The organism is Streptomyces nymphaeiformis, from assembly GCF_014203895.1.
GTDB classification, from domain to species: domain Bacteria; phylum Actinomycetota; class Actinomycetes; order Streptomycetales; family Streptomycetaceae; genus Streptomyces; species Streptomyces nymphaeiformis.
Window position 1 is genome coordinate 1 of sequence record NZ_JACHJY010000010.1, and the last position, 113163, is coordinate 113163.

At 73.3% G+C, this 113163-nt stretch carries 96 protein-coding genes, 1 rRNA gene and 2 pseudogenes (1 of these 99 only partly in view); 65 read left to right on the forward strand and 34 right to left on the reverse strand.

Going from position 1 to position 113163, the window contains the following annotated elements; genetic code table 11:
* From rrf to GGE06_RS42105, 3 genes and pseudogenes are all read left to right on the forward strand, one after another.
* Nucleotides 1-94, forward strand: a 5S ribosomal RNA gene (gene rrf / locus GGE06_RS31035); the annotation flags it as partial.
* A gap of 776 nt (nucleotides 95-870) precedes the next feature.
* A pseudogene (locus tag GGE06_RS44265) lies at nucleotides 871-1470 on the forward strand (hypothetical protein); the annotation flags it as partial.
* Nucleotides 1471-1485: 15 nt separating this feature from the next.
* Entirely contained in the window at nucleotides 1486-2280 is a 795-nt protein-coding gene (locus GGE06_RS42105) for a tetratricopeptide repeat protein (protein WP_220378601.1), read from the forward strand.
* A 70-nt stretch (nucleotides 2281-2350) separates the two neighbouring features.
* On the opposite strand, the gene GGE06_RS31045 is transcribed toward GGE06_RS42105, so the two are convergent.
* Nucleotides 2351-3646 (reverse strand): DUF1015 family protein, encoded by a 1296-nt coding sequence (locus GGE06_RS31045; protein WP_184932396.1) that lies wholly within the window; start codon nucleotides 3644-3646, stop codon nucleotides 2351-2353.
* Nucleotides 3647-3724: 78 nt separating this feature from the next.
* Between GGE06_RS31045 and GGE06_RS31050 the strand changes: the two genes are divergently transcribed.
* Both GGE06_RS31050 and GGE06_RS31055 read left to right on the forward strand, forming a co-directional pair.
* Entirely contained in the window at nucleotides 3725-4801 is a 1077-nt protein-coding gene (locus tag GGE06_RS31050) for an HAD hydrolase-like protein (RefSeq protein WP_184932397.1), read from the forward strand.
* Nucleotides 4802-4895: 94 nt separating this feature from the next.
* Nucleotides 4896-5744: an ABC transporter ATP-binding protein gene (locus tag GGE06_RS31055; protein WP_184932398.1), complete on the forward strand. Its 849-nt coding sequence runs from the start codon at nucleotides 4896-4898 to the stop codon at nucleotides 5742-5744.
* 98 nt (nucleotides 5745-5842) lie between these two features.
* On the opposite strand, the gene GGE06_RS31060 is transcribed toward GGE06_RS31055, so the two are convergent.
* Nucleotides 5843-6190 carry an SCP2 sterol-binding domain-containing protein gene (locus tag GGE06_RS31060; RefSeq protein WP_184932399.1) on the reverse strand — a complete coding sequence of 116 codons (348 nt, stop codon included), beginning with the start codon at nucleotides 6188-6190 and terminating at the stop codon, nucleotides 5843-5845.
* 42 nt (nucleotides 6191-6232) lie between these two features.
* Here GGE06_RS31060 and GGE06_RS31065 point away from each other — a divergent pair, with 42 nt between their 5' ends.
* The 6 genes from GGE06_RS31065 to GGE06_RS31090 all read left to right on the forward strand — a co-directional run bounded on the left by GGE06_RS31065 (nucleotide 6233) and on the right by GGE06_RS31090 (nucleotide 12037).
* Nucleotides 6233-6496, forward strand: coding sequence for a hypothetical protein (locus tag GGE06_RS31065; protein WP_116161735.1), 264 nt, complete (start codon nucleotides 6233-6235; stop codon nucleotides 6494-6496).
* 7 nt (nucleotides 6497-6503) lie between these two features.
* Nucleotides 6504-7319: a TlyA family RNA methyltransferase gene (locus GGE06_RS31070; protein ID WP_116161736.1), complete on the forward strand. Its 816-nt coding sequence runs from the start codon at nucleotides 6504-6506 to the stop codon at nucleotides 7317-7319.
* Nucleotides 7316-8239: an NAD kinase gene (locus tag GGE06_RS31075; protein WP_116161737.1), complete on the forward strand. Its 924-nt coding sequence runs from the start codon at nucleotides 7316-7318 to the stop codon at nucleotides 8237-8239. Before GGE06_RS31070 ends, GGE06_RS31075 begins: the two co-directional genes overlap by 4 nt.
* Nucleotides 8240-8313: 74 nt before the next feature.
* On the forward strand, nucleotides 8314-10056 hold the full coding sequence (recN, locus tag GGE06_RS31080) for a DNA repair protein RecN (protein WP_116161738.1): 1743 nt from the start codon (nucleotides 8314-8316) through the stop codon (nucleotides 10054-10056).
* A complete protein-coding gene (locus GGE06_RS31085) occupies nucleotides 10053-10787 on the forward strand; it encodes a hypothetical protein (protein WP_184932400.1) in 735 nt (244 codons plus the stop codon). Before recN ends, GGE06_RS31085 begins: the two co-directional genes overlap by 4 nt.
* 170 nt (nucleotides 10788-10957) lie before the next feature.
* Entirely contained in the window at nucleotides 10958-12037 is a 1080-nt protein-coding gene (locus GGE06_RS31090) for a glycosyltransferase family 4 protein (protein ID WP_116161740.1), read from the forward strand.
* A 54-nt stretch (nucleotides 12038-12091) separates the two neighbouring features.
* On the opposite strand, the gene GGE06_RS31095 is transcribed toward GGE06_RS31090, so the two are convergent.
* Complete coding sequence (locus tag GGE06_RS31095; RefSeq protein WP_116161741.1) at nucleotides 12092-13714, reverse strand: PucR family transcriptional regulator; 1623 nt, start codon at nucleotides 13712-13714, stop codon at nucleotides 12092-12094.
* Between the two features lie 161 nt (nucleotides 13715-13875).
* Between GGE06_RS31095 and GGE06_RS31100 the strand changes: the two genes are divergently transcribed.
* Nucleotides 13876-15420: an APC family permease gene (locus tag GGE06_RS31100; protein ID WP_116161742.1), complete on the forward strand. Its 1545-nt coding sequence runs from the start codon at nucleotides 13876-13878 to the stop codon at nucleotides 15418-15420.
* Between the two features lie 25 nt (nucleotides 15421-15445).
* Nucleotides 15446-17080: a flavin monoamine oxidase family protein gene (locus tag GGE06_RS31105; RefSeq protein ID WP_116161743.1), complete on the forward strand. Its 1635-nt coding sequence runs from the start codon at nucleotides 15446-15448 to the stop codon at nucleotides 17078-17080.
* Between the two features lie 6 nt (nucleotides 17081-17086).
* On the opposite strand, the gene GGE06_RS31110 is transcribed toward GGE06_RS31105, so the two are convergent.
* Together GGE06_RS31110 and GGE06_RS31115 are read right to left on the reverse strand one after the other, a co-directional pair.
* Nucleotides 17087-18469: an FAD-binding oxidoreductase gene (locus GGE06_RS31110; protein WP_116161744.1), complete on the reverse strand. Its 1383-nt coding sequence runs from the start codon at nucleotides 18467-18469 to the stop codon at nucleotides 17087-17089.
* Nucleotides 18470-18538: 69 nt separating this feature from the next.
* Nucleotides 18539-20341 carry a glycoside hydrolase family 15 protein gene (locus tag GGE06_RS31115; RefSeq protein ID WP_116161745.1) on the reverse strand — a complete coding sequence of 601 codons (1803 nt, stop codon included), beginning with the start codon at nucleotides 20339-20341 and terminating at the stop codon, nucleotides 18539-18541.
* 435 nt (nucleotides 20342-20776) lie between these two features.
* Between GGE06_RS31115 and pyrG the strand changes: the two genes are divergently transcribed.
* From pyrG to GGE06_RS31175, 12 genes are all read left to right on the forward strand, one after another.
* Nucleotides 20777-22426 carry a CTP synthase gene (gene pyrG / locus GGE06_RS31120; protein WP_116161746.1) on the forward strand — a complete coding sequence of 550 codons (1650 nt, stop codon included), beginning with the start codon at nucleotides 20777-20779 and terminating at the stop codon, nucleotides 22424-22426.
* An 81-nt stretch (nucleotides 22427-22507) separates the two neighbouring features.
* Nucleotides 22508-23137 (forward strand): NUDIX domain-containing protein, encoded by a 630-nt coding sequence (locus tag GGE06_RS31125; protein ID WP_116161747.1) that lies wholly within the window; start codon nucleotides 22508-22510, stop codon nucleotides 23135-23137.
* Between the two features lie 167 nt (nucleotides 23138-23304).
* Nucleotides 23305-25290 carry an AAA family ATPase gene (locus tag GGE06_RS31130; RefSeq protein ID WP_312883374.1) on the forward strand — a complete coding sequence of 662 codons (1986 nt, stop codon included), beginning with the start codon at nucleotides 23305-23307 and terminating at the stop codon, nucleotides 25288-25290.
* Between the two features lie 146 nt (nucleotides 25291-25436).
* Nucleotides 25437-26552, forward strand: coding sequence for an alanine dehydrogenase (ald, locus tag GGE06_RS31135; RefSeq protein ID WP_116161749.1), 1116 nt, complete (start codon nucleotides 25437-25439; stop codon nucleotides 26550-26552).
* 461 nt (nucleotides 26553-27013) lie between these two features.
* On the forward strand, nucleotides 27014-28039 hold the full coding sequence (locus GGE06_RS31140; RefSeq protein ID WP_030212665.1) for a ParA family protein: 1026 nt from the start codon (nucleotides 27014-27016) through the stop codon (nucleotides 28037-28039).
* Nucleotides 28036-28524 carry a hypothetical protein gene (locus GGE06_RS31145; RefSeq protein WP_116161750.1) on the forward strand — a complete coding sequence of 163 codons (489 nt, stop codon included), beginning with the start codon at nucleotides 28036-28038 and terminating at the stop codon, nucleotides 28522-28524. Before GGE06_RS31140 ends, GGE06_RS31145 begins: the two co-directional genes overlap by 4 nt.
* A 44-nt stretch (nucleotides 28525-28568) precedes the next feature.
* Nucleotides 28569-29669 carry a segregation and condensation protein A gene (locus GGE06_RS31150; RefSeq protein ID WP_184932402.1) on the forward strand — a complete coding sequence of 367 codons (1101 nt, stop codon included), beginning with the start codon at nucleotides 28569-28571 and terminating at the stop codon, nucleotides 29667-29669.
* 32 nt (nucleotides 29670-29701) lie between these two features.
* Nucleotides 29702-30259, forward strand: coding sequence for an SMC-Scp complex subunit ScpB (gene scpB, locus GGE06_RS31155; protein ID WP_246532888.1), 558 nt, complete (start codon nucleotides 29702-29704; stop codon nucleotides 30257-30259).
* Complete coding sequence (locus tag GGE06_RS31160; RefSeq protein WP_184932403.1) at nucleotides 30259-31509, forward strand: pseudouridine synthase; 1251 nt, start codon at nucleotides 30259-30261, stop codon at nucleotides 31507-31509. The genes scpB and GGE06_RS31160 overlap by 1 nt, the downstream gene beginning before the upstream one ends.
* Before the next feature lie 247 nt (nucleotides 31510-31756).
* Entirely contained in the window at nucleotides 31757-32716 is a 960-nt protein-coding gene (locus GGE06_RS31165; protein WP_184932404.1) for an AAA family ATPase, read from the forward strand.
* Complete coding sequence (locus GGE06_RS31170) at nucleotides 32713-33450, forward strand: NUDIX hydrolase (RefSeq protein WP_116161755.1); 738 nt, start codon at nucleotides 32713-32715, stop codon at nucleotides 33448-33450. The genes GGE06_RS31165 and GGE06_RS31170 overlap by 4 nt, the downstream gene beginning before the upstream one ends.
* Entirely contained in the window at nucleotides 33447-34478 is a 1032-nt protein-coding gene (locus tag GGE06_RS31175; protein ID WP_116161756.1) for an ADP-ribosylglycohydrolase family protein, read from the forward strand. Before GGE06_RS31170 ends, GGE06_RS31175 begins: the two co-directional genes overlap by 4 nt.
* Before the next feature lie 3 nt (nucleotides 34479-34481).
* On the opposite strand, the gene GGE06_RS31180 is transcribed toward GGE06_RS31175, so the two are convergent.
* The gene (locus GGE06_RS31180) at nucleotides 34482-35171 is read right to left on the reverse strand and encodes a nucleotidyltransferase domain-containing protein (protein ID WP_116161757.1); all 690 of its coding nucleotides are present in this window, start codon (nucleotides 35169-35171) and stop codon (nucleotides 34482-34484) included.
* A 10-nt stretch (nucleotides 35172-35181) separates the two neighbouring features.
* Nucleotides 35182-35625, reverse strand: a complete 444-nt coding sequence (locus tag GGE06_RS31185) for a Rieske (2Fe-2S) protein (RefSeq protein ID WP_116161758.1) — start codon at nucleotides 35623-35625, stop codon at nucleotides 35182-35184.
* Nucleotides 35626-35835: 210 nt separating this feature from the next.
* Between GGE06_RS31185 and aroH the strand changes: the two genes are divergently transcribed.
* The 5 genes from aroH (at nucleotide 35836) to der (ending at nucleotide 40280) form a co-directional block, all read left to right on the forward strand.
* Nucleotides 35836-36204 (forward strand): chorismate mutase, encoded by a 369-nt coding sequence (gene aroH / locus GGE06_RS31190; RefSeq protein ID WP_116161759.1) that lies wholly within the window; start codon nucleotides 35836-35838, stop codon nucleotides 36202-36204.
* Nucleotides 36201-37289: a prephenate dehydrogenase gene (locus GGE06_RS31195; protein ID WP_184932405.1), complete on the forward strand. Its 1089-nt coding sequence runs from the start codon at nucleotides 36201-36203 to the stop codon at nucleotides 37287-37289. Before aroH ends, GGE06_RS31195 begins: the two co-directional genes overlap by 4 nt.
* Before the next feature lie 149 nt (nucleotides 37290-37438).
* A complete protein-coding gene (gene cmk / locus GGE06_RS31200; protein ID WP_116161761.1) occupies nucleotides 37439-38113 on the forward strand; it encodes a (d)CMP kinase in 675 nt (224 codons plus the stop codon).
* Entirely contained in the window at nucleotides 38110-38754 is a 645-nt protein-coding gene (locus GGE06_RS31205) for a lysophospholipid acyltransferase family protein (RefSeq protein ID WP_116161762.1), read from the forward strand. The genes cmk and GGE06_RS31205 overlap by 4 nt, the downstream gene beginning before the upstream one ends.
* A gap of 77 nt (nucleotides 38755-38831) precedes the next feature.
* Nucleotides 38832-40280, forward strand: coding sequence for a ribosome biogenesis GTPase Der (gene der, locus GGE06_RS31210; protein ID WP_116161763.1), 1449 nt, complete (start codon nucleotides 38832-38834; stop codon nucleotides 40278-40280).
* A gap of 68 nt (nucleotides 40281-40348) precedes the next feature.
* Here the strand turns inward: der and GGE06_RS42110 are convergent, their stop codons facing one another.
* Both GGE06_RS42110 and GGE06_RS31220 read right to left on the reverse strand, forming a co-directional pair.
* Nucleotides 40349-40618 (reverse strand): hypothetical protein, encoded by a 270-nt coding sequence (locus tag GGE06_RS42110; RefSeq protein ID WP_221518826.1) that lies wholly within the window; start codon nucleotides 40616-40618, stop codon nucleotides 40349-40351.
* A gap of 197 nt (nucleotides 40619-40815) precedes the next feature.
* On the reverse strand, nucleotides 40816-41598 hold the full coding sequence (locus GGE06_RS31220) for a DUF8842 C-terminal domain-containing protein (protein WP_116161764.1): 783 nt from the start codon (nucleotides 41596-41598) through the stop codon (nucleotides 40816-40818).
* Between the two features lie 246 nt (nucleotides 41599-41844).
* On the opposite strand from GGE06_RS31220, the gene GGE06_RS31225 reads away from it, so the two are divergent.
* On the forward strand, nucleotides 41845-42489 hold the full coding sequence (locus GGE06_RS31225; RefSeq protein ID WP_246532881.1) for a LysM peptidoglycan-binding domain-containing protein: 645 nt from the start codon (nucleotides 41845-41847) through the stop codon (nucleotides 42487-42489).
* Between the two features lie 3 nt (nucleotides 42490-42492).
* Here GGE06_RS31225 and GGE06_RS31230 read toward each other — a convergent pair whose 3' ends face one another.
* From GGE06_RS31230 to GGE06_RS31240, 3 genes are read right to left on the reverse strand one after another with little or no spacing between them, the layout of a single operon-like run.
* Entirely contained in the window at nucleotides 42493-43149 is a 657-nt protein-coding gene (locus tag GGE06_RS31230; protein ID WP_184932406.1) for an ATP-binding cassette domain-containing protein, read from the reverse strand.
* A complete protein-coding gene (locus GGE06_RS31235; RefSeq protein WP_184932407.1) occupies nucleotides 43146-46031 on the reverse strand; it encodes an ABC transporter permease subunit in 2886 nt (961 codons plus the stop codon). The genes GGE06_RS31230 and GGE06_RS31235 overlap by 4 nt, the downstream gene beginning before the upstream one ends.
* Complete coding sequence (locus tag GGE06_RS31240) at nucleotides 46019-46417, reverse strand: hypothetical protein (protein ID WP_116161767.1); 399 nt, start codon at nucleotides 46415-46417, stop codon at nucleotides 46019-46021. Before GGE06_RS31240 ends, GGE06_RS31235 begins: the two co-directional genes overlap by 13 nt.
* Nucleotides 46418-46516: 99 nt before the next feature.
* Here GGE06_RS31240 and GGE06_RS31245 point away from each other — a divergent pair, with 99 nt between their 5' ends.
* The 3 genes from GGE06_RS31245 to GGE06_RS31255 all read left to right on the forward strand — a co-directional run bounded on the left by GGE06_RS31245 (nucleotide 46517) and on the right by GGE06_RS31255 (nucleotide 49663).
* Complete coding sequence (locus GGE06_RS31245; protein WP_221518730.1) at nucleotides 46517-47044, forward strand: MTB12 C-terminal domain-containing protein; 528 nt, start codon at nucleotides 46517-46519, stop codon at nucleotides 47042-47044.
* The gene (locus GGE06_RS31250; RefSeq protein WP_184932408.1) at nucleotides 47022-48314 is read left to right on the forward strand and encodes an ABC transporter substrate-binding protein; all 1293 of its coding nucleotides are present in this window, start codon (nucleotides 47022-47024) and stop codon (nucleotides 48312-48314) included. The genes GGE06_RS31245 and GGE06_RS31250 overlap by 23 nt, the downstream gene beginning before the upstream one ends.
* Nucleotides 48315-48388: 74 nt before the next feature.
* On the forward strand, nucleotides 48389-49663 hold the full coding sequence (locus GGE06_RS31255) for a glycosyltransferase family 4 protein (RefSeq protein WP_116161770.1): 1275 nt from the start codon (nucleotides 48389-48391) through the stop codon (nucleotides 49661-49663).
* A gap of 97 nt (nucleotides 49664-49760) precedes the next feature.
* Here GGE06_RS31255 and ctaD read toward each other — a convergent pair whose 3' ends face one another.
* Nucleotides 49761-51437, reverse strand: coding sequence for an aa3-type cytochrome oxidase subunit I (gene ctaD / locus GGE06_RS31260; RefSeq protein WP_184932409.1), 1677 nt, complete (start codon nucleotides 51435-51437; stop codon nucleotides 49761-49763).
* A 308-nt stretch (nucleotides 51438-51745) separates the two neighbouring features.
* Between ctaD and GGE06_RS31265 the strand changes: the two genes are divergently transcribed.
* Nucleotides 51746-51961 carry an I78 family peptidase inhibitor gene (locus GGE06_RS31265; protein WP_116161772.1) on the forward strand — a complete coding sequence of 72 codons (216 nt, stop codon included), beginning with the start codon at nucleotides 51746-51748 and terminating at the stop codon, nucleotides 51959-51961.
* Between the two features lie 74 nt (nucleotides 51962-52035).
* Here GGE06_RS31265 and GGE06_RS31270 read toward each other — a convergent pair.
* Nucleotides 52036-52881, reverse strand: a pseudogene (locus tag GGE06_RS31270) (phosphatase PAP2 family protein); the annotation flags it as partial.
* A gap of 407 nt (nucleotides 52882-53288) precedes the next feature.
* Between GGE06_RS31270 and GGE06_RS31275 the strand changes: the two are divergent.
* On the forward strand, nucleotides 53289-55283 hold the full coding sequence (locus GGE06_RS31275; protein WP_246532883.1) for an MFS transporter: 1995 nt from the start codon (nucleotides 53289-53291) through the stop codon (nucleotides 55281-55283).
* 43 nt (nucleotides 55284-55326) lie between these two features.
* Here the strand turns inward: GGE06_RS31275 and GGE06_RS31280 are convergent, their stop codons facing one another.
* Nucleotides 55327-55761, reverse strand: coding sequence for a cell division protein SepF (locus GGE06_RS31280; protein ID WP_116161774.1), 435 nt, complete (start codon nucleotides 55759-55761; stop codon nucleotides 55327-55329).
* A gap of 322 nt (nucleotides 55762-56083) precedes the next feature.
* On the opposite strand from GGE06_RS31280, the gene GGE06_RS31285 reads away from it, so the two are divergent.
* Nucleotides 56084-57355 carry a DUF5685 family protein gene (locus GGE06_RS31285; protein WP_116161775.1) on the forward strand — a complete coding sequence of 424 codons (1272 nt, stop codon included), beginning with the start codon at nucleotides 56084-56086 and terminating at the stop codon, nucleotides 57353-57355.
* Nucleotides 57356-57383: 28 nt separating this feature from the next.
* On the opposite strand, the gene GGE06_RS31290 is transcribed toward GGE06_RS31285, so the two are convergent.
* Both GGE06_RS31290 and GGE06_RS31295 read right to left on the reverse strand, forming a co-directional pair.
* Nucleotides 57384-58361: an ABC transporter substrate-binding protein gene (locus GGE06_RS31290; protein ID WP_116161776.1), complete on the reverse strand. Its 978-nt coding sequence runs from the start codon at nucleotides 58359-58361 to the stop codon at nucleotides 57384-57386.
* Nucleotides 58358-58837 carry a GNAT family N-acetyltransferase gene (locus GGE06_RS31295; RefSeq protein WP_116161777.1) on the reverse strand — a complete coding sequence of 160 codons (480 nt, stop codon included), beginning with the start codon at nucleotides 58835-58837 and terminating at the stop codon, nucleotides 58358-58360. Before GGE06_RS31295 ends, GGE06_RS31290 begins: the two co-directional genes overlap by 4 nt.
* A gap of 434 nt (nucleotides 58838-59271) precedes the next feature.
* On the opposite strand from GGE06_RS31295, the gene GGE06_RS31300 reads away from it, so the two are divergent.
* The 10 genes from GGE06_RS31300 to GGE06_RS31345 all read left to right on the forward strand — a co-directional run bounded on the left by GGE06_RS31300 (nucleotide 59272) and on the right by GGE06_RS31345 (nucleotide 69830).
* A complete protein-coding gene (locus tag GGE06_RS31300; protein WP_116161778.1) occupies nucleotides 59272-60120 on the forward strand; it encodes an amino acid ABC transporter permease in 849 nt (282 codons plus the stop codon).
* The gene (locus tag GGE06_RS31305) at nucleotides 60117-61922 is read left to right on the forward strand and encodes an FAD/NAD(P)-binding protein (RefSeq protein ID WP_116161779.1); all 1806 of its coding nucleotides are present in this window, start codon (nucleotides 60117-60119) and stop codon (nucleotides 61920-61922) included. Before GGE06_RS31300 ends, GGE06_RS31305 begins: the two co-directional genes overlap by 4 nt.
* A gap of 34 nt (nucleotides 61923-61956) precedes the next feature.
* A complete protein-coding gene (locus tag GGE06_RS31310; protein ID WP_116161780.1) occupies nucleotides 61957-62841 on the forward strand; it encodes an amino acid ABC transporter permease in 885 nt (294 codons plus the stop codon).
* Nucleotides 62838-63626 (forward strand): amino acid ABC transporter ATP-binding protein, encoded by a 789-nt coding sequence (locus GGE06_RS31315; RefSeq protein ID WP_116161781.1) that lies wholly within the window; start codon nucleotides 62838-62840, stop codon nucleotides 63624-63626. Before GGE06_RS31310 ends, GGE06_RS31315 begins: the two co-directional genes overlap by 4 nt.
* A 44-nt stretch (nucleotides 63627-63670) precedes the next feature.
* A complete protein-coding gene (locus GGE06_RS31320) occupies nucleotides 63671-64645 on the forward strand; it encodes an ABC transporter substrate-binding protein (protein ID WP_116161782.1) in 975 nt (324 codons plus the stop codon).
* Between the two features lie 105 nt (nucleotides 64646-64750).
* On the forward strand, nucleotides 64751-65758 hold the full coding sequence (locus GGE06_RS31325; RefSeq protein ID WP_116161783.1) for an LLM class flavin-dependent oxidoreductase: 1008 nt from the start codon (nucleotides 64751-64753) through the stop codon (nucleotides 65756-65758).
* Nucleotides 65755-67059: an LLM class flavin-dependent oxidoreductase gene (locus GGE06_RS31330; RefSeq protein ID WP_184932410.1), complete on the forward strand. Its 1305-nt coding sequence runs from the start codon at nucleotides 65755-65757 to the stop codon at nucleotides 67057-67059. The genes GGE06_RS31325 and GGE06_RS31330 overlap by 4 nt, the downstream gene beginning before the upstream one ends.
* Nucleotides 67056-67844, forward strand: a complete 789-nt coding sequence (locus tag GGE06_RS31335; protein WP_116161785.1) for a DUF1684 domain-containing protein — start codon at nucleotides 67056-67058, stop codon at nucleotides 67842-67844. The genes GGE06_RS31330 and GGE06_RS31335 overlap by 4 nt, the downstream gene beginning before the upstream one ends.
* A gap of 202 nt (nucleotides 67845-68046) precedes the next feature.
* Nucleotides 68047-68901, forward strand: coding sequence for a S1 family peptidase (locus GGE06_RS31340; protein WP_116161786.1), 855 nt, complete (start codon nucleotides 68047-68049; stop codon nucleotides 68899-68901).
* A 47-nt stretch (nucleotides 68902-68948) separates the two neighbouring features.
* On the forward strand, nucleotides 68949-69830 hold the full coding sequence (locus GGE06_RS31345) for a S1 family peptidase (RefSeq protein ID WP_184932411.1): 882 nt from the start codon (nucleotides 68949-68951) through the stop codon (nucleotides 69828-69830).
* Nucleotides 69831-69892: 62 nt separating this feature from the next.
* Here the strand turns inward: GGE06_RS31345 and GGE06_RS31350 are convergent, their stop codons facing one another.
* Complete coding sequence (locus tag GGE06_RS31350) at nucleotides 69893-70930, reverse strand: DUF3533 domain-containing protein (protein WP_184932412.1); 1038 nt, start codon at nucleotides 70928-70930, stop codon at nucleotides 69893-69895.
* 372 nt (nucleotides 70931-71302) lie between these two features.
* On the opposite strand from GGE06_RS31350, the gene GGE06_RS31355 reads away from it, so the two are divergent.
* Nucleotides 71303-72193, forward strand: coding sequence for an esterase/lipase family protein (locus GGE06_RS31355; RefSeq protein ID WP_116161789.1), 891 nt, complete (start codon nucleotides 71303-71305; stop codon nucleotides 72191-72193).
* Here GGE06_RS31355 and GGE06_RS31360 read toward each other — a convergent pair.
* Entirely contained in the window at nucleotides 72190-73140 is a 951-nt protein-coding gene (locus GGE06_RS31360; protein ID WP_116161790.1) for a lytic polysaccharide monooxygenase auxiliary activity family 9 protein, read from the reverse strand. The two genes, GGE06_RS31355 and GGE06_RS31360, sit on opposite strands and share 4 nt — an antisense overlap.
* 123 nt (nucleotides 73141-73263) lie before the next feature.
* A complete protein-coding gene (locus tag GGE06_RS31365; RefSeq protein WP_116161791.1) occupies nucleotides 73264-73932 on the reverse strand; it encodes a response regulator in 669 nt (222 codons plus the stop codon).
* Between the two features lie 132 nt (nucleotides 73933-74064).
* Here GGE06_RS31365 and GGE06_RS31370 point away from each other — a divergent pair, with 132 nt between their 5' ends.
* From GGE06_RS31370 to GGE06_RS31385, 4 genes are all read left to right on the forward strand, one after another.
* Complete coding sequence (locus GGE06_RS31370; protein WP_184932413.1) at nucleotides 74065-75048, forward strand: Bug family tripartite tricarboxylate transporter substrate binding protein; 984 nt, start codon at nucleotides 74065-74067, stop codon at nucleotides 75046-75048.
* Entirely contained in the window at nucleotides 75045-75548 is a 504-nt protein-coding gene (locus tag GGE06_RS31375) for a tripartite tricarboxylate transporter TctB family protein (protein ID WP_116161793.1), read from the forward strand. The genes GGE06_RS31370 and GGE06_RS31375 overlap by 4 nt, the downstream gene beginning before the upstream one ends.
* Nucleotides 75549-75551: 3 nt before the next feature.
* Nucleotides 75552-77048: a tripartite tricarboxylate transporter permease gene (locus GGE06_RS31380; protein ID WP_116161794.1), complete on the forward strand. Its 1497-nt coding sequence runs from the start codon at nucleotides 75552-75554 to the stop codon at nucleotides 77046-77048.
* Between the two features lie 112 nt (nucleotides 77049-77160).
* Nucleotides 77161-77571: a DUF6299 family protein gene (locus GGE06_RS31385; protein ID WP_116161795.1), complete on the forward strand. Its 411-nt coding sequence runs from the start codon at nucleotides 77161-77163 to the stop codon at nucleotides 77569-77571.
* On the opposite strand, the gene GGE06_RS31390 is transcribed toward GGE06_RS31385, so the two are convergent.
* Nucleotides 77568-78047 carry a ribonuclease FAU-1 family protein gene (locus GGE06_RS31390; protein WP_116161796.1) on the reverse strand — a complete coding sequence of 160 codons (480 nt, stop codon included), beginning with the start codon at nucleotides 78045-78047 and terminating at the stop codon, nucleotides 77568-77570. The two genes, GGE06_RS31385 and GGE06_RS31390, sit on opposite strands and share 4 nt — an antisense overlap.
* On the reverse strand, nucleotides 78028-78951 hold the full coding sequence (locus tag GGE06_RS31395) for a GNAT family N-acetyltransferase (RefSeq protein WP_184932414.1): 924 nt from the start codon (nucleotides 78949-78951) through the stop codon (nucleotides 78028-78030). The genes GGE06_RS31390 and GGE06_RS31395 overlap by 20 nt, the downstream gene beginning before the upstream one ends.
* A 74-nt stretch (nucleotides 78952-79025) precedes the next feature.
* Here GGE06_RS31395 and GGE06_RS31400 point away from each other — a divergent pair, with 74 nt between their 5' ends.
* A complete protein-coding gene (locus GGE06_RS31400) occupies nucleotides 79026-79400 on the forward strand; it encodes a GntR family transcriptional regulator (RefSeq protein WP_116161798.1) in 375 nt (124 codons plus the stop codon).
* Between the two features lie 151 nt (nucleotides 79401-79551).
* On the opposite strand, the gene GGE06_RS31405 is transcribed toward GGE06_RS31400, so the two are convergent.
* Nucleotides 79552-80652, reverse strand: a complete 1101-nt coding sequence (locus GGE06_RS31405) for a DUF5925 domain-containing protein (RefSeq protein ID WP_184932415.1) — start codon at nucleotides 80650-80652, stop codon at nucleotides 79552-79554.
* A 209-nt stretch (nucleotides 80653-80861) separates the two neighbouring features.
* On the opposite strand from GGE06_RS31405, the gene GGE06_RS31410 reads away from it, so the two are divergent.
* Nucleotides 80862-81668 (forward strand): SGNH/GDSL hydrolase family protein, encoded by an 807-nt coding sequence (locus GGE06_RS31410; protein WP_116161800.1) that lies wholly within the window; start codon nucleotides 80862-80864, stop codon nucleotides 81666-81668.
* On the opposite strand, the gene GGE06_RS31415 is transcribed toward GGE06_RS31410, so the two are convergent.
* On the reverse strand, nucleotides 81652-82599 hold the full coding sequence (locus GGE06_RS31415; protein ID WP_184932416.1) for a protein kinase domain-containing protein: 948 nt from the start codon (nucleotides 82597-82599) through the stop codon (nucleotides 81652-81654). The two genes, GGE06_RS31410 and GGE06_RS31415, sit on opposite strands and share 17 nt — an antisense overlap.
* 312 nt (nucleotides 82600-82911) lie before the next feature.
* Between GGE06_RS31415 and GGE06_RS31420 the strand changes: the two genes are divergently transcribed.
* Nucleotides 82912-83184 carry a hypothetical protein gene (locus tag GGE06_RS31420; protein ID WP_116161802.1) on the forward strand — a complete coding sequence of 91 codons (273 nt, stop codon included), beginning with the start codon at nucleotides 82912-82914 and terminating at the stop codon, nucleotides 83182-83184.
* Between the two features lie 171 nt (nucleotides 83185-83355).
* On the opposite strand, the gene GGE06_RS31425 is transcribed toward GGE06_RS31420, so the two are convergent.
* From GGE06_RS31425 to GGE06_RS31435, 3 genes are all read right to left on the reverse strand, one after another.
* Nucleotides 83356-84552, reverse strand: a complete 1197-nt coding sequence (locus GGE06_RS31425; RefSeq protein ID WP_116165615.1) for a CaiB/BaiF CoA transferase family protein — start codon at nucleotides 84550-84552, stop codon at nucleotides 83356-83358.
* 107 nt (nucleotides 84553-84659) lie between these two features.
* Nucleotides 84660-85436: an ABC transporter permease gene (locus GGE06_RS31430; RefSeq protein ID WP_116161803.1), complete on the reverse strand. Its 777-nt coding sequence runs from the start codon at nucleotides 85434-85436 to the stop codon at nucleotides 84660-84662.
* The gene (locus tag GGE06_RS31435) at nucleotides 85433-86371 is read right to left on the reverse strand and encodes an ATP-binding cassette domain-containing protein (protein ID WP_116161804.1); all 939 of its coding nucleotides are present in this window, start codon (nucleotides 86369-86371) and stop codon (nucleotides 85433-85435) included. The genes GGE06_RS31430 and GGE06_RS31435 overlap by 4 nt, the downstream gene beginning before the upstream one ends.
* Nucleotides 86372-86434: 63 nt before the next feature.
* Here GGE06_RS31435 and GGE06_RS31440 point away from each other — a divergent pair, with 63 nt between their 5' ends.
* A complete protein-coding gene (locus GGE06_RS31440) occupies nucleotides 86435-87193 on the forward strand; it encodes a TetR/AcrR family transcriptional regulator (RefSeq protein WP_116161805.1) in 759 nt (252 codons plus the stop codon).
* On the opposite strand, the gene GGE06_RS31445 is transcribed toward GGE06_RS31440, so the two are convergent.
* The 4 genes from GGE06_RS31445 to hmgA all read right to left on the reverse strand — a co-directional run bounded on the left by GGE06_RS31445 (nucleotide 87180) and on the right by hmgA (nucleotide 91645).
* Nucleotides 87180-88388, reverse strand: a complete 1209-nt coding sequence (locus tag GGE06_RS31445; protein ID WP_184932417.1) for a type ISP restriction/modification enzyme — start codon at nucleotides 88386-88388, stop codon at nucleotides 87180-87182. The genes GGE06_RS31440 and GGE06_RS31445 overlap by 14 nt on opposite strands.
* Nucleotides 88389-88441: 53 nt before the next feature.
* Complete coding sequence (locus GGE06_RS31450; protein ID WP_184932418.1) at nucleotides 88442-89425, reverse strand: hypothetical protein; 984 nt, start codon at nucleotides 89423-89425, stop codon at nucleotides 88442-88444.
* 116 nt (nucleotides 89426-89541) lie between these two features.
* Entirely contained in the window at nucleotides 89542-90291 is a 750-nt protein-coding gene (locus GGE06_RS31455) for a GntR family transcriptional regulator (RefSeq protein WP_116161807.1), read from the reverse strand.
* Nucleotides 90292-90331: 40 nt separating this feature from the next.
* A complete protein-coding gene (hmgA, locus tag GGE06_RS31460) occupies nucleotides 90332-91645 on the reverse strand; it encodes a homogentisate 1,2-dioxygenase (RefSeq protein WP_116161808.1) in 1314 nt (437 codons plus the stop codon).
* A 163-nt stretch (nucleotides 91646-91808) separates the two neighbouring features.
* Here hmgA and GGE06_RS31465 point away from each other — a divergent pair, with 163 nt between their 5' ends.
* The 8 genes from GGE06_RS31465 to GGE06_RS31500 all read left to right on the forward strand — a co-directional run bounded on the left by GGE06_RS31465 (nucleotide 91809) and on the right by GGE06_RS31500 (nucleotide 102377).
* Nucleotides 91809-93893 (forward strand): right-handed parallel beta-helix repeat-containing protein, encoded by a 2085-nt coding sequence (locus GGE06_RS31465; protein WP_184932419.1) that lies wholly within the window; start codon nucleotides 91809-91811, stop codon nucleotides 93891-93893.
* Nucleotides 93894-94018: 125 nt separating this feature from the next.
* Nucleotides 94019-94885 (forward strand): hypothetical protein, encoded by an 867-nt coding sequence (locus tag GGE06_RS31470; protein ID WP_376773610.1) that lies wholly within the window; start codon nucleotides 94019-94021, stop codon nucleotides 94883-94885.
* On the forward strand, nucleotides 94882-96198 hold the full coding sequence (locus GGE06_RS31475) for a hypothetical protein (RefSeq protein WP_221518732.1): 1317 nt from the start codon (nucleotides 94882-94884) through the stop codon (nucleotides 96196-96198). The genes GGE06_RS31470 and GGE06_RS31475 overlap by 4 nt, the downstream gene beginning before the upstream one ends.
* A 60-nt stretch (nucleotides 96199-96258) precedes the next feature.
* The gene (locus GGE06_RS31480; protein ID WP_116161810.1) at nucleotides 96259-96921 is read left to right on the forward strand and encodes a TetR/AcrR family transcriptional regulator; all 663 of its coding nucleotides are present in this window, start codon (nucleotides 96259-96261) and stop codon (nucleotides 96919-96921) included.
* A 74-nt stretch (nucleotides 96922-96995) separates the two neighbouring features.
* Nucleotides 96996-99194, forward strand: a complete 2199-nt coding sequence (locus tag GGE06_RS31485) for a molybdopterin-dependent oxidoreductase (protein WP_184932420.1) — start codon at nucleotides 96996-96998, stop codon at nucleotides 99192-99194.
* 157 nt (nucleotides 99195-99351) lie between these two features.
* Complete coding sequence (locus GGE06_RS31490; protein WP_184932421.1) at nucleotides 99352-100770, forward strand: CitMHS family transporter; 1419 nt, start codon at nucleotides 99352-99354, stop codon at nucleotides 100768-100770.
* A 166-nt stretch (nucleotides 100771-100936) separates the two neighbouring features.
* Nucleotides 100937-101653, forward strand: coding sequence for a hypothetical protein (locus GGE06_RS31495; RefSeq protein ID WP_184932422.1), 717 nt, complete (start codon nucleotides 100937-100939; stop codon nucleotides 101651-101653).
* On the forward strand, nucleotides 101640-102377 hold the full coding sequence (locus GGE06_RS31500) for a class F sortase (protein ID WP_116161813.1): 738 nt from the start codon (nucleotides 101640-101642) through the stop codon (nucleotides 102375-102377). Before GGE06_RS31495 ends, GGE06_RS31500 begins: the two co-directional genes overlap by 14 nt.
* Nucleotides 102378-102548: 171 nt before the next feature.
* On the opposite strand, the gene GGE06_RS31505 is transcribed toward GGE06_RS31500, so the two are convergent.
* From GGE06_RS31505 to GGE06_RS31515, 3 genes are all read right to left on the reverse strand, one after another.
* Nucleotides 102549-105911, reverse strand: coding sequence for an ATP-binding protein (locus tag GGE06_RS31505; protein ID WP_184932423.1), 3363 nt, complete (start codon nucleotides 105909-105911; stop codon nucleotides 102549-102551).
* Nucleotides 105912-106048: 137 nt separating this feature from the next.
* Nucleotides 106049-108916 carry a PQQ-binding-like beta-propeller repeat protein gene (locus tag GGE06_RS31510; protein ID WP_184932424.1) on the reverse strand — a complete coding sequence of 956 codons (2868 nt, stop codon included), beginning with the start codon at nucleotides 108914-108916 and terminating at the stop codon, nucleotides 106049-106051.
* Nucleotides 108916-111462, reverse strand: coding sequence for a S8 family serine peptidase (locus tag GGE06_RS31515; RefSeq protein ID WP_184932425.1), 2547 nt, complete (start codon nucleotides 111460-111462; stop codon nucleotides 108916-108918). The genes GGE06_RS31510 and GGE06_RS31515 overlap by 1 nt, the downstream gene beginning before the upstream one ends.
* A gap of 399 nt (nucleotides 111463-111861) precedes the next feature.
* Here GGE06_RS31515 and GGE06_RS31520 point away from each other — a divergent pair, with 399 nt between their 5' ends.
* Nucleotides 111862-113163: the 5' portion of an aldehyde dehydrogenase family protein gene (locus GGE06_RS31520; protein ID WP_184932426.1), read on the forward strand. The gene runs 90 nt beyond the window's last position; the window shows 1302 of its 1392 coding nt (coding positions 1-1302); it begins with the start codon at nucleotides 111862-111864; its stop codon lies off the right edge, out of view.

Here is a 113163-nt window from a genome sequence, read left to right on the forward strand (position 1 = left end):
AACGCCCGGTTACATTCCGAACCCGGAAGCTAAGCCTTTCAGCGCCGATGGTACTGCAGGGGGGACCCTGTGGGAGAGTAGGACACCGCCGAACAATTCTTCAGGACCTCTGGTCCCAGCGTTCACGCTGGGACCAGAGGTCCTTTTGTTTTTTGCTTGACTTTTCCGATGCGCGGCTGAGTGCCGGCTGCGCGAGAATGACTGCAGTACCCGAAGACAGGAGTCACGACGATGTCCACCAACTCTCCCGACGACCGTCCGGAGCGCGAGCCGCGTCGCAGGGACGGTGCCGGTGGCGACCGGGGCGGCTTCCGTGGACCGCGCCGGGATGACAACCGTGGCGGCGACAGCCGTGGCGGGGACAACCGTGGCGGTGGCGGTTTCCGTCGCGATGACCGCGGTGGCGACAACCGTGGCGGTGGCGGTTTCCGCCGTGATGACCGCGGTGGCGACAACCGCGGTGGCGGCTTCCGCCGTGACGACCGCGGGGACAACCGCGGCGGTGGCTTCCGTCGCGATGACCGTGGTGGCGACAACCGTGGCGGTGGCGGCTTCCGTCGCGATGACCGTGGCGGTGACAACCGCGGTGGCGGTGGCGGCTTCCGCCGGGACGACCGGCGTGATGAGCGTCCGTCGTTCCGTCGGGACGAGCGTCCCTCCTACGGGCAGCGTGACGACAACCGCAGTGGCGGTGGCTTCCGCCGTGACGACCGTGGCGGCGACAACCGTGGCGGTGACAACCGCGGTGGCGGCTTCCGTCGCGACGACCGGCGTGACGAGCGTCCGTCGTTCCGTCGGGACGACCGTCCCTCCTACGGGCAGCGTGACGACCGTGGTGGTGACAGCCGTGGTGGCGGCTTCCGTCGCGACGACCGGCGTGACGAGCGTCCGTCGTTCCGTCGGGACGAGCGTCCCTCCTACGGGCAGCGTGACGACAACCGCAGTGGCGGTGGCTTCCGCCGTGACGACCGTGGTGGCGACAACCGTGGCGGTGGCTTCCGCCGTGACGACCGTGGTGGCGACAACCGTGGCGGTGGCTTCCGCCGTGACGACCGTGGCGGCGACAACCGTGGCGGTGACAACCGTGGCGGTGGTTTCCGCCGTGACGACCGCCGTGATGAGCGTCCGTCGTCGTTCCGTCGGGACGACCGGCCCTCGTACCCCTCGCGTGACGACCGTGGCGGCGACAACCGCGGTGGCGGCTTCCGCCGTGACGACCGCCGTGACGAGCGTCCCTCGTCGTTCCGCCGGGACGACAGCCGTGGTGGCGGTGGCTTCCGGCGTGACGACCGTGGTGGCGACAGCCGTGGCGGTGGCTTCCGCCGCGACGACCGTGGCGACCGGGGCGGCGACCGCGGTGGCTTCCGCCGCGACGACCGTGGCGACCGGGGCGGCGACCGCGGTGGGTTCCGCGGCCGGGACGACCGGGGCGGTTTCGGGCGTCGTGACGACCGGGACCGTGGCGACCGCGCGCCCATCAAGCGTCTGCCGATCCCGCCGGAGGTCACCGGTGAGGAGATCGACCCGGATGTGCGTCAGGAGCTCATGAGCCTGCCCAAGGGGCTCGCCGAGGACGTCTCGCGCAACCTGGTCATGGTCGCCCAGCTGATCGACGAGGACCCGGAGAAGGCGTACGGGTACTCGCGCGTCGCCCTGCGGCTCGCTTCCCGTGTCGCGGCCGTCCGCGAGGCCGCCGGCTTCGCCGCGTACGCGACGCAGAAGTACTCCGAGGCGCTGGCCGAGTTCCGTGCCGCGCGCCGGATGAGCGGCGGTGTCGAGCTGTGGCCCGTCATGGCCGACTGCGAGCGCGGCCTCGGCCGGCCCGAGCGTGCCCTCGCCATGGCCGGTGAGCCCGAGGTGCAGAAGCTGGACAAGGCCGGGCAGGTCGAGATGCGGCTCGTCGCCGCAGGCGCCCGCCGCGACCTGGGTCAGCTCGACGCGGCCATCGTGACGCTGCAGAGCCCCGAGCTCGCTTCCAGCGCCGTGCACCCGTGGACCGCGCGCCTGCGGTACGCGTACGCCGACGCGCTGCTCGCCGCCGGCCGTGAGCGCGAGGCCCGCGAGTGGTTCGCCAAGGCCCTGGAGGCCGACAAGGACGGCGCCACGGACGCGTCCGACCGGCTCGCCGAGATGGACGGGGTCGAGTTCGTCGACGCGTTCGACGAGTCCGACGACGACGTGGAGAACGAGTCCGAGGAGTCCGAGGAGTCGGGTGTCGTCGAGGTCGACGACATCGACGACGAGGACGACGAGGACGAGCGGGACGGCGACAAGGGCTGATCCCCTGGCGTAGCGAGAAGGGCGGCACCCGGTGGGTGCCGCCCTTCTGCGTTTCTGCGTCTCGGTGTGCTCAGTCCAGCGCCAGGCTTCGCAGGACCAGGCCCGTCGCCGGCTTCGGGCCGAACGAGGTGGACTTGCGGGGCATCGTGACGCCCTGGCGGGCGAGGTCGCGGACGACCTCCTCCCGTACCGGATGCATGAGGACCGCCGTACCGCCGCGGCGTTCCGCCTGGGCGACCGCGGCCTCCGTGTCGTGGATGTAGGCGATGTCCTCGGGGGCGTCCGGGATGTGCCAGACGTGCTCCAGGAGGGTGGAGTGCAGGACCGTCGCGTCCAGGGTCCGCCAGGCCTGGGGGCGGTCCGTGCGGATCGTGCGGTCGAGGAGGGCCGGGTCCGGGCGGTCGAGGAGGTGGAAGGTGCCGTCGCCCGCGAGGAGGAAGGCGTTGCCCTCGGCCGCGGCGGCCTCCAGGGCCTCCAGGGCCACGGGGAGCGGCCGGTCGATCCTGCGCACCCGGAACGTGTCTCCGAGGGCCGCGAGGGCGTCGGCGACCGGCAGGCGGTTGAGGAGGCGGTGGATCGAGCGGACCCGCAGGGGGTAGCGGGCGGTGTCGATGAGGAGGACCAGACCGTAGTTCCAGGGGCCGGGGGCCGCGTGCTCCTCGCGGAGGCGCAGGTATGTCGCCCAGCGGTGGTGGCCGTCGGCGATGAGGGCCTGGTGGTGGGCCAGTTCGCCGGCGATCACGGCGAGTTCGGCGGGTTCGGTGACCGCCCAGAGGCGGTGCTGGAAGCCGTCCTCCGTGGTGGTGGAGAACAGGGGCTCGCGCCGGACGGTGCTCTCGATGACCGCTGCGGCGCCGCCCTCCTCCGCCCCGACGTACGTGAGGAGCAGGGGCTCCAGGTTGGCTGCCGTGGTCCGCATCAGGGCGGCGCGGTCCTCGACGACGTGCGGCATGACGTCCTCGTGGGGGAGGACGACGCCCTCCGCCGGGGTGGAGAGCTCCAGGGCGCCGATGACGCCGCGCTGGAGGATGCCGTCGCCGCTCTGCTCGTACACGTAGAGCGCGGGTTCCGGGTCCGGAGCGAGGACGCCGTCCGCGAGCCAGCGGTCGAGGGTGACGGCGGCCTTGCGGTGGCGGGTGCCGGCGGTGATCGCCTGGGGGAGGATCAGCCGCACGATGTTGTGCGGATCGGCGGACTCCAGATGGAGCAGTCCGTCAGGTCGTACGACGACGTCGTAGGGAGGGGACATCACGGCGGCGAGGCTGCCGACCCGCTCGGGGACGTACCGGAGCCCGCGGAACGGGGTCAGGTGCAGGCCCGTGGTGTCGTCGCGGACGTCGTCGGCCGCGTGACCTGATGTGTTCATCCTGTCATCGTATGTGGGCGGGCATGAGCGATGATCGGGAGAGTGGGGGAATTCACCCGGTGATCTGAGGAGTGTGCGGTGACGGTGCGGAACGGCCAGGGACAGCGGGACGGCGGCAGGGCGCACCCGGGCGGCAGCGCGGTCGCGCTGTGCGAGGCGTACGACACGGCGCTCCTGGACCTGGACGGTGTCGTGTACGCGGGAGGGGAGGCCGTTCCGCACGCCGTGGAGGCGCTCGGGGTCGCCCGGGCCGGCGGGATGCATCTGGCGTACGTCACCAACAACGCGCTGCGGACGCCCGGTGAGGTGGCGGAGCACCTGACGGACCTCGGCGTGCCGGCGGAGGCCGGGGACGTGGTCACCTCGGCGCAGGCGGTGGCCCGGATGATCGCGGACGAGGTGCCGGCGGGGTCCCGGGTGCTCGTCATCGGCGGCGAGGGGCTGCGGGTGGCGCTGCGCGAGCGGGGGCTCGTACCGGTGGAGTCGGCGGACTACGACCCGGCGGCGGTCGTGCAGGGGTACGGCGGGCCCGAGATGGGGTGGGGGCGGTTCGCGGAGGCGGCCTACGCGGTGGAGCGGGGGGTGCCCTGGTACGCCTCCAACACCGACCTGACGATCCCCGGGGCGCGGGGGATCGGGCCGGGCAACGGGGCGGCGGTGGAGGTCGTGCGGATCGCCACCGGGGGCCGGTACGAGCCGAAGGTCGCGGGGAAGCCGCAGCCGCCGATGCACCGGGAGACGGTGCTGCGGACGGGAGCGCGGCGGCCGCTGGTGGTGGGGGACCGGCTGGACACGGACATCGAGGGCGCGTTCAACGGCGGAGTGGACTCGCTGCTCGTGCTGACCGGGGTGACGGACGTGGCGCAGCTGCTCGCGGCCGTGCCCGAGCACCGGCCCACGTATGTGGCGGCCGATCTGCGGGGGCTGCTCGTGGGGCAGCCCGAGGTGGTCGCGGGCGGGGGCGGGGGCTACGTGTGCGGGGGGTGGCGGGCGTCCGTGAGCGGCGGTGAGCTCGTCCTCGACGGCACGCCGGGCGAGGGCGCGGACGTGCTGGACGCGGTGCGCGCGCTGTGCGGGGCGGCTTGGTCGGAGGCGGACCGGGCGGGCGGTGGCGTGCCGGACGCGGGGAAGGTGCTCGCGCAGCTCGGGGCGTGACCGATCGACGGGGTTGGGTAGGCTAACCTAACTTCGCGTGATCGTGGTCGTCACCGCCTGAACCGACCACGGACGAGACACCGGGAGTGCGGGTATGGACGGTCGGCAGCAGCGCCTGAGCGCGGAATCGGTCACCCTGGCGTACGAGCAGCGGGTCATCGCCCGCGATCTGTCCGTCGCGATCCCCGACCACTCGTTCACCGTCATCGTCGGGCCCAACGCCTGTGGCAAGTCCACCCTCCTGCGGGCCCTCTCCCGGATGCTGAAGCCCAGCGAGGGTCGCGTCCTGCTCGACGGGCAGTCGATCCACGCGATGCCCGCGAAGAAGGTCGCGAAGACCCTCGGGCTGCTGCCCCAGACCTCCGTGGCCCCCGACGGCATCACCGTCGCCGACCTCGTCGCGCGCGGCCGCTACCCGCACCAGGGGCTGCTGCGCCAGTGGTCCCCGGAGGACGAGCGCATCACGCGGGAGTCCATGGCGGCGACGGGCGTCGCCGAGCTGGCCGACCGGTACGTGGACGAGCTCTCGGGCGGTCAGCGGCAGCGCGTGTGGATCGCCATGGCGCTCGCCCAGCAGACGCCGCTGCTGCTGCTCGACGAGCCCACCACGTACCTCGACATCCAGCACCAGATCGACGTCCTCGACCTGTGCGCCGAGCTGCACGAGACGCAGGGGCGGACGCTCGTCGCCGTCCTCCACGACCTCAACCACGCCGCCCGGTACGCCACCCACCTCATCGCCGTCCGCGACGGCGAGGTCGTCGCGGAGGGAGCGCCGGCGGAGGTGGTGACCGCCGAACTCGTCGAGCGGGTCTTCGGGCTGCGCTGCCAGGTCATCGAGGACCCCGAGACGGGGACGCCGCTGGTCGTGCCGGCCGGTCGGAAGGCGCGCGTCCGGGCGACCGCGGGGGCGCAGGCGCAGGAGCCCGCGCTGCAGAAGTGACCGTGCGGGCACGAACGCGGGAGCCCGGGTCACCGCAGTGATCGTGCGGGCACAAGCGCGGGAGCCCGCGTCGCAGAAGTGCCCTCAGGGTCGTCGCGCTACAGCAGTGACCGCAGTCTGAGGAGGTCGCGGAAGCCGGCCTCCAGTCTGACCCGGCCCGCGGCCCAGGCCTTCGCGAAGTTCAGCTCGCCGTCCACCATCGCCACCAGGTCGTCGCCGGTCATCGCGAGCCGGATCTGCGCCTTGGCCGGCGGCGGGCCGTCCACCGCCGAGTCGACCCGGATCCGGCCGTCCGCGAGGCGGCCCGTGAACGTCGTGTCCAGGTCCGTGATGTGGCAGCTCAGGCTGCGGTCGAGCGCGGCCGCGCCGCGCACGCCCTCGTCCGCCCGCGCGAGATTGTCCGAAAGTCTGTCCAGTGCGCCGCGGCACTCCGTGATCGTCGCCATCGCCGTCGACGGTACCCCAGGGCTTCGCGGTAGCGTCGGGGCATGAGCGACGCCACCCCCGAAGCCCCGCAGGAGCAGGCCCCGGCCGCGACGGACGACCCCGCGGGACCCGCGCCGCTCGGTGTCGCCGTGGAGACCACCGGCCATCCCGCCGTCGACGCCGGCCTCGCGCGCCTCGCCGAACTCGACCACCTCCCGGCGGACGGACACCTGGCGGTGTACGAGGATGTACACCGTGGACTGCGCGCCGAGCTGACCTCGCTCGACGCGCACCCCGCCCCCCGTCCGTACGACAACAGGAGCTGAACCGAACGTGGCAGGACCGGCACGCCGCCGTCTGGACGCCGAGCTGGTACGGCGCAAGCTCGCGCGCTCGCGCGAGCACGCCAGCCAGCTGATCGCCGCGGGCCGGGTGACCGTCGGCAAGACCGTCGCCACCAAGCCCGCCACCCAGGTCGAGACCGCCGCGGCCATCGTCGTCGCCCAGGACGACGCCGACCCCGACTACGTCTCGCGCGGCGGCCACAAGCTCGCCGGGGCCTTCGCCGCCTTCGTGCCCCAGGGCCTCCAGGTCGAGGGCCGGCGAGCCCTGGACGCCGGGGCCTCCACCGGCGGCTTCACGGACGTCCTGCTGCGCGCGGGCGCCGCTCACGTCGTCGCCGTCGACGTCGGCTACGGACAGCTCGCCTGGTCGCTGCAGAGCGACGAGCGCGTCACCGTGAAGGACCGCACGAACGTACGCGAGTTGACGCTCGACGCCATCGACGGCGTCCCCGTCGACCTCGTCGTCGGCGACCTGTCCTTCATCCCGCTCGGGCTCGTCCTGCCCGCCCTCGCGGCCTGCACGGCGCCCGGCGCCGACCTCGTCCTGATGGTCAAGCCGCAGTTCGAGGTGGGCAAGGAGCGGCTCGGCACCGGCGGAGTCGTACGCTCCGCCGAACTCCGCGCGGACGCCGTGAAGAACGTGGCCCGGCAGGCCGGCGAGCTCGGCCTCGGCGTCCTCGGCGTCACCGCCAGCCCACTGCCCGGCCCCTCCGGCAACGTCGAGTACTTTCTGTGGCTGCGGGCAGGCGCGCCCGCGCTGGATCCGGCTGACGTCGACCGCGCCGTGGCGGAGGGACCTCGTTGAGCTCAACTGCAGCAGCACCATCGGGAACAACACGCACCGTCTTCCTGCTCGCGCACACCGGCCGCCCGGCCGCCGTGCGCAGCGCCGAACTGGTCGTCCTGGGGCTGCTGCGCTGCGGCATCGGCGTCCGCGTCCTGGAGGCCGAGGCCGCGGACCTGCCGCTGCCGCCGTCCGTAGAGAAGGTGCCGGAGGCGTGCTCCGACGCGCTCGACGGCTGTGAACTCCTCGTCGTCCTCGGCGGCGACGGCACCCTGCTGCGCGGCGCGGAGTTCTCCCGCGCCTCCGGCGTGCCCATGCTCGGCGTCAACCTGGGGCGCGTCGGCTTCCTCGCGGAGGCCGAGCGCGACGACCTCGACAAGGTCGTCGACCGGGTCGTCACCAAGGCGTACGAGGTCGAGGAGCGCATGACCCTCGACGTCACCGTGTACGAGAACGGCGACGTCCTGCACCGCGACTGGGCGCTGAACGAGGCCGCCGTGCAGAAGGTCTCGCCGGAGCGGATGCTGGAGGTCGTCCTCGCGATCGACGGGCGCCCGGTGACCGGCTTCGGCTGCGACGGGGTGATCTGCGCGACACCCACCGGCTCCACCGCCTACGCCTTCTCGGCGGGCGGCCCGGTCGTCTGGCCCGAGGTCGAGGCGCTGCTCATGGTCCCGATCGGGGCCCACGCCCTCTTCGCGAAGCCGCTGATCACCACCCCCCGGTCGGTGCTCACCGTCGAGGTCGAGCCGCACACCCCGCACGGCGTGCTGTGGTGCGACGGGCGGCGGACCGTGGAGCTCCCCGCGGGCGCGCGCGTCGAGGTGCGGCGGGGCGCCGTGCCGGTCCGGCTCGCCCGGCTGCACCACGCCTCCTTCACGGACCGGCTCGTCGCCAAGTTCGCCCTGCCGGTCTCGGGATGGCGGGGCGCACCGCGCTGACCCGCCCCGTAACGACTGGTGCTCCCGAGGGTTACGCCCGGGGGTGATGTCGCATCCGACCCGGGAAACCTCGTATGGTCTGGGGCGTGCTGGAGGAGATGCGGATACGGTCGCTCGGGGTCATCGACGACGCGGTGGTCGAGCTGTCACCCGGCTTCACCGCGGTGACCGGTGAGACCGGTGCGGGCAAGACCATGGTCGTGACCAGCCTGGGGCTGCTGCTGGGCGGACGGGCCGACCCGGCCCTGGTGCGGATCGGCGCGGCCTCGGCCGTCGTCGAGGGGCGGATCAGCGTGCCCGCGAGCGCGCCCGTCGCCGTACGCGCCGAGGAGGCCGGGGCCGAGCTCGACGAGGGCGTGCTCCTCGTCAGCCGCACCGTCTCCGCCGAGGGACGCTCGCGCGCCCACCTCGGCGGGCGTTCCGTGCCCGTCGGGCTGCTCGCCGAGCTCGCCGACGAGCTCGTCGCCGTCCACGGCCAGACCGACCAGCAGGGCCTGCTGAAGCCCGCCCGGCAGCGCGGCGCCCTCGACCGGTACGCCGGCGAGGCCGTGTCCGTGCCGCTCGCCGCCTACGGCGAGGCGTACCGGCGGCTGCGCGCCGTCACCGCCGAACTGGACGAGATCACCACCCGGGCCAGGGAACGCGCCCAGGAGGCCGATCTGCTGCGCTTCGGGCTCGGCGAGATCGAGGCCGTCGAGCCGCGCGCGGGCGAGGACGTCGAACTGGCCGCCGAGGCCGAGCGGCTCGGGCACGCCGAGGCCCTCGCCTCCGCCGCCGCGCTCGCGCACGGTGCGCTCGCGGGCAACCCCGAGGACCCCGAGGCCGTCGACGCGACCACCCTGGTCGCGGGCGCGGGCCGGGCCCTGGAGGCCGTGCGGTCGCACGACCCGGCGCTCGCCGGGCTCGCCGACCGGATGGGCGAGATCTCCATCCTGCTGTCGGACGTGGCGCAGGAGTTGGCCGGATACGCCGACGACCTGGACGCCGATCCGCTGCGGCTCGCCGCCGTCGAGGAACGGCGGGCCCTGCTCACCCAGTTGACCAGGAAGTACGGCGAGGACATCGGCGCCGTCCTCGCCTGGGCGGAGGAGAGCGCGGGGCGGCTCGGCGAGCTCGACGGCGACGACGACCGGATCGAGGAGCTCACCGCCGAGCGGGACCGGCTGCGCGACGAGCTGTCCGTGCTCGCGCAGCGGCTCACCGACGCGCGTACGGAGACGGCCGCCCGGTTCGCCGCCGCGGTCACCGCCGAACTCGCCTCGCTCGCCATGCCCCACGCGCGCGTGTCCTTCGCCATCGCCCAGACCGAGGACCCCGAGGGCGTCGAGGTCGGCGGCCGGCGGGTCGCCTACGGCCCGTCCGGGGCCGACGAGGTCGAGCTGCTGCTCGCCCCGCACCCCGGCGCCCCGCCCCGGCCCATCGCCAAGGGCGCGTCCGGCGGTGAGCTGTCCCGGGTGATGCTCGCCGTGGAGGTCGTCTTCGCCGGGGTCGACCCGGTGCCGACGTACCTCTTCGACGAGGTCGACGCGGGCGTCGGCGGCAAGGCGGCCGTCGAGATCGGCCGCCGGCTCGCCAAGCTCGCCAAGTCCGCGCAGGTCGTGGTCGTCACCCACCTCCCGCAGGTCGCGGCCTTCGCCGACCGGCAGCTGCTCGTCGAGAAGACCAACGACGGCTCCGTGACCCGCTCCGGCGTCACCGTCCTGGAGGGCGAGGAGCGGGTCCGGGAGCTGTCCCGGATGCTCGCGGGCCAGGAGGACTCCGAGACGGCCAGGGCCCACGCGGAGGAGCTCCTCGCCACGGCTCGGGCGGACGCGTGAGCGTCGCCTCGGGGGCCCTCGGGCGGATCGGGACGTTCGCGGCCGCCTTCGGGGCGACCCGGCTCGCGTACGGGCAGCTGCTGCGGCGGCCGCCGGGGAACCCGGGCGGCTGGGAGCGGACCAACCAAGCCGGCCGGCCGGTCCGTCTCCAGTCCGGACCGGCCGCCGCCTTCGGCTCGGCCGTCGCCGTCCTGCCCACGGCACCCGCCGCCGCCCTGGCCGTCGCCGCGGCGGCCGTGTGCGGGCGCCACGACGATCTGCGCGGTGACCACCGTCGGGGGTTCCGGGCGCATCTGGCGGCGCTCCGGGGCGGTGAGGTGACCAGTGGGGCGGTGAAGCTGTTCGGGATCGGCGCCGCCTCGCTCGCCGCCGGGGCCCTCCTCAAGGAGAAGCCCGTCGACAAGGTCCTCGCCGGCGTCGTCATCGCCGGTACCGCCCACCTGGTGAACCTCGTGGACGTACGGCCGGGGCGCGCGGGCCTCCTCGTGCTCGGGCTCTCCGCGCCGGGGCTCCTCCGGGGGTCCCTCGCCGCCGCTCCGATGGGGGCCGCGGCGGCGGTCCTCGGAGACGACCTCGGCGATGTGACCATGCTCGGCGACATGGGCGCGCATGCGCTCGGTGCCGCCGTCGGGAGCGCCGTCGCGGGCTCCAACGGGCGGCTCGGACTCGCCGCGCACGCGGCCGGGTTGGTCGCGGCGGCGGTGTGGGGAGAGCGGGCGGCTTCCGCCTGACGGCGTGAAAGCTGTGTGGGGGGAGCGGGCCCGGAATTCGTGCGCTCACCCGTGTGGGTGAACCCGTGGTGTGCGTGCCCGGCCCGTACGCCTTCCGCACACCGGAACGACGCCACTTCGGTGCCGGAACGTGCGTACGGTCGAGGGCACGGACTGGCATCCTTGGGCGCGTGACACAGCTCCGTACGGTCCAAGTGCTGGGCGGCGGCGGCGCGGGCAGCAGCGCACACGTCCGATCACTTGCCTCGGGGCTGGTGGAGAGGGGCGTGCGGGTGACCGTGTGCGCCCCGGCCGAACTCGACCGCGCATACGACTACCTGGGCGCCGGCGCGCACTTCGTGCCCCTGCCGCGCCTCGGCGACCCCGCGACCGTCACCGCGCTCCGCAACGCCTGCATCGGCGCGGACGTGGTCCACGCGCACGGCCTCCAGGCCTCCGTACGGGCCGCGCTCGCGCTCGCCGGCGGCGGCCGGGCCCCGCTCGTGACCACCTGGCACAGCCGCAACCACGTCGACGGGGCGCGGGGCGGGGTGCTGCGGCTCCTCGAACGCAAGGCCGCGCGGGCCGCGACCGTCGTCCTCGGCACCTCCTCCGAACTCGTCGACCGGGCCCGGCGGCGCGGGGCCCGGGACGCGCGCCTCGCCCCCGTCACCGTGCCCGCCGCGCGCGGGCCCGTCTGCCTCCACGACGGCAAGGCCCGCGCCGAACTCGGCGCCGTCGACCGGCCCCTGCTCATGGCCGTCGGCGCGCTCGAACGCGGGCGGGGGTACCGGACGCTGCTCGACGCGGCGCGGGAGTGGCGGGAGCTCGACCCGCAGCCGCTGCTCGTCATCGCCGGGGAAGGGCGCGAACGGGCCTTCCTGCAACGGCGGATCTTCGAGGAGGGGCTCGCCGTGCGGCTCATCGGGCGCCGGGACGACGTCGCCGAGCTGCTCGCCGCCGCCGACGTCGCCGTCCTGCCGTCACGGTGGGAGGCCCGCTCCCTGCTCGCCCAGGAGGCGCTCCGGCTCGGGGTGCCGCTCGTCGCGACGGCCGTCGGCGGCGTACCGGAACTCGTCGGGAACGCGGCGGAGCTGGTGCCGTACGGGGACGCGGGGGCCCTCGCGGGGGCGGTGCGGGGGCTGCTGTCCGACGTGGACCGCCGGATGGACCTGGCGGCGGCGGGGCGGGTGCAGGCGGGGTCCTGGCCCACGGAGGACGAGACGATCGCGCACGTGCTGGCGGTGTACGACGAGTTGACGGGGCGGTAGCCCTTCGTCGTGGGTGGTCCTCCCGCTCTGGGGGACGACCACCCACACACGGGGTCAGGGCGTGTGCCGGCGGGCCCTCAGGGCCAAGGAGAGGGCCAGGACCGTCTGGGGGTCGTCCAGGTCCGTGCCGAGGAGTTCGGAGATGCGGGCCAGGCGGTTGTAGAGCGTCTGGCGGTTGAGGTGGAGCTCGCGCGCCGTCTCCGCCTTGCGCCCCGCGTGCGCCAGGTACGTCTCCAGGGTCGGGAGCAGCGGCGGGCGGGACGCCTTGTCGTGGTCCCGCAGCGGGCCGATCGCGCGGTCCACGAAGGCCGCCAGGTCCGGGTGGTCGCGCAGCCGCCAGAGCAGCAGGTCGATGTCGAGGCGGCGCGCGTCGTACCAGGGCAGGTCCGACAGGCCCTGCGCCGCCGTCGCCGTCTCCGCCGCGTGCCGCAGGCCCGCCGAGGCCGCCGCCCAGCCGCCCGCGACGCCGACCACGACGACCGGCGCGTGCACCCCGGCGCGTTCCAGGCCGGCCCGTTCCACGCCCGCGCGCAGCGCCGCCGCGACCCGGTCCGCGACCGCCGTCCGTTCCGTTTCCGAGCGGAGGCCCAGGAGCAGGGGCACTCGGCCTTCCACCGGGCGGACTCCCAGGAGGGCCGGGACGCCCACCGAGGACAGTTCCTCCAGGACCGCGCGGGCCAGCAGGGCCCAGTTGCCCGAGGGGGACAGTTCCGGGGCCAGGCGCATGACCACGGGGAGCAGGGGGCCCTCGCCCGGCTTGAAGCCGAGGACGCGGGCCTGCGCCGGGGCGTCCTCCGCCGAGATGCGGCCCTCCGCGAGGTCCGTCAGGAAGTCGCCCCGGCCGCGCGCGGCCAGCTCCTCCTCCTGGCGGGCCTGCATGAGGACGACCGCGAGGAGTCCCGCCGCCCGCTCGGCCGCCATCCGGTGGACGGGGGAGAGGGCGCCGGAGACCGCCAGCAGGACGAGGCGGGCGCGCACCGAGCCCGTGCCGGGGCCGCCGCCGGGCACGTCGACGAGGACCGTGCCGGTGGGCGGGCCGGACTCGCGGGCCGCCCGCTGGCCGCGCAGCCCGTCCCACACCTGGAGCGGGTCGGCGGGCGCGGACTCGGTGCCGGCCGCGTACAGCAGCTGTCCGTCGGCGGTCTCCAGGAAGACCGGGTTCGCGGCGAAGTCGGAGAGGATGCGCAGCACCTGCGGGACCCCGCCGCCGCCGAGCAGCGCCTCCGTGCACTGCCGGTGGACCTCCTCGGCCTGCCGCTGGAGGGCGTAGTGGCCGTTGACGATCTCGGTGTGGATCTCCTCCGTCACGGCGACGAAGGGGACCTCGCGGTGGAGCTGCACGAGCGGCAGGCCGGCCGCCCGCGCGGTCTCCACTATCGTCGCCGGGAGGCGGGCGAAGCGCGGGCCCAGCTCGACGACGAGCGCGGCGATGCCCCGGTCGGCGAGCCGGCGGACGAAGGCCCGCTGCTCGGCCGGGCGGGTGCCCAGGCCGAGGCCCGTCGTGAGGAGCAGTTCGCCGCCCTTGAGCAGCGACGCGATGTTCGGCACCTCGCCCGCGTGCACCCAGCGCACCGTGCGGTGCAGCCGGTCCGCGCCGGCCACGACCTCCGGGAGCCCGCCGCGCAGTCCGGGGAGCTCGAGGGCCCGCTGCACGGTGATCCCGCCCTGATTGTCCATGGAGCCGGACGCTACCCGCGTCCGTGTTTCCGCGACATCACCCCACGGTCACGGGACCGGACACTTCGTACACCGGGGCGACAACTCGTCGTCCCGTGGCGGGAATTGCGCGACCGCATGTCGATTGTGGCCTACGTCACCCGCGAGGATCCTCTCGGGCCATGGCAGAGAACCCCATCCCAGGGAATCCCGCGACAGGGAACACCACCCCCGAGGTCCACCGGCTCAAGGCGAACTCGGTCGGACTCGTCGGCGTCGTCTTCATGGCCGTCGCCACCGCCGCCCCGATCACGGCGATGACCGGAAACCTCCCCATCGCCGTCGGCTTCGGCAACGGCACCGGCGCACCCGCCGGATACCTCTTCGCGACGCTCGTCCTGACCGTCTTCTCGGTCGGCTACGTCGCCATGGCCAAGCGGATCACGGCCGCCGGCGCCTTCTACGGCTACATCTCGCACGGCCTCGGCCGCATCGCCGGCATGGCCTCCGGCATGCTCGCCGTCCTCGCGTACATCGTCTTCGAGGCCTCGATCGTCGGCGTCTTCTCCTACTTCGCCAAGACCACGGTCGCCGACCAGCTCGGCGTCGACCTGCCGTGGGTGCTCTACGCGGCGGTCATGCTGGCCGTCACCGCCGTCCTGTCGTACTTCGACATCAACCTCACCGCCAAGGCGCTCGGGGTGATGCTGGTCGCGGAGATCGCCGTCCTCTTCGCGGTCGCCACCGCCGTCCTGATCGCCGGCGGCGGCCCCGACGGCATCCCGGTCGAGCCGGTCAACCCCAAGAACGCCTTCACCGGCACCTCCGCCGGGCTCGGCCTCTTCTTCGCCTTCTGGTCGTGGGTCGGCTTCGAGTCGACCGCGATGTACGGCGAGGAGTCCCGCGACCCCAAGCGGGTCATCCCGCGCGCCACCCTGATCTCCGTCGTCGGCGTCGGCCTCTTCTACATCTACGTGTCGTGGATGACGATCGCCGGGAACGGGCTCGCCGGGTCCGTGAAGCTGTCCTCGTCCGCGAGCCCCCTCGACCTGTTCTTCGCGCCCACCCAGACCTTCATCGGCGCCTGGGCCGTCGACGCCTTCCAGTGGCTGCTGCTCACCGGTTCCTTCGCCTGCGGCATGGCCTTCCACCAGTGCGCCTCGCGCTATCTGTACGCCATCGGCCGGGAGGGCTTCCTCCACCCGGCGCTCGGCCGGACGCACGCCCGGCACGGCTCGCCGTACATCGCCTCGTACGTGCAGAGCGCGATCGCCGTCGCCCTCGTCGCCGCCTTCTGGCTCGCCGGCGAGGACCCGTACATCCACCTCTACACGCTGCTCGCGATCCTCGGCACGATGGCGATCCTCATCGTGCAGACCCTCTGCTCCTTCGCCGTCATCGGCTACTTCCGCAAGAACCACCCCGAGGACCGGCACTGGTTCAGGACCCTCACGGCCCCGCTCCTCGGCGGCATCGGCATGATCGCCGTCGTCGTCCTGCTGGTCATGAACATGGAGACCGCGGCCGGTCTCGCCGCCGACTCCCTCTTCTTCAAGGCGATCCCCTGGATCGTCGGCGCCGTCTTCTTCGGCGGCCTCGGCCTCGGCTTCCACCTCAAGGCCAAGCGGCCCGAACGCTACGAGATCATCGGCCGGATCGTCCTGGAGGACGCCGCCGAACGCCCCGACGACACCCGCACGGAGACCGTCCCCGTACCCCAGAGCTGATCCCGTCCCCCTCCAGGAGCGCCCCATGGCACGCACCAACCCGATGCACCTCCTGAAGAACCTCGCCGCCGAGCACGCCGCCGCCCGACGGCTGCGCCTCCCCGTCGACGAGCTGCGCGGTCTGAGAGCCGACGCCCTCGGGCGCCGGTCCCTCCTCAAGTACGCCGCTGCCGCCGGCATCGCCGTCGGCGTCGGCCCGGCCGTCCCCGCCGCGGCGGCCACCCCGACCCCGCCGGTGAAGAGCACCGCCCGGGTCGCCGTCGTCGGTGCCGGGATCTCCGGCCTCACGGCCGCCCTCACCCTCCAGGACGCCGGCCTGAGCCCGGTGCTCTACGAGGCGAACCCGTCCAGGGTCGGCGGCCGCATGTACACCCAGCGGGACCACTGGGCGTACGGCCAGACCTCCGAGATCGGCGGCGAGCTGATCGACACCAGCCACAAGAAGATCCTGGAACTCTGCCGCCGCTTCAACCTCGCCACCGAGGACTTCCTCGGCGGCGGGCCCAACGGGGCCGAGGAGGTCCTCTGGTTCGACGGCGCCTACTACCCGCGTGCCCAGGCCGACGCGGACTTCAACGCCGTCTACCAGGCCCTCCACCGCGATCTGCTCGACGCGGGCGAGGTGAAGTGGAACCAGACCACCCCCACCGGCACCGCCCTCGACGACATGTCGCTGTACGACTGGATCGAGAGCCGCGTCCCCGGCGGGCACTCCTCACCGCTCGGCAGGTTCATGGACGTCGCCTACAACGTCGAGTACGGCGCCGACACCACGGACCAGTCCGCGCTCGCCCTCGTCCTGCTCATGGGCTACCAGACCAATCCCGGCAACTTCAACATCTGGGGCCTCTCCAACGAGCGCTACCACGTCGTCGGCGGCAACGACCTGCTCCCGAACGCCGTCGCCGGGGCGCTCGCCCCCGGCACCCTGCGCACGGGCTGGTCGCTGACCGCCGTACGGGCGAACGCCGACGGCACCCAGACGCTCACCTTCACCGAGGCGGGCGCCACCAGGACCGTCACCGCCGACCACACGATCCTGTGCGTCCCGCTGCCGATCCTCCAGCAACTCGACCTCTCCCAGGCCGGGTTCGACCCGCTCATGCGGAACCTGCTGAGGGACGCGCGCATGGGCTACTGCACCAAGCTCAACATGCAGTTCGGCACCCGCCCCTGGCGCGGCACCGGCCCCTGGCCCGGGGTCTCCGCCGGCGACTGCTTCACCGACACCGAGGTCCAGCAGACCTGGGACACCACCAAGGTCCAGGGCGGCACCGGCGGCATCCTCCTCCAGTACGGCGGCGGCAGCCTGGCCCGGAACCTGAACCCGGCCGGGCCGTTCTCCACCGAGTCCGACCCGTACGTACGGAACCTGGCCACCCGTTACCTGGCCGGCATCGACGCCTTCTTCCCCGGCACCTCCCGGGCGTACACCGGCCGCGCCCAGCTCTCCGCCTGGCACAAGAACCCGTACTCCCTGGGCGCGTACTCCTACTGGCCCGTCGGCTACCTCCACCGGTACGCCGGGTACGAGGGCGTCGCCCAGGGCAACGTCCACATCGGCGGCGAGCACTGTTCGTACGACTTCCAGGGCTTCATGGAAGGCGGGGCGACCGAGGGCGAGCGCGCCGCCCGGGAGGTGATCACCGCGCTGCGATGAGCCCGGTCAGCCGGCCGGCACGATGTTCTGGTTGAAGCGGAACACGTTGTCGGGGTCGTACTGGGCCTTCACGGCGGAGAGCCGGCGGTAGTTCCTCTCCCCGAAGGAGGAGACGATCCGCTGCTCGCCCTCGTCGCCGACGAAGTTCAGATACGTCGCGTCGAGCGCCCACGGCCGCACATCGGCCCGCACGTCGTGCACCCACTGCTTCGCCTGCTCGTCGTACGCCGGGTCCTCCCAGGTCGCGAACGGGTGCACCGCCCACGGCGCGGTGCGCCACGGCTGCGGGTACTGGGAGGGCCCGGCGGCGACGGCCCCGCCCATCAGGAACAGCACGTGCTGGGTGGCCGTGCCCGCCGGGATCCCCGCGCCGCGGGCGCAGAAGACGTCCACGGCCTCGTCGTCGAACTCCCGCAGGTACTCGGCCGACCAGTAGTTCCGCAGCCCCGGCGGGTCGTCCATCATCGACTGCAGGTTCACGTACGGGATGTCCGTGACGATCTCCACCGCGGGCTTCAGCGCGAACAGCGGCGCCGCGAACTCGCGCACCTCGTCGACCGGCCCGGCGTACGTGAACACCGCCCCGCACACCAGCTTGCCGACCAGATCCTCGGGTATGAACGGCTCCGGGGGCGCCGGCATGTAGATGGCGCCGCCACCCATCTCGTCGGGCGCGGTCAGCCCGAGGCCGCGGAACGTGCGCACCACCTCGGGCGCGTTCTCCGGCAGGAACAGCAGCATGACGAGGCTCATCCGGGGCAGCGGGTGCAGCCGCATCGTCAGCGCGGTCGCCACGCCGAAGTTTCCGCCGCCGCCGTGCAGCGCCCAGAACAGCTCCGGGTTCTCCTCCGCGTCCGTGTGGACGTGCTTGCCCTCGGCGGTGATCAGGTCGACGCCGAGCAGGTTGTCGCTGGCCAGGCCGAACTTCCGCTCCAGCCAGCCCGATCCGCCGCCCAGCGTGAAGCCGCCGACGCCGGTGGTGGACACCCGCCCGCCGGTGGTCGCCACGTGGAACGGCTGGCAGGCGTGGTCCAGATGGGCCATGGTCGCCCCGCCCTCGATCCGTACCGTCATGTCCTCCGGGTCCACGACGACGCCGTGCATCCTGCGGAGGTCGACGACCAGCGCGCCGTCGATCATGGAGGTCCCGGCGACGCTGTGCCCGCCGCCGCGCACCGCGATCGGCAGGTCGGCCTCGCGGCCGAACAGGATCGCGTTCGACACGTCGGCCTGGGTGGCGCACTGCGCGATCACCGACGGGCGCCGGTCGATCATGCCGTTGTGCAGGGCACGCGCCTCGTCGTAACCCGGACCGCCGGGGATGATCACCTCACCGGCCAGGTCGTCGACGAGCCCGGCCAGGGCGCTTTCGGAGATGTGGGGAGCCATGGGAGCCCCCCTTTCGCGAGGGGGGACAAGGACCCTTTCATCGTAGGTCGGGGCCCCCACGGGCGCCCCTCAGCCGCCGTACGCCCCGCTCGCCGTCAGCCGCAGCGCCGTGTCGATCAGCGGGACGTGGCTGAAGGCCTGCGGGAAGTTCCCCACCTGCCGCTGGAGCCGCGGGTCCCACTCCTCGGCGAGCAGCCCGAGGTCGTTGCGGAGCGCGAGGAGCTTCTCGAAGAGCGTGCGCGCCTCGTCGACGCGGCCGATCATCGCCAGGTCGTCCGCCAGCCAGAAGGAGCAGGCGAGGAACGCGCCCTCGTCGCCCTCCAGGCCGTCCACCCCGGCCTCTTCTCCGGCCGTCGGGTAGCGCAGGACGAAGCCGTCCTCCGTGGACAGCTCGCGCTGGATCGCCTCGATCGTGCCGATGACCCGCTTGTCGTCCGGCGGCAGGAAGCCCATCTGGGGGATCAGCAGCAGCGAGGCGTCCAGCTCCTGGGAGCCGTACGACTGCGTGAACGTGTTCCGCTCCTTGTCGTAGCCCTTCTCGCAGACGTCCCGGTGGATGTCGTCGCGCAGTGCCTGCCAGCGCTCCAGCGGGCCGTCGGCGTCCCCGGACTCGATCAGCTTGATCGTGCGGTCGACGGCCACCCAGGCCATCACCTTCGAGTGGACGAAGTGGCGGCGCGGGCCGCGGACCTCCCAGATGCCCTCGTCGGGCTGGTCCCAGTGCGTCTCCAGGTAGTTGATCAGCTTGATCTGGAGCAGGGAGGCGTAGTCGTTGCGGGAGAGGCCCGTCATGTGTCCGAGGTGCAGGGCCTCCGCGACCTCGCCGTAGACGTCCAGCTGGAGCTGGTTCGCCGCGCCGTTGCCGACCCGGACCGGGCCGGAGTTCTCGTACCCCGGGAGCCAGTCGAGCTCGGCCTCGCCGAGCTCCCGCTCGCCCGCGATGCCGTACATGATCTGCAGGTTCTCCGGGTCGCCCGCCACCGCGCGCAGCAGCCAGTCGCGCCAGGCGCGGGCCTCCTCGCGGTAGCCGGTGCGGAGCAGCGAGGACAGGGTGATCGCCGCGTCCCGCAGCCAGGTGTAGCGGTAGTCCCAGTTCCGGACGCCGCCGATCTCCTCCGGCAGCGAGGTCGTCGGCGCGGCGACGATCCCGCCGGTCGGCGCGTACGTCAGCGCCTTCAGGGTGATCAGCGAGCGGACCACGGCCTCCCGGTAGGGGCCGTGGTACGTGCAGTGCTCGACCCACTCGCGCCAGAAGTCGGCCGTCGCCTCGAGCGAGCCCTCCGGGTCCGGCAGCGCGGGCGGCTCCTTGTGCGAGGGCTGCCAGGAGAGCGTGAACGTGATCCGCTCGCCGGGCGTCACGGTGAAGTCGGAGTACGTCGTCAGGTCCTTGCCGTGGGTCTCCGCCTCGGTGTCGATCCACACCGAGTCGGGGCCGGCGACCGCGACCGTGCGCTCCCCGACCTTGTGCACCCAGGGCACGATCCGGCCGTAGCTGAACCGCATCCGCAGCGAGGAACGCATCCGCACCCGGCCCGAGACGCCCTCGACGATCCGGATCAGCTGCGGCGCGCCGTCGCGCGGCGGCATGAAGTCGGTCACCCGGACCGTGCCGCGCGGGGTGTCCCACTCGGACTCCAGGATCAGCGAGTCGCCGCGGTAGCGGCGCCGGTCGGCGGGGGCCGGCTCGGCGTCCGCCGGCCCCGCCGGGCCCACCCGCCAGAACCCGTGCTCCTCGGTGCCGAGCAACCCGGCGAAGATCGCGTGCGAGTCGAAGCGGGGGAGACACAGCCAGTCCACACTGCCGTCCCGGCAGACCAGGGCGGCCGTCTGCATGTCTCCGATGAGTGCGTAATCCTCGATACGCCCGGCCACGTGCTTCACTCCAGTCGTACGGCCACGTCCGCCCCGCGGGGCGCTTGCTACGGATGTGCGTGATGTGCGTGATGTGCGCGAAGGGTCGACCAGGCCAGTGTGCGGGATGCGCCGACCGACCGGGCGGGCGATGTCCGAGCAGAATACGTCGCGGCCCCCTGCCCGGAGTGAGCACACGGGCGGACGCGCTGCTCCACCCGGGTGAGCTGCGGCTTCCCCCTCCCCGACGGCCCCGTCGCCGTCCGTGAACACCCGACTGCCGCGTGTGGCCGGAAGCGGTCTCCCGATGTCGCTGATACCCTGGTACCCCGTGGACCGGTGGGAAACGGCGACAGCCGAGGACACCGAAACCGCAGCGACGGCACCCCCCGATTCTTCCGGAGGGGACGCCGGTACGCACCTCCAGAACGCGACCACGGGAGCCCCCTCTTGGCGATGCCGCCCAACACCACGACGACCAAGCACATCTTCGTCACCGGGGGTGTCGCCTCCTCCCTCGGCAAGGGCCTCACCGCCTCCAGCCTGGGTGCGCTCCTCAAGGCCCGCGGGCTGCGGGTCACGATGCAGAAGCTCGACCCGTACCTGAACGTCGACCCGGGCACGATGAACCCCTTCCAGCACGGTGAGGTGTTCGTCACCAACGACGGCGCCGAGACCGACCTGGACATCGGCCACTACGAGCGCTTCCTCGACGTCGACCTCGACGGCTCGGCCAACGTCACCACCGGCCAGGTCTACTCGCAGGTCATCGCCAAGGAGCGGCGCGGCGAGTACCTCGGCGACACCGTGCAGGTCATCCCGCACATCACCAACGAGATCAAGGGCCGCATCCGCCGCATGGCGACCGACGACGTCGACGTCGTCATCACCGAGGTCGGCGGCACGGTCGGCGACATCGAGTCGCTGCCCTTCCTGGAGACCGTCCGTCAGGTCCGCCACGAGGTCGGCCGCGACAACGTCTTCGTCGTGCACATCTCGCTGCTGCCCTACATCGGCCCCTCCGGCGAGCTGAAGACCAAGCCGACCCAGCACTCCGTCGCCGCCCTGCGCAACATCGGCATCCAGCCCGACGCGATCGTGCTGCGCGCCGACCGCGAGGTCCCGACCGCCATCAAGCGCAAGATCTCGCTGATGTGCGACGTCGACGAGGCCGCGGTCGTCGCCGCCATCGACGCCCCGTCGATCTACGACATCCCGAAGGTGCTGCACACCGAGGGCCTGGACGCCTACGTCGTCCGCAAGCTCGACCTGCCCTTCCGCGACGTGGACTGGACCGTCTGGGAGGACCTCCTGGACCGCGTCCACAACCCGGAGCACGAGGTCACCGTCGCGCTCGTCGGCAAGTACATCGACCTGCCCGACGCCTACCTGTCGGTCACCGAGGCCATGCGCGCCGGCGGTTTCGCCAACCGCGCCCGGGTCAAGGTCAAGTGGGTCACCTCCGACGACTGCAAGACCCCGGCGGGCGCCGCGAAGCACCTCGGCGACGTCGACGGCATCCTCATCCCCGGCGGCTTCGGCGACCGCGGCGTGTCCGGCAAGGTCGGGGCGATCCAGTACGCCCGCGAGAACAAGGTGCCGCTGCTCGGCATCTGCCTCGGCCTGCAGTGCATCGTGATCGAGGCCGCCCGGAACCTGGCCGACATCCCCGAGGCCAACTCCACCGAGTTCGACCCGGCCACCGCGCACCCCGTCGTCTCCACGATGGAGGAGCAGCTGGCGTACGTCGAGGGCGCGGGCGACCTGGGCGGAACGATGCGCCTGGGCCTCTACCCGGCGAAGCTCGCCGAGGGCTCGGTCGTCCGCGAGACCTACGGCGAAGAGCCGTACGTCGAGGAGCGCCACCGTCACCGCTACGAGGTGAACAACGCGTACCGCGCGGAGCTGGAGAAGAAGGCCGGCCTGGTCTTCTCCGGCACGTCCCCGGACAACAAGCTCGTCGAGTTCGTCGAGTACCCGAAGGACGTCCACCCCTACCTGGTCGCCACGCAGGCGCACCCGGAGCTCAAGTCCCGCCCGACCCGCCCGCACCCGCTCTTCGCGGGCCTGGTGAAGGCGGCCGTGGAGCGCAAGACGGGCAAGTAGTCCTCTGGCGTTAACGTTGCCGGGGTACGAGTCCCTTTCCGGGACCCGTACCCCGGTTTTCGTACGAGAGGACTACTGCTGATGCGCGTGCAGGACACCCCCGAGGAGTGGCAGGTCGTCGCCACCGCCACCCCCTTCAAGGGCAACAAGACGAGTGTCCGCACGGACGACGTGGTCATGCCCGACGGCTCGGTCCACCGCCGTGACTACCAGGTCCACCCCGGCTCGGTCGCCGTCCTCGCCCTCGACGAGGAGGACCGCGTGGTCGTCCTCCGTCAGTACCGGCACCCCGTGCGGCAGAAGCTCTGGGAGATCCCCGCCGGACTCCTCGACGTGCCCGGCGAGAACCCGCTGCACGCCGCCCAGCGCGAGCTGTACGAGGAGGCGCACATCAAGGCGGAGGACTGGCGGGTCCTGACGGACGTCTACACCACGCCCGGCGGCTGCGACGAGGCCGTACGGATCTTCCTGGCGCGGGGCCTCGCGGAGGCGGAGGGCGAGCGGTTCGAGGTCTCCGAGGAGGAGGCGGACATGGAGCTCGCGCGGGTGCCGGTGGGCGAGCTCGTGCGCGGCGTCCTCGCGGGCGAGCTGCACAACAACTGCCTGGTGGTGGGGGTGCTTTCGCTGGCGGCGGCGCGGGCGGCCGAGGGCGGCCTGGAGACCCTCCGCCCGGCGGACGCCCCGTGGCCGGCAAGGCCCTTCGAGGGCTAGGACCCCGGGCCGTGCCCCGCATGGTGTGACGATCTGCTGATCCGATCGGGGGAAACCTTCGTCGTGCTCCGCCGGGAGTGCCTCCTGGGCTGAACTACGCTCGGAATCGCCCGTGCGGAGCCCCCCCGCGGGATCGGCTCGTGCACAGGTGGACGGGAGCGTGGCCCGTGACGGATCAGGCTGTGGCGGCGGCCGGCAGCCGGCGGTTCTTCGGTCGGCAGCGGGAGTTGAAGGCCCTGCGCGCCGACATCGAGAGGACCGGCCTCGACACCCTCACCGGCCGCAAGGCGCCCCGCGCCCGGGTCCTGCTCATCGCCGGCAAGCCCGGCTCCGGACGGACGGCCCTCGCCGAGGAGCTGGCCGCCGGGCTCGCCGACCGCTACCCCGACGGGGTCTTCCGCGCCCGGCTCACCGAGCCCGGCGGCGACCCCGTCCCCACCGCCCGGGTCGCGCAGGAACTCCTCGCCGCGCTGGGGGTCGCCGAACCCCCGGGGGCGGGGGAGGACGAGCTGACGGAGCTGGTCCGGGGCGCCCTCGCCGGCCGTCGCGCCGTCCTCGTCCTCGACGACGCCGTCGACGCCGAGCAGGCCGATCCGTTGATCCCCGACAATCCCGACGCCCTGGTCGTCGGGGTCGCCCGTGGGCCGCTCACCGGCATCCCCGACGTGCGGCCCTGCACCCTCGGCGGGCTCGACCCCAAGTCGGCCATCGAGCTGCTGACCTCCTTCACCGGTTCCGTCCGCATCACCGTCGACCCGCAGGCCGCCGAGACCCTCGTCGAGGAGTGCGGGGGACTGCCCGCCGCGGTCGTCCTCGCCGGCGGCTGGCTGTCCGTACAGCCGAAGGCCTCCGTCGCCGACCTCGCCAAGCGGCTGCGCGGGCTGAGCGGCGATCCCCTCACCCGGGCCTTCCTGCTCGCGCACGAGGCGCTGCCCGCCACCGCCGCCCGGATACTGCGATTCCTCGCCCTCGCCCCGCTGGGCCGGGCCGACGCCCACACCGCCTCCGCCCTGGCCGGCTGCTCGGTCTCGGCGGCCGCGACGACCCTCGCCGACTTCGCCGCCCTGGGGCTGGTCTCGGGCGGCGAGGACGGACAGTACGAGGTGCGCGCGCACCTCGTCCCCCTCCTTCGTGCTCAGCTGGAGGAGCACGACCGGCCCGCCGAGGTGCAGCTCGCCCGGGCCCGGATGCTGGAGCGGACCGTCCGGCTCCTCCAGTCCTGCCGTGCGGTCACCGAACCCGAGGGCTCGCCCGCCCGCCGGAAACTGGCCGGCCTGCCGCGCGCCCTGCGTTTCCCGAGCGTGGCGGCGGCCGCGGCCTGGCTGGACTCCCGGCAGGCCGTACTCCTCGCCTCCGCCCGGCTCGCCGTCGCCGACGGGGAGATCGACACGCTGGCCCGCCGGCTCGTCGCCTCGCTCGTCCGGGCGCTCGCCGCGCACCGGGGTGCCGAGGCCGCCGCCCCCGAGCTGTACGGCCTGCACCGGCTGGTCCTGGACGTGGCCGAGCGGCGCGGGCTGCACCGCGAGCGGGCCGCAGCCCTGCTCAACCTGGCCGATCTGGATGCGAGGACCGGCAGGACGAAGGACGCCCTGCTGCGATATCGGTCGGCTTTGGATGCCGGGCGCAAAGCAAATGACCCGTATGCGACCGGTCGCGCAATGGAATCCGTAGGTGGCTCGTATCAGGAGCTGGGGGACTGGCAGCGGGCCGGGGACTGGTACGGGCGGGCGCTCGCCCAGCGCCTCGCCCGGGACGAGCGCGCCGACCAGGCCCGGCTGTACGCCCGCCTGGGGGCCGTGCAGACCTATGCGGGGCGGTACGGGGAGGCCCTGCGGAGCTGGCGCGCCGCCGCGGCCGGCTACCGGAGGCTCTCCGATCTCCCGGGCCACGCGCGGGCGTTGAGCGAGGCGGCCCGGGTCCAGGAGTACGCCGGACGGCCCGAGGAGTGCCTGCGGACCTGCGAGGAGGCGGTGGAGTGGGCCCGCCGCGCCCAGGACACCCGGCTCCAGGCCGCGCTCCAGCTGCGTCTCGCCGACACCCTCGACCGGCTCGGGGACCCCGCGGCCGCCGGGCTGCACCGGTCGGCGGCCGAGAGACTGCTGGAAACGGAATCGGAAACCTACGAAATCCGCAGTGGGTCGATCAAAGATTAGTACTTTGAAAGGCTAGACAGGGGGAACTCCTTCATTAGACTGGGTGAGCCGCGTTCGGACGTGGTCTGCCCCGGTGCGCCGCAGCGCATCCGGGTATGTATCGCATTGCCCCAGTTATCCCCCCGATTCAAGGACCGTGATCGACGATGAAGGTCGGCATCCCCCGCGAGGTCAAGAACAACGAGTTCCGCGTGGCCATCACCCCCGCCGGTGTCCACGAGCTCGTCCGCAACGGCCACCAGGTCTTCGTCGAGCAGAACGCCGGTGTCGGCTCCTCGATCACGGACGAGGAGTACGTCGCCGCCGGCGCCGAGATCCTCGCCACCGCCGACGAGGTCTGGGCCACGGCCGACCTGCTGCTCAAGGTCAAGGAGCCCATCGCGGAGGAGTACCACCGCCTCCGCAAGGACCAGACCCTCTTCACCTACCTGCACCTCGCCGCCTCCAAGGAGTGCACGGACGCCCTCCTGGAGTCCGGCACCACCGCCATCGCGTACGAGACCGTCGAGACCGCCAACCGCGCGCTCCCGCTGCTCGCCCCGATGTCCGAGGTCGCGGGCCGCCTGGCCCCGCAGGTCGGCGCCTACCACCTGATGCGCTCGGCCGGCGGCCGCGGCGTCCTCCCCGGCGGCGTCCCCGGCACCCACGCCGGCGAGTGCGTCGTCATCGGCGGCGGCGTCTCCGGCTGGAACGCCGTGCAGATCGCCATCGGCCTGGGCTTCCACGTGACCCTGCTCGACCGCGACATCAACAAGCTCCGCGAGGCCGACAAGATCTTCGGCACGAAGGTCAAGACGATCGTCTCCAACGCCTTCGAGCTGGAGAAGGCCGTCATCGAGGCCGACCTCGTCGTCGGTGCCGTCCTCATCCCCGGCGCCAAGGCCCCGAAGCTGGTCACCAACGAGCTCGTCGCCAAGATGAAGCCCGGAAGTGTCCTTGTCGACATTGCGATCGACCAGGGCGGCTGCTTCGAGGACTCGCACCCGACCACCCACGCCGAGCCGACCTTCCAGGTCCACAACTCGATCTTCTACTGCGTGGCGAACATGCCGGGCGCCGTCCCGAACACCTCCACCTACGCCCTCACCAACGCCACGCTGCCCTACATCGTGTCGCTGGCGAACAACGGCTGGGTCGAGGCGCTGCGCCGCGACGCGGCCCTCGCCCTGGGCCTCAACACCCATGACGGCAAGGTGGTTTACAAGGAGGTCGCCGAGGCGCACGGCCTCGAGCACGTCGAGCTCGCCAGCCTCCTGGCCTGAGCCCCGAGGGCCCGTTGACGCCGTCCCCGTCAACGCGTGCCGTCAATATCACGCACCCGGCCGGACCTTGTTCGACAAGGTCCGGCCGGCCGTGTCTGCGGGCCCGCCGAAACGTTCGGGCAACTCGCCTCGAACGTAACCCTTTAACCGTTTCGCACACCCCTGAAACGTGTGGATGCATGCCTGCGCACCCTTGACAGGGACGTGTTCGGTTGCCGACACATCGGGCCGGGTCCGGCGGATTGTGTTGCTGCGGACCGGTGACACGCCATAGAGTCGCCAACCGTCGGCATGGTGCCACGCTGACCTATCGATAAATGTTCCTGGTCACATCCAAGGAGGTAAGACGACTTGTGAATGAGTCGACATTTACTCCCGGGAGCGGTGCGCCAGGTGCCCCGATCGGCTCCGTCGCGGTGCGGACCTTCGCGACGCACCAGCCCATGACGAGTGCCCACACGATGAAGACGATGGACGGCCTACACGTGAACGCCACGGCCGGCAACGAGATGGGCCGAGAGTCCACCCACTTCGCCGCCTACGACGAGGTGCCCGAGGGGCACTTCTACGACCCCGACGCCGAGTACGAGCCCGACCCGGAGTACGCGGCCACCCTCGCACCCGACGCTGCCCGTCAGCGCCGCGAGCGGATCGGCCCCACCGGACGGCCCCTGCCGTACTTCCCGATCCCGGGTCCGCTGACCGACCACGGACCCGCGAAGATCATCGCGATGTGCAACCAGAAGGGCGGCGTCGGCAAGACCACGTCGACCATCAACCTGGGCGCCGCGCTCGCCGAGTACGGACGACGGGTGCTGCTCGTCGACTTCGACCCGCAGGGAGCCCTGTCGGTCGGCCTCGGCGTGAACCCGATGGAGCTCGACCTCACCGTCTACAACCTGCTCATGGAGCGGGGCATGTCGGCGGACGAGGTGCTCCTCAAGACCGCCGTGCCCAACATGGACCTGCTGCCGAGCAACATCGACCTCTCGGCCGCCGAAGTCCAGCTGGTCAGCGAGGTCGCGCGCGAGTCCACGCTCCAGCGCGCCCTGAAGCCGCTGATGAACGACTACGACTACATCGTGATCGACTGTCAGCCCTCCCTCGGCCTGCTGACCGTGAACGCCCTGACGGCCGCTCACAAGGTCATCGTGCCGCTGGAGTGCGAGTTCTTCGCGCTGCGCGGAGTCGCGCTGCTCACCGAGACCATCGAGAAGGTCCAGGAGCGGCTCAACCCCGAGCTGGAGCTCGACGGCATCCTCGCCACGATGTACGACTCCCGGACGGTGCACAGCCGTGAGGTCCTCGCGCGCGTCGTCGAGGCCTTCGACGACCACGTGTACCACACGGTCATCGGGCGGACCGTGCGCTTCCCGGAGACCACGGTCGCCGGCGAGCCCATCACCACGTACGCCTCCAACTCCGTGGGCGCCGCCGCCTACCGTCAGCTCGCCAGGGAGGTGCTCGCCCGGTGTCACGCCGAGTGAGTCTGCCCGGAGCCGACGAACTCTTCCGTACGACCGGGGGGACGGCGCTCCAGGCGTCCGCACCCCGCCGGGCGGTCCCGGCACCGGCCGCCGAGAGCGACACGGCGGCCGAGGGCTCCGCGGAGCACGCCGCGGCGGACTCCGAGGCCGCGGAGCCGCGGGCCCGGACGGCCGAGCCCGAGGGACCGGCCTCCAAGGCCGCGCCCGGCGCCCCGGTGCCCGCCCAGGCGGCGGCCCGGCGACGCGGCGGACGCACCGCGAACCGGCGGCCCAGCGGCCGCGAGCGCCACGACGAGAAGATCACGGTCTACGTCTCCGCCGAGGAGCTGATGGACCTGGAGCACGCCCGGCTCGTGCTGCGCGGTGAGCACGGTCTCGCCGTCGACCGGGGGCGGATCGTCCGGGAGGCCGTCGCGGTCGTCCTGGCGGACCTGGAGTCCCGCGGCGACGCGAGCATCCTCGTCCGCCGCCTGCGCGGCCGCTGACGGTAGCCTGCGGCTGCCGTTCTCCTCGTTCCCCCTGGACCCCCATGCACCACGCCTCTGACGAAACGTCCCGCCCGCCGGGCCGCCGCCCCCTGGGCCGCGGCCCGGGCGAGACGGCGGATCCGGCGACGCCGGCCGCGCCGGCCGGGGAAGCGCCCGAGGCCCCGGAGGCCCTCCAGGAGGAGCCTCAGGCCCCGGAGCCGTCCGAGGCCCGGGCCACCGAGGTCCCCGAGGCCTCTGAGGCTCCCGAGGCCCTGGAGGCGCCCGCGGTCCCGGAGGCGCCCGCGGTCCCGGAGGCCCCCAAGGCGGCCGAGGTCCTGGAGGTGGCCGACGCCCCCGAGGCGGCCGATGGCGGGGACGGCCGGTTCACCGTGCGGCTGGCCAACTTCGAGGGGCCCTTCGATCTGCTCCTCCAGCTGATCACCAAGCACAAGCTCGACGTCACCGAGGTCGCCCTCTCCCAGGTCACCGACGAGTTCATGGCGCACCTGAAGGCCCTCGGGCCCGACGGGGACCTCGACCAGACCACCGAGTTCCTCGTCGTCGCCGCCACCCTGCTCGACCTGAAGGCCGCCCGGCTGCTCCCCGCCGCCGAGGTGGAGGACGAGGCGGACCTCGCCCTCCTGGAGGCCCGGGACCTGCTCTTCGCCCGCCTCCTCCAGTACCGCGCGTACAAACGCATCGCGGAGATCTTCGAGGAGCGCTGGGAGGCCGAGGGCCACCGCCACCCCCGTACCGTCGGACTCGAACCGCACCACGCCGAGCTGCTCCCCGAGGTCGTCATCTCCATCGGCGCCGAGGGCTTCGCCAGGCTCGCCGCCAAGGCCATGCAGCCCAAGGCCGAGCCCCAGGTGTACGTGGACCACATCCACGCCCCGCTCGTCAGCGTCCGGGACCAGGCCGCGGTGGTCGTCGCGCTGCTCCGCGAGCGGGGGTCGGCCGTCTTCCGGGAGCTGATCGAGGACGCCGGCGACACCCTCACCGTCGTGGCCCGCTTCCTCGCCCTCCTGGAGCTCTACCGGGAGAAGGCCGTCGCCCTCGACCAGGAGACCGCGCTCGGGGACCTCACGGTCTCCTGGACCGGCGGCGAGAGCGACCCGTCCGCGGCCGTGACCGACGAATTCGACCAGGAGGCCCTCGCGTGAGCGACCTCAAGCCCGCCCTCGAAGCCGTCCTCATGGTCGTCGACGAGCCCGCCACCGAGGCCCACCTCGCCAAGGTCCTGGAGCGGACCCCGAGCGAGGTCGCCGACGCCCTGCACGAGCTGGCCGACGAGTACACCGCCCAGGGCCGCGGCTTCGAGCTGCGCCGGGTGGCCGGCGGCTGGCGCTACTACACCCGCGCCGCCTTCGCCCCGGCCGTCGAGGCCTTCGTCCTGGAGGGCCAGCAGGCCCGGCTCACCCAGGCCGCCCTGGAGACCCTCGCGGTCGTCGCGTACCGCCAGCCCGTCAGCCGATCCCGGGTCTCCGCCGTCCGCGGAGTCAACTGCGACGGCGTGATGCGGACCCTCCTCCAGAGGGGTCTCGTGGAGGAGGCGGGCACGGAACCCGAAACAGGTGCGATCCTGTACAGGACGACGAACTACTTCCTGGAGCGGATGGGCCTGCGCGGCCTGGACGAACTCCCCGAGCTCGCCCCCTTCCTCCCCGAGGCCGAGGCGGTCGAGCCGGACTCCCTGGAAGGCGTCCCGTCGTTCGACCCGGACGCAGACGTAGACGACAAGACGGAACTTTGATGCGAAGCAGCAGCGGCAGGAACAGCAGCGGAAACAACGGCGGGAGCCGTGGTGGCAACAGCGGCGGCCGCGGCGGCAGCGGCGGCGGCCGCGGCAACAGCGGCGGTGGCGGCGGGCGCGGGAACTACCGCGGCGCCGGCAACGGCCGCGACGACCGGCAGGGCCAGGGCGGACGCCCGGGCCAGGGCGGCGGACGCCCGGGCCAGGGCGGCGGACGTCCCGGCCAGGGCGGCGGACGTCCGGGTCAGGGCGCCGGCCGGCCGACCGGCGCCGGCTCGCGCAACGCGCGCCCGGAGGAGCGCACCTACGACGAGCGCTACAGCCCCTCGGACGCCCCCAAGCGCGGGCGTGGCGACGCCGCGCGCGGCGGCGCCAAGGGCGGCCCCCGGCAGTCCCCGCAGCGCGGCGGCGGCCGTACGGCGCCCGCCCGCTCGCGCGAGTACGACGCCCGCACGGAGGAGCGCAACCGGGAGCGGTACGCCGGCAAGCCCGAGATCAAGCTCCCCAAGACCTTCCCCGGCGCCGAGCAGGAGGGCGAGCGGCTGCAGAAGGTCCTCGCCCGCGCCGGCATGGGCTCGCGGCGCGCCTGCGAGGAGCTCATCGAGCAGGCCCGCGTCGAGGTCAACGGCGAGATCGTCCTCGAGCAGGGCATGCGCGTCGACCCGGAGAAGGACGAGATCAAGGTGGACGGCCTGACCGTCGCCACCCAGTCGTACCTGTTCTTCGCGCTGAACAAGCCGTCCGGCGTCGTCTCCACCATGGAGGACCCGGACGGCCGCCAGTGCCTCGGCGACTACGTCACCAACCGCGAGACCCGGCTCTTCCACGTCGGCCGGCTCGACACGGAGACCGAGGGCATCATCCTGCTCACCAACCACGGCGAGCTGGCCCACCGCCTCACGCACCCGAAGTACGGCGTGAAGAAGACCTACCTGGCCGCCATCACCGGCCCGCTGCCCCGCGAGGTCGGCCGGCGCCTCAAGGACGGCATCCAGCTGGAGGACGGGTACGCCCGCGCCGACCACTTCCGCGTCGTCGAGCAGACCGGCAAGAACTACCTCGTCGAGGTCACCTTGCACGAGGGCCGCAAGCACATCGTGCGCCGGATGCTCGCCGAGGCGGGCTTCCCGGTCGAGAAGCTGGTCCGCACCGCCTTCGGCCCGATTGCCCTGGGCGACCAGAAGTCGGGCTGGCTGCGCCGCCTGACCAACACCGAGGTCGGCATGCTGATGAAGGAAGTCGGCATGTAAGGCCCCTGCCGTACGACGAAGCCCGTGACCGCCCGGCGGTCACGGGCTTCGTCGCGTCCGGGCCTTGTGGCCGACCACCCGACCGCTTTATAGTCAAGGTGACTCTTAAAGAGAGATCGGAGGTGAGCCCCGCCGTGTACAGCCGGTGGACCTGGACCCACGGGGGTGGATCAGGTCTCGACGTCCTCCCGGTGCGCCGCACGACGCGCGCCGGAGGGACGGGGTCGTCCACGGCGGGGGGCACCGCATGAAGCGCTACGGCCACGGGCTCGTCCCCGGCAGGTTCCACCCGCCGCACGCCGGCCACCACCACCTCGTCCGCACCGCACGCGACCGCTGTGAACGCCTCACCGTGCTGGTCCGCGGCTCCTCGACGGAGCCCCTCCCGCTGGAGGACCGGGTCGACTGGATGCGCGAGATCCACCCGGACGTCCTCGTGGTCGGCGGCGAGGAGTACACCGGCCCCGAACAGGTCGACGCCGTCTTCACCTCGGAGCCGTACGGGGACGAACTCGGCCGCCGCCTCGGCGCCGAGACCGTCCACGTCGACCGGGTGCCGCCCCTTTCCGACACCGCCGTCCGCGAGGACCCCGCCGCCTTCTGGGACTTCCTGGAGCCGCCCGTCCGGGCCGCGCTCACCCGGCGCGTCGTCGTCCTCGGCGCCGAGTCCACCGGGGCCACCACCCTGGCCCTCGCCCTCGCCGACCACTACCGGCGGCGCGGCGGCGTCTGGGCCCGCACGCGTTACGTCCCGGATCACGCGCGCGCGTACCGCGCACTCGAGCCCGCCGAGCTCCGCTCCGCCGACTTCCCCGTCATCGCCCAGCACCAGGCCGAACTGGAGGAGGAGGCCGCCCGCGACGGCTCGCCCGTCCTCTTCTGCGACACCGACGCCTTCGCCGCCACCATCCGGCACGAGCGGTACCTGGGCACCACCAGCCGCGCCACCGGCGAGATCGCCGCCCTCGGCCGCCAGCACCTCTGGCTGCTCACCGACCACCGGGGCGTCCCCGCCGCGGACGACGGACCGCGCGGCGGGGAGCACCTGCGGCCCTGGATGACCGCGCGCCTCCTCGCCCAGCTCGCCCACACCGGCCGCCGCACGGCCGTCCTCACCGGCCCCCACGAGGAGCGGCTCGCGACCGCCGTCGCCGCCGTCGACGCACTGCTCGCCGAGGGCCCGCACCTCACGGAGGAACCCCGATGACCGCCCACCGGGCCCCCGAGGGCTACGACCCGCACGCCTTCGAGCCGTTCGCCGTCACCGTCGACCTCGCCGTCCTCACCGTCCGCGAGGAACGCCTCCACGTCCTGCTCGTCGAGCGCGGCCAGGAGCCGTACGCGGGAGCCTGGGCCCTGCCCGGCGGGTTCGTACTGCCCCACGAGTCCGCCGAGACGGCCGCCCGCCGCGAACTCGCCGAGGAGACCGGACTCTCCGAGGCCACCGTCGCCGGCCTCCACCTCGAACAGCTCCGCACCTACACCGAACCGGACCGCGACCCGAGGATGCGGGTCGTCTCCGTCGCCTTCACCGCGCTCGTCCCCGACCCGCCCGAACCACGCGGCGGCGGCGACGCGGCCCAGGCCCGCTGGATGCCGTACGGGACGCACGGCCGGCTCGCCTTCGACCACGACCGGATCCTCGCCGACGCCCACGAACGGGTCGGCGCCAAGCTCGAGTACACCTGCCTCGCCACCGCCTTCTGCCCGCCCGAGTTCACCCTCGGCGAGCTGCGGCAGGTCTACGAGACGGTCTGGGGCGTCGAACTCGACCGCCCCAACTTCCGGCGCAAGGTCCTCACCACACCCGGCTTCGTCCAGGCCGTGGAAGGACCGCCGCGCCTCACCGGCGGACGGGGGAAACCGGCCGCTCTCTACCGGGCGGGCGAGGCCACCACCCTCCACCCGCCCCTCCTGCGACCGGAAGGACGCCCCGCATGAACCTCACCCGCCCCGCCACCAAGCAGGCCGCGACCGGCTCACTGATCGGGCTCGCGCTCGGGGACGCGCTGGGATTCCCGACCGAGTTCAACGACGTGCCGTCGATCCTCGCCAAGGTCGGCCCCTGGCGTGAGATGGCGCTGCCCATCAGGAACGGCAAGGCGTACGTCACCGACGACACCCAGATGACCCTCGCCTTCGCCCGCGGCATCCGCACGGCGATGGACCGGGGGGTGCTCGCCCCGCTGCGGCTCGCGAGGCCCGTCCGCGAGGAGTTCGTCGACTGGTACCACTCCCCGGAGAACAACCGCGCCCCCGGCAACACCTGCCTCAGCGCCTGCAGGCTCCTCGACAGCGACCGGCCCTGGCAGGACGCCAGCCAGATCCACTCCAAGGGCTGCGGCGCCAACATGCGCGTCGCGCCCATCGGGCTCGTCCCCGGGCTGAGCGAGGAGCAGCGGGCCGGGGCCGCGCAGCTCCAGTCGGGCCTGACGCACGGTCACCCCACCGCGCTCGCCGCCTCCGACCTCACCGCCCGTGCCGTGTACCTGCTCGCGCAGGGCGTGGACCCGGCCGGGCTCGTCGGACAGCTGCGCTCGTACGCGCTCGACAACCGCTCCCGCTACCACGAGCACTGGCTCGGCGACCTGTGGACCCGCTCCCAGGACCCCAGCGCGCTCCACTTCGTCCAGCGCGGCTGGGACGAGTGCCTGGCGGTGCTTGAGCGCCTGGACGCCGTCCAGCGCACGGCCGACCCGGAGCTCGACCCCTGCGAGTACACCGGCGACGGCTGGATCGCCGAGGAGGCCCTCGCGACCGGGCTCCTCTGCTTCCTGCTCTTCCCCGACGAGCCGCTCACCGCCCTGCGCCGCGCCGCCTGCACGCGCGGCGACTCCGACTCGATCGCCGCCCTCGCGGGCGCCTTCGCCGGAGCCCACCTCGGCGCGGACGCCTGGCCGAAGGAGTGGGCCGAGAGCGTCGAGTACCGCAGCGACCTGCTGACCTTCGGCGCGCTCTGGGACGTGTAGGCCCTAGAACTCGCTCAGGGCCGAGGCGCGACGGGCGCGGATCAGGAAGTCCTGGATGCGGGGCTCGTCCGGGGCGGCGGGGAGCGGGGTCGTGTCGTGGGCCCGGTCGGCCTCCTCCTGGAGGCGGTCCATCCACGACTCGACCTCGGGCCACGTCACCTCGCCGCGCTTGACCGCGAGGAGGCGGTCCCGGTCCTCGCCGACGTCGATGCGGAGCTCGCCCGTGCGCAGCAGGTCGCGGCAGCTGGTCAGGAGACGCAGCAGGTGCATGGCGTGCTTCCAGCGCGGCCCGCCGTACTGGCGGACGTCCGCGTCGAGCTTGCGGCGCTGGCCCGCCGCGTACCGGACGAAGGTCTGGTGCGCCCGGCGGGACAGGAACGCGCCGCGCAGCGAGAGGAGCTCGCGGCCCCAGTCGTCGACGTGCTCGACCACGGGGGAGTGGAGGCACTCCAGGACGTTCGGGTTGTTGCGCAGGGCGAGCTCGCAGAAGCGTTCCAGCTCCCAGCTGAACTGCTCCTCGGCCGGACCCTCCACGTGCGCCGGGGGCTTGTCGAAGTGCCAGAAGAGGGGCGTCGGGGCCAGGTACACGCCCCGCACGTCCGTGTCGCTGTCCTCGGTCGCCAGACCGAAGGCACGCGAGCCCATCACGCAGGAGTAGATCGTGTGCTCGCGCACCAGCTCGTCCGGAGTCATGCGGGGCAGATTACGCGAGGGTGATCGTTTCTCCCGAGACAATGATCTGCTCGGCCGGCAGCGCCCGGGGCGCCGGTCCCGCCGCCACCGACCCGTCGGCGATGCGGTACTTGGAACCGTGGCAGGGGCAGTCGATCGTGCCGTCCGCGACCTTGTTCACCGTGCAGCCCTGATGGGTGCAGATCGCGGAGAACGCCTTGAACCTGCCCGCCGAGGGCTGGGTCACGACCACCTTCTCCTTCGGGAAGACCAGGCCGCCGCCGACCGGGATCTGGGAGGTCCTGGCCAGGGGCGCGCCGCCGCTCGGCGCGGCCGTGGCCGTCGGGGGCGCTTCGGTGACGGCCGGCGCGCTCGTGCGCGTACCGCCCCCACCCCCGTGGTCCGAGCCGCAGCCCGTCGTCAGAGCCGCCGCGGCGAACAGGACGGTACGGCGCGGGGCGGTGTGCGAGGTCATGCCGCCAGCCTGGCCGCGCACCAGCCGCCGGGTCCCGCAACACGCCCGCACCCGGTGCCCGGCTCCCTCGCACGGCCGTCCCGCCCGCCGCCTCCCCCCGAGTGGCGGAACATTTCCGCCCCGTCCGTCTCGGAGGGCGGGCGGCGCCGCGCGCCGGCCCCGCCGCTGACTAGGCTGAACGGAGCACTGACGCAGGCGAAGGAGCACGACGTGGCGGTACGAGCGGTCCGAGGAGCCGTCCAGCTGGAACGGGACGAGGCCGGGCACATGCGCGAGCAGGTCGAGGAACTGCTCACCGCCGTCCTGGAACGCAACGGGCTCACCGCCGACGACCTCATCAGCATCTGGTTCACGGCCACGCCCGATCTGCACAGCGACTTCCCCGCCGCCGCGGCCCGGCACCTCGGGATCGGCATGGCTGACGTACCCCTGCTCTGCGCACAGGAACTCGACATCGAGGGCGCGATGCCGAGGGTCGTCCGGCTCCTCGCCCACGTCGAGACCGAACTGCCCAAGTCGTCGATCGCGCACGTCTACCTCGGTGCCGCGGCCGCCCTGCGCAAGGACATCGCCCAGTGAGAACAGCGCTCGTCATCGGAACCGGCCTGATCGGCACCTCCGCCGCCCTCACCCTCGCGGGCCGCGGCGTCACCGTCCACCTGCGCGACCACGACCCGGCCCGGGCCCGCACGGCCGCCGCGCTCGGCGCGGGCACCGACGAGGCGCCCGAGGGCCCCGTGGACCTCGCGATCGTCGCCGTACCCCCGGCGCACGTCGCCACCACCCTCGCCGAGGCCATGAAGGCCGGCGTGGCCCGCGGCTACCTCGACGTGGCGAGCGTCAAGGGCGGACCGAAGCGGGAGCTGGAGGCCCTCGGCCTCGACCTCACCGCGTACATCGGCAGCCACCCCATGTCCGGCAAGGAGCGCTCCGGGCCGCTCGCCGCCACCGCCGACCTCTTCGAGGGCCGGCCCTGGGTCCTCACCCCGACCCGGGACACCGACACCGAGGTCCTCAACCTCGCCCTGGAGCTCGTCGCCCTCTGCCGGGCCGTCCCCGTCGTCATGGACGCCGACGCCCACGACCGGGCCGTCGCCCTCGTCTCCCACACCCCGCAGCTGGTGTCCTCGATGGTCGCCGCGCGCCTGGAGGAGGCCGAGGAGTCCGCCGTACGCCTCTGCGGGCAGGGCATCCGCGACGTCACCCGGATCGCGGCGTCCGACCCGCGCATGTGGGTCGAGATCCTGTCCGCCAACCCCGGGCCGGTCGCGGACGTCCTCTCCGGCGTCGCCGCGGACCTCGACGAGACGGTCCGCGCGCTGCGGGCCCTGCAGTCCGCCTCCGAGGACGAGCGCCGCGACGGCGCCACGGGCGTCGAGGACGTCCTGCGGCGCGGCAACGCGGGTCGCGCGCGCGTCCCCGGCAAGCACGGTGCAGCCCCCACGGCCTATGAGACCGTCGCCGTCCTCATCAGCGACCAGCCGGGCGAGCTCGCCCGCATCTTCGCCGACGCGGGCCGGGCGGGCGTCAACATCGAGGACGTCCGCATCGAACACGCGACGGGCCAGCAGGCGGGTCTGGTCCAGCTGATGGTCGAGCCGTCGGCGGCGGGGGCCCTGGGCACGGCCCTCCAGGAACGCGGCTGGTCCCTGCGCACGAGCTGACGCCCACGGGCGCCGCCCGCAGTCGTGGCGGCGCCCCGCAGGTGTGCCCGTACGGGCTGGGCCGAACGGGGGTCGGGGACTCGGTAACCTTGTGGGGGTCCCCGCACACCGCCGGGCCTACCGCTCACCCCCAGGAAGGTGTTCCCACCGTGGAATCCGTGATCGTCGCCATCGACGGGCCCTCCGGCACGGGCAAGTCCAGCACCTCGAAGGCGGTCGCCGCCAAGCTGGGGCTGAGCTACCTGGACACCGGCGCCCAGTACCGGGCGATCACCTGGTGGATGATCAGCAACGGTGTGGACGTCACCGACGCCGAGGCCGTCGCCAACGCGGCGTCCAAGCCGGTCATCGTCTCCGGCACCGACCCGGCCCGGCCGACGATCACCGTCGACGGCGCCGACGCCTCCGGTCCCATCCGGACCGAGGAGGTCACCTCCAAGGTCAGCGCCGTCAGCGCCGTCCCCGAGGTGCGGAGCCTGATCACGGAGCTCCAGCGGTCCATCGCCAAGGGCGCCGAGAACGGCATCGTCGTCGAGGGCCGGGACATCGGCACCACCGTCCTGCCCGACGCCGACCTGAAGATCTTCCTCACCGCCTCGCCCGAGGCCCGCGCCGCCCGCCGCTCCGGCGAGCTCAAGGGCGTCGACGTGCACGCCACGAAGGAAGCCCTGATCAAGCGGGACGCGGCCGACTCCAGCCGCAAGACCTCCCCGCTCGCCAAGGCCGACGACGCCGTCGAGGTCGACACCACCGAGCTGACCCTGGACCAGGTCATCGAGTGCGTCGTCACCCTGGTGGACGAGAAGCGGACGGCCGCCAAGTGACCCTGCCCTCCGAGAAGGGCGCCGCCGTCGGCCGCCGCATCGGCATCGGGCTGATGTACGGCTTCTGGAAGCCGCGCGTCCTCGGCGCCTGGCGGGTGCCGGCCTCCGGCCCCGTCATCCTCGCCGTCAACCACGCGCACAACATCGACGGCCCCATGCTCATGGGCACCGCCCCGCGTCCCGTGCACTTCCTCATCAAGAAGGAGGCGTTCGTCGGACCGCTCGGCAGCTTCCTGGAGGGCATCGGGCAGGTCAAGGTGGACCGGGAGAGCACCGACCGCAACGCGATAGGCAACGCCCTGGGCATCCTGGAGCAGGGCGGCGTCCTCGGGATCTTCCCCGAGGGCACCCGCGGTGACGGCGACTTCGCCTCGCTCCGCGCGGGCCTGGCGTACTTCGCCGTCCGCAGCGGCGCGCCGATCGTCCCGGTCGCCGTCCTGGGAAGCACCGAGCGCCGCGGACGGTTGGTCAAGGCACTGCCTCCGCTGCGCGGCCGCGTCGACGTCGTCTTCGGCGACGCCTTCGAGGCGGGCGACGGTTCCGGCCGCCGCACCCGCAAGGCCCTCGACGAGGCCACCGTACGGATCCAGGGTCAACTCACCGCCCACCTGGAAAACGCCAGGCGCCTCACCGGGCGCTGAGCGACACTCTCAGTAGTGGCCCCCACGGCTCCGGCCGTCCGGGACCACCGACCACGAATGATCAAGGAACGGACTTCATGAACGACCAGCACGACCACGGGGCACTTGGCGACGCCGAGTACGCGGAGTTCATGGAGCTCGCCGCGGAAGAGGGCTTCGACGTCGAGGACGTCGAGGGCGCGATCGAGGAGGCCGGCCACGGCCCGCTCCCCGTCCTCGCCGTCGTCGGCCGCCCGAACGTCGGCAAGTCGACCCTGGTGAACCGCATCATCGGCCGCCGCGAGGCCGTCGTCGAGGACAAGCCGGGCGTCACCCGCGACCGCGTCACCTACGAGGCCGAGTGGGCCGGCCGCCGCTTCAAGGTCGTCGACACCGGCGGCTGGGAGCAGGACGTCCTCGGCATCGACGCCTCCGTCGCCGCCCAGGCCGAGTACGCCATCGAGGCCGCCGACGCCTGCCTCTTCGTCGTGGACGCCACCGTGGGCGCCACCGACACCGACGAGGCCGTCGTCAAGCTCCTCCGCCGCGCCGGGAAGCCGGTCGTCCTCGCCGCGAACAAGGTCGACGGCCAGTCCGGCGAGGCCGACGCGGCCATGCTGTGGTCCCTGGGCCTCGGCGAGCCGTTCCCCGTCTCCTCGCTGCACGGCCGCGGCACCGGCGACCTCCTCGACGAGGTCCTGAAGAAGCTGCCCGAGGCCCCCGAGCAGCGCTTCGGCAACGCGGTCGGCGGCCCGCGCCGCATCGCCCTCATCGGCCGCCCGAACGTCGGCAAGTCCTCCCTGCTCAACAAGGTGGCGGGCGAGGACCGGGTCGTCGTCAACGAGCTGGCCGGCACCACCCGCGACCCGGTCGACGAGCTCATCGAGCTCGGCGGCGTGACGTGGAAGTTCGTCGACACCGCCGGCATCCGCAAGAAGGTCCACCTCCAGGCGGGCGCGGACTACTACGCCTCCCTGCGGACCGCCGCCGCCATCGAGAAGGCGGAGGTGGCCGTCATCCTCATCGACACCACCGACAACATCTCGGTCCAGGACCAGCGCATCATCACGATGGCGGTCGAGTCGGGCCGCGCCATCGTCATCGCCTACAACAAGTGGGACGAGCTCGACGAGGAGCGCCGCTACTACCTCGAGCGCGAGATCGAGACCGAGATGCAGCAGGTCGCCTGGGCGCCCCGCGTCAACGTCTCCGCCCTGACCGGCCGCCACATGGAGAAGCTGGTCCCGGCCATCGAGACCGCCCTCGCCGGCTGGGAGACCCGCGTCCCCACCGGTCGGCTCAACGCCTTCCTGGGTGAGATCGTCGCCTCCCACCCGCACCCGGTCCGCGGCGGCAAGCAGCCCCGCATCCTCTTCGGCACGCAGGCCGGCACCAAGCCGCCGCGCTTCGTGCTCTTCGCCTCCGGCTTCCTGGAGGCCGGCTACCGCCGCTTCATCGAGCGCCGGCTGCGCGAGGAGTTCGGCTTCGAGGGCACCCCGATCCACATCTCGGTCCGGGTGCGCGAGAAGCGCGGCCGCAAGAAGTGACGGCGGGGAAGTGACGTACGGCTGAGGGCCGGGGCTCGATGTCGAGCCCCGGCCCTCAGCCGTACGTCCTAGAGACCTCTGCGGGGCCCCGGTGGCAGCGCCGGCTGCGTGGGGTGCTGCTGCTGTCCCGTCCACACCGTCGGGTGCGGCGCCGCGTGCCGGTGCATCTGCCGGTGGACGCCCGTGCTCAGGACCGTGCCGAAGGCCCGGAAGCCCAGCTCCTCCTCGCCGCTGCGGTCGCCCGGCAACGTACGGAACGACCTGCGGTACTCCGAGTACAGGGCGTCGTAGATCGGCGTGGGCGAAGGGCCCGCCGTGACGTCCCGCGCGGGGCGCATCGCGGGGATCGGGCTCGGATACGGCTGGGTGAAGGGGTCGTATGGGTGCACATAGGTGCCAACGACACCGCCGCCCGTCGGATGCGGGCGGCTCTCCGAAAGGGGAGCGCCCCGGGGTCGCGGCACGGTCGGATACCCCGGTCCCGCCTCCGACCCGGGGAGCCTCGCCCGCCCTATGCCGGGCCGGCCGTCCTCCATCAGGTCCCGGCCAGCGGCATGGCGGCGGCCACCAGGCGGCCGTTCGCGGCGGCCTTCTCCAGGGCGTCGCGCAGCAGGTCCTCGCGCGGCTGCTGGCCGATCGAGCCCACCGGGGCGGCGAAGACCAGGACCGTGTGCGACTTGTTGGCCGCCGCGCGCCAGCCCTCGGTGACCTGGAGCGGCTGGTGCGCCTGCCACCAGGCGGCCTGACCGGCACCGCCCTGACCCGGCTGGAGCACGGAGTGCAGCTGACCCATCGCGACCAGGACCGACCAGCCCGGCAGCACCGCCGGCTTCTCGCCCAGGTCCATGACCTGCTGGAAGCCCTGCTCGGCCAGGAGCGGCAGGAACTCGTCGACGAGGCCGTCCGACCCCGGACGGGCCACCGGCGCGGTGGGCTCCACGACCAGCGCCGGGTGCAGCTCGCCGTCGATCAGGACGAGCCCGCTGGTGACGCCGAGCACGGCCTGCTCGGGGTGGGCGGCCGTGAGCGCGTCGGCGGCGTCTGCGGCGGTGATGGAGGCGACGGCGCCCTGGAGCTGGTCCTCGGAGACCCGGACCACCTGCGACGGGATGCAGCTGGCGTGGGCGAACGCGAGGACCGCGGTCTCCTCGCCGACGAACAGCACCGTGGAGGTGCGCTCCTGCTCGGAGTCGCCCGGCGTGCGGCAGGAGGTGCAGTCGTAGCTGCCCGGGGCGTTGTCGCCGGCGAGCAGCCGGGCGGCTTCTTCGTCGCCGATCTCGGCGCGTACGTCCTCGCTGACGTCGAGCATGCGCGGCACGGGGGCTCCCTGGACTCGGTACGGGGGGACGCCGGGCCGTTCCCGGGCGTCTCATGCCGAGTTCAACGGGCCAGACTCGGCCGGGGTCACGCGCGGAAGAGGGGCAACTTGCCAGCGGCTCGTGCGGCCGGGGGCCTCCGTGGACGTACGGGGAGGTCCGGGGCCGTGCCTCCGACCGGGTGGGGTGTGAACACTGTTCCGCGCGGCACGGGCCGGGGGTGCCGGGGCGCTGCCTAGCCTTCCCCGATGTCGAAGATCCGATTGTGGACGGCCGGTTCCCTCGTGGCGGCGTCCGCGGCCGTGCTCCTGACCCTGACCCTGGCCCCGGCGCCCGCGCAGGCCCGGGACGTGCCCGGGACCGTCGAGGAGCTCGTCGCCGGGGTGCGGGACGTGCCGGACGCGGCGCGGGAGGCCTCCGCCGCGCTCCTGGGCGTGTCGGACGCGCTCCGGGAGGCCGCCTCCGTGCCCGCGTACGCCTGCGCGCGGGACCAGTGGCCGTGGGGGTGCGTCGCCGACTGCGAGAGCACCGGACGCTGGCACCTCAACACCGGCAACGGCTTCTACGGCGGACTCCAGTTCTGGCACCCCACCTGGGTCGAGCACGGCGGCCTCGCGTACGCCCGGCGCGCCGACCTGGCGACCCGGCAGCAGCAGATCACCGTCGCGGAGGAGGTGCTGCGCACCCAGGGATGGGGGGCCTGGCCCGTCTGCTCCAAGCGGTACGGCCTGTACGGGCGCGTCCACACCGTCCAGGCCGGCGACACGCTCGCCTCGATCGCCCGCCGCTTCGGGATCAAGGGCGGCTGGACGGCGCTGTACGCGGCGAACCGCAGCCTCATCGGGCCCGACCCGAACCGGATCGTCGTCGGCACCATGCTGCGGATCGGCTAGGGGTCAGCGGTACTCGGCCGGCTCCCCGCTCGACGCCCGGGAGCCGCGCCGCAGCTCGTGCACGACCGAGCCGGGCGGCAGCCCGTCCGGTACGCGCTGCTCGGCCAGGACCACGGCCGCCCCGCCGTCCACGGCGAGCTCCACGAGCATCCGGTACGTACGGACCGCGACCGGCGGGGCCATGCCGAGCGACGGCTCGTCGACGAGCACCACGCGCGCGCGTGGTGCCAGGAACGCGCGGGACAGCGCCAGCATCCGGCGCTCCCCGCCGGACAGCGTCCCCGCCGTGCGGGACAGGAGGGGGACGAGTTCCGGGTACGGGGCGGTGGCGTCGCTCCGGGCCCGGCTCTCCGCGAGGGCGAGGTTCTCGGCGACGGTGAGGCCCGCGTACACGGCCCTCAGATCCGGTACGAAGCACAGCCCCCGGCGCGCCCGTACGTGCGCCGGGAGACGGGTCACGTCCGCCCCGCGCCACTCCACCCGGCCCGCCGAGAGGCCCACCGTCCCGGCCAGGGCCCGCAGGGCGGTCGTACGGCCCGCGCCGTTGCGGCCCAGGAGAACCGTCACCGTCCCCGCCGGCACGGGCAGGTCCAGACCGTGCAGGGCCTCCAGGGGGCCGTAGCGGACCCGGGCCGCGCGCAGGGCGATCTCGACGGTCACGACAGGATCCGGCCCCCCTCCATGGTGTGCACCGTGTCCGCGATCCCCGCGACCAGGTCCGGGTCGTGCTCGACGACGAGGACGGTCAGGCCGTCCGCCGCGAGCGCCGACAGGATCCGGGCCAGCGCTTCCGTCTCGCCGGCGTCGAGTCCGGCCGCCGGCTCGTCCAGGAGCAGCGTGTGCGGCCGCCCGGCCAGCGCGCGGGCCAGCTCGACCCGGCGCAACGTGCCGGTGGGCAGGTCCGCCGCCGCCCGGTGCCGTACGGGCCCGGCGAGCCCGAGCAGCCGCAGGCTCCGCTCCGCGGCGGCCGGGTCTCCGCGGACCCTGCGCCGCTCCTCACCGAGGCGGACGTTCTCCTCGACGGTGAGCGACGGGAACACGGCGAGCTGCTGGAAGGTCCGCGCGATGCCCAGGCGGGCCCGGGCGTGGGCGGACCGCCCCGTGATGTCGGCGCCGTCGAGCGTGATCCGGCCCTGACCGCGGCGGGGCCGGAGGGTCCCGGCGAGACAGTCGAAGAGGGTGCTCTTGCCGGCGCCGTTGGGACCGACGAGGGCGGTGACGCGGGCGGGGGCGAGGTCGAGGGTGACGTGGGAGAGGGCGGTGACCCCTCCGGGGTAGGTGAGGGTGAGGTCCACTGCGCGGAGGCCGGCGCGGCGGCTCGTCCGGGGCGCGGGTTCCGTTGTGCGGGGCTTGGCTTCGTCTGCGGCCGCCCCGCCGCGGGGGTGCGTCCGGCCTTCGGCCGGACCGTGGCTCCCACCCGCACCGCCCGTGCGGGTGGTCGGCAGAGGTGCGGGTCTTCCCGTGGACGGTTGCCCGCCGTCGGCGGCCGGCGGGCCGTGGGGGTGTGTCCGGCCTTCGGCCGGGACCGCGGCGGGCGCCCGGGCAGGGGCGGCCGGCCGGCCTTCGGCCGGGCCTGCTCCGTGGATCTCGGCCGGAGCGGCGGGGATGCCGTGGGCCTCGGCCGGAGCGGCGGGGGCGCCGTGGATCTCGGCCGGAGCGGCGGGGGTGCCGTGGATCTCGGCCGGAGCGGCGGGGGTGCCGTGGGCCTCGGCCGGAGCGGCGGGGGTGCCGTGGGCCTCGGCCGGGACCGTCGTGGGGGGTGGGACCGGGGCCTCGGGCCGTCTCTGATCCGGCAGGAGCGTCAGGAGGGGCGGGAGGCGGCCCGTCAGGGTGGCCAGGAGGCCTATCAGGGCCGCTGCCGTGCCTGCTTGGGGGCCCGCGTCCAGGGTGGTCAGGAGGGCCGCCGCCGCCAACGGGGTGAGGAGGCTGTCCGCGCCCAGGACCAGGACCGCGGCGAACCAGAGCAGGCCCCGTACCGGGTCGTACTGGTCGGGGTCGAAGGCGCGCAGGCCCATGCCCAGGAGGCCGCCGCCCAGGGCCGCCAGGGCCGCGCCCAGGACGAAGGCGAGGAGCTTGAGGCGGGGGACGGGGACACCCGCCGCCTCGGCGCCCGGTTCGTGGTCGCGCAGGGCGGCCAGCGCGCGACCCGTGCGGCCTCGCCGGAGGGCCGCCACCAGGGCGAGGCAGCCGGCCAGGACGACCAGCTCCAGGGCGTAGAACGCGCGGTCGTCGGAGAAGCCCCCCGGGCGGCCGAGGGACAGGTCGGCCGTCGCGTACGGCTGGGTGAGGACGAAGCGGCTCACCGCCACCCCCACGGCGAGGGTCGCCAGGGCGAGGGCCAGGCCGTGCCGCCGGATCGCCGGCCGTGCCGTCACCAGGCCCGCCACCGCCACCATCGGCACCGAGAGAGCCAGGGAGAGGAGGGTGGGGACTCCCGCTGCTGCCAGGAGTGCCGTGAACAAGGCGCCCAGGCCCGCGTACGCCGCCTGTCCCAGGGCGATCTGGCCGCCCCTGCCCGCCACCACGACCAGCGACAGGAGGATCACGGCCAGCGCGGGGACCTGGACCGCCGTGTGCAGGTCGGAGCCCGCCAGGCCCAGGGGGAGGAGGAGCAGGACGCCGACCACCAGCCACAGGGCGGGCGGGACACGCGGGGCGCGCGTCGGCGGGGGAAGGGCGTCGCGGCCCTTGCCGCCCACGCCCGGCAGGACCAGCGCCGCCACCAGGAGCGCCACCACGAACAGGTTCGCCCCGACGGCCTGGATCAGGGGGCCCGCCCAGCCCTCCGGGTGCAGCCGGGTCAGCTGCGCCTGGGCGACCCCGATGGCGAGCGCCGCCCCGACGGCCACCGGCAGCGACCGCATCCGGGCGATCACCGCGACCGCGATCACCTCGACGACGAGCAGCGGCATCCCGTACGGGTCGAGCCGCACGTACGGAGCGAGCAGCACGCCCGTGAGCCCGGCCGTGAACGAGCCGAACGCCCAGCCCGCCGCCGCGACCCGGTCCGCGTCGATCCCCGCCAGGACGGCGAGCGGGCGGTTGTCCACGACCGCACGCAGCTCCCGGCCGAACCGCGTCCACCGGGTCACCGCCCCCACCAGGCAGGCGAGCGCCAGCACGGCCGCGAGCTGCGCCCACGGGTCGTCGCCGAGGACCACGGGCGCGTCGTCCCGGGCGCCCGGGCCCCACAGCAGCACCGCCCCGCCCACCAGGAGGACGAAGACGCCGATCGTCGCGACCAGGGTCTGCGCCGGGTTCGAACCGCGCAGCGCGAGCGGGCGGAAGACACCCCGGTCGAGCACCAGGCCGAGGGCGGGGGCGACGAGCAGGAGCGTGACCAGGGCGCCCAGGGGCAGCGGCCAGCCCCAGACGACCACCAGCTGGCGGAGCACGTACGCGCAGATCATGGCGACGGCCCCGTGCGCCAGGTTCAGGACCCCGGTCGCCCGGTAGGTGACGACCAGGCCGATGCCGGTGAGCGCGGCGGCGCTGCCGACCGCGAGGCCGGCCAGCGTCAACTCGTACGTCAGGGAGTCCACGGCTCACACACCGGGCAGGGGGCGAGCTCGGCGTCCCCCACCTCCACGGCCTCCGCCCTGCCCGCCACCAGCGGGCAGTCGGGGCGGTGCGCGAGGGTCCCGCCGGGGACCCGCAGGAGGGGGCCGTCCGAGGAGGGTGGCGGGGGCTCCTCCGGTGTCGGGGAGCGTGGCCGCGGAGGGCGTACGGGAAGCAGCGCCGCCGCACCGACGAGCACCGCGCCCGCCACGAGGAGCGCGGCCCCCGGCACCGTGCACGAGGCCAGATAGGGCAGCTGGCGCTCCGCGAAGCGCTCGCCGGAGATCCCGTACCAGCCGAGCGCGCAGAGCACCGCGCCCCCGGCGGCCGCCGCCAGACCGCTCCAGAGCAGGATCCGGGATGTCGGCACGCGGGCCTCCCTCGTCTCTTCCTTGCACTATGCCCCGATCCGTCCCACCCTGGAAACACCAGCCGCTCCGGACTGGCGGGACACCCGGTGGTGAGCCAGATGGTCGACGTACGACGCGGTGGACGCTCCCGTCTCGCGGTCCTCGGGGCCGTCGCCGTCCTCGCCCTGGCACCCGCCGTCGCGGCCTGCTCGGACAACGGCGGCGGGAAGAGCGGCGGCACGACCTCGTCCTCCCCGGCCTCCCCGTCCTCCCCGCCGACGGCCGACCGGCCCACCGACCCGGCCGCGGCCAAAGCCCAGATCACCAGGAACTGGACGGCGTTCTTCGACCCGAAGACCCCCGTCGCCGAGAAGGTGAAGCTCCTGGAGAACGGCGAGCAGATGCGGCCGGTGCTCGGCGCGTTCGCCGGCGACAAGAACGCGGCCATGACCTCCGCGAAGGTCACCGGAATCGAGTTCACCTCGGCCACCGGCGCCAACGTCACCTACGACCTGCTGGTCGGCGGGGCCCCCGCCCTGACCGGCTCCCAGGGCACCTCCGTCCTGCAGGACAACACCTGGAAGGTCTCCGTGAAGACCCTGTGCGGCCTGGTCGAGCTGAGCGGTGTCACCGTTCCGGGCTGCTGAGGCGGTCGCGGCGCTGCTCCTGGCCGTGCTGCTCACCCTCGTCGCGGGATGCGGCAGCCGGCTCCCCGAGCGCGCCTTCGAGACGCGGCCCACCGTCACCCCCTCCGGCGGTGAGCCGCTCCGCGTCGGGATCATCACCAGCACCACCAGCCCCGTCGGCGGACAGACCTTCACCGGCCCGCGCGACGGAGCCCGCGCCTATTTCGACGCCCTCAACGCGCGCGGCGGCCTCGACGGACGCCGCGTCGAGGTCGAGACCTGCGACGACGGAGGCAGCGGCGTCGGCAACAACGCGTGCGTGCACCATCTGATCGACGAGCGAGGCGTCTTCGCCCTCGTCGCCACCACCGCCCTGAACTACGCCGGCGCGCCCCTCGTCGCCCGCGCCGGCGTCCCCGACATCGGCGGCCAGCCCCTCACCCCCGCCTACGACACCTACCCGCACCTCTACGGCGTCTACGGCAGCTCCGCCCCGCGCACCGGCCGCGCACCCGGCTGGGACGGCACGTTGTACGGCGGGACCGAGGTCTACCGCTACTTCCGCGAGAAGCTGGGCGCGCGGACCGCCGCCGTCGTCTCCTACAACCAGGCCGCCTCCGCCGCGTACGCCCGGCTGATCACCCGTGGACTGCGTGCCGAGGGCTACCGCGTCGTCGAGGAACAGGTCGACTTCGCCCTCCCCAACTTCCGCGCCGTCGCCGCCGACCTGCGGGCCGAGCACGCCGACGTCCTCTTCGACGCCATGGACACCCACGGCAACGTCCGCCTGTGCGAGGCGATGCAGTCGCTCGGGGTCCGCGTCGCCGCCAAGGTCACCAACGTGCAGAACTGGTCCTCGGCCGTCCCCCGCGACTACGCCCGGGCCCCCGGCTGCCGGGCCTCGCTGTGGGTGACCGGCTCCAGCCGCAACTACGAGGACACCGGGCAGCCGGCGGTCCGCGCGTTCCGCACGGCCATGGGCGACCGGCCCCTGTCGCAGTGGCAGCTCGAAGGATGGGCGGCGGCCATGTGGTTCACCGACGCCGCCCGCTCCTGTCTCGCCCGGGGCGCGCTCACCCGCGGCTGCGTCGAGGACTTCATGAACCGTCCCGAGCCGTACACCGCGAGCGGACTGCTGCTCCCCGTGCGCTTCGAGCACCTGGCACGGCCGCCCGCCACCCGGAACACCTGTCTGTCCGTGGCCCGTTGGCAGGACGGACGGGGCTGGGTCAGCCAGGGCGAGATGACGCGGAACTGCGCGACCGTCCCCCAGCTCGGCTACCGGCCGTGAACGGGACCCCCGCACCGGCAGTACAGTCGGGCACCGACCGACTGACCGAACTGACCGGGGGGAACCGGCAGTAGATGCGTATCTCCTTTCTGCTCCACAACGGCTACCACTACGGCGGCACGATCCGGACCACCTTCACGCTCGCCGAGGAACTGGCGGAACGCCACGAGGTCGAGATCGTCTCGGTGTTCCGCCACCGTGACCGCCCGTGGCTCGGCCTGCCGGCGGGGGTGACCCTGCGCCACCTCGTCGACCTGCGCAAGGACAGCCCCGGATACGACGGCGACCACCCCGACTTCCACCGTCCCGCCGAGGTCTTCCCGCGCGGCGACGGCCGCTGGAAGCAGTACAGCGCGCTCACCGACGCGCGGATCGGGGAGTACCTGCGCGGCGTGGAGGCGGACGTCCTCGTCGCCACCCGCCCCGGGCTCAACGTGCACCTCGCCCGGCAGGCCCGGCGCGGTCCCGTCCTCGTCGGCCAGGAACACCTGATACTGACCGGCCACAGCTACCGGCTGCGCCGGGACATCGGCCACGAGTACGCACTGCTCGACGCCGTCACCACGGTCACCGAGGCCGACGCCCGCGCCTACCGGAAGCTCCGCCTGCCCGGCGTGCGCGTCGAGGCCGTGCCCAACAGCGTGCCCGCGCCCGCCGTCGGGCCCGCCGATCCCGCGGCGAGGACGGTCGTGGCGGCGGGCCGGCTCACCCACGTCAAGCGGTACGACGTGCTGATCGACGCCTTCGCGTCCGTGGCCGCCGACCACCCCGACTGGAAGCTGCGGATCTACGGCTCCGGCGACGCCGTCCAGGACCTCAAGGCCCCGCTCGCCCGGCAGATCAAGGCCCTCGGGCTCGACGAGCAGGTCTTCCTCATGGGGACGGTCGGCTCGATGGAACCCGAATGGGTCAAGGGCTCGATCGCCGCGGTCACCTCGCAGCGCGAGTCCTTCGGCATGACCATCGTCGAGGCGATGCGCTGCGGGCTGCCGGTGGTCTCCACCGACTGCCCCCACGGGCCGCGGGAGATCATCGAGGACGGGGTCGACGGGCGGCTCGTACCGGTCGACGACGTGGCCGCGGTCGCGGCCGCGCTGCGGGCGTACGTCGAGTCCGAGGAACTCCGCGCCAAGGCGGGACGCGCGGCCCTCACCGCCTCGGAACGCTTCGACCCCGCACGGGTCGCGGCACGCCACGAGGCCCTCTGGACGGACCTCGTCACCCAGGGCGCGAGCCGCCGCACGCACGCGCCGGGACGGGCGCGGGCGCATCGGGCTGTGGGACGGGTGGTGGACGCGGTGTACACGGAGAAGGCGAGGGCGGGGCGGTTGGTGCGACGCTTCCGCTGACGGACGGTGCCCCCCCCGTGTGGGCAATCGTCCCGCAGGGCGAGGGGGACCCCCCTCGCCCCAGCGGAACGACTGCCCACAACGAGGGGCGGCGGTGTCAGGGGGCGTCGGGGGGCGTCGTGAGGCGGGATCGTTCGTACGCCGCGAACTCCGGGTGGTGGAGGTCGAACGCCGGCGCCTCCGACCGGATCCGCGGAACCCGCTCGAAGTTGTGACGCGGCGGCGGGCACGACGTCGCCCATTCGAGGGAGCGCCCGAATCCCCAGGGGTCGTCGACCTCGACCTTCTCCCCGTACCGCCACGTCCGCCACACGTTGTAGAGGAACGGCAGCGTGGACATGCCGAGCAGGAAGGCCCCGATGGTGGACACCGTGTTGAGCGCGGTGAAGCCGTCGGCCTCCAGGTAGTCGGCGTACCGGCGGGGCATGCCCTCCGCGCCGAGCCAGTGCTGGACGAGGAACGTCATGTGGAAGCCGATGAAGAGGGTCCAGAAGTGGATCTTCCCGAGCCGTTCGTCGAGCATGCGGCCGGTGAACTTGGGCCACCAGAAGTAGAAGCCCGCGAAGGTCGCGAAGACGACGGTGCCGAAGACCGTGTAGTGGAAGTGGGCGACGACGAAGTACGAGTCGGTGACCTGGAAGTCCATCGGCGGCGAGGCGAGGATGACGCCGGTGAGCCCGCCGAAGAGGAAGGACACCAGGAAGCCGACGGACCAGAGCATCGGGGTCTCGAAGGACAGCGAGCCGTGCAGCATCGTCCCGGTCCAGTTGAAGAACTTCACCCCGGTGGGCACGGCGATGAGGAACGAGAGCATCGAGAAGAACGGCAGCAGCACCGCGCCGGTGACGAACATGTGGTGGGCCCAGACGACCACGGAGAGCCCGGTGATCGCCATGGTGGCGGCGATCAGCGTCGCGTAACCGAAGATCGGCTTGCGGGCGAAGACGGGGATGATCTCGCTGATGATCCCGAAGAACGGCAGCGCGATGATGTAGACCTCGGGGTGGCCGAAGAACCAGAAGAGGTGCTGCCAGAGCAGTGCCCCGCCGTTCTGGGGCTGGAAGACCACGGCGCCGAGGCGCCGGTCGGCCTCCAGGACGAGCAGCGCCGCCGCGAAGACGGGGAAGGCGACGATCACCAGGACCGCGGTGAAGAGGACGTTCCAGGTGAAGATCGGCATCCGGAACATGGTCATGCCCGGCGCCCGCATCCCGATGACGGTGGCGAGGAAGTTGACCGAGGTCAGGATCGTGCCGAAGCCGGAGAGCGCGAGTCCCATGATCCACAGGTCGGCGCCGACGCCCGGCATCCGTTCCAGGCTGTTCAGCGGGGCGTAGGCGGTCCAGCCGAAGGCCGGTGGCCCGGTCGGGGTGAAGAACGAGCCGAGGACCATCAGGCCGCCGAAGAGGAACAGCCAGTACGAGAACATGTTCAGTCGCGGGAAGGCGACGTCGGGGGAGCCGATCTGCAGCGGCACGAGCTCGTTCGCGAAGCCGGCGAAGGTCGGTGTGGCGAAGAGCAGCAGCATGATCGTGCCGTGCAGGGTGAAGGCCTGGTTGAACTCCTGGTTCGTGATCAGCTGGAGTCCGGGGCGGGCCAGCTCGGCCCGCATCAGCATCGCCAGGAGCCCGGCGATCAGGAAGAAGACGAACGAGGTGGCCAGATAGAGATGGCCGATCTTCTTGTGGTCGGTGGTGGTGAGCCAGTCGATCAGGATGCGGCCGTGCCGTTGCCGGGCCGATTCGGCGGCCGCGGTCGCTGTCCCGTTGCTCATCCTGCCTCCGCCTCGCCGTCGTCCCGGCTCCGCGTCTCCGGGCGTTCGGACAGCGTAAGCATTCTGTAAGGGAAGAGTGCGTGGCTCGCGTGCGCGTCGCCGACGCAATTCGGGACGGGGTGCCGGAAGAAGGGAATTGAACGGGCCTTCGCGGCGCTTCTGCGGACTTCGTGTGAACGGATGGGAGGTCTTCCCAATTACTGGAGAAACGGCCGGAAACGGGGCCCGCGACTGACGGTGGGACAGGTCAAACATATGTCGAGAACTTGTGACACAAGCGTGACCGCGGAGGGACTAACGTGAGGTTCATGTCACCCACTTCGCGCACTCCCGAACCGCCCCGCGACGCTCCCGAGTCCTATGTGGGCCTGGCCGCCGAGGGGGCCGAGCAGCTCGCCAGGACCCGTGGCTGGAGCGTCGTCCGGTGCCTGCCGCCCGGCTCGATCATCACCATGGAGTACCTGTCCGGGCGCATCAACTTCGAGGTCGAGGACGGCACCGTCACCCGCTGCTGGCTCGGCTGAGGAACCGGACCGCACGCGAAAGGGCCCCGGCCGGTACGGCCGGGGCCCTTCTGCGCTGCGTGTCAGCCGCGGGTCGCCGGGGCGCGCCGTCCGCCGGCCACCCCCACGGGCTCCCGTACGGGCTCGCGGACCGGGCGCGGGCCCCCCGAGGCCACGGGCAGCGAGGGCACGAGCCGGCGACGGTCCCGCAGCCGCTCCCTGACCCGGTCGCGCGCGGCGAGGATCCGGGCCTCGGAGACGGCCAGGACCGGCTCGCACCAGGGCAGCGCGAGCAGGACGAGCAGCCCGGCGGCCCAGCCGAGCAGGACGTCGCTCAGCCAGTGCGTGCCCAGGTAGACGGTGGTGAGGCCGACACCGAGGGCGACCACCGCGGAGAGGGCCGACAGATAGCGCCGGGCTCTCGGGGTGGTCGCCAGGTAGGCGAGGATGCCCCAGGTCACGACCGCGTTGGCGGTGTGCCCCGAGGGGAATATGTCGCCGCCCCCGAAGAGCTCCGGGGAGCCGATCTGGGTCGCGTAGTGGGGCCCGAGGCGGCCGAGCCCGATCTTGACCGCACCCACCGAGACGTTGAGCAGCAGAAGCGCGGCGCCGAGGCACAGCAGGGGTCGCAGGGTGTGCTGGCGCCAGGAGCGCCAGCCCAGCCAGGCGGCCACCATGACGGCCGTCGGGCCGCGCTGGCCGAGGACGACGTAGTAGTCGAGGAAACCGTGGATCTCGGGCCACTGCTGGTACGGCCGGAAGAGCATGATCTTCCAGTCGAGGGTCACCAGCCCCGTCGACAGCAGGACGGCCACGACGATGGCGAGATAGAACGCCGACGTCCCGCCGAAGAGGGCGAGACGCGTGCGGGTCATCCGCGGGACCTCTATCTTCGGCGGTTCCGGCTCCCGGTCCAGCCGGGCAAAGATGTCGGTACGCACCCAATCGACGTTACAGGGAGTGAGAAGCAGACCCGGTCGTTCCGCTCCCTTCGTGATGACCATGTGATGTGGAGTAGGTCTCAGTGACCGGTCCATTCCGGGCGCCGGTCGGGAAATCAGATGACCTTCGGCACTAATGCCGGACGGTGCGATTCCGGAAGCTTGTTTGAACGCGCGGGAATTTCCTCAAACAGACGTCCGTGCGGAATTCCATGCGACGCGCGGCCCCCCGCCGAGTGGCGTACGCCACACCACCAGCCCCGCCGAGGTGAGAGCTGCACCACGCGCTCGGGCCTTGAACTCGCGTACGCTGACGGCTCACTCGCCCGTCGATGCCGGGCCGCCCCCGGGGCATAAGCCCTGGTCACAGCCCACCGAGCGCGAGAGCTTCACTGGGAGGTACGTACATGTCGCGGACGAACACGGCCCAAGGGCGACCGCGTTCCCCCGTCGGCGGCGGCACCAACCGCTGGGTCGTCCTCGTCGTCCTCTGCGTCAGTCTTCTCCTGGTCGCCCTCGACGCGACCATCCTTCACGTCGCCGTCCCCTCGCTGACCGAGGACCTGCGCCCCAGCTCCACCGCGCTGCTCTGGATCGTCGACGCCTACCCCCTGGTCTGCGCGTCGCTGCTGATCCTCTTCGGCACCCTCGGCGACCGGGTCGGCAGACGCAGAGTGCTCCTCCTCGGCTACGCGCTCTTCGGCATCGCCTCCGCGGTCGCCGCGCTCGCCACCGAGCCCTCCGTCCTCATCGGGGCCCGCGCGCTCCTCGGCGTCGGCGGCGCGATGATCATGCCCGCCACGCTCTCCATCCTCCGGACGGTCTTCCCGGACCGGAGGGAGCGCGCCACCGCCATCGGCATCTGGACGGCCACCGCCGCGATCGGGGCCGCCACCGGGCCGGTGCTCGGCGGCTTCCTCGTCGAGAACTACTGGTGGGGCTCCGTCTTCCTCATCAACATCCCGCTGATGGCGCTGATCCTCCCGCTCGGCCGACGGCTCCTCCCCGAGTCCCGGGGCGCCGCCGACGGCCCCTGGGACGTGCTCGGCGCGCTCATGGCCGCGGCCGGAGTGCTCGGCTGCGTCCTCGGCGTCAAGCGCGCCGGGGCCGGCGACCCGCTGCTCACCCTGGAGACCGCCGGGCCGCTGCTGCTCGGCGCCACGCTCCTCGTCCTCTTCGTGCGGAGGCAGAAGCGGCGCCCGCACCCGCTGATCGACCTGCGGCTCTTCTCCCGGGCGGCCTTCACCACCTCGGTCGGCTGCATCGTCATCGGCATGCTGGCCCTGGTCGGCCTGGAGCTCATCGCCATCCAGTACCTCCAGCTGGTCCTCGGCCTCAGCCCCCTGGAGACCGGGCTCCGGCTCCTCCCGCTGACCTTCGCCGCCATGGCCGCCGGCGCCACCGGCTCGTACACCCTGCGCAGGATCGGGCCGCGCCGGATGGTCGGCTGGGGCTTCCTGCTCACCGCCGCCGCGGTGCTGCTGCTCACGTTCATGGGGCAGCACGATCGGCCGGCGCTGCTCACGGTGGGCTTCGTGCTGCTCGGCTTCGGCCTGCAGACCACGCTCTTCTCGGCGTACGAGTCGATGCTCAGCGAGGCGCCGCAGGGGAGCGCGGGCGGCGCGGCGGCGATCGGCGAGACCTCGTACCAGCTCGGCGCGGGCATGGGCATCGCGCTGCTCGGCAGTGTGATGAACGCGGCGTACGCCCCCGGGCTCGCCTCGGTGCCCGGGGTGCCCGCGGAGGCGAGCAGGGCCGCCGCGAACTCGCTCGGCGAGGCGTACAAGGTCGCCGATCAGCTCGGCGGCGCGGCCGGCGAGGCCCTGCACCAGGCCGCGCGGCACTCCTTCGTGAACGGCCTGCACGTCACGCTCTTCGTGAGCGCCGGCCTGCTGCTCGTCGGCGCGCTGATGGCACAGCGGCTGCCGCGGATCATGGAATGCCCGGTGGACCCGGAAGAGGCCTTCGACGCCAGGGAGGCCGAGGGGGCGCGGATGGCCGCGGAGGGCCTGGACCGTACCGCGGAGCCGGCCGGGGCCGGAGCCGTACTCGGGGCGGCGGGGGCGCCGGAAGCGGCATCCGCCGATCCGTCGGAGCGGACCGGTGCCTCGGGGGTGCCCGGTCCCTCGGAGCGGGCCGGGTCGGCGGAGTGGGCCGGTGCCTCGGGGGCGCCCGGTCTTTCGGAGCGGTCGGGGTCGCCGGAGCAGCCTGGTGTCTCGGGGCAGCCCGGTTCCTCGGGGACGCCCGGCATCTCGGAGCAGCCGGTCTCCTCGGAGCGGGCCGGTGTCTCGGAGCGGGCCGGTGCCTCGGAGCCGTCCGGTTGTCCGGAGGGCGTCGAGCCGCGGGTGCCCGCGACCCGGGAAGCGATCGAGCCCGCCGGCTCGGGGCGTCCGGCGCACTGACCCGACCGCGTCGGGAGGTGCCCGGCCGGGCCGGCGGACCCGCTCAGCTCTGGTTGAAGAAACCGTCCTGCTGACGCCGGCCCGTCTCGCCGGTGACGATCTGGGTGTCGGCGGGGGTCAGCAGGAAGACCCGCGTCGCCACGCGCTCGATCGAGCCGCGCAGGCCGAAGGCGAGACCGGCGGCGAAGTCGACGACGCGCTTGGCGTCGTTCGGCTCCATCGCGGTCAGGTTCACGATCACCGGAACCCCGGCCCGGAAGAGCTCGCCGATGCCCCGGGCGTCCCGGAAGCCGTCCGGGGAGACGGTGGCGATCCGGCGGCCCCGCTCCTCGGCGGTGTCCGTGGCCACCCGGACCCGGGGGTCCGTCACCCAGGCGTCGCCGCCCTCGGCACCGTCGGCGTACTCGTCGTCGTAGTAACGCTCGTCGTTGTCCTCGACGAGTCCCAGCCAGGCACTCGCCTTGCGCACCGATCCCATGGACGCCTCCTTTCAGCGCGGTCACTTGTGGTTCCGCAATGCCTATCGTCGTCCATGATGCGGATCGCGCGCCAAGTGGATAGGCGCCGCGCAGAGGATTCGTGACGGTACTGGTGCAGAACGTGAGGGCCGTTTCCTGGCGATTCGTCAGGAAACTTGCGGTATGCGGGGCCTGACGGAGGGCCATGCAGCTGAAAATATGAAAGTCGGGCCACAAGGGTGACGATGGGCGCGTACGGGTGAACGGCCCCACTCGCTACGATGCCGCGGGGCCGCCCGGCGGACCTCCGCCCGCCACCGCCCACGACTCACGGGGGAGTCCTTGTTCGGCATCGTCAGACCCTGCACCCATCGCCTCACCGACGGGCTCAAGACCGAGTGGATGGCCCACCTCTGCGGCCTCTGCCTGGCGCTCCGCGCCGACCACGGGCAGTTCGCCCGGGTCGTCACCAACTACGACGGCCTCATCGTCTCCGTCCTGACGGAGGCTCAGACCGGCGTGACCGAGGCGGGCCGCCGCACCGCGGGCCCCTGCGCCCTGCGCGCCATGAAGACCGCCCCCGTCGCCCGCGGCGAGGGCGCCAGGCTCGCCGCCGCCGTCTCGCTCGTCCTCGCCTCGGCGAAGGTACGGGACCACGTCGCCGACCGGGACGGCCTGTTGGCCCGTCGGCCCGTCGCCGCCGCGGCCCGCCGCGTCGCCCGCTCCTGGGACCGGGCGGGCGCAAGGACCGGGCGGGACCTCGGCTTCGACACCGCCGTCCTCGTCGACGCCGTCGACCGCCAGACCGGCATCGAGGCCCTCGCCGGACCCGGCACCCCCCTGCTCACCGTCACCGAGCCGACCGAGACCGCGACCGCCGCCGCCTTCGCGCACACCGCCGTCCTCGCGGGACGGCCGGGGAACGCGGAACCGCTCGCCGAGGCCGGCCGCCTCTTCGGCCGCCTCGCCCACCTGCTCGACGCCGTCGAGGACCAGGCCGCCGACGCCGCGAGCGGCGCGTGGAACCCGCTCACCGCCACCGGCACCTCCCGCGAGGAGGCCCGCCGGCTCGCCGACGACGCCCTCCACGGCATCCGCCTCGCCCTGAAGGACGCCGAGTTCGCCGACGGCAAGCTCGCCCACGTCCTCCTCGCCCACGAGCTGCGCACCTCCGTCGACCGCGCCTTCGGCACGACCAGCTGCTCGCACGGCGCGCCGGGGGCGGCGCACGGCCCGGTGCCGGGGAACCCGTACGCCACCCCGAACGGGCCGGTGCCCGGCAACCCGTACGCCCCCGGAGGACCCGGCGGCCCGGGCGGGCCCTACGCCCCCGGCCCGGGAGGCCCGGGCGGCCCCGGCGGGCCGCTCCCGCCCGAGCCGCCGAACCGGCGCGGACTGATGGCCGGCTGTGCCCTCTGGGTCGGCATGGCCTGCACCTGCCAGATGTGCTGCGGGACCTTCGAGGACCCCTGGAGCCGCCAGCGGCGCGAGGGGCTCTGCCAGCAGTGCGACCCCGGAGACTGCTGCGACTGCTGTGACTGCTGCAGCAACTGCTCCTCCTGCTGCGAAGGGGATTGCTGCTGCGGGGACTGCGACTGCGGCTGCGACTGCTGACGCGCCGTCGGGGTCCCGCGTGCCGCCGCTACTTCTTCGGCGCCGGGATCTCCGGCGGGGAGATCCGCGACCGCTCGATGCCCGAGCCGGTCACCCCCCACTTCTTCAGGATCCGGTCGTACGTCCCGTCGGCCTTCAGACCGTTCACCGCCGCCTGGAAGGCCGGCGCGAGCGGGGTGCCCTTCTTGAAGGCGAAGCCGACGTCGAGCCGCCGGTACTCGTTGAGGAACTTCACGTTCTTCTGCTGCGTCACCGCGTACCGCACGCCGTTGATCGTGTTCATCACGACGTCGCTGCGGCCCTGCTGGAGCGACATCCAGATCGCCCCGGCCTCGCTGTAGACGTTCACCTCGTACGCCGGCTTCCCGGCCTGCGCGCACCGGTCCTTGTTCTTCTCCAGGGTCCGCTCGAAGGTCGTGCCGGCGTTCACGGCCACCTTCAGGCCGCACAGCTGGGTGAGGTCGGTGACCGCCTTCAGGGTGCTGTCCGCCCGGGCGGCGAAGCCCTGCCCGTCGTTGACGTACGTCACGAAGTCGATGGTCTTGCGCCGCTCCTCGGTCACGCCGAAGTTCCCGGTGCCGACGTCGTACTTGCCGCTGTCGAGCGCCGGCAGGATCGCCTCGAAGCCGACCACCTCGCGCTTCAGCTCCAGGCCGAGGGCCTTCGCCACGGCGGCCGAGAAGTCGGCGTCCACCCCGACGACGGTCCTGCCGTCCGGCAGGTAGGCCGAGCTGGGCGGCGTCGCCACCGAGGAGGCGAGCGTCAGGCTTCCGCGCTGCCGCACATCGGCGGGGAGCAGCTTCACCGCCGCCTCGTTCTTCTTCACCGCGGCGACCACGTCCTCGGTCGGGAGCGCGCCCTTCGCGGCGCCCCGTGCTCCCGCGGCCCCGGCCGGGGCGGTCGCGGGCTCGCCGCCCGAGCAGGCGGTGAGGCCGAGCGCGGCCGCGGTGATCAGGGCGAAGACGAGGGTGGTGCGTGCGGTGCCGGAACTCGTGCGCGTACTCATGGCTTCGGGTTCTCCAGGAACTTCTCGAACGGCAGCGGGCCGATCGACTCGGGATCGGCGGACACGTCGAAGAGCGGGCGGTAGCCGCTCGCCAGGTAGAGGCCCTTGGCCTCGGGCTGGCGCGGCCCCGTCGTCAGATAGATGCGGGAGTAGCCGCGGGCGGCGGCCTCCCGTTCGAGCACGGTGAGGACCCGGCGGGCGAGACCGCGCCTGCGGTGTGCCGAGTGCGTCCAGATCCTCTTGAGCTCGGCGGTGTCGTCGTCGTAGCGGCGGTACGCGCCGCCCGCGACGGGCCGGCCCTGCTCCAGGAGGAGCAGGAAGGCGCCGTGCGGAGGGGCGAACTCCGCCGCCGGGTAGCGGCTCAGATCGTGCGCGGAGCCGTACCGGGTCGTGTACTCGTACGCCAGCTCGTCGAGGAGCGGGCGGGCCAGGGGATCGGTGGTCGTGGTCCGGTGCACGGACAACGCGAAGGTCATGACGGTCCTTCAGGAAGAAGGAGGGCGAAGGAAAGGAGAAGTGCGCGAGGGGAGGGGAGGGCTCAGGCGCTCACGCGGGGCCCGGGTGTGGAGGCGCCACGGCAGCAGGGTGTGAAGACGCCGCGGAAAACGGCACGCGGGCGGGGAGAAGCAGAGGGTCGGCTCAACAGGAAGAGGACCACACGCGACCGAAGTCGATGTGGGAGCGCGTGACCAGCTGCTGCGGATGCATGGCCACAGTTGAACAGGCATCCGGTCCCGCGTCAACCGCGATGAGACGTACGGCTCACAGTGCGGACACCCTTGACAGCAGGCCGTGTTGACCGCATAGCCTCGAAGGGCGGATCGGGCTGAGGGGCCCGGATCCGCGGCTCAGTGCGTGTGAAGGCGCATCCCGTGTTCGATCCGCCCTCTGGCATCCACGGAGCCCTCGCATGTCCGCGACCCTCGTCAAAAGCCCTTCCACGGCCCCGCCGGCCGAACCGCCCCCGCGCGTCGTCCCCGCCCGCCGCACCGGCCAGTGGACCGCGGCCGCCGCCGTCCTCGCCCTGCTCGCGCTCGCGCTCGTCTCGGTCGTCCGCAACAAGGCCTTCCAGTGGGACGTCGTCGCCGAGTACTTCACCTCCGCGTCCGTCCTGCGCGGCCTCGGCCTCACCCTGTGGCTGACCGTCCTCGTCACGGCCCTCGGCTTCGTCCTCGGCACCCTGCTCGCCGTCCTCAGACTCTCCGCCAACCCCGTTCTCCGCTGGGTGAGTTGGGGCTACGTCTGGTTCTTCAGGTCCACCCCGATCCTGGTCCAGCTGCTCTTCTGGTTCAACATCGGCGTGCTCTACCCGCAGATCCTCGGCGTGAACACGGTCAACCTCCTCGGCCCGGTCGCCGTCGCCGTCATCGGCCTCACCCTGCACGAGGCCGCCTACGCCGCCGAGGTCGTCCGCGGCGGCATCCTCTCCGTCGACCGGGGCCAGATCGAGGCCGCCCAGTCACTCGGCCTCGGCCGCCGGCGCCGGCTCACCCGGATCGTGCTGCCGCAGGCCATGCGCGCGATCGTCCCGCCCGCCGGGAACATGCTGATCGGCACCCTCAAGGGCACCTCCATCGTCTCCGTCATCGCCGTCCAGGACCTGCTCTACTCGACCCAGCTCGTCTACCACCGCACGTACGAGATCATCCCGCTGCTGCTCGTCGCCACGCTCTGGTACGTCGCCGTCACCTCGGTCCTCGGCATCGGCCAGTACTACGTCGAGCGGCACTACGCCCGTGGAACGGCCGGTGCGCGATGAGCCCGCGCCCCTCGATCGTCATCGTGGGCGCCGGGCCGCGGGGGACCGGCTTCCTCGAACGGCTCGCCGCCAACCTGCCCGAGCTGTACGGCGACGAGCCCCTCGACGTCCACCTCGTCGACCCGCACCCGCCGGGCCCCGGCCGGATCTGGCGCACCGAACAGTCCCCGCTGCTCTGGATGAACTCCCAGGCCGAGGACGTCACGATGTTCACCGACGAGACCGTCGACCTCGAAGGACCCGTCCGCCCCGGCCCCACCCTCGCCGAATGGGCCGGCATCGAAGGGCGCACCTTCCCCACCCGCCCCCAGCAGGGCGCCTATCTCCGCTGGGTGTACGAGCGGGCCCGCGACGCCCTGCCCGCCTCCGTCACCGTCCACGAGCACCGCACCACCGCCCTGCGGGTCAGCGGGCCCCGCGAGGGACGTCAGCGGGTCCGGCTGGAGGGCGTCTCCGCTCCCCTCCTCGCCGACCTCGTCGTCCTCACCGTCGGCCACGTCGGCGCCGAACCCGACCCGGAGCAGCGGCGGCTCGCCGGCTTCGCCGACCGCCACGGGCTCGTCCACCTCCCGCCCGACTTCACCGCAGACGCCGACCTCTCCGCCCTTCCCGCCGGCGAACCCGTCCTCGTCCGCGGCTTCGGCCTCGCCTTCGTCGACCTGATGGTGCTGCTCACCGAGGGCCGCGGCGGACGGTACGAGGGCGAGGGCGACGAGCTCGTCTACGTCCCCTCCGGCAAGGAACCGGTGCTGCACGTCGGATCGCGCCGGGGCGTCCCGTACCACTCGAAGATCGGCTACGTCCTCGACGGCGAACGGCCCCCGCTGCCCCGCTTCTTCGGCCCCGACCAGACCGACGCCCTGCTCCGGCGCGCCGGGCCGCTCGACTTCCGGCGCGACGTCTGGCCGCTCATCGACAAGGAACTCGGCTGGGCCCACTACCACCGGCTCTTCTCCACCCACCCCGAGCGGACCTCGCTCGACTGGAGCGACTTCGAGAAGGCCTACGAGGAGGCACCGCCGCGCGGGGCCGAACTCGCCGCGGTCGTCGCCGCCGCCGTCCCCGACCCCGCCGACCGGCTCGACCTCGACGCCCTCGACCACCCCCTGGACGGCATCCGCTACGACTCCGCGGACGCTCTCCAGCACGGCCTGCGCGGCTACGTCACCGACGACCTGACCCGCCGCCACGACCCCGCCCACAGCCCCGACGCCGCCGTCTTCGCCGGCCTGCTCTCCGTCTACGGCCAGCTCCTGCGCCTCGGCCGGCGCGTCGACCCCGACGGCTGGTGGCACGGCTTCTTCAGCTACCTCGCCTCCGGGCCGCCCGGACCCCGGCTCCGGCAGCTCCTCGCGCTCTCCCGCGCCGGCGTCGTCCGCTTCCTCGGCCCGCAGGTCACCGTCGAGACCGACGAGGAACGCGGACTCTTCCGGGCCGCGTCCGCCGCCCTGCCGGGGGAGTGGACCGAGGCCCGCGCCCTCGTCGAGGCCCGCATCCCCGAACCCACCCCGGAGCACACCGCCAGCCCGCTGCTCCGCGCCCTGTACGAGGAGGGGGCCAGGGTCACCCCCGGCGGCCTCCTCGTCGTCGACCCCGGCGACGGGCGCCTCCTGGACCACGACGGGCACCCGCACCCGCGCCGCTTCGCCCTCGGCCCGCACACCACCGCCCGCACCGGGGCGGGCTTCACCCGCCCCCGTACCGGCGGGGCCGGATTCCGGCAGAACGACGCCACCGCGCGGGCCGCCCTGGCCCTCCTGCGGGACCGGGAGTGTCGGCGCCCCGCCCCGCTGAGCGCCTGAAACCCGCTGCCCGACCCGTCTCCGAGGAACCGCCATGTCTCTCACCAGCGATCCGCCCGTCACGAAGGAACCCGTCGCCACGCCGCCGGCCTCCGGCGAACTCGTCGTCGTGCCGGTGCGCCACCCCTGGCGCTGGGCGGCCGTCGCCGTCACCGCCGTCCTGCTCGTCCAGTTCGCCCACGGCCTCGTCACCAACCCCGGCTGGGAATGGGACGTCTTCGCCGCCTTCTTCACCACCGAGACGATCCTGCGGGCCGTCTGGGTCACCCTCCAGCTCACCTTCTACGGCACCGCGCTCGGCTTCGCGATCGGCATCGTGCTCGCCTTCATGCGGCTGTCGGCCAGCCCGTTCCTGCGGTCGGTCGCCTTCGGCTACATCTGGGCCTTCCGCTCCATCCCGCTCATCGTCCAGCTGCTCTTCTGGTTCAACCTGGCCTACCTCTACAAGGAACTGAGCATCGGCATCCCGTTCGGGCCGAGCTTCCTCTCCTTCGACACCATGGGCCTCGTCGGCGAGATGGGCGCCGCCGTCCTCGGGCTCGCCCTGCACCAGGCGGCCTACGCGGCGGAGATCGTCCGGGGCGGCGTCCTCGCCGTGGACGAGGGCCAGTCGGAGGCCGCCGCCTCCCTCGGCATCCCCAGGCTCCGGCAGGTGCGGCGGATCGTGCTGCCGCAGGCGATGCGCTCGATCCTGCCCAACGCCGCCAACGAGATCATCTCGCTCTTCAAGGGCACCTCGATCGTCTCCGTCATGGCGATCGGCGAACTCTTCTACCAGGTCCAGGTCGTCTACGGGCGCAACGGACGCGTCGTCCCGCTCCTGATGGTCGCCACCGCCTGGTACGTCCTGCTCACCACCGCGCTCTCCGTCGTCCAGCACTACGTCGAACGCCACTACGCGAAGGGGAGCACCCGATGAGCTCCGTCACCGCTTCCGCCGATGCCACCGCCAAGGTCGAGATCCGTTCCGTCCACAAGCGCTTCGGCGCCCTCCACGTCCTGCGCGGCATCGACCTCGACGTCCGGGCCGGCGAGGTCACCGTCGTCCTCGGCCCCTCGGGCTCCGGCAAGTCCACCCTGCTGCGGACCATCAACCACCTGGAGAAGGTCGACAGCGGCACGGTCGGCGTCGACGGCGTCCTCGTCGGCTACCGCCGCTCCGGGAACAAGCTGTACGAGCTGCGCGAGCGCGAGATCCTCAAGCAGCGCACCCGGATCGGCTTCGTCTTCCAGAACTTCCACCTCTTCCCGCACCTCACCGTCCTGGAGAACATCGTCGAGGCGCCCGTCTCGGCCCTGAAGCGCCCCCGCAAGGACGCCGAGGCCACGGCCCGCGCGCTGCTCGAACGCGTCGGACTCGCCGACAAGGCCGAGGCCTACCCCAAGCAGCTCTCCGGCGGGCAGCAGCAGCGCGTCGCCATCGCCCGCGCGCTCGCCCTCGAACCGAGCCTGCTCCTCTTCGACGAGCCGACCTCCGCGCTCGACCCCGAACTCGTCGGCGAGGTCCTCGACGTCATCAAGGACCTGGCCGCCTCCGGCACCACCATGATCGTCGTCACCCACGAGATCGGCTTCGCCCGCGAGGTCGCCGACACCGTGGTCTTCATGGACGAGGGCCGGATCGTCGAGCAGGGCCCGCCGGCCGAGGTGCTCGACAACCCGCGGCACGAGCGGACCCGTGCCTTTCTCTCCAAGGTCCTCTGACCCTTTCTTTCCCTCGTACAACTCGTACAACAGGAGTCACCGCCATGCAGACCCGTCGCACCCTCCTCACCGCCCTCGCCTCGCTCACCGCCCTCGGGCTCCTCACCGCCTGCGGCTCGGGCGACGCCGCCGTCGGCGAGATCAAGCCCGAGGGGCAGAAGAACACCGGCATCAACGTCGGCCCGAACCAGAACCGCGTCCACACCGCCAAGGTCGACGCGATCGCCGGCAAGCTGCCCGAGGCCGTCCGCAAGAGAGGCACCCTGATCCTCGGCGTCTCCGCCAAGAGCAACCCGCCGCTCGCCTTCCGCGCCACCGACGACACGACGCTGATCGGCGTCGAGCTCGACCTCGCCACCCTCGTCGCCGACACCCTCGGTCTGAAGCCCGAGTTCGACGCGGTCTCCTGGGAGAACCTCTTCGTCGGCCTCGACAGCGGCAAGTACGACGGCGTCTTCTCCAACGTCACCGTCACCGAGGAGCGCAAGGACAAGTACGACTTCGCCACCTACCGGCTCGACGACCTCGCCTTCGAGGCGAAGAAGGGGTCCGGCTGGACGGTGAAGGGCCCCGAGGACGTGTCGGGCAAGCGGATCGCCGTCGGCAGCGGCACCAACCAGGAGAAGATCCTCGTCGACTGGTCCCGGCAGAACGAGAAGGCCGGCCGCAAGGGCGTCGACATCAAGTACTACGACAACACGACCGACTACTACCTCGCGCTCCAGTCCGGTCGGATCGACGGCTACCTCGGACCCAACCCCACCGTCGCCTACCACGTGGCCTCCGCCGGACAGACCGAGTCCGTCGGCAAGTTCTCCGGGGCGGGCGCGGGACTCCAGGGCAAGATCGCGGCCACCACGAAGAAGGACAGCGGCCTCGTCGCCGCGTACGCGGCCGCGATCGACCACGTCATCGAGAACGGCACCTACGCGCAGGTCCTCAAGCGGTGGGGGCTGAGCAACGAGGCCGTGCAGAAGTCGGAGATCAACCCGCCCGGCCTGCCCCGTACCGAGAACTGACCCCCGGGTCGGGTCCGCCGGGGCCGGGGCCGGGGCCTCCCCGCCCCGGCCCCTCCCGCCGTTGTCGTCTTCCGGGCCCGTTCCCCCGTACCGAGAGAGACCCGCATGACCAGTCACCGACCGCTTCATCTCGCCGCCGAGGTCGCCTCGGGCGCCGGGCCCGACGCCGCCCGTCGTACGCTCGCGCTCGCCCGGACCGCCGAGGCCGCCGCGCTCGACTTCCTCACCCACGACGACACCTTCGCCGGGCCCGGCCTCGACGCGCTCGCCGTCCTCGCCCGGATCGCCCCCGAGACCCGTTCCGTCGGCCTCGTGCCGACCGTCACCACCACCCACACCGAGCCGTTCCACGTCCAGGCCGCCGTCGCCACCCTCGACTGGGTGAGCCGGGGCCGCGCGGGCTGGCGGATCGCGGTCTCCCCTTCCGGCGCCGAGGCCCGGCTCGTCGGCCGCCGCCCCGCGCCGCCCACCGCCGAGCTCTGGCAGGAGGCCGGCGAGGTCGCCGAGGTCTCCCGGAAGCTGTGGGACAGCTGGGAGGACGACGCCGAGATACGGGACGTGGCGACCGGGCGGTTCGTCGACCGCCGCAAGCTGCACCACGTCGACTTCCAGGGCGCGACGTTCTCGGTCAAGGGGCCCTCCATCGTGCCCCGGCCCCCGCAGGGCAACCCGGTGACCGTCGTCGACGCCACCCGCCCGGCCGCCCGCGACACCGCGGCCCACCACGCCGACGTGGCCCTGATCAGCGCTGCCTCCGCCGAGGAGGCCGCCGCGCTGCGCGCCGAACTGCACCGGGGGGCCCGCGCCCACGGCCGGGACCCCGGGCAGCTGCGCGTCCTGCTCTCGTCGACCGTCGATCTCGATGCCTACGAGGGCGGGGCCGGGGCGCTGGCCGAGTTGATCGCCGGTTGGCACGGGGGCGGGGCGGTCGACGGCTTTCATCTCGTGCCGGCTGCGGGGGAGCGGGATCTGGAGCGGTTCACCTCGGAGACCGTGGCCCGGCTCAGGGAGCGCGGGCTGTTCCGTACGGACTACGAGGGGACCACCCTCCGCGATCACCTGGGGCTCGCCCGGCCGGTCAGTCAGTACGCGAAGGCGGTGGCCTCCGCATGAGCCGGAAGCAGATCCATCTCGCCGCGCACTTCCCCGGCGTCAACTCGACGACCGTGTGGGCCGATCCGCGCTCCGGCTCGCAGATCGACTTCTCCTCCTTCGAGCATCTGGCCAGGACCGCCGAGCGCGGGCTCTTCGACTTCTTCTTCCTCGCCGAGGGGCTGCGGCTGCGCGAGCACGCGGGGCGCATCCACGACCTGGACGTCGTCGGACGGCCCGAGTCGATCACCGTCCTGAACGCGCTCGCGGCCGTCACCGACCGGCTCGGCCTCGCCGCCACGGTGAACGCCACCTTCAACGAGCCGTACGAACTGGCCCGGCGGCTCGCCTCGCTCGACCACCTCAGCGCGGGCCGGGCCGCCTGGAACGTGGTCACCTCGTCCGACGCCTTCACCGGTGAGAACTTCCGGCGCGGCGGCTATCTGGACCGCGCCGACCGGTATGCGCGGGCCGCCGAGTTCGTCGGTGCGGTCAGGGAGTTGTGGGATTCCCGGCCCCCGGGCGGGGCGCCGGGCACCTTCGCTCACAGCGGGCCTCAGTTCCGGATCGAGGGCTCGTTCCCCGTGCCGCGTTCCCCGCAGGGGCAGCCGGTCGTCATCCAGGCCGGGGACTCCGCCGAGGGACGGGAGTTCGCGGCCTCGGCCGCCGATGTGGTCTTCACCCGGCACTCGACCCTGGAGGCCGGCCGGGAGTTCTACGCCGACGTCAAGGGGCGGCTCGCCCGGTACGGGAGGGAGCCCGATGACCTGAAGATCATGCCGGGGGTGACGTACGTCCTCGGCGACAGCGACGCCGACGCGCAGGAGCGGGCGGCCGGGATCCGGCGGCAGCAGGTCTCCCCGCAGAACGCGATCCTCGCGCTCGAACAGGTCTGGGGGCGCGACCTGTCCGGCTACGACCCCGACGGGCCGCTTCCGGACATCGACCCCGACCCGGACTCGACGCTCGTCCAGGGCCGGGTGCGGGTCGCCGACCCCGTCGCCGTGGCGAGGAAGTGGCGGGCGCTGTCCGAGGCGAAGGGGCTTTCGATCCGTCAGACGGTCATCGAGTCCACGGGCCGGCAGTCCTTCGTGGGCTCCCCGGCGACGGTCGCGGCGGCCCTGGAGGAGTTCGTCGCCACGGACGCCGCCGACGGCTTCATCCTCGTCCCGCACCTCACCCCGGGCGGCCTCGACGACTTCGTCGACCAGGTCGTTCCGCTGCTCCAGGAGCGTGGGGCCTTCCGTACGGAGTACACGGGCACGACGCTGCGCTCGCACCTCGGCCTTCCCGATCCCGTATGGAAAGGTGGCACACCATGAGCACGGATCCACAGCAGGACTGGCAGCACTGGCACGAGCAGCGCGAGGCCGCGGTCGCCTCCTCGTACGGCCCGCTCTCCCTCACGGGCACCCACTGGCTCGCGGACTTCCCCGACGGTCGTATTCCGGCCATTCCCGGTGAGTGGCGGGAGGCCGGCGACGAGGTCCTCCTGACGGCCGCCGCCGAGGACGGGATCACCGTCGACGGCAAGCCCTTCGCGGGCACGGTCCGGCTCACCGCCGACCACGCCCCGATCCACGAGTCCCGGGTCGAGTCGGCGGGCCGGCGGCTCGTGGTGCTGCGGCGCGAAGGGCTCTGGGCCGTACGGGACTTCGACCCCGGCTCGGAGGCGCGCAGCGCCTTCCGGGGCATCGAGGCCACCCCGTACGACGAGCGCTGGGTGGTGCCCGGTGCGTTCCGTCCGTACGGGGAGACGCGCAGCGTACGGGTGGAGAACGCCGACGGCCGGGAGCGCGGTCTCGGCCTCGCCGGGGAGCTGGTCTTCGAGCTGCACGGAGGGGAGCACGTCCTCCAGGTGGCCGTCGAGGACGACGGCTCCCTGTGGGCGGTCTTCGCGGACGCCACCAGCGGGCGGGACAGCTACCGCTTCCGTTTCCTGCGGCCCGAGGCACCGGCCGCGGACGGCTCGGTGACGGTCGACTTCAACCGCGCCCTGCTGCCGCCGTGCGCCTTCGCGGACCACTTCATCTGCCCCTTCCCGCCGCCCGGGAACACGCTCGACACCGCGGTGGCGGCGGGGGAGCGGCGACTGAACCCGGCCTGAGCGGGCCTTTTCCCGTAGAGCTGCGGATGACGGGCGCCCCCGGCCAGGACGGCCGGGGGCGCCCGTCCGTGCTGCGGTCTTGTGCGTCCGCTCCGGGAGGGCCACTATCACTGGCGGTGCATGTCAGGGACACGTCACCTGATGGCGCCTCGCGGGCCCGACACCCACGGGCCCTCCGCTTTTTCCGAGAAGGAGGAGCACAGTGAGGAAAACCCGCACCCGCCTGCTCGCCGTCACCGCCGGTCTCGCCGCCGCGACCGCCCTCGGACTCCCCGGCGCCCAGGCCGCCCCCGCGCCCGGTCCCGCCGGAGCCGCCCAGCTCGCCCGCGCCGACGCCGCCGTCGAGGCCGCCGGGGTCGGCGGCACCGCCTGGTACGTCGACCAGGCGTCGGGCCGGGTCGTCGTCACCGCCGACTCCACCGTCACCGACGCCGGCCTCGCCAAGATCCGGAGAGCGGCCGGCGCCGACGCCGCGGCCCTCCGCGTCCAGCGCACCCCCGGCACCTTCAAGCCCCTGCTCGCCGCCGGTGACGCCATCTACGGCGGCGGCTACCGCTGTTCGCTCGGCTTCAACGTGCGCAGCGGCTCCACGTACTACTTCCTGACCGCCGGCCACTGCGGCAACGTCGCCAACACCTGGTACACCAACTCGGCGCAGTCGACCCTCATCGGCGCCACCGTCGGCTCCAGCTTCCCGGGCAACGACTACGCCCTCGTCCGCTACGACAACACCTCGCTCGCCCACACCGGCGGCTTCACCGCGGCCGACGCCTACGTGGGCGAGTCCGTCAAGCGCTCCGGATCCACCACCGGCACCCGCAGCGGCACGGTCACCGGCCTCAACGCCACCGTCCACTACTCCAGCGGCGGCACGGTGAAGGGCCTGATCCAGACCAACGTCTGCGCCGAGCCCGGCGACTCCGGCGGCGCGATGTACGACGGCACCAAGGCGCTCGGCCTCACCTCCGGCGGCAGCGGCAACTGCTCCACCGGCGGCACCACCTTCTTCCAGCCGGTGCCGGAGGCGCTCGCCAAGTACAACGTCAGCCTCTTCTGATCCCCGTACGGACACCCACTGATCCCCCCCCACAGGAGGAACAAGAAGTGACCACCCCCACGAAGAAGTTCCGGCTGCTCGCCCTCACCGCCGGTCTCGTCGCCGCCGCCGCGGCGCTCGGCGTCCCCACCGCGAACGCCGACTCCGCGCAGACGTTCAGCGCCACCCAGCTCACCGAGGCGGGCGACGCCGTCCTCGCCGCCGACGTCGCCGGCACCGCCTGGCGCGTCGACACCGCCACCGGCAGGGTCGTCGTCACCGCCGACTCCACCGTCTCCCAGGCCGAGATCGCGAAGATCAAGCACCGGGCCGGGGTCAACGCCGGAGCCCTGCGCATCGAGCGCACCCCCGGCACGTTCAACAAGCTGATCTCCGGCGGGGACGCCATCTACGCGAGCAGCTGGCGCTGCTCGCTCGGCTTCAACGTCAAGGACAGCGCGGGGAACTACTACTTCCTCACCGCCGGCCACTGCACCGACGGCGCGGGCACCTGGTGGTCGAACTCCACCCACAGCACCGTGCTCGGCTCCACCGCCGGGTCGAGCTTCCCGACCAACGACTACGGCATCGTGCGCTACACCAACACCTCGGTCACCAAGTCCGGCACGGTCGGCAGCGTCGACATCACCAGCGCCGCCAACGCCACCGTCGGCATGTCCGTCACCCGCCGCGGCTCCACCACCGGCATCCACAGCGGCACGGTGACCGGCCTGAACGCCACCGTGAACTACGGCGGCGGCGACATCGTCTACGGCATGATCCAGACCAACGTCTGCGCCGAGCCCGGCGACTCCGGCGGCCCGCTCTACTCGGGCAGCCGGGCGATCGGCCTCACCTCGGGCGGCAGCGGCAACTGCTCCTCGGGCGGGACGACCTTCTTCCAGCCCGTGACCGAGGCGCTGAGCGCGTACGGGGTCAACGTGTACTGATCCCCGGCCCCCCAGGCACGCAGAAGGCCCCCCGTCGCGGCGCGGGGGGCCTTCTGCGCGCCCTACGGACGCTCCGGTACCTCCGGGGGGATCCGCTTCGCCGTCCGCTCCCACTTCACCGAGGACATCACCAGGGTGACGCCCGCGCCGACCATCGCCCAGACCGACAGGACCACCATCGAGGCGGTCATGTCGTTGCCCTTGAAGTACGCGATCGAGCGCGCCGCCCAGGTGCCCGCGCCCGGCGGCAGGTACGGGCCGATCGCCCGCCAGAACGGCGGCAGCATCGGCAGCGGGAAGGCGCCGCCCGCGCTCGGGTTGCCGGCGATCACGATGAGCAGGATCGCCAGGCCGATGCCGACGATCCCGAAGACGGACTGGAGGGCGAGGGTGGCGGCGCCGACGGCGAAGACCACCAGGGTGCCCAGGCCCCACAGGGCCGCGACGCTGCCGGGCAGGGCGCCGAGGATCGGACCGACGATGATCGCGCCGCCGAGACCTCCGAGGGCCGCGTAGAGCGCCAGGGCTCCGAGACGGATGACCGCGCGCTCCCGGTTCGCGGGCCGGGCGCCCGCGCTGATCGCCAGGATCGCTGCGCAGATGTAGCCGCCGACGCACCAGCCGATGACCAGGTAGAAGGCGGAGAGGCCGTTGAAGTCCTGGGAGGAGGACGGGGCCACGTCGACGGTCCGCACGAGGCGCTGGTTGGCGGCCTCCAGCCTCGTGATCATCGCCTCCAGGGTCGCGGAGAGCACCTTTCCGCCGCCCGAGGCGACGAGCAGGGTGTCGGTGCGTCCGCGCGGGTCGACGATCAGGGCCCCGTCGATCTCCCGGTTCAGCATCTGGTCCCGGGCCTCGGCCTCGGTCGCGACCACGCGCGGGTCGAAGGGGTCGCCGGGCAGCTTCTCCAGCCGGTCCGTCACGGCGGTGGCGACCTGCTGCTGGGGGGCGACCACGCCGAAGGGGACGTCCGTGGGTTTCGGATTGTGCAAGGCCCCGACGTACGAGGTGATGAACAGGAGCTGGAGGGCGAAGACGCCGACGACGAGCAGGGCGGCTCGTGGGGTGACGGCGCTTTTCAGTTCATCGACGAAGCTCATGCCCCCACGCTCCGGGGCGGGGGGTGCTCCCGCAGGCGGGAGGCGCCCGAATGGCTGACCGCCGGCTGGTGGACGGGGCACGGACGCGCCCGCCCCGACCGACCGCGACACCCTCTGCGGCACCGTCCGCTACGCCGACCGCACCACCTCGAGCCGCACCAGGGCCCGGGTGAAGCGCGGACCGGAGACGGTGCCGCCGGGCTCACCGGCGGCCTGATCGTGCCGTCGTGACGGCACGGCACTTTTTACCGACGCGTAACTTCCCACCGAAGCTACCCGTACGTAGCTTGGCTGGAGAGCATCCCCACTTGTGGTCCGGACCGCAGGGCACAGCACCCCCACCTTCCCCTTGAGCCGCAAGGAGATCGCCCGATGCTGCCCCGGAATCCCCGCCGCCAGTCCCGTCAGCCCTGGAAGCGCGCCGTCAGAGCACTGTCCGTGCTCGCGCTCGCCGCCGCCGCCACCCTCGCCCCCACCGCCGCCGCCCAGGCCGACACCGCCCCCAGCCGTGGCTGGAACGACTTCGACTGCAAGCCGTCCGCCGCCCACCCGCGGCCCGTCGTCCTCGTCCACGGCACCTTCGGGAACGCCGTCGACAACTGGCTGGCCCTCGCGCCCTACCTGGTCAACCGGGGCTACTGCGTCTTCTCGCTCGACTACGGCCAGCTGCCGGGCGTGCCCCTCTTCAACGGGCTCGGACCCATCGCCGCGTCCGCCGGACAGCTCGACACCTACGTCGACCGGGTCCTCGCCGCCACCGGCGCCCCCGAGGCCGACCTCGTCGGACACTCGCAGGGCGGCATGATGCCCCGCTGGTACCTCAAGTTCCTCGGCGGCGCCGCGAAGGTGAACACGCTCGTCGGCATCGCGCCCGACAACCACGGCACCACCCTGTCCGGCCTCACCAAGCTCCTGCCGTACTTCCCCGGAGCAGAGGACGTCATCAGCTCCAAGACCCCCGGCCTCGCCGACCAGATCGCCGGCTCGGACTTCATCACCAAGCTCAACGAGGGCGGCGACACGGTGCCGGGGGTCCGCTACCACGTCATCGCCAGCCAGTACGACGAGGTCGTCACCCCGTACCGCTCCCAGTTCCTGACCGGCCCGAACGTCACCAACGTCCTCATCCAGGACAAGTGCGCGCTCGACCTCTCCGAGCACGTGGCGATCGGCACGGTGGACCGGGTCACGTTCCACGAGGTGGCCAACGCCCTCGACCCGGCCCACGCGACCCCGACCACCTGCCTCTCCGTGGTCGGCTAGCCCCGGGCCCGCCGCCGGCCCGCCCCGAAGAGCACGGCCGCACCGAGCGCGAGAACGGCGGCGCCACCACCTGCGAGATACGGGGTGGTGGCGCCGCCACCGGTCTCCGCCAACTCCACACCGGAACCGGCGGCGGGGGCGGGCGCGTTGGACTCCGGCGTACCGGATACGGGCGCGGGTGCGGTGGGCGTCGCCCCGTGCGTCCCGTGCGCCCCGTGCCCGACCGTGGACCGGTCCGCGCCGTCCTCGATCTGCTCTTCGGTGGGCGCGGAGGCGGTCGGGGCGGGAGCGGTCGCCGCCGGGGCGGTCCCGCCGTCATTCCCCCCGAACACCACGTCGGAGCACGTGTAGAACGCCTCGGGGGAGTCGGAGCGCTGCCAGATCGAGTAGATGAGATGACGGCCGGACTTCTTCGGCACGGTCCCCTGGAACACGTAGGAACCGTCCTGCATCCCCGGATCGGTCACCGTCACGAACGGCCGGTCCTCCAGGTCCGACCACTTCAGCGGCTTCGTCGGGTCGTACCCGTCCTTCGTCACGTACAGCGCGAACGAGCCCTTGTGCGGAGCGGTCCCCCGGTAACGGAACGTGTGCGCACCGGACTTCATCGGGCTCGCCGGCCAGTCGGCCCGCGCCAGATCGAGCCCCCGGTACTTCTCGTTGCCCGCGCTGCACAGCCTGCCGTCCGGGATCAACTGCCGGTGCCGCCCGGCCGCGTCGCCGATGTTCACCGCGTTCCAGTCGTAGAACGCCTGCGCCCCACTGGCCGCCACAGCCGCCTTGCAGGCCGCCGACCGCGGCGCCTCGGGCCCCTCCGCATAACAGGCCGAGACCCGACTCACGGGGTCGGTCATCGAGCCGTGCGCGTAGGCACCGGGCGCGACGGCGAGACCGGACAGAACCAGAGCGACGGTGACGGCACCCGCTGCCGTACGGCGAGAGGTCATGGGGGGACAACTCCTTCACGAGGGTGATGTGGGGGGTTGCCGAGCAAACTAGCCCCGGAAGAAGTGCGGATCGCGGCCTTTAGGGCCGCGTTAAGGCGCAGGTAAGAGGCGCCTCAGGAACGGCTACCCGATCCGCCGGTACCGCCGCTCCGGGCGTCCCGTCCCGCCGTAGCGCAAGGTGACCTCCGCGCGGCCCGTCTGGGCGAAGTACTCCAGGTAGCGGCGGGCGCTCACGCGGGAGAGGGAGCCGGCTTCGGCGCATTCCGTGGCCGACAGGCCCTCCGGGTGGGCGCGCAGGACGGAGTCGACCAGGTCGGCCGTGTGGGCCGCCAGGCCCTTCGGGAGTTCGCGGGAGCCGCGGGGGCGGGTGCCGAAGATCTGGTCGACGTCCTCCTGGCGGGCCTCGTCCAGCTCGTCGAGGCGGTGGCGGAGGGAGGCCACGTGCCGTAGTTGGTCGTGCAGCGCCGCCGGCGTGAACGGTTTGATCAGGTAGTGCAGGGCCCCGGCGCGCAGCGCGGAGCGGATCGTGCCCACGTCCCGTGCCGCCGTGATGAAGAGCGCGTCCATGCCCAGGCCGGCCGCGCGCAGCTCCCGCAGCACCCGGACGCCGTCCATGTCGGGCAGGAAGACGTCCAGGAGGACCAGGTCGGGACGGAGCAGTTCGGCCTGGCGGAGCGCCTCGGCGCCGTTGTGCGCGACCCCCGCCACGGTGAAGCCCGCCACCGCCGACACATAGCGGCAGTGCAGCTTGGCGACCATGAAGTCGTCGTCCACGACCAGCACCTTCGTCACGCCGACCCACGCTAGGTCCCGACCACAACGACCACAACGTCCGTTGATTGCGGAAGAGAGACAGCTTCTTAACGCCGGAGCAACATGTGGGCCGGCTCACATCCCTTCTCCTGTCAACGAGAGGCGGCACACGTGCGGTTGCGCACCCCCTTCGCCCTCCTCGGGGCGGCTCTCCTGGTGCTCGTCGGTCCGCCGCTGCTCGGCCCGGGCACCGGCTCCGACACCGGCACCGCGATACCCGGCCTGCGCTTCATGGTCCCCAACACCCCCGGCGGCGGCTACGACATCACCGCCCGCACCGCCGCGAAGAACGCCGAGGAAGCCGGTCTCACCGGCGACGTCGAGGTCTTCAACCTGCCCGGCGCGGGCGGCACCGTCGGCCTCACCCGGCTCGTCGGCGAGCGCGGCAACGGCCGCCTCGCCATGTCCATGGGCCTCGGCGTCGTCGGCGCCGTCCACACCAACAAGACGCCCAGGACCCTCGCCGACACCACCCCGATCGCCCGGCTCACCGAGGAGCAGGACATCGTCGTGGTCGGCAAGGACTCCCCGTACAAGACCATCCAGGACCTCCTCGCGGCCTGGAGGAAGGACCCCGGCAAGCTGCCCGTCGGCGGCGGCTCCTCGCCCGGCGGCCCCGACCACCTCGCCCCGATGCTGATGGCGCAGGCCGCCGGGATCGCGCCGAAGGACGTCAACTACGTGCCCTTCGACGGCGGCGGCGAACTCCTCGCCTCCATCCTCGGGAACAAGGTCGGCTTCGGCGTCTCCGGCGTCGGCGAGTACCTCGACCAGATCAAGGCGGGGGAGCTGCGCCTCCTCGCCGTCACCGGACCGAAGCGGGTCCCCGGCCTCGACGCCCCCACGCTCCGCGAGGCCGGGCTCGACACCGAGTTCACCAACTGGCGCGGCATCGTCGCCCCGCCCGGCCTCTCCGACGCCGAGCGCGACAAGCTCGTCACCCTCGTGACCGGGCTGCACGGCTCCCCGCAGTGGCGCGAGTCGCTGAAGACCCACGGCTGGAACGACGCCTTCCTGCCCGGCGCGGAGTTCGGCACCTTCCTCACCGAGCAGGACCGGCGGGTCGGCTCCGTCCTCAAGGAGCTGGGACTGTGACCACCGTGAAGAGCGTGCTGCGCGGACGGTCCGAACTCGGCGTCGGCGCCCTCCTGTTCCTCCTCGGCGTCCTCGTCCTCACCGACGCCCTCACCCTCGACGCCGACGTCGCCGGACGCGGCCCGGTCGGACCGGGGACCGTCCCCCTCGTCGTCGGCTGCGGCCTCCTCGTCGTCGCCGTCCTCCTCACCGTCGACGTGCTGCGCGGCGGCCGGGGCGAGGCCGAGGGCGGCGAGGACGTCGACCTGGCCGAGCCCGCCGACTGGCGCACCGTCCTGCTCCTCGCGGGCGTGTTCCTCGCCTTCGCCGTCCTCATCGGCCCCCTCGGGTTCCCGATCGCCGGAGCCCTCCTCTTCTGGGGCGCGGCCTACGCCCTCGGCAGCCGGCACCTCCACCGCGACCCGCTGATCGCGGCCGTCCTCTCGCTCCTCACCTACGCCGTCTTCGACCAGCTGCTCGGCGTCCCGCTGCCCGGCGGCCCGCTGATGGGAGTGATCTGACCCGTGGATTCCCTGACCTCCCTCATCGACGGCTTCGGGACCGCCCTCACCCCGATCAACCTGCTGTGGGCCGCCATCGGCGTCCTCCTCGGCACCGCCATCGGCGTCCTGCCCGGCATCGGCCCCGCCATGGCCGTCGCCCTGCTGCTCCCGGTGACCTACGGGCTCGAACCGACCGGCGCGTTCATCATGTTCGCCGGCATCTACTACGGCGCCATGTTCGGCGGCTCCACCACCTCGATCCTCCTCAACACCCCCGGCGAGAGCGCCGCCGTCGTCGCCGCCATCGAGGGCAACCCGATGGCCAAGTCCGGGCGCGGCGCCCAGGCCCTCGCGGCCGCCGCGATCGGTCACTTCGCCGGCGGCATGATCGGCACGACCCTGCTCGTCGTCCTCGCCCCGACCGTCGCCGCGCTCGCCGTCGACATCGGCGCCCCCGACTACCTCGCCCTCATGGTCCTCGCCTTCATCGCGGTGACCTCCGTCCTCGGCTCCTCCCGCATCCGCGGCCTCGCCTCCCTGCTCATCGGCCTCACCATCGGCCTCGTCGGCCTCGACCAGATGACCGGGCAGCAGCGCCTCACCTTCGGCTCGCTCCAGCTCGCCGACGGCATCGACGTCGTCATCGTCGCGGTCGGCCTCTTCGCGATCGGCGAGGCCCTCTGGGTCGCCGCGCACCTGCGCCGGGCGCCGGGGGAGGCCATCCCGGTCGGCCGCCCCTGGCTCGGCAGGGACGACGTGAAGCGCACCTGGAAGTCCTGGCTGCGCGGCCCCGCCATCGGCTTCCCGTTCGGCGCGATCCCGGCCGGCGGCGCGGAGATCCCGACCTTCCTCTCGTACGTCACGGAGAAGCGGCTCTCGAAGCACAAGGAGCAGTTCGGCAAGGGCGCCATCGAGGGCGTGGCCGGACCCGAGTCCGCCGCCTCGGCCTCGGCCGCCGGCACGCTCGTCTCCATGCTGACCCTCGGCCTGCCCACGACCGCCGTCGCCGCGGTCATGCTGGCCGCGTTCCAGCAGTACGGCATCCAGCCGGGCCCGCTCCTCTTCGAGCGGGAACCCGAGCTGGTGTGGGGCCTCATCGCCTCGCTGTTCGTCGGCATGGTGCTGCTGCTCGCGCTCAACCTGCCGCTCGCCCCCGTCTGGGCCAAGCTGCTGCGCATCCCGCGCCCGTACCTGTACGCCGGCATCCTCTTCTTCGCCGCCGTCGGCGCGTACGCGGTGGGCGGCGAGGCGCTCGACCTGGTCGTGCTGCTCGTCATCGGCCTGATCGGCCTCGGGATGCGGCGCTACGGCCTCCCGGTGCTGCCGGCCGTCATCGGCGTCATCCTCGGCCCGGCCGCCGAGCAGCAGCTGCGCCGTGCCCTCCAGATCAGCGACGGCTCCCTGACGGGCCTGGTGAACACCCCGTTCTCGGTCACCGTCTACGCGGTCGTCCTGGTGCTGCTCGCCTGGCCGCTCGTGAGGAAGGCGGCACGGCGCACCGACCGTACGACGGTATGAGTGCCCCCGTGTCCAACGCGCCCCCGATGGGGTGAGATTCGGTCAGTCGGCGGCCGGATCCGGTATCCCTGGCGGGCAGCACCTTCCCCCCACCCCCGAAGGGACCCCGTCCATGCGCGTCCGACTCGTCCTCGCCGCAGCAGCCCTGCTCACCGCCGCCGTCGCCCCCCTCGCCCACGCGGGAGGGGCCGACGGCCTCACCATCGACGAGTACGGCACCGTCGCCGCCGACAGCACGGTCACCGTCTCCGGCACGTACCGCTGCCTCGACGACGGCGAAGGGCCCGTCTTCGTCAGCTCCACCCTCAAGCAGGGGACCCGCTCCACCGGCATCGGCGGCACCCGCGCCGTCTGCGACGGACACATCCACACCTGGAGCAACAGCGCCGTCGTGAAGGAGCCCGCCTACCAGCCGGGCGCCGCCCACGTCGAAGCCTCCCTCGTACAGCTCACGGCCGGCCCGTCGGGCCTGCCGCTGCCGGGCTTCCTCACCAGGGAGCAGGCGGACGTCGAACTGCGCTAGGCCAGCAGATCGATCAGGCCCTCCCGGCCGAGCAGTTCCAGCTCGTCGAGGGCCACCACGGCGCGGGCCGCCGCCTCCGGGTCGGAGGCGGCGAGGCCGCTCGCCGCGAACTCGTCCTCGTCGAGCCGCAGCACCTCGCTGCCGTCCGCCGACACCCACAGGTCCAGGTCCAGGTCCTCGACCACCACCCCGGACCCGTCGATCACGGCCGGCCGCGTGATGTCGCAGTACCAGCCCTTCAGGGCGCCGTCGGCCGACCACACCTCCTTGACCGTGAACCAGCGGTCGCGCCAGTAGTGCTCCACGAACACGTCACCGGGCTCGAAGCGCACGAAACCGAAGTCCCGCACCCCCTCGGCCGCCCACGGGGCCCGCACCGACAGCCGGGCGTCCTCCTCCGTCAGCACCTCTGCCGGGTAGCGGATCTTCGTCCGTCCCGCCTTCGTCAGGGTGATCTCAACCGATCGTCCGGACATGCCGTACCTCCGTCGCGCCGATCTCGTAACCGAACCATGTGTTGATCGCCAGCATCGGTCCGTTGCCGGCGTCGTTGCTCGTGAACGCCTCCACGCAGCCCGCGGCCCTCGCCCGGTGCAGCGAGGCGGTCTTGGCCAGCTTCGCGAGCCCCCGGCCCCGGTACGCCGGCGCGGTGCCGGTCATCCCGGAGCAGTACCGCCCCAGACCGTCCGTCTGCGCCGCGCTGAACGCCGCCGGCACCCCGTCCACCACCACGACCGTCGTCAGCGCCCGGTCGAGGTGCGGGTGCTCCCAGGTGGTCTCCCGCCAGTGCGCGTAGTCGTCCAGCTCCGCGCCGACGTCCCCCGGCTCGTCCGCCGTCGTCACCGCGTCGAGTTCGAACAGCGGCCGGGGATCGGCCGCGAAGTCCTCGGCCGTACGCAGCTCGACACCGGTCGGCGGGTCCTGGAGCGGCGGCAGCGCGGCCCGTGCCAGGTCGAGCCGCAGGAAGTGGGCGGAGCGGCTGGGGGAGTAGCCCCGCCGCCCGGCCCAGGCCCGGTCCTCCGGCGTGTCCAGGACCCAGCTGTACAGCGTCCGCGCGCCCCGCTCCTCCAGGTGCTCCTCGGCGGCGCGAAGCAGCAGCGTCCCGGCGCCCCGCCCCAGGTGCGCGGGGTCCACGTACACGTTGACGGAGCCGATTCCGGGCTCCGGGGCGTCATGGGCGATCCTCAGCTGCGCCGTCCCGATGATCGTGCCGTCACCGCTCACGGCGACCAGCGGGCGGGCGTGGCTGTCGGGATGGGCGTGCGCCCAGTCGTACGCGACCTGCTCGGCGGTCGCGAGCATGAAGGGGAGCACCGCCCGGCGGACCCGGGCGAAGCCCTCGGCGTCCGGGGGCCGTACATCACGGACGATCACAGTCATGTGGTGGCACGCTACGGGCGCGGGACGCACCACCGCCTCCCATTTTCCGGTGGGGTGGGGGCAGAATCGGCGGGGTGACACTCACCATCGCCGTGGACCACGGATCCACCACCGCTCCTTACGAACAACTGCGTGCCCAGATCTCGGAGCGGGCCCGGTCGGGCAGACTGCCGGTCGGATACAAGCTGCCGACGGTACGGGGGCTCGCGGAGCAGCTCGGCCTCGCCGCGAATACGGTCGCCAAGGCGTACAAGGCCCTGGAGGCGGACGGGGTCATCGAGACGCGCGGGCGGCACGGCACCTTCGTCGCCGCCGCCGGCGACGCGGCGACCCGCCGGGCCGCCACCGCCGCCGCCCAGTACGCCGAGGAGGCCCGCCGCCTGGGACTCACCCGCGAGGCCGCGGAAGCGGCGCTGAACGAGGCCTTGCGGGCGGCGTACGACGACTGACGGGTCGGTACGTACGACGGCCGGCGGGGGTCGGTACGTACGACGGCCGGCGGGGTCGGTACGTACGACGGCCGGCGGGTTCGTACGGGCCGGTGCGTGAAGCCGACGCGTCCGTACGGGCCGGGGTACGAGGCCCACGCGTCCGTACCCGCTACAGGTACAGCCCCGCTCCCGCCGTGCGGGGCTCCGGGAGGTCCGCCGAGGGCGTGCCGCGGCGCAGCGCGAACAGCTCCGCCAGCGTCGCGCCCTCGCGCGGCACGTCCTCCTCGCGGCCGAGCCACTCCACCGACTCGGCCCGGCTCAGCGGCCCGACCTCGATGCGGGCCAGGCAGCGGCCCGGCCGCACCACGGCCGGATGCAGCCGCTCCAGGTCCTCGTTGGTGGTGACGCCGACCAGGACGTTGCGCCCCTGGCCGAGCAGCCCGTCCGTGAGGTTGAGCAGCCGTGACAGGGCCTGCCCCGCCGTGTGCTTCGCGCCGCCCCGGATCAGCTCGTCGCAGTCCTCCAGGAGCAGCAGCCGCCAGCGCTCCTTCGACGTGCCGTCGTCCTCGCCGATGGCGATGTCCATCAGATAGCCGATGTCGTTGAAGAGCCGCTCCGGGTCGAGCACGCAGTCCACCTGGCACCAGTCCTGCCACGCCCGGGCCAGCGTCCGCAGCGCCGAGGTCTTTCCGGTGCCCGGCGGGCCGTGCAGCAGCAGGAGCCGACCCGTGACGTCCTCCGGGGTGACCTTCATCAGGCGGTCCATCGCATCGGCCACCGGGGCGGAGTAGTTGGGCCGGACCTCCTCCCAGGTCCCGGCGCTGATCGCCCGGGTCATGCGACGCGGACCGCGCTGCGGGGCCACGTACCAGAAGCCCATCGTCACGTCGTCGGGCTCGGGCTCCGGCTCGTCCTTCGCCCCGTCCGTGGCCTCGGCGAGGATCCGCTTCGCCAGCTCCGGGTCGGTCGCGGTGACGGTCACGTCCGCGCGCCGGTTCCAGCGGGAGGAGAGGATCGTCCAGCCCTCGCCCTCGGCGAGCACCGAGCTGCGGTCGTCGTCCTTCGCGGCCCGCAGCACCCGCGCCCCTTCCGGGAGCAGCGTCGCGTCGGGCTTCGCCCGGTCCAGGGTGGTGCTGTGCGCGTGCGGCTGCTGGCCGGTCGCGAAGCGGTCGAGGAACAGCGCGTCCAGGACGTCGCCCGGCGAGTCGCTGTCGTCGAGGTTGACGATGACGGGCAGCGTGGCGGGCGGTACGGACGGGGTGTCAGACATGCGCCCATGATCGGACAACCGCACGGGCCGCGCACCGGGTTTTGCGGTCGGAGGGAGCGGAGGATCCGCTTCCTGAAGTGGCCGGATCTCGACGGTTCCTGACGGAGGCTCGCATCACTCCTGTCCCCACTTTTGACATGAACACTTCCGGTCCGGTCGATCCGATGCTACTACCTGGTAGCGCAGAGATCCTGCTACAGGGAGGTTCCATGAGACTGACCCGTTTTGCCGCCCTTTCGTCCTCGCTCCTCCTCGGCGCCGTCCTCGCCCTCACCGGGGCGGGCGCGGCCCAGGCCGCCGAAACCGCCGCGCTCGACTACGTGGCCCTGGGGGACTCGTACTCCTCCGGTGTCGGCTCAGGGAGTTACGACAGCGCCAGCGGCGACTGCAAGCGCTCCACGAAGGCGTATCCGGTCCTGTGGAAGAACGCGAACGCCCCCTCCTCGTTCGCCTTCACCGCCTGCTCGGGCGCCCGAACGGGTGATGTGACCGCGAATCAGCTCGGGCCCCTCTCGGCCGCCACCGACCTGGTCTCCGTCACGATCGGGGGAAATGACGCCGGTTTCGCCGACGTCATGACGACCTGTGTGCTCCAGTCCGAGGCCACGTGCATCAACCGCGTGAATCAAGCCAAGGCCTATGTGGACTCCACGCTCCCCGGCAACCTCGACTCCGTCTACAACGCCATCCGGAGCAAGGCGCCCGCCGCCCACGTGGTCGTCCTCGGCTACCCGCGCTTCTACCAGCTGAGCGGCAGCTGCATCGCCGGGCTGAGCGAGAACGAGCGCAGCGCCATCAATGGCGCCTCCGACTACCTCAACGCGGCCGTCGCCAAGCGTGCGGCCGACCACGGCTTCACCTTCGCGAGCGTCGTCCCCGCCTTCACGGGCCACGAGATCTGTTCGAGCTCGTCCTGGCTGCACAGCGTCAACTGGCTCAACATCGGCGAGTCGTACCACCCGACCGCCGCGGGTCAGTCCGGCGGCTACCTGCCCTCCTTCAACGGGGCTCTGTAGCCGTCCCCTTGCCGGGCTCGGACGGAGCGGTGCTCGTGACGCCGCCCGGCCCGGGCCCGGTGCCCGGCCCGTCGTCCCGTACCGCCTGATAGGTCAGCGCACCCGCGATCAGCAGCGCCCCGACGATCCCGGCCACCAGGACGGGCAGACGGCGGGGTGCCGCCCGTGGCGGCCGCGCCGGCTGCTGTGCCGACGAGGTCCCGGCCCGTGCCTCGCTGTCGTCGTCGCCGCGGTTGGTCCGGGGAGGCGTCGAGGCCGCCGGCGCCGCCTCCGTCCTCGGCGTGCCGCCCGCGGCCAGCCGGCTCAGCTCGCGCTCGGCCTGATCTGCCGTCACGGTGAGGCCCTCGTCCGCCAACCGGTCGATCAGCGCGCCCAGCGGCCCGGGCCGGCCGTCCGTCACCGTCCCCAGGAGCGTCCCGAGGGCGCGCAGATCCGCCTCCGGGCCCGTGGGGTCGTCGGGAGCGCCACCGAAGCCGGTGACGACGACCCGCCCGTCGTTCGCCAGCAGCACCTGCTCGGGCCGTACGCCCCGGTGCGGCACGCCCGCCTCCCGGGCGGCCCGCAGGCCCGCGAGGACCTCGGCGCCGACGCGCGCGGCCTCGCGCGAGGGCAGCGGACCGTCCGCGTCGACCGTCTCGGCGAGGGTGAGGCCGCGGACCAGCTCCATGACGACCCACGGCCGGCCGTCCTCCGTGGCCACGCCGAGGACCCGTACGACAGAGGGGTGGGAGATCCGCGCGGCGGCCCGCGCCTCGCGCTCCCGCCGCGCGTACAGCAGGGGGACCTCGTCCGCCGGCAGCCCGGCGGGGGCGCGGAACTCCTTGAGCGCCACCTCGTGGCGGTCCGTCTCGTCCAGGGCGCGCCAGACGGTGCCCGTCGCCCCCTCGGCGAGAACGTCGAGCAGCCGGTAACGACCCGCGATCACCGTCATGGATCCACGGTAGCCGAGGGGCGTCTCCAAGGCTCCGGTCGCGCGGTGCGCGGGCTCGCGACGATCTTGGTGGTGGAGATCACACCCGTCCTCGTGTCCGTGGACGGCGGTCCGGAGTGCAGGATGGTTCGTGATGGTTCGGCAGGTGTTCGAGTGCTGTCCAACTCGCCCTGGAATCAGATGGATTCGGACAGTCACCGTCAACCCCCGTACGAGTGCGGTGAATCCCGCCGGTGGGATACACGGGTGTCACGATGGAGCGATAGGGTTAACCTGCCCGGGCCGGGTGCCCTTGTACGGGTGGGGAGTGACATGGAACAGATAGCAATGCGCAGCAGGCCGCGAGTGCCTGCCATCACCTGCGGGAGCAGCGCGACCAGTTCGCGACTCGACCGCCATCTCGCGGTGCTCGGCGGCCCCGCCGTGCCCCAGCGCGAGGTGGCCGAGGCGACGCTGCTCATGCGGGAACTGACGACGCGTACGCGCGAGGTGCCGGTGCACAGCCACCGCAGCCGCAGCGCGCGGGTCTCGCTCTTCGCCCCGCTCCGCCGCCTGCGCCGCTCGCTCTTCGGCACGCGCCACTAGCCCGGACGGCACCGCCGCCGCCCGTACGACCCCGACCACGACCCCGCCGGACGTGTCCCCGCCCGTCCGGCGCTTCGTCGTGCCCGGGGACTCTCCTGCACCTGGGACCGCTCACGTGCCCGGGACCTTCCCCGTACCCGGAGCGCCCGCCCCGCTCCCCGGCAGGCGGTGTCAGGCGATCACCCCCGCGCCCCGCAGCTCCTTCAGCTCCGCCTCCGGCACCCCGAGCTCCGTGAGCACCTCGTCCGTGTCCTGGCCGAGGGACGGGATGCGGTCCATCCGGGGCTCCGGCGCGTCCGGGAAGACGATCGGCGGCAGCAGCGCGCGCAGCGGTCCCACCGGGGACTCCACCTCCCGCCACCGGTCACGGGCCGTCAGCTGCGGGTGATCCGCGAGCTCCGCGACCGAGTTGAGCCGGGCGCAGGCGACGCCCGCCGCGTCGAGCCGGGCCAGCGCCTCCGCCGCCGTCAGCGGGGCGAGCGCCGCCGCGACCACCGCGTCCGTCGCCGCGCGCCCCGTCACCCGCGCGGTGTTCGTCGCGAACTCCGGGTCCCCGGCCAGCTCGGGCCGACCGAGGACCTGCTCGGCGAGCCGCCGCCACTCCCGGTCGTTCTGCACGGAGAGCAGGACGAGGCCGCCGTCCGCGGTCGGATAGGCGTCGTACGGGGCGATCACCGCGTGCGCGAGCCCCGTGCGCGCCGGGGCCGTGCCCCCGTGCATCCCGTGGTGCAGCGGATGCCCCATCCACTCGGCCAGCGAGTCGAGCAGGGAGACCTCCACCGGACCGCCCCGGCCGGTCGTGCCGCGCCGGACGAGGGCCGCGAGGACCCCGGAGAACGCGTACATCCCGGCCGCGATGTCGGCGGCCGGGATCCCGGACTTGACCGGCCGCTCGGGCGTGCCGGTGACCGACACCAGGCCGGCCTCGCACTGGACGAGCATGTCGTACGCCCGCTTGTGCGCGTACGGTCCCTCCGCGCCGTACCCCGAGACGTCCACCGCGATCAGCCGCGGGTGCGCCGCGCACAGGGTGGCCGCGTCGAGGCCGAGGCGGGCCGCCGCGCCCTGCGCGAGGTTCTGCACGAAGACGTCGGCGCCCGCCACCATCCGCCGGACGAGCGCCAGGCCCCGGGGGTCCTTGAGGTCGACCGCCACCGACTCCTTGCCGCGGTTGCACCACACGAAGTGGGAGGCGAGCCCCTGGGCGGCGGTGTCGTACCCCCGGGCGAAGTCGCCGCCGTCGGGACGCTCGATCTTGACCACGCGGGCGCCGAGGTCGGCGAGCTGACGGGTGGCGAAGGGCGCGGCGACGGCCTGCTCGACGGCGACGACCGTGACCCCGGCGAGGGGGAGTGGCTGAGTGCTCATGACCGCCCTGCCTACCGTGCCGGGCCGCCCGTTGTCACCAGGGCCTTCGTCACCCGGGCCGCTGCCGGTCGCCACGGGCTTCGTCACCCTGGCCGCCGCGGGCTTCGTCACCCCCGTGCGTACCTCCGCACCGCGAGCGGCGCGAAGACGGCGACGAGGCCGAGGGACCAGAGCAGCGCGCCCGCGACCGGATGGGCCACCGGCCAGGCCGCGTCCGTGGGGATCGGAGCGTTGCCGAAGAGGTCCCGCACCGCCGTGGTGACCGCCGAGATGGGGTTCCACTCGGCGATCGTCCGCAGCCAGCCGGGCATGCCGTCGGTGGGGATGTACGCGTTGGAGAGCAGCGGCAGCATGAAGGTCGCGCTGCCCAGCTGTCCGGCCGCCTCCTCGCTCTTCGAGGCCAGGCCGAGCAGGATGCCGACCCAGGTCGTCGCGAAGCGGAAGAGGAGCAGCAGGCCGAAGGCGCCCAGGGCCTCGGGGAGCGTGCCGTCGATCCGCCAGCCCATGGCGAGGCCGACCAGGATCAGCGGGACCGTGCCGACGGCGCTCGCGAGCAGGTCGGCGAGGGCTTGGCCGAGGGGGACGGCGGCGCGGCTCACCGGCATGGTGCGGAAGCGGTCCATGACGCCCCGGTGCGAGTCCTGCGCGGCCTGGAACATGCCCGTCATCAGGCCGCCCGCCGCCGTCGCGACGAGCATGCCGGGCACCAGGAAGGCCCGGTACTCGGCCCCGGGGGCGGCGAGCGCGCTGCCGAAGACGTACCCGAAGAAGAGCAGGAAGACGATCGGCATCGTCTGGGTCATGACCGTGATCGCGGGCGCGTGCCTGATCCGCTGGAGGTGGCGGCCGAGGACGGCGGTCCCGTCGTGCACGAGGGCGCTCACGCGACGAGCTCCTTCCGGTCGGTGAGGCGCAGGAACACCTCGTCGAGGGTGGGCGGGCGCAGGGAGGCGTCGACGATGTGGACCCCGGCGGCGTCGATCTCCCGGACGATCCGGGGGAGGGTGAGCGTGGTGTCCGTGGTCACCGCGCCGGCCGTGCGCCGCTCGGCGTCCAGGACGGGCGCCGAACCGGTCAGCTGGTCGAGGACGCACGCGGCCGCTTCGAGGGAGGACGGGTCGGCGACGACGACCTCGGCGTAGCTGCCGACCAGCGCCTTCAGTTCGGCCGGGGTGCCGCGCTGTGCGGCCCGTCCCTCGTCGATCAGCACGATGTCGTCGGCGAGCTGGTCGGCCTCCTCCAGGTACTGGGTGGTCAGCAGCACGGTCGTGCCCTGCCCGGCCAGCTCCCGTACGGCGTCCCAGATCCCGTTCCGGCTGTGCGGGTCGAGTCCGGTCGTGGGCTCGTCGAGGAAGAGCACCCGCGGCGGCACGAGCAGGCTCGCGGCCAGGTCGAGGCGGCGGCGCATGCCGCCGGAGTAGGTGCGGGCGGGCCGTCCGGCCGCCGCGGTCAGGCCGAAGCGCTCCAGGAGCTCGTCGGCGCGGGAGCGCGGGGCGCGCAGGAGGCGGGCGAAGAGCCGCAGGTTCTCGGCGCCGGTGAGGTCGCCGTCGACCGAGGCGTACTGCCCGGTGACCGCGATCCGCTTCCGTACCCCCGCGGGGTCGCGCACCACGTCGTGGCCCGCGACCCGCGCGCTGCCGCCGTCGGGTGCGACCAGGGTGGTGAGGACGCGGACGGCGGTGGTCTTGCCGGCGCCGTTGGGGCCGAGGACGCCGCAGACCGTGCCCTCGGGGACGGCGAGGTCGAGGCCGCGCAGGGCGTGGACGTCGCCGTAACGCTTCCGCAGGCCCTCACTAAGTACAGCGTACGTAGTAGTCATGGCGTGACCATACCCCATTACGTACGGCGTACGTAACTACGATGGTGAGCGAGGTGATGATCCATGGCGGGCCGAGCGGCCGTACCGGAAGTGATCTGGGCGCGGCCCGAGCGCACGGGGCGCGGCCCGAAACCGGCGTACAGCCGGCGGGACATCGTGGACGCGGCCGTCCGCATCGCCGACGCGGACGGCATCGACGCGCTCTCCATGCGCCGCGTCGCCGCCGAACTCGGCTGCGGCACGATGTCGCTCTACAACTACGTCCCCCGCAAGGAGGACCTGTACGAGCTGATGGTCGACGCGGTCAGCGGCGAGTACGAGCTCCCCGAGGAGCCCAGTGGCGACTGGCGCGCCGACATGACCGGCATCGCGTACCAGACCCGCGCGATCATGTACCGCCACCCCTGGCTCGCCCGGGTGATGACCACCGCGTACGGCTACAGCCCCAACGCCCTGCGGTTCCTGGAGTGGTGCCTCGGCTGCCTCGTCCCCCTGGACGCGCCCCCCGGGCTCAAGATGCAGCTGATCGCCATGGTCAACGGCACGGTCATGGCGACCGTCGCCAACGAGCAGGCCATGGCCGAGCGGGCCCGCGGGCTGCCCTGGTCCGAGGAGGAGGAGCAGGCGGTGCGCGGTGCCTACCTCATGGGGCAGGTGGCGAGCGGCCGCTACCCGCACCTCGCCGGCCTGCTCGCCGAGGCCCCCGCCGCGCCCGCCGACCCGGAGGAGATCTTCGCGCTGATCATCGCCCGGCTGCTCGACTCGTTCGACCCCGGGGCCAAGGGGCAGCCGCTCTCCGGAGAGCCGTTCACAGAAGCATGAACTGGCCCCCCGGGCCCTCCTCCTGATGGTCCAGTACGGAGGCGGGGCGGCGGGACGCGGGCGGCACGGGAAGGACTCCGGCCGCCTCGAGGTCCGTCCGGCCGATGCCGCCGGCAGCCGGCGCCGCCCGCTCCGGCTCCCGCGCCCCGAGCAGCGCGAGCACCGTGACCAGGTCGAGCAGCTCCGAGGTCCACTCCTGCGGCCACGCGGACGGCCCGATCGCCTCCAGGGAGCCGGGCTCCGCCGGTGCCGTCCGGTGCGCGAACCACTGCTCCAGGACCCGCACCCCGCCGACCCGGTACTCCCAGGCCTCCGCCGGCACGGGGGAGATCAGGCCCCCGCCGACATCGAGCACCTCGCCCTCGGAGTCGTACGCCATCGTCGTCGGCCGTGCCGGGACCGCCGCCCGCACATAGGGCCGGCGCCCGCCCGGCAGCCGGGGCCTCGTCCCGCTCAGGGCGCCGCGCAGCTGCACGTCGGCGAGCTCCCGGCCGAGCGCCACGCCCGCCGCCCACACCTCCGGATCCTCCGGGAGCGGGACACGGCACCCGGCGGGGGAGGGGAGGGCCGCCGCCACCGCCCACGCGAGCCAGTCGTGGGCGTCGACCCGGCGTCCGTAGCGCCTGCCGAGGAAGTCCAGGAGACCGGGCGCGAGATTGGGCTCCCGGCCCCCGGGGCGCCGGAACAGCGGCCGGATGCGGCCCGGACGGCCCGCCGGGGAACGGCCCTCCGGCAGCGCCGCCGTCACCAGGAGCGCGGGACCCGCCGCCCCCGGCACGTACCCCTGCTCGACGGCGAACAGCTGCGGCTCCCCGGCGACCCGCCACAGCTCCGGGCGGGCGGTGTCGATCAGCCGGTGGTCCGGCAGCAGCCACTGCTCGTCGAACGGCCCGGACGCCACCCGCACCGGGTCCGGACACGGTCCCGACTCGCGCGCGAAACGCGTGGTGCCGGTCCGCTGCCCCGGCAGCGCGCCCACCGCGCTCGCCGGCGTCCGTGCCCGGCTCGGCCGGAACAGTGCCTCCCGCTCGGCCCCCTCGGCAGCCACCAGCCGGCCCCACCGGGCCCGCAGCGTCCGGACGTCGGGGGCGACGATCCACGACCGCCCGAACCGCAGCGGGGCCACGGACCACGGCATCAGCTCGTCGAGAAGCGGCAACTCGTCGAGACGTACGTCTTCCGTCACGCCCCGCATGCTAACGACGGCGGTCCGTACGGGGCCAGCGTCGGCCGCGTCCGGCGGACCCGTCAGCGGCGGCGCCGGCGGCGGCGGGGCCGGGGTTCCGGCCGAGCCGCCGGTTCGAGCGGTGCGAGGTCCTCCAAGAGCCGGCGGTACGCCTCGGGATCCCGCTCGAAGTCCGCCCCGGCCGCGAGGGCGGCCCGGTCGGCGTCCTGCCCCCGGAGCAGGTCGACCGAGGTCTGCGCGAACCGCTCCCGCAGGCCCTGCCGTTCGGCGTCGGCCAGCAGTCGGCGCAGTTCGGCGACCGCGGCCTCGGCGTCGGCGCGGGCCGCCGGTCCGGCCTGGAGCCTGTTGCGCAGCCCGGCGGCGGGGGCGGCCTCCTCCAGCAGCGGGTGCAGCCGTTCCGCGAGGTCCCGGGCGGTCGCCGCCGCCTCGTACGCCTGCGGTCCGGCCTCCCGCAGCACCCACAGGGCGCGGACCGGTCCGGGGTCGGGCGCCGCGCCGAGCTCCCCCCTCCGCTCGGCGTCCCGCACCGCGTCCACCGCCCGCACGTAGTCCTCGGACACCCACCCGGCGGCCTCGGCCAGCCTGATCGCGCGGCGCACGAGTCGCGCCTCCACGCCGAGGACCCGGGGGAGGGCACGGAGGTTCCCGCCGACCAGCCCGGTCAGGATGAGCAGCACCCCCAGGAGCAGCAGGGTGTCCTCCGCGGAGTGCCTGTCGGCTTCGGGGTCCTCCAGGTCGCCCCGGTCGGGCCCCTCGGTGAACATGAAGGCGGTCTCCCAGCCGTAGCCGCGGCTGTCCGGATAATCCGGCGCCTTGAGGGAGGAGGCCCGGCCGGGATCGCAGTGGTACGGACCCTCCCGCGTCTTCTTCTGATACGGGTCGCTCCACCGGACCCGACAGGTGCCGTCGGCCTTCTCGTCGATCACCGCCAGGTCGATCTGGCGTGCCGCGGGTAGGTCCGGTTCGGTGGCGTACAGCCACACCGAACAGGCGAAGAGCGCGAAGCCCGCCGTCGCGATCCAACGGAATAACGGTACGTGTCGCATTCGGTCATCCCCCGCCGTCAGCCTCTCGTCAGGCGGGCGCCCGCGTGAAGGGGACGGCCCGGGCGACGTACCGGCGCCGCCGTTGCCCGGCACCGGCAACAGCAGGCCCCGAGGCCTCAGTGCGCTTCCACCGTGACCGTGAAGGAGAAGCGGTCGCCGCGGTAGCGGATGCGGGCCACGTCGACGACGCGGCCGTCCTCGTCGTAGGTCACGCCCGTGTAGTGGAGGATCGGGGAGAGCAGCGGGACCTGGAGGAGGCCCGCCGTCTCCGGGTCCGCGAGGCGGGCCTCGACCGTGTCCGTGATGCGGCTGATGCGCACCCCGACGACGTCCCGCAGCACCTTCGTCATCGGCCAGCGCTCCAGATCCGCCGGGTCGATCGCCTCGGCGAGCTCGGGCCGCACCGCGTTCTCCGCCCAGTTCGTCGGCTCGCCGCTCTCCCCGTCGCTGCGCAGCCGCCGGTACGCCACGACCTCCGGCACGTCGGGGAAGAACTCCGCGAGCTCCCCGGGCACCGGCTCCGTGGAGTGCCCGAGGACCGTCGTCCGCTCGCCCGACTGCTGGGCCACGATCGCGTCGATCGAGCCGAGCAGCCGGCGCGGGGTGGACCGCCGGGCGCCCGGCTCGATGAAGGTCCCGCGCCGCCGGTGCCGGCTGATCAGGCCCTCCTCCTCCAGTTCCTTGAGGGCCTGGCGCATGGTCAGCACGCTCACGCCGTAGTGGGCGGCGAGCTGCTCCTCGGTGGGCAGCCGCAGCGAGGCGTCGGGCGTGCGGCCCAGTATCGAGGCGCGCAGCGACTGCGAGACCTGATACCAGAGCGGCAGCTTGCGGTTCAGGACCAGCGAGTCGGGAGCGAAGGCGGTCACGGGTTCTCCGTACGAAGGCTACGGGCTTACGGCCGCGACATTACGGCCGGAAGTGGCGCTCAAGACCCTGCCATACGTCGTCGTATCCCTTCTGCAGGTGGTCGGCGGCCGCGGCCTGCGGGGTCGTGGTCACCGGCCAGCGGGTCTCGAACATGAAGGCAAGGCCGTCGTCGATCTTCTGCGGCTTCAGCTCGGCGGCGCTGGCCCTGTCGAAGGTCTCCCGGTCGGGGCCGTGCGCGGACATCATGTTGTGCAGCGAGCCGCCGCCCGGCACGAAACCTTCCGCCTTCGCGTCGTACGCGCCCTCGATGAGGCCCATGTACTCGCTCATCACGTTCCGGTGGAAGTACGGCGGGCGGAAGGTGTCCTCGCCGACCAGCCAGCGCGGGGCGAAGACCACGAAGTCGACGCCCGCGAGCCCCGGGGTGTCGGAGGGCGAGGTGAGGACCGTGAAGATCGACGGGTCGGGGTGGTCGTAGGAGATCGTCCCGATGACGTTGAAGCGGCGCAGGTCGTAGACGTACGGGGTGTGGTTGCCGTGCCAGGCGACGACGTCGAGCGGCGAGTGGCCGTACGTCGCCGACCAGAGGTTGCCGCAGTACTTGTTGACCACCTCGACCGGGCCCTCGACGTCCTCGTAGGCGGCGACCGGGGCGCGGAAGTCACGGGCGTTGGCCAGACCGTTGGCGCCGATCGGGCCGAGGTCCGGCAGCTGGAACGGCGCGCCGTAGTTCTCGCACACGTAACCGCGGGCCGTCTCGTCGAGCAGCTCGACACGGAAGCGGACACCGCGCGGGATCAGCGCCACCTCGCCCGGGTACGCGGCGAGCAGGCCCAGCTCGGTGCGGAGGAGGAGGCCGCCGCGCTCCGGGACGATCAGCAGCTCGCCGTCGGCGTCGCCGAAGACCCGCTCCATGGAGGCGTTGGCGTGGTAGAGGTGCACGGCCATGCCGGTGCGCTGCGTCACGTCGCCGTTGCCGCCGAGGGTCCACAGGCCGGCCAGCCAGTCGGTGCCCGGCGCCGGCTCCGGCAGCGGGTTCCAGCGCAGCCGGTTGGGGTCGGGCACGGTCTCGGTGAAGGGGGCCCCGGCGAGGGTGTCGTTGTCGATCCGGGTGAACGGCGGGTGCGCTGCCGAGGGGCGGATCCGGTAGAGCCAGGAGCGGCGGTTGTGGGACCGCGGCTCCGTGAAGGCGCTGCCGCTGAGCTGCTCGGCGTAGAGGCCGAGGGGTGCGCGCTGCGGCGAGTTACGGCCGTCCGGCAGTGCGCCGGGGACCGCCTCCGAGCTGTGCTCGTTGCCGAAACCGGTGCTGTAGGTGAGCGCCTCGGCCGTCTTCCTGGCCTGCTCCGTGGTCATCGACCGCTCCTGTCCTGAGCCCGCAAGGGAATCCTATGGATGACCGTAGGATTCCGCGCGCCCTACGTCAACGGGGCACCGACGGTCCGCGCTCGGATCGGTACGTGCACAGGGGGTGCGCGAGGGGGTCAAAAAAGATGAACAGTGCTCTACTCTCTCGCGCATGTCGTGGACCTCGTGGACCCGAAGATTCGTCTCCGTGCTCTCGGTCGTGCTCGTGGCGCTCGCCGCGGCCCTGTTCACCGCTCCCCTCGCCCAGGCCCACGAGGAGCGGCCCGTCACCCTCCCCGACGGAACCGGCAGCGTGCCGGAACTCCGCACCGGCGAACCCGACCTCCTCGTCTGCAAGACCGACCGCGCCGACTTCGAACGCCGGATCTCCGGCTTCCCGGCCGCCCTCAAGGCCCGCAACCTCGCCCTCTTCGAACGCTGCACCCGCACCGGCCACCGCCACCTCCAGCAGGCCGTCGACGCCGTCGACCGGCCCGGCCTCACCATCGCGGTCCTCCCCGGCCTCTACGAGGAGGAGCCCTCCCTGCCGCCGCCCACCGGCGCCTGCGCCGGGCTCAAGGCCCGCAAGTCCGCACTCGGCTACCAGATCCTCAGCTACGCCCAGCAGCGGCAGTGCCCGCACAACCAGAACCTCGTCGCGATCCTCGGCAAGAAGAACCTCCAGATCGAAGGCACCGGCGCCTCCCGCCTCGACGTCGTCATCGACGCCAAGTACCAGAAACTCAACGCCATCCGCGCCGACGGCTCCGACGGCGTCTACTTCCGCAACTTCACCGCCCAGCGCACCACCTTCAACTCCCTGTACGTGCTCGCCGCCGACGGCTTCGTCATCGACGACGTCCTCACCCGCTGGAACGACGAGTACGGCTTCCTGACCTTCGCCTCCGACCACGGCCTCTACAAGAACTGCGAGTCCTACGGGAACGGCGACTCCGGCATCTACCCCGGCTCGGCCTCGAACATCAACGACGGTTACGGCTACGACGTCCCCCGCTACTCCATCGAGATCACCGGCTGCCGCAGCCACCACAACATGGTCGGCTACTCCGGCACCGCCGGAGACTCGGTCTGGGTCCACGACAACGAGTTCGACCACAACATGGGCGGCGCCTCCATGGACTCCGCCTTCCCCGGCCACCCCGGACTCCCGCAGAACCACGCCCGCTTCGAACGCAACCTGATCCACGACAACAACCAGAACTACTACCCCAACGTCGCCGACGGCACCTGCGCCAAGCCGCCCGTCGACCGCGGCTACGAACAGGGCGTCGTCTGCCCCCAGATCTCCATGCCGCCCGGCACCGGCATCATCACCGCCGGCGGCAACTGGAACCTCTACGAGAACAACTGGGTCTACGGCCACCAGCGCGCCGCCTTCTTCCTCAGCGCCGTCCCCGCCTTCATCCGCGGCGAGTCCGCCTGGGGCAAGCAGACCGACACCTCCCACCACAACCGCTACGCCGGCAACCACCTCGGCGTCGACAAGGCCGGCCACGCCCGCCCCAACCGCACCGACGTCTGGTGGGACGGCCAGGGCGGCGGCAACTGCTGGCAGTCCGACGCCGGCCCCACCACCCCCGGCTCCTTGCCCGCCTGCGGGACCCGCCGCGGCGACGTCTCCGGCTCCACCGACCGGCTCGTCGGCGAACCCGTCAAACTCGCCCAGCTCCTCGTCTGCGCCGACTACAACGTCCAGGCGCGCCGTCTCCCGGCAGGCTGCGACTGGTACGGCGCCCGGGGCCTCCAGCGCGTCGAGACCCAGCTCGCCCTCGCCGGCGCCCTCGTCCTCGCCCTCGTCGGCGGCGCCCTCTGGTGGCGGCGCCTCCGCGGCAACCGGCTCGCCGGCGCGGCCGCCCTCCTCGGCCTCGCGGGCCTCGCCCTCGACGTCGCCGGCTCGACCCTCGCCCTCACCCCGACCGTCCTCCCCTCCGTCGCGCTGCTCCTCATGGGTGCCTGGTGGACCCTCACCGGCCTCGCCCTGCGCCCCACCCGCCCCGTCTTCGCCTGGACCACGGTGGCCCTCGGCGCCCTCACCCTCCTCGACGCCTTCGACAAGGCGGTCCTCATGCTCCCCGGCATCCCCGTCAGCCCCGCCTGGCTCCGCCTCCTGCTCGGCATCGTCTGGGTCCTGTGGGCAGTGACCGCCGCGGGCACGCGCACCCCGCGCCCGACAGAGCCCCCGGCCGAACCCCCGACGGAGCCTCCGGCCGCCCACCCGGAAGAGGCGACGGCATGAGGGCCCGGCGAGCCGAGGGGCCCTCGGGTGCCGCCGGACCCGTGCCCGGACCCGTGCCCGGACCCGTGCCCGGACCCGCACCCGCACTCGTGCCCGGACCCGCACCCGCACTCGTGCCCGTGCCCGTGGCAGCACCCGCGCGCGCTGCCACGGCATCCGCGCGCGCCGCCCTCCGCCCGGTCGGAGCCGTACGCCCCCTCGTCGCCCTCGTCGCCGCCGCCCTGCTCCTCGTGGGCTGCGGCGGCCGGGCCACCACCCATCACAAGCCCGGCACCAGCCACCAGGAGGCCACCGGCAGCAGCGGCACCCTGCTCGCGGCCCGGGACGAGGACGGGCACCGGCTCCGTGAACTCCCCGCGGCGGACGCGCCCACCGTCAGGGTCGAGGCCCGCCCCGACTCCGAGGGCGGCTGGAACGTCCACCTCACGGTGGAGAGGTTCCGCTTCACCCCGGAGAGCACCGGCGGCGCGGCCCTCCCGGGCCGGGGCCACGCCCGCCTCCTCGTCGACGGCCGGGAGACCGCCCGCCTGTACGGCCCCTGGGGCTACGTGCCCCCGGGCGCCCACACCCTGACCGTCCGGCTCCACGCGGACGACCACACCGTCTGGGCCGTCGCCGGCGCCCCCGTCCAGGCCACCGTCCGCCTCGGCGCCACCCCCGCCACCGCGGCCCCCTCCTCCGCCCCGGCCGCGTCCGCCTCCGCCCCGCCGAGCACCGCGCCCACCGACCCGGGCCGGACCGTCACCCTCGCCATCACCGGAACGACCGTCCAACCACCTCCCTCCCGCATCGAGTTGAAGAAAGGCGAGCGCCTCACCCTCCGTATCACCGGCGATCGCGCCGACACCGTCCATGTGCACGGCTACGACCGTGAACTCCCCCTCTCTCCCGGCACCCCAGCGACGCTCACCCTCACCGTCGACCGCACCGGTCTCTTCGAGGTCGAGACGCACGAGTCCGGACTCGTGCTGACCCAACTCGTCGTCCGATGACGGCCGTCGCCCCCGCCCACGCCGCGGCCCCCGCCCACGCCGAACCCCTCTGGCTCCCGCTCGCCCACGGCGTGGGCTCCCAGCGCGACCTTCCCCTCTCTCCCTTCTACGCGTACGCCGGCGCCTTCACCGCCCTCCTCGTCTCCTTCCTCGCCCTCGGCCTGCTCTGGTCCTCCTCCCGCTTCCGCGGCGACCTCTCCGGCCGCCCGCTCCCCGCCGCCCTCCAGCGGCTCGCCGACGCCCCCGCCACCCGAACCGCCCTCCGGCTCCTCGGCGTCGCCGCCGCCGTCCTCTTCCTGTTCCACCTCCTCCTCGGCCCCGACGACCCGGACCGCAACCCGGCGCCCGGCGCCCTCTACGTCCTCCTCTGGGTCGGACTCGTCCCCGCCTCCCTCCTCCTCGGCCCCGTCTGGCGCCTCCTCAACCCCCTGCGTGCCCTCCACGCCCTCCGCCCGCCCCGGAACCCACGCCCCCTGCCTGCCGCGCTCGGCATCCGCCCCGCCGCCGCCGGACTCCTCCTCTTCACCTGGCTGGAGCTCGTCGCCCCCGACAACACCTCCACCACCACCCTCCTGACCGCCCTCGCCGTCCACATCGCCGTCCAACTCCTGGGCGCCGCCCGGTACGGCGACCGGTGGTTCGCCCACGCCGACCCCTTCGAGGCGTACTCCTCCCTTCTCGCCCGGCTCTCCCCCCTCGGCCGCCGCGCCGACGGCCGACTGGTCCTGCGCTCCCCCTTCCACGGCCTCGACTCCACCCCGCACACCCCCGGACTCGTCGCCACCGTCTGCGTCCTCCTCGGCTCCACCGCCTACGACGGCCTCTCCGACAACCCCCGCTGGATCACCACCCTCCAGACCTCCTCCCTCGGCCCCGTCCCCACCGCCACGCTCGGCCTCCTCGCCGCCGTCGCCCTCGCCGCCTCCTGCTACGGCCTCTGCGCCGGCGCCCTGCGCCTGATGAACCCCGCACTCACCACTCCGCTCACCTCCTTCGCCCACTCGCTCCTGCCCATCGCCCTCGGCTATCTCGTGGCCCACTACTTCTCACTTCTCGTGACCGAAGGACCACGTACCGTCATCTTGGCAGGGGGCACTGACAACGCCCCCTCGCCCGCTCCACCACTGGGTCCCGGGGGCCTCGCCACCCTCCAGGTCGTCGCGATCGTCACCGGTCACGTCCTCGGTGTCGTCGCCGCGCACGACCGGTCCGTGCGCCTCTTCCCGCCCGCCCGGGCCGTCGCCGGCCAACTCCCGCTGTTCGCGCTGATGATCGCGTACACCCTCGGCGGCATCGGCCTGCTGATCGCCTGACCGCCGGAGCGCCCCGCCCACCCCACCGACCGATCGCCTCATCCCGACCGGAGCGGCATCATGGACCCCGTGCCCCAGACCCGCCCCCGAACCCAGCCGGCGCTCCGCCGCGCCCCCGTGCAGCAGCGCAGCGCCGAGCGGCTGGCCCGGATCCTCGACGCCTGCGCCGTACTCCTCGACGAGACCGGGTACGAACAGCTGAGCACCCGCGCCGTCGCCGCCCGTGCGGGCGTCCCCATCGGCTCCGTCTACCGCTTCTTCGGCAACAAACGGGCGATGGTCGCCGCCCTCGCCCACCGGAACCTCGACCGGTACGCCGAGCGGGTCTCGGAGCGGCTCGCCGGGGCTCCGATCCTCGACGCGCTCGGTGCCATCGACGGCGTCCTCGACGAGTTCATCGAGATGAAGCGGACCGTGCCCGGGTTCGCGCTCGTCGACTTCGGGCTGCCCGCCGCCGCACCCGGAGAGGCCGCGGCGGACGGCACGGCCGAAGCCGCCGCCGAGGACCCCAACCGGCTCGTCGCCGAACGGATCTGCGCGCTCCTCGCCACCCACCTGGGCCGCGCCGCGGACGAGGAGCTGCACCGGAAGGTGCTCGTCGGCGTCGAGACCGCCGACGCCCTCGTCCGGCTGGCCTTCCGCGTGGACCCTGCGGGGGACCCGGCGCTCGTCGCCGAGACGCGGTGTCTGCTCCACGCGTACCTGGCGCCCTCGCTCTCGTAGCCCCGCGCGACCCCTCCCGCCCGTGCCTACCGGTCGGTAGGCTCGGCGTCACCCGACGCACCCAGGGAGACGCCATGTCCACCGCCCTGCGCATCTGCCCCCTCTGCGAAGCGACCTGCGGTCTCGCCCTGACGCTCGACGGGAGCCGCGTCACCGGGGCGCGCGGCGACCGCGAAGACGTCTTCAGCAAGGGGTTCATCTGCCCCAAGGGGGCCTCCTTCCCCTCCATCGACGCCGACCCCGACCGGCTCCGCGCCCCGATGGTCCGCAAGGACGGCAGGCTCCAGGAGGCCACCTGGACCGAGGCGTTCGACACGATCGCCGCCCGAATCCGGCCGCTCATCGAGGAGTACGGCCCGGACTCCGTGGGTATCGTCCTGGGCAACCCCAATGCGCACACAATCGCCGGCGCCCTCTACCCGCCCCTGCTGATAGCCGCGTTGCGCACCCGGAACCTGTTCACGGCCTCCACGCTCGACCAGATGCCCAAGCACGTCTCCAGCGGCCTGCTCTTCGGGGATCCCTTCGCCGTCCCCGTGCCCGACCTGGACCGCACCGACCACCTGCTGATCCTCGGAGCCAACCCGCTGGACTCCAACGGCAGCCTGTGCACCGCCCCCGACTTCCCCGGCAGGCTGAAGGCGCTGCGCCGGCGCGGCGGGACCCTCACCGTCGTCGACCCCCGGCGCACCCGCACCGCCCGCCTCGCCGACCGGCACGTCGCGATCCGCCCCGGCGCCGACGCGCTGCTCCTCGCCGCCCTCGTCCACACCCTCTTCGACGAGGAGCTCACCGACCTCGGCCCGCTCGCCGCCCACGTGGAGGGCGTCGAGGAGGTACGGGCCGCGGTGCGGGAGTTCAGCCCCGAGGCCGTCGCACCCGCCTGCGACGTGGACGCGGACACCATCCGCGCCCTCGCCCGGGAGCTCGCCGCCGCGCCCACCGCCGCCGTCTACGGGCGGATGGGCAGCTCCACCGTGGAGTACGGCAGCCTCGCCAACTGGCTCGTCGACGTCCTCAACGTCCTCACCGGCAACCTCGACCGGCCCGGCGGCGCGCTCTTCCCGCTCTCCGCGACCACGCCCGCCCCGCGCCCCGCAGGACCGGGCAGGGGCTTCGCCCTCGGCCGCCGGCACAGCAGGGTCTCGCACCACCCCGAGGTCAAGGGCGAGTTGCCGCTCGTCGCCCTCGCCGAGGAGATCGAGACGCCGGGGGAGGGGCGCATCCGCGCGGTGATCACCGTCGCCGCGAACCCCGTCCTCTCCGCGCCCGACGGGGACCGCCTCGACGCGGCCCTGGACTCCCTCGACCTGATGGTCGCCGTCGACCCGTACCTCAACGAGACCACCCGCCACGCCGACGTCCTGCTGCCCCCGCCGCCGCCCTCCCGGAGCGCCCACTTCGACTTCGCCTTCAACTCCTTCGCCGTCCGCGACCAGGCCCGCTACACGCCGGCGGCCGTCCCCCTCGAGGCGGACCGCATGGACGAGTGCGAGATCCACGCCCGGCTGATCCTCGCCGTGACCGGGATGCACGGCGCCCCGCCGTCCGCCGTCGACGACCTCGCCATCGACACCACCCTCGCCAAGGCCGTGACGCAGGAGCACTCGCCTGCGTACGGCGCGGACCCCAAGGAGTTCGCCGCCGGGCTCTCCGGGGCCGGCGGAGCCGAGCGGCGGCTCGACCTGATGCTGCGGCTCGGCCCGTACGGCCTCACCCTCGACGAGCTGAAGGCGCACCCGCACGGCATCGACCTCGGGCCGCTGAAGCCGCGCCTGCCCGCGCTCCTCAAGACCCGCAGCGGACGGATCGAGCTGTTCCCGGAGCCCCTCGCCGCCGACCTGCCCCGGCTCCGGGCCGCCCTCGACGCCGTACCGGAGCCGGGAACCCTCCAGCTCGTCGGGCGCAGGCACCTGCGCTCGAACAACAGCTGGCTGCACAACACGCCGACCCTGGGCGGAGGTTCGAACCGCTGCACCCTCCAGGTGCACCCCCGGGACGCGGAGCGGCTCCGGCTGGCCGACGGCGGGATCGCCCGCGTGAAGGGGGAGGGCGGCGAGCTGGAGGTGCCGGTGGAGGTCACCGATAGCGTGCGGCCGGGCGTCGTCAGCCTCCCGCACGGCTGGGGTCACGACCGGCCGGGCACCCGGCTCGCCGTCGCGTCCGCGCGCCCCGGCGTCAACGTCAACCAGCTGCTCGACGGCTCCCGGATCGACCCCCTCTCCGGGACCGCCGTCCTGAACGGCTTCCCCGTGGAGGTGTCACCCCTGTAGGTCGCCTCCAGGTCGGTTGCGCAAGCACCCCCGCCGTGACCTGGGGTTTTGCTCGTATTGCTCACGCGTCAACATCTTGTTAACGGCAGAAGGGGGCACCTACCGTCATCCGGACCGCCGCTCGGCGGGGTTCAAGGGTGAACGTGAGGTGTCCTCCATGCTGACCGTCCTCGGCTTCGCCATGATCGCGACCTTCCTGGTCCTGATCATGCTGAAAAAAATGTCGCCGATCGCGGCGCTCGTGCTGATTCCCGCGCTGTTCTGCGTCGCGGTCGGGCAGGGGGCCCAGCTCGGCGACTACGTCATCGAAGGAGTCGGCAAGCTGGCGCCGACGGCCGCGATGCTGATGTTCGCGATCGTCTACTTCGGCGTCATGATCGACGTCGGCCTCTTCGACCCGATCGTCCGGGGCATCCTGCGCTTCTGCAAGGCCGACCCCGTGCGCGTGGTCGTGGGTACGGCGGTGCTCGCCGCGATCGTCTCCCTGGACGGCGACGGTTCCACCACCTTCATGATCACCGTCTCGGCGATGTATCCGCTGTACAAGCGGCTCAAGATGAGCCTGGTGGTCATGACGGGTGTCGCCGCCACGGCCAACGGCGTCATGAACACCCTGCCGTGGGGCGGTCCCACCGCCCGCGCCGCGACCGCGCTCAAGCTCGACGCCGCCGACATCTTCGTGCCGATGATCCCCGCGCTCGGCGTGGGCCTGCTCTTCGTCTTCGTCCTGGCGTACGTGCTCGGGCGCCGTGAGCGCAAGCGCATCGGCTACCTGACCCTCGACGAGGCGCTGGTCCCCGAGACCGAGACCGTACTGGTCGCGGCGGGCGGCAAGGGCAAGGGCAAGGGCGAGGGCAAGGGCGGGAAGGCCGTCGGCGCCGGCGGCGACGCGTCCGGCGCGCAGGCCGGTACGGGCGCCGGTGAGGGCGACGGCTTCCAGGGTCTCGACCCGAAGCGTGCGACGCTCCGCCCCAAGCTGTACTGGTTCAACGCCGGCCTCACGGTGGCGCTGCTCGCCGCGATGATCCTCGAACTGCTGCCGATCCCGGTGCTGTTCCTCCTCGGTGCCGCCCTCGCGCTCACCGTCAACTACCCGAAGATGGACGACCAGAAGGCGCGCCTCGCCGCCCACGCGGACAACGTCCTCAACGTCGCCGGCATGGTCTTCGCCGCCGCCGTCTTCACCGGTGTCCTCACCGGTACGGGCATGGTCAAGCACATGGCCGACTGGCTCGTCGGTGCGATCCCCGCCGGCATGGGCCCGCACATGGCCCTGGTGACCGGCGTGCTGAGCCTCCCGCTCACGTACTTCATGTCGAACGACGGCTTCTACTTCGGCGTGCTGCCGGTCCTCGCGGAGGCGGGTGCCGCGCACGGTGTGTCGCCCCTGGAGATCGCCCGCGCCTCGCTGGTCGGCCAGGCCCTGCACATGTCGAGCCCGCTGGTGCCCGCCGTGTACGTCCTCGTCGGCATGGCGAAGGTGGAGTTCGGCGACCACACCAGGTTCACGGTGAAGTGGGCCGCCCTGACCTCGCTGGTCGTGCTGGCGGCCGGGATCCTCTTCGGGATCATCTGACCCGGCCGGCCCGGGCCCCCGTCACCCGTGGTGCGGGGGAGTGAGCCGGACGAGTGGAAGTCGGAGGGTGGCGCGCCGGGTCGCCACCCTCCGTGTCCCTGTTGTGACAGATAGTCGGATTATCGCAGTAAGTATCCGATGAATTCACGACTGGAGGACCTCCGTCATGACGACACCCCCCACCCGCGCCCTGCTCCGCGCGGCGCTCGCCACCATGGCGCTCAGCGCCGTCACCCTCGGGGGTGCCCCGGCGGCCTTCGCCGCGCCCGGTGACAACGGCGACGTCAAGGTGCACCGGCAGGGCACCCCCGACAGCAGCCAGGCCAACGAGCCCCAGGTCGGATGCGTCTTCCGCTTCGCCGCCTTCAACTTCGACGGTCTGCAGAGCATCCAGTGGAACATCTACGAGCAGCCGGGCCTGCCGGGCAACCAGGATCCGTCGCTGAAGAACGGCAGCATCGCCATCGACAGCAACGGTGACGGGCACACGGACGACATCACCGGCCTGGCGAGCGGCATGTACAAGGTCGAATGGACCTGGGTGGGGCAGAACGGCGCCGCGAAGTCCAAGGTCTTCCGGGTGAACTGCGACAACGGCAACGGCGGGAACGGCAACGGAGGCAACGGGAACGGAGGAAACGGCAACGGCGGGAACGGCAACGGCGGGAACGGGAACGGCGGGAACGGCAACGGAGGCAACGGCGGCGGCCACGGGCACAAGCCCCACGGCCCGGTCGGCGCGGGCGGCGGCGGCAGCGCGCAGCTCGCCGCCGAGGACTCCTCCGCCTTCGGCGTCGGGGCGGCCGTCGCCGCCGGCCTCGCCGGCACGGCCGGACTCGTCCTGATCCGCCGCTCGCGCCGCCGCGACAATGGCGCCGCGTAGGTCCCGCTTCACGCGCAGGCAGCGGCGCCTGCTCCGGCTCGCCAGGACCGTGGCGGTGACCACGGCCATGGTGACCGGAGGCATCTGGTGGGCCGGTGACGGGGAACCGGCCGACCCGCCGCTCGCCGCCGCCCCGGCCGCCCACGGCCGGGTCGGTCCGGCGGCCGGAGCGCCCGCCGCCCTGGCCCACAGGGCGAAGCCCCGGTCCGTGCCCAAGGCCACGCCCGCGCCGCGGCCCGCGCCCGCCCCCGCACCGATGGCCCGGTCGCGTCCCGTCACCGTCGCCGTCCCGGCCATCACCATCGAGGCCCCCGTGATCGAGCTCGGCCTCGACGCCACCGGACGGCTCGGCACACCGCCCGTCGACGACCCCCGCGTCGTCGGCTGGTACGCCAAGGGGCCCACCCCCGGCGAACGCGGCACCGCCGTCGTCGTCGGCCACCGCGACACCCGCACCGGGCCCGCCGTCTTCCTCAACCTCAACTCGCTCAGCCAGGGCAACACCGTCCGGGTCGCCCGAGCCGACGGCAAGGTCGCCGTCTTCACGGTCGACCGCGTCGAGACGTACGCCAAGAACGACTTCCCCGACAAGGAGGTGTACGGAGACACCGGGCGGCCCGAGCTGCGGTTGCTCACCTGCGGCGGAGCCTTCGACCGGGGCAAGGGCTACGAGGCGAACATCGTGGTCTTCGCCCACCTCACCGAGATCGCCCAGAAGATCTGACCGCCGGCTCCCGGGCCCCACGGCCCGGCCCGCCGAACCCGCACACGAACCCACGCCCCGCCCGACGGACCCAGCCGCTCCGCCGACCGGGGCGTGCGGCGTCCCCGGGGTTCGGAGCCATGAGGTTTCGGCCGCCCCCCGGAGCCGACCCCCGGTCCGGAGAAGCCCCGTTCAGTCCATCAGGGGCCCGGTGCGTGCCGCGTGGCCGTCCGGCCCGCTCACCCCGCGCGCCCACGCCACCCGCCGGGCGCCCGCCGGGTACGGCAGCGTCTCCGCCAGATCCGCCGCGCTGTCGAATCCGGCCGCCGCCTCGCGCTCCCGGCCGAGTGCGGCCAGCGCGGCGGCGTGGACCGTACGGGCCTCCGTCTCCGCGAGGCGCTCACCGGCCCGCTCCGCGCGCTCCACCTCGTCCCCCGCCGTCCCGGCGGCCTCCCCGGCGCGCCCGCAGGCGAGGAGCGCCCAGGCCGTCAGATGCGCGACGCCGGTCTCCCGGCAGTCCGCGAGGAGCCGCAGCGCCTCCTCGGGCCTGCCCTCCCGTACGGCGAGCTCGGCCCGCGCCGAGCGCACCTCGTACAAGGCCTGGTGGTCGCCCTGGGCCAGGGCCGTCCGTTCGGCCGGATCGAGCAGTTCGCCGCCGCCCGGCTCGGCCGCCCGCATCCGTACCCGGGCGAGCGCCACCAGCGCGTACGGCGCGCACCACCCGGCGTGCGCATCGGCGTCCCGCACCGCCGTCTCGGCGAGCTCGCGGGCCTCGGCCACCTCCTCCACCAGCAGGTGGAGCTCCGCGAGGTTCGCCCGCTCGAACACCGTCGCCGTCGGATCGCCCGAGCGCTCCGCGAGCGCCAGCGCACGGCGGCCCGTGTCGATCGCCTCCCGCAGCCGCCCCGCCCGCCGGGCCGTCTCGCGCAGCACGGACAGCACCGAGGCGAGGAGTTGGGGATCGCCGTACGCCTCCGCGTGCGGAAGCGCCCGGTACGCGACCGGCCCCGCCTGCCCGAACCGGCCCGCGAGGCCCAGCGAGGTCGCCTGCGAGGCCAGCGCCCTGGCGAGCAGCCCGCGCCGCTCCGGTCCCGACACCGCCTGCGCCGCCTCCTCGGCGGCCCGCGCGGCGACGACGCCCTCCTCGTACCGGCCCGCCACGAAGCACAGCACCGCGCGGGACAGATGGTGGGCGCTCGCCACCGCCGCCGGGGTGTCCGGACCGGGCGGGCAGGCGTCGAGCAGCCGGAAACCGTCCTCCGTGCCGCGCGTCTTCGGAGTGAGCTCCGCGAGCCGCGCCGCAGCCAGGACACGGCCGTCCTCGTCCCCGCGCCGGCCCAGCTCCTCCCACGCCTCGCCGAGCAGCCGCGCAGCCTCCTCGAAGCGGCCGAGACGGCGCAGCACCGCGCTGCGGTCGATCCGGGCCCGCGCCGAGTCGGCGGCCAGGGCGTCGAGCCGGTCGGTGAGTTCGGCGTAGTAGCGGTCGGCGGTGTCGTTCGCGTAGAGCGCCGCCGCCCGCTCGGCGGCCTGCCGCAGATAGCCGGTGGCACGCGGGTCGTCGGCCCGGGTCAGGTGCGCGGCCAGGGCGTCCACGGCCTCGGGGCGGCGGCGGAGCACCGCCTCCGCGTACGCCGAGTGCAGCAGCCGGCGCCGGGCCGCCGACAGGCCCTCGTAGCAGGTGAGCCTGACCAGCGGATGGCGGAAGGCGAGGCCGGCCACCGGCCGGCCCTCGGACACCACCTGCCGCTCCTCCACCACCGAGGCGGCGACGGCCGCCTCCACGGCCTCCGTGGCCTCGGCGGCCGACAGCCGCGGATGGCCGCCGTGCCGGGCCACGTCCAGGACCTCGGTGAGGGCCGCGTCCTGACCGGCGACCGCGACCGCGTCGACCACCCGGCGGGCCGCAGGGCCGAGCCGGCCGAGACGCTCGGCCACCAGCTGGCGCACGCCCTCCGGAGCGCCGGCCCGGCCCTCCCCGTCCCGTACGGCGCGGGCCAGTTCGAGGGCGAACAGCGGATTTCCGAGGGACAGCTCCCACACCCGCTCGGGGACGGCGCTCCCGGCGCCCAGCGCGTCGGCCGTCAGCGCCAGACAGGCCTCGCGGGAGAGCCGCGGCAGCTCGACCGCGACCGCCAGCGACTGACGGATCAGCAGGTCGAGGACCTGGCGGCGCGGATCGGCGGCGGGAAGTTCCTCCGGGCGGACAGTGGCGAGAAATCGCCAAGCCCTTCCCCCCTCCCGCGCCCGCCGGGCAAGATGGCCGAGGAGCTGGAACGAGCCCGCGTCCCCCGCGTGGAGGTCGTCCAGCACCACCATCACGGGCCGCTCCGCCGCCAGTTCTCCGAGCAGCCCGGCCGTCGCCCGGAACAGCCGGTCCCGCTCCTCCTCGGGACTGCGCCCACTCCTGGCGGGCACCCGCCCCAAGGACGGCAGGAGCGCCGCCAGTTCGGGATACTCCGCCCCCGTCCTGGCCCGCTCCCCGGTCGAGCGGCCGGCCAGCCAGCCGTCCAGCGCCTCGGCGAACGGGCCGTACGGCGTGTGCCCCTCCGCGTCGTGGCCCGCGCCCCACAGCACGGCCGTGCCCTCGGCGGCCGCCCGCCGGGCCGCCTCCCCGGCCAGCCGGGTCTTGCCGAGCCCGGCCTCCCCGGTGAGCAGAAGGACGGGTGGGGAGCCGGCGGCGAGCAGCCGGGCGAGCAGTCCGTCCCGGCCGCGCAGCGGAGCGCCGGGCGGCCGGCGCACCACGGCCGGCAGCGTGGGGCCCATCGACCGGGAGGCCGGTGGGGGAGTGGCGAGCGCCGCCCGGTGCAGGCGCTCGGTCTCCGGGCCGGGCCGTACGCCGAACTCCTCGTCCAGCGCCTCCCGGCACAGGTGGTACTGGGCGACCGCCCGACGGCGCAGCCCCTGCCGGACGTACGCCTCGATCAGGAGCCGGTGCGCCTCCTCCTCGGCCGGGGCCGCCGCCAGGACCTGCTCGGCCGCGGCCACCGCCTCCTCGGGGCAGTCGGCCGCCAGATGGGCGGCGGCCAGCGCGACCAGGGTGCGTTCCCGCAGGGCGGTCAGCCGCTCACGGCGGGGCTCCGCCCAGGGCGCGTAGCGGTCCTCGGGCAGCAGGTCGCCCGTGAACGCCTCCACGGCGGCGGCGAGTCCGGCGCGCCCGCCGTGGGCGAGCGCCGCCTCCGCGAGGGCCTCGGCCTCGTCGGCGTCGATCCGTACCGTCCGCGGATCGAGGCGCAGCAGCGCGCCCTCGCCCGTCAGATAGGAGGAAGCCGCCCGGGGTGCCAGCTCGGGTTCGATCGCCCGGCGGGCCGCGTGGAGCGCCACCCGCAGACTGCCCAGCGCGGCCTGCGGATCCGCGTCCGGCCAGCAGATCTCCAGCGCCTGCTCACGGTGGAGACTGTGTCCGGGGGAGACCGCGAGCAGCTTCACCAGCGTCCGGGCGCTCGGGCGCGGCCACCGCTCGGAGAGCGGCGGCCCGCCGTCCCGGTCCACCCGGAACCCGCCGAGGAGATGCACCCGCAGCACCGGAGGTGCGCCCGCTGGTATGTCTGCGCTCATGAGGGCGCCCACTGTAATGGGTGGCCCGTGCACCGGAATGGTGCGGTCCAGAGAAATCCCGAGGCCCCCGCCCGGTGGTCCGGACGGGGGCCTCAGGGGGAGTTCCGTCCCCCGACGGTCGGTTGCCCGGCAGCCTGCTACCCGGCGGTCAGACGGCCCGTCACCATGCCGTGCAGCTGGTCGTCCAGGAGCAGGTAGCGGCCGCCGGACAGTTCGATCGTCCGGTCGAAGCCCGTGTCGTCCTTGCCCAGGCCGACGACCTCGTCGACCCCGTCGCCGTCGAGGTCCGCGACGACCAGGTTCTGCGTCGCGTAACCGCCCAGCTTCGTCAGGTGGTTCGGGTAGTTCTGGCCGCCCGTGAGCACCGCCGGGTCCCACACGTACACCGCGCCCTCGGTGCCGCCGACGACCAGCCGCCGCCCGCCCGGGCCCGTGCCGAACTCCGCCCGGTGCAGGGTCGGCAGCGTGAAGACCGAGTACTCCTGCCCCTCCTCGGCGTACGTGTGCAGCGAGGCCGTGCCGGCGAGGACGAGGCCCTCGTCGCCGGTGAACCAGTTGCCGAGCGTCCAGGCCCCGCCGCCGGTCGCCGTGTGCACGACCTGCCCGGTGCGGACGTCGCGGAACTCGAAGTAGGTGAGCCAGAAGCCGCCCTCCCGGACGATCCAGGAGTACACGACCGCGTGCCCGTCGGCGTACGGGATGCCGGGCGAGGCGTACACCCCGTGGTAGAGCTGAGCCGCGTAGACCTTGGTGTCCGGGTCGCCCGTCCACGTCGGGTCCGCCGACCAGAGGACCTTGCCCGTACGGGCGTCCAGCGCCGTCCCGCCGACGGCGGCGGTCCCGTCGCTGACCCCGCGCGTCTGGTACGAGCCGAGGACCTTGCCCTCGGCGACGGCGAGGTCGGAGAAGACCAGGCCGGGCGCCGGCGCGTACTCCCAGAGCGGGTGCCCGTCGCCGCCGTAGGCGCGCACCGCGTCGGTCGGCACGAGGACCTCGTCGTCGCCGTCCCCGTCGAGGTCCCCGACCGTCACGGAGCGGACGAACCGCCCCTTGCCGTCGATGGTCCGGCGGACCCGGCCGGTGGCGGAGTCGACGACCACCGCCGCCGAGTCGGCCGCGACGACCAGGTCGTCGCGCCGGCCGTCGCCGTCGGTGTCGCCGATCCGGATGTCGCCCTGCACGGAGCCCGGGAGGGTGGTCTGCCACAGCAGCCGGGGCTTCCCGGCGGCGAGCGACGGCCCGTCGTAGGCCCACAGGCCCTGGGACTGGCCGCCGACGATCACGTCCTTGCGTCCGTCGCCGTTCACATCGGCCGCGAGGCCGGTGCTCAGGTTCGCCTGGAGCGGGGTGACGGAGGTCTGCCGGCCGCTGCCGAGGACGTACGAGCGGATGTTCTGCTCGTTGTCGACGGTGCGGACCCGCCACTCGTCGCCCTCGCGGTACGGCTGGGCGTAGATCGGGGAGGCGTCCGCGCCCTTGTGCTGCCAGCGCACCCTTCCGTCCGGGCCGTTGAACGCGGTCAGGGTGCCGAAGCGGGTGCCGCCCGGGTTGGCGGCGGTCTCCTTGCCCTCGGTGGTGAAGTAGGAGGCGAGGACCTTGCCGTCGGCGATCCGCAGTCCCAGCGCGGAGTCGCCGTCCTTGCCGTCGTCCGCGCCGCGCTTCACGGTGTGGGACCACAGCTCGGCCGCGTCGCCGCCGTCGAGGGCGCGGACGGTCGCGGTGTTGACGTACAGGTACTCGTCGAGCGTCGACTCGCTGATCGCGTACTCCGGCGCCCCGTCCCCGCGCAGCTGGCCGATCCGCAGCCCGGTCCCGAGCGCGTTGACCCGGGTGTCGAGGGTGGTGCGGGTGCCGTCGGCCGGGTCGTAGGCGGCGAGTTCGTACCGTACGCCGTCCCGGTGGTCCGCCTGCTCCAGGGCGACCAGCCGCCGGCGGGCCGGGTCGTAGGCGAGCCGGCGGGAGTACAGCGTGTCGTCCGTCCGCCAGACGACCGAGCCGTCCGCCGGGTCGAGGACGAGGGTGTGGCCCGCGGCCGGGGCCGTCGCGGTCTTCTTCACGTACCAGGAGACGGCGACGCGTCCGTCCGCGAGGGGGAGCGTGGAGCCCCACCGGCCGTCGCGCTGCCCCGTCTCGTACGTCCAGGTCGCCGACGGGGAGAGCCGCGTGCCGTCGTACGAGAAGCGGAACGCCCGGAGCGACGCGGTCGCGTCCTTCGCGGAGTTGAGGTTGGTCGAGGGCTGGTCGCCGACGAGCAGCGTGCCGCCGACGAGCGTGACCTGCTGGGCGTCGGCGAAGAGCTTCGACCACAGCGTCCGGCCCGTGGCGCCGTCGAGGACGGTGACGAAGGTGCCCGTGGAGAGCGGCGAACCGGGCGAGGTGAAGGGGCGGTACGGGCTGGTGCCGACGTCGGCGGTGAAGACGACGTCCGCGACGCCGTCGCCCGTCAGATCGCCCTGGGCCCAGCCCCGGTCGGAGCTGTCCGCGAACGGGCTGTTCGCGTGGAAGCCGGTGGTGATCCGCGCGGGGTACGGCTCGGTCTGCCACGGCCGGATGTTCCTGACCTGCCAGTCCGCGTAGAGCGAGGCGTTGTCCCGCTTCCAGACCGTGCGACCGTCCTCGGAGAGCCGGGTGACGGTACCGAGGCTGTGCACGGCGAGGAAGTCGCCGTGCCCGCCGTCGAGCTGCGCGGTGTCGGCCTGGCCCCGGTAGGTCTCCAGGACGGAGGCCTGGGTGAGGGCCACGCCGGCGGTCGTACCGGCGGTCTCTCCGGCAGCAGCCGTGAGGAGGGGTGCGGTGTCGTTCTGCGGCGTGACCGCGAGCGGCTCCGGCGCCTCGGCGCGCCGCTCCAGGGCGTCGGCCTGCGCGTCGGTGAGGATGCGGGCGCCGTCTGCGGCGACGGGTTCGCCGGTCGCGTGGGCGGCGGCCGCGGGGAGCGCGGTGAGCGCGAGGCCGGCCGCGACGAGGGCGGAGGCGAGGCGTACGCCGCGCCGGGAACGGTGGGTCATCACGCCGCCTTGGGGAAGATGCGGAGGGCCGAACGGTCCTTCAGGACCGGTTCGTCGAAGGAGTACTGCAGGGCGTCCGTCCCCGCCTGGTTCTCGATGCCGACGGTCGCGCTGCCGCCGGCCTCCAGGGGGTCGGTGCCGATCGACTGGTACTGGAGGACGACCGCGCCGGTCGCCTCCTCGAAGACGGCCTCGAAGGTGACGCGCTCGGTGGTGTCGGCGGCGAAGGCCGCGTTCTCCCAGACGATCGCGAACCTGCGCTGCCCGGCGGTCCCACTGGTCCCCGTCCTGACCGCCGACTTGGAGTCGAGGACCAGGTCGTCCCAGTACGCGGCGAGGACGCCGTTGGGCTGACCCGGGGAGGGCAGCGGGGTGTTGGCGTAGTCGCCGAGGCGCGGGGCGAGGAAGTTCACCAGGCCGTTGGTGGTGACGCTCGCCCGGTCGTACGTGACGCCGTAGAAGGAGACGGGGAAGGGCAGGGCGATCGTCTTCGCGTTCTCGTCGCCGGAGAGCGCGAGCTTCGTCGTCGCGGCGGTCCATGAGTACGCGGCGGGCAGGCAGCCGTTGCCGGACGCGTCGGTACGGGCGGGCAGCGCGGCCGTCACGTTCTCGTCGCCGTCCACGGCGAGGGCGGCCCGGTAGTCGCCGTTGCACAGGACGGGCGCGGCCGGGGTCGCCGTGAGGGTGAAGGAGCCCTCGGCGACGGCCGGGAAGCGGAAGGCGCCGGAGGCGTTGGTGACGGCCGGGGCGAGCGGCGCGTCCGTGAAGCGGACGGTCGCGCCCTTCAGGGGTTTTCCGGTGACGTCGAGGACGGTGCCGGTGACGGCGTGCGCGGGCACGGCGTCCAGGGCGAGGTCGTGGCCGAGGGCCTGGCCGGTGGTGACGGTGAGGCCGTTCTCGGTGAGGTCCCGGTAGCCGTAGCCGCCCGCGGTGAGGGTGTACGTGCCGGCGGCGAGCGTCAGCCGGTAGGAGCCGGAGGCGTCGCTGGTCACCGAGCGCCGGGACCCGCCGGGGGTGGCGGTCGCGGTGACGGTGACCCCGGCGAGCGGGGCGTCGGTGGCCCGGTCGGTGACCCTGCCGGTGACGGTGGCCGCGCTGTGCGGGGCGCGGTCCACGGCGGCGAGGACGTCCAGCTTGCCCTCGCCCCACACGTTGTTGGCGGCCGCGGTGCCGCCGCAGTGGGTGTCGTCGACGTCACGGGCCGAGGCGTTCAGGGCGGCCCGGGTGGCGTCGATGTCGCCGATGAGGGAGGGCGCCGAGGACCAGAGCAGGGCGACGGCGCCGGCGACGTGCGGGGTCGCCATCGACGTACCGGAGATCGCGCGGTAGAGGCCGCCGGGCCAGGAGGAGCGGACGTTCACGCCCGGGGCCGAGATGTTCGGCTTCGTCGAGCCGTCGACGAGGGAGGGGCCGAAGCCGGAGAAGTCGGCGATCTTCCCGTCGGCGTCGTAGGCGCCGACGCCGTAGGCCGGGGCCTGGGCGCCGGGGGCCTCGGTGGTGGAGCAGCTGACGCCGTTGCCGGAGTTGCCGGCGGCGAAGGCCTCGAAGATCCCGGCGGCGTTCCAGGACGTGATGATGTCCTGGTAGAAGGTGGTGTTCCCGCCGCCCCAGGAGTTGTTGACGATGTCGGGGGCGAGGTCGGGGCGCGGGTTCTGGCCGTTCCGGTCGGTCGGCGCGAGGATCCACTGGCCCGACCTGAGGAGTGCGGAGTCGGAGCAGCTGCGGGCCTCGCAGCCCTTGGCGGCGATCCACTTGGCGCCGGGGGCGACGCCGATGCCGCCCGCGCCGGCGATGGTGCCCATGGTGTGGGTGCCGTGGCCGTTGTTGTCGCAGGGGGTGCCGCCGGCGCACTGGCCGGTCGGGTCGTACCAGTTGTAGTCGTGGCTGAAGGTGCCGTCGCCGAGGTTGCCCCGGTAGTTGCCCTTCAGGGCCGGGTGGTCGAACTGCACGCCCGAGTCGACGTTGGCGACGACGATGCCCTCGCCGCGGTCGTCGTACTGCGACCAGACCTGGTCGGCCTTGATGTCCTTGACGCCCCACTCGGGGGTCGCCGCGTCCTCGGCGGCCGTGCCGCTGTTCTGCTCGACGGCGTCGAGGGCGTAGTGCCGCTCCTGGCGCAGCGCCGCCACGTCGGGGCGGGCGGCGAGCCGCTCCACGAGGGCCTTGCCGCCGGTGACCTTGACGGCGTTGGCGATCCAGTACGACTCGTAGCCGACCTTGGCCGCGTCGAGGAAGCGGGTGAGGGAGGCCTGGCTGCGGGCGGCCTCGGTGCGCAGCTCGTCGAAGGCGGCCCGGGCCTTCTTCTCGTGGCCGCGCTGGGCGCGGGCCCGGGAGAGGTCGGCGCGGTCGGCGAGGACCACGAAGAACGTGGCCTCGCCGCCGGTGTCGACGGCAGCGGTGACGCCGGGGTCGACGGTGGCGTGCGGGGCGGGTTCCGCCGTCGCGGCGGGCGCCGCGAGCAGGGCCGCGGCGGTGGCGGCGGCCGCGGCCCAGACGGTGGTGCCGCGCCGGAGGGGTGACCGGAGCGGTGAGCGGGGCGGGTGCATGTGGGTGGCTCCTCCATCGCTGGTACGGGGGGAAGCCGGCGCCCCGCCGTCGGACGGACCTCGGGGGAGGGTCCGGCTGCGGTGGGGCGGGCTCGGTCGGGGACGCTAGGACCGGGGCGTTACTGGGGAATTACTGACGGGGCCCGCGCTTCCGCCCCGCCCGTTGTGGGCATGCGTTCCGCGCCCGTCGCCCGTTGTGGCAGTCGTTCCGCTGGGGCGGGGGCCCCAAGCTCTCGGCTTCGTTCGAGCAGGGGGGACCCCCCTCGCCCCAGCGGAACGACTGCCCACACAGGGGTGAGACCCTGGGCACTCCCGCCGGCCCTGGCGTCTGAAAACTAACAGCGCTAGTTTGGGTCCCGCCCACTCGGACGACGCACCGGCAAGCTGAGGAGACAGCGGATGAAGGCCCACGACGCGATGTACATCGGCGGGGAGTGGCGCCCCGCCTCCTCCACGGACACCATCCCGGTCGTCAACCCCGCCGACGAGCAGGTCATCGCCCACGTCCCCGCCGGCACCGCCGAGGACGTCGACGCCGCCGTACGTGCCGCCCGCGCCGCGCTCCCCGGCTGGGCGGCCACCCCGCCCGCCGAGCGCGGAGCCCGTATCGCCGCCCTCCGTGACGCGCTCGCCGCCCGCGCGGAGGAGATCGCCGCCACCGTCACCGCCGAGCTCGGCGCCCCGCCGCAGCTCGCCGCCGCCGTCCACGCCGGACTGCCGATCGCCGTCGCCGGCAGCTATGCCGAGCTCGCCGCCACCCACCCCTTCGAGGAGGAGGTCGGCAACTCCACCGTCTACGCCGAGCCGGTCGGCGTCGTCGCCGCGATCACCCCCTGGAACTACCCGCTCCACCAGATCGTCGCCAAGGTCGCCCCGGCCCTCGCCGCCGGCTGCACCACGGTCCTCAAGCCCGCCGAGGACACCCCGCTCACCGCCCAGCTCTTCGCCGAGGCCGTCCACGAGGCGGGCCTCCCGGCCGGCGTCTTCAACCTGGTCACCGGTCTCGGCCCGGTCGCCGGGCAGGCGCTCGCCGAGCACCCGGACGTGGACCTCGTCTCCTTCACCGGCTCCACCGCCGTGGGAAAGAGGATCGGCGCCCTCGCCGGCGGCGCCGTCAAGCGGGTCGCGCTGGAACTCGGCGGCAAGTCCGCCAACGTGATCCTGCCGAGCGCGGACCTCGCCAAGGCCGTCGCCGTCGGCATCGCCAACGTCATGTCCAACTCCGGCCAGACGTGCAGCGCCTGGACCCGGATGCTGATCCCCGCCGACCGGTACGAGGAGGCGGTGGCGCTCGCCGCCGAGGCCGTCGCCAAGTACGTCCCCGGCGAGCGCGTCGGCCCCCTCGTCAACGCCAAGCAGCAGCAGCGCGTCCGCGGCTACATCGAGAAGGGGATCGAGGAGGGCGCCCGGCTCGTCGCCGGCGGCCCCGAGGCCCCGCGCGAGACCGGCTACTACGTCTCCCCGACCGTCTTCGCCGACGTCACCCCCGAGATGACCATCGCGCAGGAGGAGATCTTCGGCCCCGTCGTGTCGCTCCTGCGGTACGAGGACGAGGACGAGGCCCTCGCGATCGCCAACGGCACCGTCTACGGCCTCGCCGGTGCCGTCTGGGGCGAGCCCGGGGCGGCCGTCGCCTTCGCCCGCCGCATGGACACCGGCCAGGTCGACATCAACGGCGGCCGCTTCAACCCGCTGGCCCCC

What these genes read in the sequence shown, in the direction of transcription:
- GGE06_RS31045 (WP_184932396.1), bottom strand. Translation starts at nt 3,646, where the DNA reads ATGAACACATCAGGTCACGCGGCCGACGACGTCCGCGACGACACCACG.
- GGE06_RS31055 (WP_184932398.1), top strand. Translation starts at nt 4,896, where the DNA reads ATGGACGGTCGGCAGCAGCGCCTGAGCGCGGAATCGGTCACCCTGGCG.
- GGE06_RS31060 (WP_184932399.1), bottom strand. Translation starts at nt 6,190, where the DNA reads ATGGCGACGATCACGGAGTGCCGCGGCGCACTGGACAGACTTTCGGAC.
- GGE06_RS31065 (WP_116161735.1), top strand. Translation starts at nt 6,233, where the DNA reads ATGAGCGACGCCACCCCCGAAGCCCCGCAGGAGCAGGCCCCGGCCGCG.
- recN (WP_116161738.1), top strand. Translation starts at nt 8,314, where the DNA reads ATGGTCTGGGGCGTGCTGGAGGAGATGCGGATACGGTCGCTCGGGGTC.
- GGE06_RS31095 (WP_116161741.1), bottom strand. Translation starts at nt 13,714, where the DNA reads ATGGACAATCAGGGCGGGATCACCGTGCAGCGGGCCCTCGAGCTCCCC.
- GGE06_RS31100 (WP_116161742.1), top strand. Translation starts at nt 13,876, where the DNA reads ATGGCAGAGAACCCCATCCCAGGGAATCCCGCGACAGGGAACACCACC.
- GGE06_RS31105 (WP_116161743.1), top strand. Translation starts at nt 15,446, where the DNA reads ATGGCACGCACCAACCCGATGCACCTCCTGAAGAACCTCGCCGCCGAG.
- GGE06_RS31110 (WP_116161744.1), bottom strand. Translation starts at nt 18,469, where the DNA reads ATGGCTCCCCACATCTCCGAAAGCGCCCTGGCCGGGCTCGTCGACGAC.
- pyrG (WP_116161746.1), top strand. Translation starts at nt 20,777, where the DNA reads ATGCCGCCCAACACCACGACGACCAAGCACATCTTCGTCACCGGGGGT.
- GGE06_RS31125 (WP_116161747.1), top strand. Translation starts at nt 22,508, where the DNA reads ATGCGCGTGCAGGACACCCCCGAGGAGTGGCAGGTCGTCGCCACCGCC.
- ald (WP_116161749.1), top strand. Translation starts at nt 25,437, where the DNA reads ATGAAGGTCGGCATCCCCCGCGAGGTCAAGAACAACGAGTTCCGCGTG.
- GGE06_RS31140 (WP_030212665.1), top strand. Translation starts at nt 27,014, where the DNA reads ATGAAGACGATGGACGGCCTACACGTGAACGCCACGGCCGGCAACGAG.
- GGE06_RS31150 (WP_184932402.1), top strand. Translation starts at nt 28,569, where the DNA reads ATGCACCACGCCTCTGACGAAACGTCCCGCCCGCCGGGCCGCCGCCCC.
- scpB (WP_246532888.1), top strand. Translation starts at nt 29,702, where the DNA reads ATGGTCGTCGACGAGCCCGCCACCGAGGCCCACCTCGCCAAGGTCCTG.
- GGE06_RS31160 (WP_184932403.1), top strand. Translation starts at nt 30,259, where the DNA reads ATGCGAAGCAGCAGCGGCAGGAACAGCAGCGGAAACAACGGCGGGAGC.
- GGE06_RS31165 (WP_184932404.1), top strand. Translation starts at nt 31,757, where the DNA reads ATGAAGCGCTACGGCCACGGGCTCGTCCCCGGCAGGTTCCACCCGCCG.
- GGE06_RS31170 (WP_116161755.1), top strand. Translation starts at nt 32,713, where the DNA reads ATGACCGCCCACCGGGCCCCCGAGGGCTACGACCCGCACGCCTTCGAG.
- GGE06_RS31175 (WP_116161756.1), top strand. Translation starts at nt 33,447, where the DNA reads ATGAACCTCACCCGCCCCGCCACCAAGCAGGCCGCGACCGGCTCACTG.
- GGE06_RS31180 (WP_116161757.1), bottom strand. Translation starts at nt 35,171, where the DNA reads ATGACTCCGGACGAGCTGGTGCGCGAGCACACGATCTACTCCTGCGTG.
- GGE06_RS31185 (WP_116161758.1), bottom strand. Translation starts at nt 35,625, where the DNA reads ATGACCTCGCACACCGCCCCGCGCCGTACCGTCCTGTTCGCCGCGGCG.
- der (WP_116161763.1), top strand. Translation starts at nt 38,832, where the DNA reads ATGAACGACCAGCACGACCACGGGGCACTTGGCGACGCCGAGTACGCG.
- GGE06_RS42110 (WP_221518826.1), bottom strand. Translation starts at nt 40,618, where the DNA reads ATGCGCCCCGCGCGGGACGTCACGGCGGGCCCTTCGCCCACGCCGATC.
- GGE06_RS31225 (WP_246532881.1), top strand. Translation starts at nt 41,845, where the DNA reads ATGTCGAAGATCCGATTGTGGACGGCCGGTTCCCTCGTGGCGGCGTCC.
- GGE06_RS31245 (WP_221518730.1), top strand. Translation starts at nt 46,517, where the DNA reads ATGGTCGACGTACGACGCGGTGGACGCTCCCGTCTCGCGGTCCTCGGG.
- GGE06_RS31255 (WP_116161770.1), top strand. Translation starts at nt 48,389, where the DNA reads ATGCGTATCTCCTTTCTGCTCCACAACGGCTACCACTACGGCGGCACG.
- ctaD (WP_184932409.1), bottom strand. Translation starts at nt 51,437, where the DNA reads ATGAGCAACGGGACAGCGACCGCGGCCGCCGAATCGGCCCGGCAACGG.
- GGE06_RS31265 (WP_116161772.1), top strand. Translation starts at nt 51,746, where the DNA reads ATGTCACCCACTTCGCGCACTCCCGAACCGCCCCGCGACGCTCCCGAG.
- GGE06_RS31275 (WP_246532883.1), top strand. Translation starts at nt 53,289, where the DNA reads ATGTCGCGGACGAACACGGCCCAAGGGCGACCGCGTTCCCCCGTCGGC.
- GGE06_RS31280 (WP_116161774.1), bottom strand. Translation starts at nt 55,761, where the DNA reads ATGGGATCGGTGCGCAAGGCGAGTGCCTGGCTGGGACTCGTCGAGGAC.
- GGE06_RS31290 (WP_116161776.1), bottom strand. Translation starts at nt 58,361, where the DNA reads ATGAGTACGCGCACGAGTTCCGGCACCGCACGCACCACCCTCGTCTTC.
- GGE06_RS31295 (WP_116161777.1), bottom strand. Translation starts at nt 58,837, where the DNA reads ATGACCTTCGCGTTGTCCGTGCACCGGACCACGACCACCGATCCCCTG.
- GGE06_RS31300 (WP_116161778.1), top strand. Translation starts at nt 59,272, where the DNA reads ATGTCCGCGACCCTCGTCAAAAGCCCTTCCACGGCCCCGCCGGCCGAA.
- GGE06_RS31305 (WP_116161779.1), top strand. Translation starts at nt 60,117, where the DNA reads ATGAGCCCGCGCCCCTCGATCGTCATCGTGGGCGCCGGGCCGCGGGGG.
- GGE06_RS31310 (WP_116161780.1), top strand. Translation starts at nt 61,957, where the DNA reads ATGTCTCTCACCAGCGATCCGCCCGTCACGAAGGAACCCGTCGCCACG.
- GGE06_RS31315 (WP_116161781.1), top strand. Translation starts at nt 62,838, where the DNA reads ATGAGCTCCGTCACCGCTTCCGCCGATGCCACCGCCAAGGTCGAGATC.
- GGE06_RS31320 (WP_116161782.1), top strand. Translation starts at nt 63,671, where the DNA reads ATGCAGACCCGTCGCACCCTCCTCACCGCCCTCGCCTCGCTCACCGCC.
- GGE06_RS31325 (WP_116161783.1), top strand. Translation starts at nt 64,751, where the DNA reads ATGACCAGTCACCGACCGCTTCATCTCGCCGCCGAGGTCGCCTCGGGC.
- GGE06_RS31330 (WP_184932410.1), top strand. Translation starts at nt 65,755, where the DNA reads ATGAGCCGGAAGCAGATCCATCTCGCCGCGCACTTCCCCGGCGTCAAC.
- GGE06_RS31335 (WP_116161785.1), top strand. Translation starts at nt 67,056, where the DNA reads ATGAGCACGGATCCACAGCAGGACTGGCAGCACTGGCACGAGCAGCGC.
- GGE06_RS31350 (WP_184932412.1), bottom strand. Translation starts at nt 70,930, where the DNA reads ATGAGCTTCGTCGATGAACTGAAAAGCGCCGTCACCCCACGAGCCGCC.
- GGE06_RS31355 (WP_116161789.1), top strand. Translation starts at nt 71,303, where the DNA reads ATGCTGCCCCGGAATCCCCGCCGCCAGTCCCGTCAGCCCTGGAAGCGC.
- GGE06_RS31360 (WP_116161790.1), bottom strand. Translation starts at nt 73,140, where the DNA reads ATGACCTCTCGCCGTACGGCAGCGGGTGCCGTCACCGTCGCTCTGGTT.
- GGE06_RS31385 (WP_116161795.1), top strand. Translation starts at nt 77,161, where the DNA reads ATGCGCGTCCGACTCGTCCTCGCCGCAGCAGCCCTGCTCACCGCCGCC.
- GGE06_RS31390 (WP_116161796.1), bottom strand. Translation starts at nt 78,047, where the DNA reads ATGTCCGGACGATCGGTTGAGATCACCCTGACGAAGGCGGGACGGACG.
- GGE06_RS31395 (WP_184932414.1), bottom strand. Translation starts at nt 78,951, where the DNA reads ATGACTGTGATCGTCCGTGATGTACGGCCCCCGGACGCCGAGGGCTTC.
- GGE06_RS31405 (WP_184932415.1), bottom strand. Translation starts at nt 80,652, where the DNA reads ATGTCTGACACCCCGTCCGTACCGCCCGCCACGCTGCCCGTCATCGTC.
- GGE06_RS31410 (WP_116161800.1), top strand. Translation starts at nt 80,862, where the DNA reads ATGAGACTGACCCGTTTTGCCGCCCTTTCGTCCTCGCTCCTCCTCGGC.
- GGE06_RS31415 (WP_184932416.1), bottom strand. Translation starts at nt 82,599, where the DNA reads ATGACGGTGATCGCGGGTCGTTACCGGCTGCTCGACGTTCTCGCCGAG.
- GGE06_RS31420 (WP_116161802.1), top strand. Translation starts at nt 82,912, where the DNA reads ATGGAACAGATAGCAATGCGCAGCAGGCCGCGAGTGCCTGCCATCACC.
- GGE06_RS31425 (WP_116165615.1), bottom strand. Translation starts at nt 84,552, where the DNA reads ATGAGCACTCAGCCACTCCCCCTCGCCGGGGTCACGGTCGTCGCCGTC.
- GGE06_RS31435 (WP_116161804.1), bottom strand. Translation starts at nt 86,371, where the DNA reads ATGACTACTACGTACGCTGTACTTAGTGAGGGCCTGCGGAAGCGTTAC.
- GGE06_RS31440 (WP_116161805.1), top strand. Translation starts at nt 86,435, where the DNA reads ATGGCGGGCCGAGCGGCCGTACCGGAAGTGATCTGGGCGCGGCCCGAG.
- GGE06_RS31445 (WP_184932417.1), bottom strand. Translation starts at nt 88,388, where the DNA reads ATGCGGGGCGTGACGGAAGACGTACGTCTCGACGAGTTGCCGCTTCTC.
- GGE06_RS31450 (WP_184932418.1), bottom strand. Translation starts at nt 89,425, where the DNA reads ATGCGACACGTACCGTTATTCCGTTGGATCGCGACGGCGGGCTTCGCG.
- hmgA (WP_116161808.1), bottom strand. Translation starts at nt 91,645, where the DNA reads ATGACCACGGAGCAGGCCAGGAAGACGGCCGAGGCGCTCACCTACAGC.
- GGE06_RS31465 (WP_184932419.1), top strand. Translation starts at nt 91,809, where the DNA reads ATGTCGTGGACCTCGTGGACCCGAAGATTCGTCTCCGTGCTCTCGGTC.
- GGE06_RS31475 (WP_221518732.1), top strand. Translation starts at nt 94,882, where the DNA reads ATGACGGCCGTCGCCCCCGCCCACGCCGCGGCCCCCGCCCACGCCGAA.
- GGE06_RS31480 (WP_116161810.1), top strand. Translation starts at nt 96,259, where the DNA reads ATGGACCCCGTGCCCCAGACCCGCCCCCGAACCCAGCCGGCGCTCCGC.
- GGE06_RS31485 (WP_184932420.1), top strand. Translation starts at nt 96,996, where the DNA reads ATGTCCACCGCCCTGCGCATCTGCCCCCTCTGCGAAGCGACCTGCGGT.
- GGE06_RS31490 (WP_184932421.1), top strand. Translation starts at nt 99,352, where the DNA reads ATGCTGACCGTCCTCGGCTTCGCCATGATCGCGACCTTCCTGGTCCTG.
- GGE06_RS31495 (WP_184932422.1), top strand. Translation starts at nt 100,937, where the DNA reads ATGACGACACCCCCCACCCGCGCCCTGCTCCGCGCGGCGCTCGCCACC.
- GGE06_RS31500 (WP_116161813.1), top strand. Translation starts at nt 101,640, where the DNA reads ATGGCGCCGCGTAGGTCCCGCTTCACGCGCAGGCAGCGGCGCCTGCTC.
- GGE06_RS31505 (WP_184932423.1), bottom strand. Translation starts at nt 105,911, where the DNA reads ATGAGCGCAGACATACCAGCGGGCGCACCTCCGGTGCTGCGGGTGCAT.
- GGE06_RS31510 (WP_184932424.1), bottom strand. Translation starts at nt 108,916, where the DNA reads ATGACCCACCGTTCCCGGCGCGGCGTACGCCTCGCCTCCGCCCTCGTC.
- GGE06_RS31515 (WP_184932425.1), bottom strand. Translation starts at nt 111,462, where the DNA reads ATGCACCCGCCCCGCTCACCGCTCCGGTCACCCCTCCGGCGCGGCACC.